Raw genomic sequence first — 115,343 nt, forward strand, 5'->3', positions numbered from 1 at the left:
ATAAGTTTAGACGTATATTATGGATTAATATGGTGCTAAAAGGGATTTAAATGGAAAATATAAAAATTTTAGTTGTAGAGGATGAAAATATAGTTGCTTTAGATATTGAAAATAGATTAAAAGGTTTAGGTTTTACTGTACTTCCTGTAATTTCTTCTGGAGAAGAAGCAGTTGAAAAAGCATATGAATACAAACCAGATCTGGTTTTAATGGATATTCTGCTTAAGGGAAAAATAAATGGAATAGATGCAGCTAAAAAAATCGTGGGAACTCTAAAGATACCTATTATATACCTCACTGCCAGTACCAATAGGGAATTATTAGAACGCGCCAGACAAATAGGGCACTGCAGTTACATAACTAAACCGTTTATGGGAAAAGAATTAGAAAATGCCATTAAGACACTCTTAAAAACTAATTAACATCTTAACATGTTGCTAATTATTATTAAAATAAAAATTGATAAATTAAAATAGAAATTTAGATGAAATATGACTTAAAAAAAATTAAATTACTGGTTGTCTTCTTCATCTAATACTTTCAGCAGTTCTTCCCATGCTTCTAAGGAATCTTTAGCTTCCTGATCACTTAGAACTTCTATAGCATATCCAGAGTGAACTAGTACATATCTACCTACTTCAACATCTTCGACTAAATCAAGTTTAGCGTTTTGTCTTACTCCTCCAAAGTCAACAACTGCTACATTATCGTTAATTTCTACTATTTGTGCTGGTGCTGCGATACACATTGAAATCTCCTCTTATTTAAATTTTAACTGTAAAGTATGGTTATAAACTTAATCTTTATTTTTATAAATGAATTTTTTTAATCAATTTTAATATGTACTCCTAACATATAAAAATATGCTAAAAATTTTTAAAAAATTTTTCTAGATGGGGAGTATGATAAATAAATCTTTAAAGGAAGGTAGCAGCTAACATGGAGAATCTTATTAGTAATAAATCCATTTTAAACTACTATTAAATCTATAATATTTAGTAGGATAAATATCACTGGTTATACTATAAAGTTATGGATTATGGTGAAAAATCAGAGGCTTTAAGTGGCAAATTCAAATTTTCGGAGGAAAATTTTATGGATGTTGTAGTTATTGGGGGCGGACCTGCAGGCAGAACTGCTGCAATTGAAGCATCAAGCATTGGAGAAAATGTAACTCTTATTGAAAGAGATAAAATTGGAGGTACATGTCTTAATGAAGGGTGTGTTATGGTTACTGGGTTAAATGATGTTGCAAAATTCATAAATGATGCAAAAAATTTTAAAAATCTGGGTTTAATTGACTGTGATTACCAGCTGCATTTTGATAAACTTATAAGTGGCATTAAAGAGACCATGGCCAAAATAAGACATATACTTGAAACAGAAACCCTTGATGCCGGTGTGGACATTAAAAGGGGTAACGCAAGTCTTGATGACAGTAAAGTTATTTTAGATGGTGAAGAACTTGAATATGATAAACTGATAATAGCAACTGGTATAAGGCCTCTTATTCCTCAAACAGACGGATTTGAAAACGCCCTAACTTATAAAGATATATTGGGTTTAACAGAACTTCCAGAAGAACTGAATATTATCGGAAGCGGTGTCATCGCCGCGGAGTTTGCAAATGTATTTTCTGGATTTGGCACTAAAGTAAACGTTTTATGCAGAAACAAGTTTTTAAAAATGTTGGATGATGATATTAAAAAATATGTCGCTCAAAATTTAATCCCTGATGTCACCATACATGAAAATTTAAATGTAAACCATATTCATAAAGACGGCGTTTCTACTGATAATGGAGAAATGAATGGGCTCACATTTTTTGCAACAGGTATGGTCCCAAATTCTGAGATCGCATCTAATCTTGTAGATCTGGGAAAAAGGAAAAATATACTCGTAAATAAAAGAATGCAGACGAGTCATGAGGATATATATGCCGCTGGAGACGTAACTGGGGGAATAGGCACAACACCAGTTGCAAGGGCAGAAGGGGTTACAGCAGCAAGAAACGCCTGTGGAATCTTTAAAGAGATGGATTACAGGTTTATACCAGGTGCAATTTCCCTGCAGCAGGACGTGGCTTTTATAAATGCTGAAAATAAAAAAGATGGTATTGGTGGGTATATGAAAGGTTCTGCAGGCCCAGGATCTTTCTGGAGGGTACATGACGGTAAAACTGGTTTTACAAAGATGAATGTCAGCGAGGATGGAGATATAAATGAAATATTTTCAATTTCCCCTTCATCACGTACAAGCATGGCTTACATGTCAAAGCTATTGAGGGAAGGGCAAAAAGTAGATGATTTTGATGATTTTATGGAAGTGCACCCTTCTACAGATGCAATATACAAACTGCTCAGATTTTTTGCGAGGTTTGAGTAAAAATCTACAGAATCTATGGATTTTGGAGCAGATAAAAAAATTAAAATTAATGTACCTTCTGGAATGACTTATCATTTCCATTTTTTTTAATTAGCCGGTACATATGAATTCAAATAAGTGAGAATATATAATTTAATTCATATCTGACTCGAAACAAACAGATGCACTCTGTTCTATGTTGTCCCCAATATTTTGCGAGACCTTAACGTGAACTGGATGAGTGATATATGAATCAAAATCTGTCATGGATTCAAACATTGTAATAAACAGAATATCAAAGTTTGATTCTCCTTTACATGTATTTAACTCCACTATAATGTCATTTAGGAATTCAATACGGTCTTTCATGCTCAACAGCTCTTCTTTTACTTTCAAAACACCATCTTCGTTGTTATCTTTTAACTTCAACATAACGTTGTTTATTATCAGCTTAATGCCTCCACAGTATTTTTTATTATAAATAACTTGTTTTGAGATTTTTAATATACATTAAGTAAGAGCGTGTGAAAAGTAAAAATTTTGGCAACATGCGAAAACTCCGTTTCGCTGTTACAAAATCAGAGATTTTGTAAACATTTGAAAATCATAGATTTTCAAGTATGGAAAAATTCTATTTTTCGCAACATGTGAAAAATAAAACAAATTTAGGCATATGATAAACATAACAAAACAAAAATTCATGACTTATTGAGTCATGATAATTAAATTTGAGCAAAAAAAGAAATTTAATGTACCCTTCGGGACTTGTTCTTGAATTTAAACAGGAAAAATACAACTAGAGCCAGTATAATAAGCACTACTACTATGACTGCTATTATACCAAATATTCCAATGAGTCCCAGTTTCCCAAGAAAACCAAGCTTTGCAGCGCCTCCCATCTTTGCGGCGCCGCCTAATTTCCACATTACAGTGTTGAGCATTAAATTTACCATGTGTAAGTCACCTTTTAATTTTTTGATTAAATGATTGAATTTAATTTACGTGTTTTAAAATCGGAGGATTTTAAACTCAAAAAGATTACATTTTTTACTGCTTTAGTGAATTAGTAGTAATTTATATATAAAGTGTTATTTTTAAGGATAACTTTTATTTTAATACATAAATTGTATTCCAAGTACTAAATTTTATCTTTAAATTAATTTTCCATTCTATTTTTATTTTAATAAGCTTTTTTCATTAATGAACGAACTTATTTTTCTTTGGTAATGTCATATTGTAAAGTGGATCCCCATTCCATTATTGGCTTGAGGAGGGGAATAAGTGCTATTCCATACTCTGTCAATGAATATTCTACTTTTGGAGGAACTTCGGGGTATACAACCCTTTTTATAATATTATATCTTTCAAGATATCTTAGATGTTTTGTGATAGTTTTTGGATTAACATTATCCATCCTTTTTTGAAGCTCAGTAAATCTTAATGTCTGATGACTAAGGTTAAAGATAATCATAAGATTCCATTTACTTCCAATAATCCTGATTGTAATTTTATCACTTTCGCGTCTCATATAACTCATTACTTACTTTTTGGAAATAATGTTACTTTTACTCTACTGGTATATATAAATAACTATGGCTATAAATGTACCGAACATCCCAAGAGAAAAAATTAGTAGAAAATGAGGTGGAAGAAAATGAGAATAATAGCAATTAATGGAAGTCCAAGAAAAACAGGGAATACAGTAACTTTTTTGAACAAGGCTCTTGAAGGTGCTGCTTCACAGGGGGCTGAAACAGAGCTGATTCATCTGGGAGATCTCAATTTTAGGGGTTGTAGAAGCTGCCTTACTTGTAAATTAAAGGGTGAACAATATCATGGCAAGTGTGCGTATAAAGATGAATTATCTCCTGTCCTGGAAAAAATCAAGAATATAGATGCTTTAATTTTAGGATCTCCTATCTACTTTAGAGATGTTACCGGTGACATGAGATCTTTTCTTGAACGGTTGATGTATCCTTATCTTTCATTTGATGGTGATACTCCATTTATATTTTCAGGAAAGATCATTACAGGGTTTATTTATACAATGGGTGCAAATGAAAAAGTAATGGGAGAAGAATATGACCAGCTTATAACTCATAATGAAATGCTCTTAACACTTCTTGGATCATCAGAATCTCTAACTATCAACAGCACAAATCTATTTAATGACGTCTCAAAGTACAACTGGTCAGCAGCTCAGCACAAAGAAGCGGCAAAATTGAACCAGGAAGCGTTTCCAGATAACTGTGAAAAAGCATTTGAGATGGGAGCAAGATTTGCAAAATTTGTCAAGGAATAATAAAGTGATCACGATATTTTATTTTTCAGGCACTGGAACAATTAATGGTTTCATGTATCTCAAAAATAAACCTATTTCCTAAATCCATGAATTAATTCATGGATTTAACAAATAAAATTAAGTAAACTACAATTTATCATTTTTTATTAATTGAATATGTGTTAAGATACTGCAAAAATTATTTGAATTAATATGGAGATCTTGTGAGTAATGTTACTTAATACTGGCTGTTAAATTTATCAATTCATTTTTAATTTGTAAACGGTTTAAGGAGTACATAAAGTGTTATTTTGAGGATAACTTTTAGCTACCACCCTTTTTCATACTTGGATCTATATTATTTAACTGGTCATTTCATTTAGTTGTCCGTTTAGTTAGGTTTCGCGATTTAATATTAGATTTATAGTCTTTGGGATTATTTTCCAAGCTGACTAATGCAAGAGCCTTTTTGTGGATGTTTCATTGTAATCGGGATTTGTGCATTGTGTCTATCACAAAATACAGAAATTTTTTAATATAAAAACTTACAAGAATTATTTACTAGTTTCACACAATTAATCTAGGAAAAGGAAATGATGAAAAAAGAAGAAGAAATAAGCTTACCTTGTAACCATAATTCCAACTATGGGAACGTTATATTAAAAGATGAAGGGCTTTGCATCAGCTTAAGAAGTAACAATCCTCTTTCAGATACTGTAAAGAGTGAGCTGATTAAATATCAGGATATATTAAACGTTCGTTATGGTAAAGGGCTTCTATCCAAATGGCCTAAACTAAACATTGAAACTGCCGCAAATTCTAAAAAAATTGAAATAAATGTTGCTGGCCTGGAAATTTTACAGGAATTTGTAGACAAATTGAATTTTCGTATTTTTCAAGTTAAAAACAAAGAAAATATGACTGAACAAAGTTTGGCAGGCAAATTAAAAGAAGCTAAAGAACTTTTGGATATAGGAGCTCTGAGTCAAGATGAGTTTGATGAAATTAAACAGAAATATTTAAGAGAATTTTAAATCAACGGCTGTGTTCAGTTCCCATTTTCCTGAAAGCTCGGAGGGTTAGTGGTGCACAGCGGTGAATGTTTTGATTGGAAGTACATTTAATTTAAAAAAAGAAAAAATAAGAAGAGTCTTATTTTCTTCTTGGCACTAAACCGCTTAGAACCATTAAAACAGCTATTAACATGTAATTTAATGGTAATCCTGTATCATGTAATCCAATGGCTGTTTTACTGGCTGCATTTACTGTGTTTCCATTGTTGTTGGGTTGTACATTGATTGTTATAATTCCAGAATCTCCTGAATTCAAGTTATAAGTGTCTGAACTTATGCTTGGAATTATTTTGTAAGTCCCGTCGCCTGCTGCTTGAACTGTTAAGTACAGGTATGGGTCTCCTACTGGTACTGAGTCTAATGTCCATGTCACTGTTCTTGTTGTTGGATCATATGTGCATTTTCCATTATCCACATGAATATTTGCAAAATTTAAGCCTTCTGGTATATGGAAGGTTATTGTGACATTTTCTGCTGCATCTGGTCCGTAATTTCCTAGTTTGTAGGTTAGTGTGAATTTTTCTCCTGTTTTAGGGTTCTTTTTATCGCTTGTTGTTTTGATGTATAAGTCCGATGCTTTGTTGATGTTAATATAAGCGGATTCTGTGTTATTTGTAGTGTAATTATCAGCAGTTGCAGTAACTTTTACTGGATTGGACAATGGATTTACTCCTCCTTCATTAGCATAGAATACTGCTGTAATTGAACTATTTATAGTGTCAATAGTGATTGAATGAACTATTCCCTGATTAAGGGCCATGATACAGGGATACATTGATGGAGTGGTGTATGCACCTAATTGTTTAGAATCAATTAAGCTTCCCCAAGGAACATTCAAAGTTACAGGTCCATCAGGGATATGACCTCCAACTAGATCACCACCGCCGTTGATGTGGTTTAAATCTGCGGTAATGGTTGATATTTTGGTATTATTGATTGTTGTTGGGTTTGCACTAACTGTTAATATAACCCAGATATCAGCATCCACTGAACCACCGTTCTCTACAATAAGGTTTGGAATAGTTTTTGGGTCTTTATTGGAACTCCACCAGTTGTAATTAGCATCCGTTGAACCGTTGTTACAGTAGAGAGCATTACCGCTTGTTGCTGCAGTGTTATTGTAGAATCTGTTGAAATTAGCATTCAAAGTACTGGCACTGTTGGAGAGAGCACCGCCAACAACTGCAGTGTTGTTAGTGAATATACAACCAGTTACAGTACAATTAGTGAAACCAGAACCGCCTCGAGCAGAACAACGATTGCAGATAGCACCGCCGTCATAATCAGTTGCAGTGTTACTGGTGAAGGTACAGTTAGTTACAGTACAGTTAACAGAACCAGAACTAGAATTAATAACTTGACATAAATTGCAGATAGCTCCGCCAATTTGTGCACTGTTACCCTTGAAGGTACAGTTGGTTACAGTACAGTTAACAGAACTGGAACCCGAATTACTAACTTGACATAAATTGCAGATAGCACCGCCCATAGCATTATAATTTCCAGATGCAGAGTTATTATTGAAAGTACAGTTAATAACAGCTAAAGTACCGATATTATTGATAGCTCCACCAATAGCATCTCCAATTGCAGATACAGTATTATTGTTGAAAATGCAGCCGGTAAAAGTTGAAGTACCATTGTTGTAGATTGCGCCGCCTTGTGTTGCATTATTCTGCATGAATGTGGAGTTAGTTGCGTTTAATACTCCTTTAATATTGTAAATAGCACCTCCACTTGCACTTGCACCGTTACCTGTGAAAGTGCTGCCTTTAATATTCAAAGTATCCCAGTTATAGATAGCACCGCCATAATCTGCAGTATTACCTGTAAATTTACAGCTAATCACATTAAATAATCCCTCATTGTAGACTGATCCGCCTTTGTTAAGTGCGCTGTTATCTGTGAAAGTACTGTCTTTTACAGTCACATTACCTGCATTATTGTAAATTGCTCCTCCAAAATTAGATGCCGCGTCATTGTCAGTGAATATACAGTTATCAACATTCAGCAAAAGATCGTAATTTAAATTGAATATCGCACCACCCCTTTGTGCGGTATTTTTTGTGAAAGTACTGTCCTTTACAGTTGAACTACCATGATTGTAGATAGCACCACCTAATTTTCCAGTATTGGCAGTGAATATGCCGCTATTTACATTTAAGGTAGAATCTGGAGAGTTGTAAATAGCTCCACCAACACGTGCACTGTTGTTATTGAATATACAATTATTAACAGTTAAAGTACCCTGATTATTAATAGCTCCGCCGTAATTTGTATTGGTACCATCCCAACCTGCAGTATTGCCTGTGAATATACAGTTAGTTACTGTTAAATTACCATAATTTTCAATGGCTCCACCGGTGGTGCTGTTTCCATTGGCTAATGTTAAATTCTGGATGGTTACAGTAACACCGCTGTTAATGTGAAATATCCAGTTGGTGTTTGTCCCGTTTATTATGGTTCCTGTCAGGCTTTCACCGATAATAGTCATATTTTTATCAATGGTGACATTGGTGTTGTTTTTGCCGGCATATTGCCCGTTGGATATGTGTATTGTCCCGCCTTTATTTACGGTTCCTGTTGCGTTTTTAATGCTGAGTTTAGGCCCGCTTCCACTAGTACTGTTATATGTTGCTGATTGACCGTCCCATGAATCATTTCCAGAAGAACTATTCACATAAATTGCATCTCCAGACGCTGCAGAAACGGTGGTTAAACAGAATAGTAATGTTAAGCTTAGAAGCAGTAATGGAATCAAAAATTTAGTTTTATGTGTAATTATTTGTCCTATAATCTTTTTCACCTCCATTGTATCTGATAAAAAATGATTATTATTAAATGTAATTATTATAAATACTTTTTCCACAATTAAGCAGTATTAACCTCTTATTTGTGTGTATGCTAAACAAGATTAAGATTAATTAACATAAAATTGTAATTTATACAGTAAAAATTAAAAATGATTACTTAATGTATTATTGGTACTTATAAAATAGAATAATACATTCTAAAATTTAAAAATAAATGAAATTGAGTTATATATAATTAAAAACTAGTTTAGAGGATTCATATTATAAAAAGCATTGAATACAAGTCTACAATATCTAATTTATAAATTCAATTTTTTTAATTAATAACGGGTTTTTAAGGAGAATTTATATATGAGTTTCTCAATTTTCAAACATCATTTAATCAAATTAAAAAAAATAAGGGAGTTAAACCCTGGCTAAAGATATTATTGTAACGCTTTCAACAACCGCAGCCACAAACAGCATGATTAAAACAAGTACATATGATTTTAAGTTGTATGCCCATGCTTTTTTCCATGCTTTAAACCTGCTTTCTTCCCCAAGAGCTTTTGGTTTTGCAATTGCCAGGACAAAGTCAAGGCTGGCTGCAAATGCAATAATATAAGCCACTCCTTCAAGTATTAAAGTTGGGATGACAGCTATTAAGAGTATCGCTGCATGAGGGCTTGTAGGGGCGTAAATCAGTCCCCACATGATGGGCCTGTAAATGAATACAAGTGTTCCTATTCCAATCAGGTTTAACACTGTAATCGCAAGGAAACTTCCAAGGATGCTGTTAAATACGAAAATAGTTAAAATTACCTTAATTACATCACCTGCACCAATAGCCTGCAGTAATCCTGGAAATACTGTTGAAAACTGGCTGCTTATGTTCCCTCCGGTTCCAGTACTTATTGGGGGGTATAACAATCCTATTACCATCCCAACGATGACTAAACCGTAATAAATTGCAAAACAGTATAAAAAACGTTTTTTGTAGCGCTCCACATAGAAATTATAGATGTTTTTTATCTTCTCTAACATAAAGATCCTCGTTATAACGTGGGTAGTAACTTTTAATATATCTTTATGGTTTTAAAGTGGAACGATTTTCAGACTAAATTATATACCATCAAATCAATAGTTTATTAAAGAAAAATTAGTATAGGGATGTGAATAAATGATTAACTGGAAATCTTTAGGTTTTGGTATTGCTCTTGCAATTGTAATGTTTTTCATGTTTATGTTTAATGCGTCTTCACTGGCGATTTTAAGCTTTATTATTGCACCATTAGTTGGAACATATATTCTTGGTGGTGAACTGAAGATGGCAGCTATTTACGGTGCTGCAATAAGCTTTTTTGGAAGTATAATTTCCATAGTGTTGTATACTGCACTTATCAGTTATTTTTCAAAGACAGCTATACCTTTAGGACTTAACGTAGTTACTTTAATAGCAGTATGTGTCATTTATGCAGTTATTGGAGCCGTTTTTGGTATTGCCGGTGCTGCAATTAAAAATAAACTGGTGGAAAAACAATAATTACATATTTTTTTTATTTTCTTTTTTCATAAATTATTTTTGCAATTTTACCTGCAGACTCTAAAACATCCTTCCCATATTTTGAAGCTCTGTCTTTAGTTTGGTCGATGTTTTTCAGGAAATCATTTACAACTTCATCTAAATTATCAAGATCGCTTTCAACCATTGCACCGCTGAATACATCGCCCATATTATGATAACGTCCGTATTTTACTCGAAGCAGTGTTATAATTGGTAAATTGCATGCAATGGCTTCATGAAGCATCACTCCGTCGTCTGTGATGATTACGAAGTCTGCCAGTTTGTATAAATCCCGTACCCAGTCGATATAACCTAAATAGAGTATTCCATCGTTTTCAAGGTATTCTCGGTATTTTTCATCCAGCGGATGTCCTATAACTACTATATTTGCTTTAATTCCGCTGTCTCTGAGTTTAGGCGCGGCAAGGGCCATTTTTTCAAAAAGAGTAGATCCTGATGATAAGAGTATTGTGGGAAGTGCAGGGTCGTAATCTTCTGGCATTAATTCCAGTGCTTTTTCTCTGCTTCCGCTTACAACTTCCGGATTTATAGGCATATAAACTTTGTGTACATTTTTATTATTTAATTCTGATTTAAATAGTGGGGATTCTGGTAATGCGACAACGGTGGTAAATTTAGATACTTTTGAATCAGTTGGAGTGGATACAACTCCCACTGATGGAATACCTGCAATTTTAGCTGCCAGGCATCCGACTACTGCTCCCCCACCTATTGATCCTACAACCACATCTGGTTTTAGTTTCCTGTACAGGCTTATAGCTTCAAAAACAGCCTGGATAATTTTAAAACCGCCTTTTACAAGGGTAAGTTTAGTGGCGGCATGCCCCCCCGCCTGGGGAATGCTTGTTTCATGCCATTTTATGCCGTTTTTTTCAAATAACAACCCTTTGGCGCCGTGATTCAGGGCAAATTCACACTGGACACCCTGTTCAGACAGTGCCTTAGCTATATTAAGGGCAATTGCGGCGTCTCCTCCGATCCCGCGCCCTGTAACCATAAATAATACTTTCATTTATTCACCTTTTAATTAAAAATCTATAAATTTGAAATCCATTTGAAATCATTATCATTTTTTAGTTTTACTAAAATGATTTTTCATAATTTAAAATTAGTTAATTCTAATTTTAAGTTTGTTAAATGGAGTTATGCTAATTTAAATCAAAATTTGTATGGATGTTATATAAACATTGCTGATGTATTGTAATAAATATAATAGATTCCCAACCATGGTTTAAAAATAAGAATTTAGGGGCTGAAGATTTATTCGTACAGCACAGCACTGCCGGTAGCTGTTACTATTACTGTACTCCCTTTGATCCCACCAACGCTTCTATAATCGATATTAACGCCTAAAATACCATTTGCACCCAGTTTTTTTGCTTCACTTTCCAGGTTTTGCAGTGCATTATTTCTTACAAGTCCTATTTTATATTCTATATTTGAACCATTTTTTGAGGCAATTTTTTCTAAACGTGATGAATTCTCATCTTTTTCTTCTTTTAAGATGGCTTCTCCTGTAATTAAGCCCAACTCTTTGACTATTTTTTTTCCATTGAGATTAGTTGTGGTTGCAAACAAAAGATCTAACTGCGGTAAATCTGCAGTTTTAGGAGTTTCTATTTCTTCTATTTCTTTCCCAAGTAGTTTTGAGATTAAATTACCTACTAATCCTATAACATAGGTTATAGTCCCGAGGAAAACAACAAACAAAAGGTAATTCACGAGTATTGGAACAGCAGCCTGTATGGTAAGTGCAATGCCTCCTAATGTGAATAAATTAAGGGTTATTGGATTTTTAGGGAAGAACCAGCCGTATATATTGATGATTATGAATATTAAAAGGGCGCTGATAGCTCCAGTGCTCCTGCCGTACTTTTTTTGAGCTACATATGCCTCGCTGAACCCTGCAATTAAAGGAGATATTATAAACATGATGTTAAATCCGAAAATAACTAAATTTGCGTATACGCAAATAACGGCAGATATGAACCCGAGTGTGGTCCCTATAATTACTGCAAGAATTCCCCATCTTTTGGCTATGATGCTGTTTCTTAGTGAAATTAACAAGAAGTATCACCCTTGATAATTATTCATAGTGCACTGCTGTACCGTACATGGTGACAAGGATAGTGTTTCCCATAGTTCCTCCGAGGTTATGGTAGGCTATTTGAACACCCAGTATGGCATTTGCGCCAAGTTTTTCTGCTTTTTCCTGCATACTTGACAATGCTAATTCCCGTGCTTTTTTTAATTCCTCTTCGTAAGCTGAGGTTCTCCCACCGACAACATCTCTAACGCCTGAAAAAAGGTCTTTATACACGTTTGCACCTAAGAGTGCTTCTCCAGTTACTAGACCAAAGTATTCGCTTATTTTCTTCCCTTCAATATGGGGTGTGTTTAAAATCAGCATTTTTAATCTTCCTTTTAATATATAAACACTAATATCTTCTATAGACTATGGATGGAATTATTTATAAATGTTTTGGCAAAAAAGAAAAATTACTATCTAATAAAAAGAAAAAAGTAAAGAAAGAAACGCTACATTCGTCTTTCCATACGTCTTAAAATTACTTTATCGCCTATGGCATCAACCATGTCCATAGAAATAACTCTTTCTTCACCCATACCTAGTTTTCCTGAGATAGTGCCTTCTTTTGCTATAATGCCTGTCACCATTTTGTTTGTTACATCTATTTCTAAATCATCAACTACGCCGACTGTATCTCCGTTTGAATCAACAATATCCTTTCCAGATAAATCTTTTGCATGCATTCTATCACCTTTGTTTTTTAAATCAAGCCCAAGATTAAAATTATCTTTGAACTTGGCAATGGCCGGAAGATAACTCTGCCTGGTGGGGCCATTACAATAGTATAATTAAATCAGGCGTTAATACATTTTATAAAATAAATATTATATAATTTGCTATTTTGTAATTTCAAGCTGGTTTGAAATCCAAGCTATTTAGAAGTAGAAAAATTTGATAAAGATATATGATTTTAAAAGGGAATTGAGGGAGAATGTTGCACAACTGAAATTATTTATTTTAACTAACAGCCCAGATCATCACGCCGTATGGATCTATTATTTTACCCTCTTTATGTAAAAGCTTGAATTTACTTAAAGCTGCACCCTTTGTAAGATATAATCTTGTAAACATGGAATCTTCAAGTTCTTTATTTAACATAACAGCAAGATAAATATTATTTTCTTTTACTAAGATTATACTAAATGAGCTAGAATTAGAAACGATCTTATTCATTGAGACATTACCGTTTTGAACCATAATTAACTTATGAGGCTCCAGTATGTGTATCTGGTTATTTTGCTCATATTGAAAGCCTGCAACTACTTTTGATCCGTTTATCTGTGCAACAATACCGTTTTGAGCTGAAATTACTGTTGTGCCATTAACCTGCCTGGAAGCCGCTTGTTGAGCAGAATAACTGTAGCCTTTTCCTGTGTTATTTTGGAAGTTCCAGCTCCCAAAGTAGGACCACCAGTATGATTTTGAAAGGAGGTACATGTTATTTAATAACAGGACATGTGGTGATGGTTTAGCTGGATGAGTGTATTTTAGCACATTTTGGGCTTGATCAGGAGTTAAGTTATAATCTTTTGTGAGTATATCTTGGGCAGCCGGTTTATCAGCAGGTAAAATTTTATCCAGTATTTCAACACTTTTACCTGTATTTCCTGTATAATTTTCAAGGGTTAAATAGCCATCATCACCACTTGAAGTCAGCATTCTGAGTATTCCTGCAGATAAATTCTCATTATTTGTTAGCAGTGCCTTTCCAACCCAGTAGGCACGAGGTGTGTTTTGAGACCCCCCATCAAAGGTAACAGGCCTATCTGCCACTGCAGTAAAAAAGTGGCCGAAGTCCCACCATGAAGTTATAACTGTATTTTGGGGTGTGTTACCTTTAATCCACGTTAGTGAATTGTACATTGAATCATCAACATTGGGATATATTGAATTTGAAAATATATATGCTGAAGATAGGGGAGCATATGCTACAAGTGCAATTAATATCAGGGCGGCTATTGTACAGTACCTCTTATTTTGAATATTTTTTGCAAAATAAGGCGTCATTAATCCTACAAACACTCCTGCACCTAATGTTATTGGTATTGAGAATTGTTCAATGAATCTTGACCCCTGTGTTAAAGCAAAACCCATGATCAAAATCCAGATTGTAAACAAAATTGCATATAATAAATAATTCTTTTTATTTTTAATTAAATGGGGATTTACTGTATTCTTTTTCTCTGTACTATTTTCGTTTATTTTTATTTTTTTCTGGGTATTTCTTTTATTTTTAGGGATGTTTTCCACTTTTTTAGCTTTCTCTGGTTTTAATTTCCATATAAGCCATGGAATGCTTAAAATGCCGAATATGAATGGTATGATACCGCCTAATTTTCCTAGAATTTCTGTAATGGTTGGTATTTTAAGTTCATCCACGGATACGTATACGTTTGGATAACTGGTAATTTGGAGAGATGTATGTAGCTGTGAATTACCAGCAGATCTTGTCAAAGTATCTATAAGTCCGGGAAGCCCAAAATAAACACTTAATAATGTAATGCTTAAAATTACAAACGTAATTAATGAAAAGAGTGCGGGCTGACGCATAATATATTTGACTTTATCGAAATAGTAATTAAATGATTTAATGTTTTCCATTTCAAACATGTAATTTGAAATCAGGAGATATACAAAGGCTGTCCCAACTAGCAAATAGAAAATGTACCACCAACCTTCCCAGGCCATAGAATAAACAAGCAGAAAAACCGCTGATAATGATACATAGGCTGATCTGGTTTTAATATTACTTTCAGTGATACTTGCAGTAAAAAATCCTACAATTAAGATTGGAAAGAGCATGTTGAACATGTCAGTATCAAAGAATCCTGCAAATGTGTGGGTAAAATATGCTGGGACTGTACCAACTAAAATTCCTGCAGCTATCCCCCCATACTCATTGGTAAGTTTCCTTACAAATAGGTATGCTGGGACAACGGCTAATGATGCTATAAATGGCGCTAACCAGATAGCAATCTCATTTAAAGGTGCATTTACGAATGAATTAACTAATTCATAAATAAATACTGTAATATAAACAATCAGCGGGGGATATGCTGCGGGCCTACCTGAAGGATAATAAGAGTGCAGGTCCCAGGGACTGCCTCCCAGTACTGTGTCACCTAGATAATTGTGATCGAGATAATCGTATGTCATCCTGTAGTTGTAATATGAGTCCATTTCACTGAAATATGGAAGCCCATTTTGATCCTGGAAATTGGGCTTTACTTCTCCAGATACTCCAGGTAAATAAGCTGATTGTATTCTAAGGGAAAATGCAAGTATAAATACCAAAATTATAATTATTAAAGGCTTAAATTTGGATAAATTCCATCTTATATTCATATATTATCCCTTATTGTTCTATTACATATTATTTTAATAATTAATATTAATAATTTGCCCTAAAAATATTTAAATGTTTGCTTATAGCGTTACTGCTGTTAAAATTATCAATTAGGCAACCTAGACTAGTTCTAGGGTACAAAATCAAAGAAAGGTATCTAGATTAAAATTTAGCCAGTACTAAAATTTAGGGTGTAATAAAATCTCATTACATCTGCTGGTTAAAAACATTTGAAAAGACTTAAATACTTAAAAAAGACGATTAAGTTCTATGAAAGTAGCAAACTTAATTGTATATTTATGTGCGGTTGTAATGATAATTCTCGGAGTTTACAGCTTTGTTTACCTTAAAGATATTTATTCTGGAGTAATATGGCCTGTATTTGGTATAATTATTGCTATTTTAGGTTACATAAGGCTCAAATAAAATCTTAAAAAAAATATTTTTTTTATTTTTGATTTGGAATAACTAGAAAAATATGATTTTATAGCACTGCTTTTTGTAATTTTCAATAAATTGAAATTTATTTATTATCTGTAAGCATGAGGGTTATATACAAGTCTTCTAAATCCTAAAATTTTAAATACATGCCTTTTTATAACGATTTCACGTTTTCCAAGGATGATTTTACGTATTAAGTCTCCAAGGCCCCCTCCAGTAAGAACATCCATAATATAATCTCCAAAATATGGATTTTTTATGCCTAGTTTCTCCTCTAAAAAGATGTTTAGATTCTTTCTTCTTATAAATGCTATAACAAATAATGTAACGATAAATAAGGCTAATGCTCCTAAAAAACTCCCAATTGAATATCCTATACTGGAAATACTGCCGTAGACTCCACCTAAAACGGCATAAGCAATTCCAAGTGCTACAGCAAATGAGTGATTTCCAATTTCGCCCATCATGATCTTTCCTTTATAATCAAGCGGGGCGTAGCCAATACACGCTGCCAGAACAACCAGAGGAATATAAATGGATAATCCCGCAGGCACTGCTAAAATAAGCGCAGGAATGCACATAATAATCACAGTAGAACATGCAGCTCCTGGCTGCATATCTGCAATATTTAAAGGCTGAATCATAAGTGCAATCAAGATTGAAGCGGGTCCAACATAAAAAAATCCAATTACAGCTACAGCAAGCATCCCTATGCCTCTTGAAAGCTGACCTATCTCGAACGGCAGTCTTTTAGTTTTTTTCCTTCCAATTAAATCATCTAAAAATGCAAAAATCCCAATTAAAGCTACAAGATAACTGTAATTTAAAGGTAAAAATAACAATATAACTATGAATGGTGCAATTCCAACAGCACGAGGTGTTCCTCCCCTAACACTGGTATATAAACTACTGCCGCTTTTTTTAATTATCCAGCTAAACAGCAGTGTTAAAATAGCAGATATTATGAATGCTAGAATGATCTCAGTATACATTGGTTCACCTGTATTAAAAATTAGGGATGGAGCTATATTAAATTTGTTAATGTTCTAATTTACGCATATTTGTTTAATAAAAAACTATGGGCTTTGAATGCAAAAAATTTAAAGAAATTGTAAATTTACAATTTGTCCAGTATATCAATAAACTGGCATGCATCAGAATATTTTTTTTCATATGAATCCTTTTTATAAGTCTCATACACTATAGCAGGAATTCCTTTGCGTGCTATGGGCTTTGTAACGTATGATGGACTTGATCCACCTGGAGAATAAATTTCTAAAAATGACATATTTTTGGTGATACTGGTTAAGTAATTATGAGTTTCATTATCCTTAGAGATGGGATATATAAACCGGTTGTACCTGTAACCTACAGATTCTCCTAAATCTTCGTGTATATCTACAGCGATCTGGGGTTTGATTTTAATTACATCGGGGACTACAAATTTATTTGCCAGTAACTGCCCGTTCATTCTACCTGTATCAAAATTCAGCGCGTTTTTTGTGACATGGATCCTGTAAAGGATATATTTTTTAGATAAATTTTTTGACTTGTCTTTTACTGCAGCTGCAGTAGCATTGTGAAATCCAGATTCACGGGGATGAACACCTGTAATTATTACTACAGTTTCATTGGAGCTCTGGTTTCCATAAATTTCTTTTTCCACATAACCATAACTTGTATTTCCTATAACCTCTCCAGTGGTCTTATTATCTGAGAAAATGTTAATAGATGCTTTATTCAAATCTAATCCTATAAGTAATGAGGCTAAAATGATAAATATGATAATTAGACTAATTCTGGTTATTTTTTTTATTAATACTCCTCCAAAATGTTAAAGTGTTTCCTTTATTCGATATATCTTAAAAACTTTGCTCATGTCGGGAGTATTGTGCAAATAGTACTATTAAGTTAAGTATGTAATTTTTGATTAAATAAATGGAATTTTTTAAAACAAGTTCAATTTAAATTACCAGTTAACATGTTAATGAAGTAGAAACCATGCAAATGATAATAGACATGTAAAAATCTCTCAAGCCGAAGCCTGTGAAAATTGAAAATTTTCACATGTAGCAAAATCTACGATTTTGCTAACATTTTTCTCCAGCTTCGATTTGACGCCGTAGGAAACCCTCGTAGGATTTCAGGGCAGCAAATCAAAGCTGACAAATCTTTCGATTTGTCGCGTCAAAATTGCAAATTTTGACAGCTGTAAAAATGTTATGCATGCGAAAATCTTTCAAAATTCTACGAATTTTAGAAAATACAAGGTATTTTCTAACCTTTGGAAATCTGTCAAATCTTTGATTTGACGCCACAAAAATCAAAGATTTTTGTAGGCTTCGATTTCCAATGCTCAAACGCTTTGCGTTTGACAGTCCCAAAAATCTACGATTTTTGAGGATTTTGAATGCACAAAACCAAAGTTAGAAAAATGCAAAGCATTTTTCTACATAAAAAATTGGAGATTTTTTAAGGTTTTGTAAGCTTTGATTTTCACGGTGTCAAATTTTCAATTTTGACAACATTTTTTACGCATAAAAAATCAGAGATTTTTTAATGATTTTGTTATATTTCCTAGGCCCCGAACATGAAACATGCAAAAATCTATGATTTTTGCTGCATCAAACATAATATGTTTGACAGTGTTCGAGGGCATCGAAAATCTATGATTTTCGAATGCTTTGTTTTCGAAGGTTTTTGTGAATATGAGTGAAAAACTTTACTTTTGAATGATAAGATGGCCTGAAATGTTAATTTAATTTCAAATAAAACAAAAAAAGTTTATTATATTAATATTTACCTCAAACTATACCTTAAAATAGCCGCAATTCCACCTAATGCCTTCAGCTGTTTTCCGCCTTCATGTTCACTGCTTACTACAGTTACTTTGCCGCCGGTGCTTTCTGTAAGGTTCATAATACTTTCAGTATCTTCTTCACGCACCATTTCATCTAAAACAAGTAGCCTTTTTACTGCACCTGCATTAGCTGCATTTGTAACCTCATTTTTTCCATATGCCGCTAAATTAGATGATTTTCCAATTTCTTCCAGGACTTTTCCCATTAATCTCATTTCATGAGCTATTCGACCCTCAGTAGCCATTTGCTCGATTGTACCTTTTTTAAGGACCTCTCTTATTCCAACTCGTCCTCCAGTACCTGTATTTTCTACTGTAGCAATTTTGGCAAGTTCTGGATATTTCTGGCTTAAATAATCGTAAAAGTCACCTTTTCCAAATCCAGGCCCAGCAACAACTATGCCCTGAATATCTTCAAACCCAAGTAAAGTTTTCGCGACTTCATCAAAGAAATCAGTTATATTTTTCCCCCTATTTTTGGAGATAACTCTTTTTCCAGATATTCCTCCTATTATGGGCCCGTAGTATTCTATTCCATACTGCCTGATGATCCCAAGATCTGCAACATCTTCTTCAATGGCCACTATAATCGCTGATGGCTTTTTAGATGAGTCAACAGCATCTTTCAGCCTTTTTAGAACCCATCTTGACCACTTTTCCTTTGTTATCCTAACTGAATATTTAAGTTTCAAATCAAGTGTATGGTGAGTTCCAAGTGGAACCAGATCTTCAGGGCCCTGTTCTATTATTCCTGTTGCCCTTAATTTCCCGGTGTATTTATGAAAATTTATACTTTCTACCCTTATACCTATAAAAAATGTTTTTTTAATACCTCTATCACTTCTTAAACGTTCCCCTGTTGTATCCTGTATCCTTCGGGTAGTTTTAGATGATATTAAATCTCCTGGCTCTATAATATGTGATAAATGCCAGAGATCGTCTAATGTTTCAGGAATAATTTCAATTACTCCTCTTTTTGTATCTTGATGAACAATACGCATTTTCACACCATTTAAACTGTTATTTTAAGAATTAACCTTAATAAAATTAACTTTTTGAAAATTCTCTTCTTTAAATTATTTATCTCTTAAATTAAATATTATTTTAAATTTTTAATTTAAAACGATTTTTTTCTTTATAATCTCTTTTATTTCTATTATTTAATTTTAAAAGAAAAATAAATTTGGATTTTGTTATTATGGATTATGTTCTCTATTTTTATAGATCTTTTTTTAAGTTAATTTGGGTAAAAATTGAAAAATTAACCCGCAGAAATGGGTAAATCAATTATTTAATTGTAAAAATTATAATTCTTGATAATCCAATGTTTTTACTTGGAAATCATTTAAATAGCATATTTTAAAATTATATAATAATTATAATAGTATATTTATGAATATATGTAAGCTGTGCTGTGTATAAATAGCTATATAAACTATATTTGGAGGTATTAAATGAGTACAGAGTTAGAAAATAAAATAAAAGAAGCATTAAAAGATGTTAAACCATGGCAAAGAGTACCAACTAATGTTGAAGGAGTATTTCTGGTTAAAACACCTGCAAATGATAATAGGGAAACAATAATGGTAGAAATCAATCCATTAAATGAGAGAGGTACCTCCATGAAAAGAAAAGGCCTATTTTTAAAAAGCACCTCTGAGTTTGAAGGTTTTGGAAGTGTTTTTAAAAATGATAGAGTCCTGGACCTTTTGGACGCTATTGAAGGTATAGCTGGAGGAGCTAAGAAAAAAGAGATTAGGGCTATTGAAATATAATTATAATTTAAATTCAACTTTTTATTTTTATATTCAACTTTTAATTTACAATTTTAAGTCGCTAATGTCCAACGTGCATGAATTATACTTATTATGGGTTATTAAAAACATGTAATTCTGGATATTCTGCAGGGAATATAAATTACATTATTTTGCACAACCTCACGGGCATGCGTTTTGGTTATAATTTATCATAAAATAACAAATTTAATTGAATTTAATGGATTATAACATAATTGAAAGATTGTAGATATAATTTGTCTTGGATTTCAACTATTTAAGTAGATTTTAGTTTCTTGTTGCTCTAACAAAGCCCTGAAATTTAGTTAATGATTTATTGGTATTTCCCACCCTTTTTGTTCTATGATTTGAAAGAGACATTTTAATATGATTATTCAATTCACTTTTCTTGAATGGTTTAACTAAATATTCATAGGGCTCTATTATGGGAACATACTTTGCCACTTCACTGTAAGAATATGCTGTCAAGTAAATTATGGGGATATCTAATTTATCTTTTATCTGCTTTGCAGCTTCTATACCATTCATTTTCCCTTTTAAAATTATATCCATTAATATTAAGTCTGGTTTTAACTGGTTAGCACATTTGACCGCATCTTCGCCGGTGCTAACACTGTCCACTATGACATACTCTAGATCTAGCAATTTTTGTTCTAGAGCCATTGCAACGATGATTTCGTCCTCAACTATCAGAATTTTTTCATCTGACACTAAATGCCTCCTATAATCTAAGTTTTAGTACAATTTAAATCTTTTAATATTTGCTGCTGCGTAATGTATTTCTACCTTATTTACAGGTCTAAATCTTGTAAAATTTCATTAATCATAAATCTGGGGATAAACTGATTTTGCATTATAGTAAAAACAAAATCAACTAAAAATAAGAGATGTTGTTACTGTATTATTAAAGAATATATGTGGTCTTTTAACATTATCTAAAATTTCATTTTGATTTATATTAATTATTATTTTACTATTAAAATATAATTTGGAAATAAGTCTTTATACACCTTTATTTTTTAACATGATGCTTTTTAAGTTATTTTCACAGGTTATTATATATTGGGCATGTTCTTTGTGGGATATATCACACAGAAATTAGGGAATAATCCTAAATAAAAGATCTGTAAGAATTAATCCCAAAATTTTCACTAATTTAACTATTTTTTTATATAAGATAAGCATAAAAAAGAGTATAAAATAAATCTGATTATATTAAAAAAATGAATTGGAGATTTTTTCTTGAAGATTGCAGTAATTGGAGGCACAAGGGGATTAGGTGAGTGGATTGCTAGATTTTTAAAAAGCAAAGGGTTTGATATAACTGTAACTGGAAGAGATGAAATAGCTGGGGAAAGGGTTTCAAAAAAATTGGGAGTTGATTATACCTCAAGCAATACCAGCGCAGCATCACATGCAGATATAATTATAGTTTCAGTTCCTATAGATGTTACATCCTCTGCTATAAAAGAAGTAGCTCCAGTTATGAAAAAAGGCTCTTTAATTATGGATGTTACTTCTGTAAAAGAAGAACCTTCCCGAATTATGCAGGAATATGCTCCTCATGGTGTTGAAGTTTTACCAATTCATCCAATGTTTGGTCCAAGGATAAGATCATTAGATGGTCAAGTAATCGTAGTTACGCCTATTAATAAAGGTAAATGGTATGATAAAGTTTATAATTTCTTTAAAGAAGAAAACGCACGAATAATAGTTACAACTCCTGAGATACATGACCAAATGATGAGCGTTGTGCAGGGTCTGACTCATTTAGCTTATATAAGTATTGCAGCGACCATAGAAAAGCTGGATGTAGATATTAAAGAATCTCGAAATTTTGCAAGCCCAATATATGATCTTATGGTTGATATGATTGCAAGGATTGTGGCTCAAAATCCTTACCTTTACTATTCTATACAAACCCATAATAAGTATACTAAAAAAACACATGAAACATTTATTTCCATTTATAAAGAGCTTAATGAAATGATTTCAAGTGGAAATGAGGAAGGGTTCGTGAAAGTTATGGGATCTGCTGCAAAACATATGGATGACCTGGAAGCCGCACTTGGAAGGTCAGATAAAGCAATATCTGCCTTAACCGAGGAAGTAAATATCCTTAAAGGGTCTGTAGGTAAAGAAGTAGGTTTAAGGCATATATACTCTGGAAAAGTACATATTGGAATTTTAAAAGATTTATCCCCTGATTTTTTAACTTTGGATATCGATGGCAAAAAAACAAAGCTGAAATTATCTAATGTTGAAATTTTAAGTGATAAAGAAATGTACGACCTGAAAGTTGAAAATTACCCTCATAAAACTTACTATGTTTCTGCGGTATTTCCAGAAAACTGCAGTCCAGATATCATTGTAAATACGATTGAGGACTTAAAAGGGGTTATTGATGCTTCAGTTGATGATATGTATCGGGGAAGTCAAATACCGTCTGGAAAGATAAGCATTACCATTAAATATGAAGTTATAAACCCTGATGCCCGCTTTGATGTTGAGAATCTCTTGAAAGGGTTTGGTGCTGTTATAAGGTGAGTCAGATTTAAATGGATTTATTTTAATATTAATGTCAGGGATTTGTGCAAATGGTGTATGTGCATCGTTGAAACTATATGTTTGAGATAATTACTATTTAACAGGAAGTAGTTCATGCACATGTCATATAATATATTTTAATATTTTATTTAAGTGGATAACTTGAAATGATGTTCTTTATTGAATATTTTGGCTGTTTGCTTGATAAATGAATTAATCCGCAATAAATTATTATAATAACAAATATAAAATATTTAATAATGATTTTTAGGTTAATTCAAATAGTTTTGCCCAATGATAAAAAAGAACAGAGTGAAAGAATAATAAAAGAAATGGACATAATGGATTATTCTTATTCTGTATTTTCTAAAACTCATTTAAAATTTGATATTATTGTTAAAATGGACAGATCTGAAGAATTACTGGAAATATTTCAAAAAGAGTTTTATGGGCTTGATGGTTTTAGAATAATAATAATTCCAATAGAAACTTATATTCCCTTTCCTGAAGAAGAACCTGATATTGAAATGTCAGAAGCGAAAATACAATCTGAAAGGATCAGTAGGGAAGAGATATATGCACGTGTTTCTGAAATGAGCCAGCTCACCAGGGTATACATGATCCTTGTTGCAGCATCCGCTTTTGTTGCATCTATTGGGCTTTTAAATGATGATGTGGCAGTAATAATTGGTGCGATGATCATAGCTCCACTTTTAGGTCTGAATATAGGTTTATCTTTAGCGACTGTTATGGGAAATAGGAAATTTATTGTTAGATCTGTTAAAACTAATTTAATAGGGTTTTTAATTGCAACTGCTGTTTCTGTAGCAGTTGGAATGATTTTTGCAGTTAACCCTCAGAATCCTTCCATAATCTTGAGAACTGATATTGGGAGGGGCAGTTTTTTTCTTGCTTTGGCATCAGGACTTGCAGGATCTTTAGCTTTAACTACAGGGTTAACAAGTGCTTTGGTGGGAGTGATGATTGCAGTGGCACTTATGCCTCCAATTGCTGCATTTGGCCTTCTTATGGGATCTGGGAATTTTTATCTGGCATTTGGTGCATTTTTGCTGTTTTTAGTTAATTTAATCAGCATTAACCTTGCGGCAACTGTTTCATTTATGGCACAAGATATTAAACCAATTGAAGCGGAAGAATCTAGGAAAGCTAAAATAATTGCTAAAAAATCGATTATGTTATTGGCGTCAATTTTAATTATTTTATTTGCATTAATAAGGTTTCATATAATTTATTGAGAGAAAATGAAAAAGTATTGTATTAAATGTATTTGTTCATAATGCTGTAGTTATTTATATTCATGCTATGAAATTATATGAAAAATTTAATTATTTTTAATAATATAATTATAATCAGCGTATCTGGTGGATTTTATGGCCTATCGATTGATTATAGTTGTTATACCTGAATATGGAATTTTGAAGGAAATCAAAAATATATTAAAGGGATATGATGTGCTTAACTACTGGGATGTTCAGTCTTCTGATGAACAGATAGTTGTTAATGTAATTATAAGGAGGGAAAAAACAGAATCTTTAATTAACCTTTTACAAAAGAAGTTTTCAAATTTAAAAGGTTTTAGGGTAAGTTTAGTCCCTGTAGAAGCTTCACTTCCAGTACCTGAACCTATTGGGAGGGTAGTGTCAAAATATGGAGAGCCTCCTGATAAAGGTGATAGCACCCTTGAAGAATTGACAGACCGTTTGGACCCACGAGAACTTGTAGATAGGTTGAGCCGCCATGAAATATATTCGAATATATCTGATCTTGCCAGGTTATCCAGGGTTTACATTCTTATGGTAATTTTATCATCTATTGTTGCAACTATCGGTGTTTTAAATAATAATGTTGCAGTTATAATTGGGGCTATGGTAATTGCACCTTTTTTAGGGCCAAATATGGCTTTATCACTTGCAACCATATTGGGAGACGCAAAATTAGCTGTAGAATCAATTAAAACTAACTATTTTGGGCTTTTTGTAGTTTTTATTCTATCTTCATTTTTAGGGTTAATTTTTACAGTTAATCCTAGTGTTCCAGAAATTGCACTACGGGCTAAAACTAATTTGGGGAGTATAACTCTGGCTTTTGCATCGGGTATTGCAGGGGCATTGGCATTTACCTCAGGTTTCAATACAACTTTAATTGGGGTAATGGTTGCAGTGGCATTGCTCCCCCCACTTGTAACCTGTGGATTATTGTTTGGCTCTGGACATTTTTCTCTGGCATTAGGTGCATTTCTATTATTTTTTATAAACCTGGTCAGCGTTAATTTGGCTGGTGTTGTAACATTTAAAGCTCAAAAAATCAGGCCTATCCGTCCTGAAATGATAAGCAGGGCTAAAAAGATGACACATATCGCGTTGATACTGTGGACTTCCTTACTTTCTATATTTATAATTTTAATTCTTATTTACAGGGGAATATTCGGCGTGTTATTGCTGGGATGATTTGTGTTGCAATATTGAGCTTGGATTTGCCCTTTTAACCATTTCCAAGCAGAATCTATATTTTATGAATAAAAAAATCGCGCTTCTTTGGAATAAAAAGGATTTGCAAGTATTGTTATCCACTTTTCCCAGGTTTTATCTCCTACAATGGACATTTTATCTATTTATCGCGGTACGGCTAAAGTTTATATCAGCCACCCATGCGCCTGTATCTTCCCATTTGAACTGCCTCAAATCTAAAAGTAATGAGATTGATCATTCTTCATCTACAAGTGCTTGAACTTCTGGAACTAATATATTATAATCTGCTTTAGTAACAGTGCCTATTGCTTTGAAACCCAGTACTTTACCTTCACTTTCGTTCATTTTTTCTCCCATTTTCCAGAGCTATCTTTCTTGTATTCATTTTTTACTGCGGCCCATGCAACTTTATGGGAAGTTTGCTCTCTTGATTCGTTCCCTCTGCGTTCTTTTGGTTCTTTATATTGATCCCATGCATTGTTAAATGCTTTCAAATAAATTTCTTTGGCGTGTTCTGGCAAATTTTCCTTCACCTGTGCGGGTAAATCTTCTTTGTTTTTATATGGCAGAATACCAACCTCCTTTTTTTAAAGTTTTGACTACTAGTACTTTCATTTTAATGAATATTAATTATTTCTAAGAAAGTAATATTTTTAAAGTATGAACTTCAAAAGTGTAACCCAAACATGAAAAGTGAATTTTAAAAGATATCTGCACGAATTTTTAGTTTATAATGTAACTTGTGTCATTTAACAGTTATCTTATAATTAGGATAACCAATTGAAAAAGGGTTGAGAAAAATCTGCCAAATCTTAAAAATCGGAGCTTTAAGGTTTGAAGCATACAAAAACTGCGTTTTTGAAATGCTCTGATTTTTTGAACCCAAAATAAAAAATTTTAGAGGTTGTTAAAAATTCATTCTGAATTTTGTAACCCCAAAATAAAAAATTTTAGAGGTTGAAGGAAATACTACGTTATTTCCGAAACCCCCAAAATAAAAAAAGAGGTGATAACATGGCACGTCGTGGTGGAACTCGTCGTGGTGGAATAACTTCAGAAATAGAAAAATCTGACAAAATTGAAAATTTTGTCGCGTCAAAAATCTCTGATTTTTGACAGCCTTAAAAGGCATAAATTTCCCTGCAGATAAACAAGATTTAGTTCAGCAAGCTAAAAAGAACAATGCAAGTCAAAATGTTGTGCATGCTATACAGAATTTACCTGAAGATAGGTTTAATTCTCCTACAGATGTAGCTAAGGCATGGGGTGAAGAAAGAAGGGGAATGTAGTTATTTTAATAATTTCTTTTTTTTTTAAATAATCTGATTTCTAGTGGATCCACGGTAAAATTAAAATAAGCCCAGAATATAATAACGCTCCTGTAAAAAAAGATATGGGTTTGCCGGTTCCCACGCTGGGTACTTCATCTTTAATTACATTGAATAAAACTGCACCTGCAATAAATGCTAGCAGTACATAGGCCTCTGATGTTCGTTCTGGAAATAATATTGATAAAGACCATCCCAGTATGGGCATTAGTGCCAGTAAATAACGCCCGTATTTTACGTAAAGTGCACCATAGTGTTCTTCCATAGATCGGTCTGAAATAAAAAAGTGGAGTGAAAGTGCTATTGTATAAACTGCAACCCCAAGGCCTGTGGTTAAAATCTCAAATCGCAGGGAATAACATATTATAAGGCTTACAACTGCAGTTAAACTTATATGAAGCAAAAACACGTTTTTAGAAGCATTTGTTTCTTTTAGGGATTTTGTTGTTTGCTGGGCTTTGTTGCCCCTTGATTTTAATGCCAGATATTCCAGTATAAAGAACACTAAAAATCCAATAAATGCCACTCCAAAAATTGCTTTTTCCAGAAATATCATTATTATGGGAGTATTACCAAGAATAGCATGGAGATGCGGGTCTGCATTTTCAATTAGGGGTAATAAATCTAAAAATACATATGCAGAGGCTACTCCTCCCGAAAAAGATAGTATTTTCTTTTTATAACGTTTTGAAAACCCGTAAATTTTGTGGGAACTTAAATGAACAAATACAAAAATCAATGATATTATCAATGCAAATATAATTACAGTGGATTCTGGCATGTTAGGCACCTGATTTTAACCATTCCCAAAAATAAAAGTTTAAGTGATGAATTATTGTTATATATCTGTGGAGCTATGAAAGTAAAATTTATGTGGATTTAACCTAATATGCTGTAGATTGGTTTGTAAAAGGACTATCTTGTGAAATTAAATTTAAATACTTAATTACCAAACGCCAAGTAATTTGAGTATTATTATAATGACTATTATAACTATTAGCCAGTATAATATCGAATATTGCCCTCTATCATCCATTTTTAATCACCTTCTATTATTTAGGCCGACATACAATACAAATACTTAATTTTTTTAAACTTTATCTGGAAAGAGATCCTCTTAAAACTATTTTATCTCCCACGGAGTCAACATTAGTGTATGAAACGACTTTTTTATCTCCAAGTCCCATTTTGGTTGCATCTCCTCCTTCCGTAATGACTATAGATTCAACTTTATCAGATTCGGGGTTCCGTTTTACGTCGCTTATCTTCCCAATTCTATTTCCAGAATTATCCACAACTTCTTTTCCTTTTAATTCCTCAGAAATTTTCATATTATCACCTTTTAGCACTGTTTGAATAGGGTCATTGTGGCTTTTTAGGCTATTATTATTATAAATTTCAAAACTATTATTACTTTCTGTCCAGAAATTTTAATATATAAATGTTTGATTATAATCCAGAAATAGTGATAATGACCTGCTACTGAAATAAAATGGCCGTTTAATTTTATAGTATATTAAAATTGGCCATTTATTATTCATTATTTAATAACTTAACTTAAATTAGCGTTAATAATATTTAGTTTATTGGATTAAAAATGAATTAGATTAATATAAAATTAAATAATTAAATTCATTTTTTTCATTAATAATCTGTTTGGTATTCATAAAGATAGACTTTAAATCATTATATTTTAATAATAATATTAACATAATTAATAAAGTAAATATATTGAGAAATGTTAAAATGGAGGATAAAAGTGTATAGAAAAACAAATAGGGGACTTCTGGCATTGATTATAATTATAATCATTATAATCGTGGCCGGTGTATATCTTTATTATGCACAGAGTTCAAATCCAAATGTACAAACAGGTATGAATAATTCAACCAATCAAAGTATGGGAAATAACACTTCTATGGCAAATAACAGTACAAATATGACTTCTGCTGCAACCACAATTTCTATCCAGAATATGGCATTTAATCCTAATAAGATTACAGTAAAGTCAGGTACTAATGTTCAATGGATAAATAATGATAACACACAGCATCAAATAGTGAGCGATAGTGGAGCATTTCAAAGTAATACATTAAATCCTGGCGATAGTTATAACTTCTTCTTCGATAAAACTGGTATTTATGGCTATCATGATGCATTAAACTCTACCATAACTGGAACTATAGTAGTTCAGTGAAAATAAATAATTAATCTGTTAAGATTACCATTTTATTTATTTTTTTATAACTTAAATATTAAGTATAAGTTTTGTCTTTAATTTAGGGGCCTAGCTATATACATCGACTCCTTCTCGGCTCAGAAGCTTGTAGAAGCGAACTTTTATGGCATCAATTATGAAAAATGCAGTTAAAGCCTCTGCCCAGATAATACCTGCTAAAAACCAGCCCATGGCAGGCAGCAGTATTCCATAAACTGTAATTAAGGTGGCTATTGTTTGTGTACCTACAATAGCTATAAATAGAGGCAGTGCAGGTTTGATTTCCCAGAAGTGGCCCTTTGTTCTGGCCATAAAAACAGTTAAATGACCTGCAACCGAAAGTTTAAGATAAATAAAAGATTGAAGAACTGGAAGAGATAATTTTAATACGTTAATTCCAAGATAAAGGACAAAAAATGATTCTATAACTCCTAAAACTCCAAGAAAAGTAGCTATGCTTAATATAATTCTTAAATCCCATTTTTCTGGCTTATTTGAATATTTTACATTATCGTAAGCGATTGTCATAATTGGTGCATCATTTAGCAGTGCTAGTAAAACGATCATCAAAGCGGTAATTGGGTAAAACTGGAATATGAGGATAGATAATGTAATGAAAAATAAAACCCTGATGGTTTCTGTTATCCTGTAAATAGAATAATTGTTCATCCTCTGGAAAATTTTGCGGCTTTGTTTTATGGAATCTATTATTACGGAAATTCCAGGTTGGGTAAAGACAATTGAAGCAGCTGATTTCGCAGCATCTGTTGCTCCTGCTACTGCAATTCCTACATTGGCTTTTTTAAGTGCAGGAGAGTCGTTAACACCATCTCCAGTCATACCTACAATATGTCATTTATCCTGAAGTAATTCAACTATATGATATTTATGTTCTGGGAAAACCTCTGCAAACCCGTCTGTTTCCTCAATAATTTTTTCTGCTTTTCTATCTGTTTTATCGACAAAGTCTTTAGGAATAATGATGTTAGTTCCAAGATTAACCTCTCTAGAGATCTCTTTTGCAATTGCAATATGGTCTCCAGTCACCATCTTTACATTTACCCCCATTGATTCAGCTGTTTTTATGGTTTCTGCTGAATCTTCACGTGGAGAGTCATAAAGCCCAAAAAGACCTGCATACTGCCATTTTCCTGATTTATCAGTTATTGCAACTCCAAGTGCACGATATCCTTTTTCAGCGAATTTATCTACATATTCATTCATTTTCTCTGCGATTTTTTTATCTTCACCAGTAAGAGATAATATAACTTGAGTTGCACCTTTTGAAACTTTAAAATGTTTACTTTCGCTGGCTATTGAAGCTTCAGTGCGCTTTGAAACTGGATCAAATGGTTTGAATTTAATTATTTTGTATTCTTCAATAGGCTGTTCTTTAGTTTTGAAGAGTATTGCAACATCTATTGGATCCTTACTGTCTTGTGGTGATGCTATTTTGCCATAGAGAAGCACATAATCTTCTTTAAATCCATCAAATGTTTTTATTTCTCCAAGTTTTAATTCATTCTTGGTAATTGTACCTGTTTTATCGGCGCATAATACATCCACGCCTGCCATTTCTTCAATAGCTACCAGTTTGCTTACTATTGCTTCTTTTTTTTGCCAGAGCTACTGCGCCGACAGCCATTGTAACAGAAAGTACTGCAGGTAAAGCTATAGGTATTGATGCAACCACGAGGACAAGTGCAAACTGCAGTGTATCAAAAAGACTTTGATGTCGGAACAATGAAGCTATAAAAATGATTGCTACCATAATCGCAGCCAGTATAATTAAATAATCTCCAATTTTTATAACAGTTTTTTGAAGGAAACTTTTGGTTTCAGCGCTCAAAAATCTTTGATTTTTGGCGTCCCAAACACAAAGCATTCGAAAATTTTCAATTTTCGATGTCCTCAAAATCTTTGATTTTGGGACATGCAAAAAACCAAAAGTTTTTTGCGGTTGCGAAATGTAATTTCGCAAACATCACAATCAAAGATTGTGAATACGTCAAACACTTTGTGTTTGACCGTGTTTGAGGACTTTTTCTACTAACTGGGCAGTTTTACCAAAATAAGTGTTTAGTCCAGTTGCAGTTACAACTGCATTTGTTTCTCCCTGGCTTACAACTGAACCAGAATAAGCAATATCTGAAGATTTTTTATCTGCAGGGAGGGATTCCCCAGTTAAAGCAGATTCATCTGCAGAAATACTGTCCATTATTTTTGAATCTGCAGGGATAATGTCTCCGGAACCAATATGTATAATATCGCCAGGAACAAGTTCTTTGGCAGATATTTCCTGCCATTTGCCATCACGCAGTACCCTTGCTTTTAATGCCAATTTTTCTTTAAGTAGTTCAATAGCATTACTTGCTTTATGCTCCTGCCAGAATCCTACAACGGCATTTAAAGCCAGCAGTGTAGATATTATCCCAAAATCTGCCAAATGTTGAATTAAAGCAGATAAAATAATTGCTACTTCTATAAGCCATGGCATTGGCCCCCAGAAATATTTAATGAATTTAACAATAGGGTTAATTTTTTTTTCAGAAATTTCATTGGGACCATACTCTTGGAACCTTTTTTGGGCTTCAGAGGATGAAATTCCCTTTTTACTGGAGTATAGTTTTTTAAATAATTCTTCAAATGAACTTTTTTTCGCTTCTTCTGCGCTTATAATTATTTTATCCATAATAATGCCTTTAAATTTGTTTATATGTATAAATAATGTCTGAATTATGGATATAATCAAGTTTAGGCGGATTTATAAATTAATATTATAAAATATGGATTTAAATCTTTATTTTATGTTTAAATTGAAGCAGTGGCCCATAATTTTTAAAGAAGTTAATTAAATTACATATGTTATTATTAACAATATAATATATGGTGCTTATTGTTAAAAAGAATGCACATATGATGCTTAAAACCAAAACATTTATATACTATAAATGACAACCTATTATAGTAACTCAAGTTAACTAAAATATAATTCATAGTTAAAATTAATTCTAATTAAATAAAATCAGTATTATCAAATAAAAAGAGGTAAAATATGGCTGATAAAGAAATGAAACTAAAAGTTGCAGAAGCAATTTCGCAGTCAGACGTTGGTAGATCAATTGCGAGAATTGACCCGGCATGTATGCAGGAACTAGGTCTTATAGATGGAGACATAGTAGAAATTGAAGGAAAGAAGATAACAGCAGCAATAGCAGCATCATCTCAATCAGACATTGGTTTAGGTATAATAAGGATTGATGGACACATAAGGAAAAATGTAGGCGCTTCAATCGGTGAAGAAATAACAGTAACACGTGCAGATACAAAGGATGCTGAAAAGGTAGTCTTAGCACCTGTAGATCAACAAATAATGGTCAAGGGAGATGTAAGAGCGGCATTTGCAGGAAGAGTTTTAACTAAAGGAGATATAATTGTATCTGGTTTTAGGCAACCAGCAACAGCTATGAGAGGAAGTCTTTTTGATGAGTTCTTCAGGGATGTAGGGATGAACATGTCTCCTATGGGGGAAATAAAACTTGCAGTAGTCTCAACAAAACCTAAGGGTGTAGTTAAAGTCACTCAAATGACTGACGTTGAAATTCAACCAAATCCTGTAGATGTCTCCAAGCTTGAAGGAGTTAAAAACATAGTAGATGTGACCTATGAAGATATAGGTGGCCTTAAAGACGAAGTTAAAAAAGTAAGGGAAATGATAGAGATCCCACTTAAAAGGCCGGAACTCTTTGAAAGACTGGGAATATCACCTCCTAAAGGTGTACTAATGCACGGTCCTCCTGGAACAGGTAAAACACTCCTTGCCAAGGCGGTTGCAAACGAAAGTGACGCTCACTTCATAACCATTAACGGGCCTGAGATCATGAGTAAATATGTAGGCGGATCTGAAGAAAGGCTCAGAGAAATATTTGAAGAAGCTGAAGAAAATTCCCCATCTATAATATTTATAGATGAACTCGATGCGATTGCACCAAAACGTGAGGAAGTTACAGGCGAAGTTGAGCGCAGGACAGTAGCACAGCTTTTAACCCTCATGGACGGCCTTAAATCAAGAGGACAGGTTGTTGTAATTGGTGCAACCAACAGAGTAGACTCCATTGACCAGGCACTCAGAAGACCTGGAAGATTCGACAGGGAAATTGAAATAGGAGTCCCTGATAAAGATGGAAGGCTGGAAGTACTTCAAATACACACAAGAGGAATGCCTTTAGATGAAGATGTTGACTTGGAGAAAATTGCAGAAGTTACACATGGATTTGTAGGTGCAGACTTAGAGTCCCTTGCTAAAGAATCTGCAATGAGAGTTTTAAGAAGGATCCTTCCAGAAATAAAAGCAGATGAGGAAATTCCAAAAGAAGTTCTTCAGAAAATGATCGTCAAAGAAGCTGACTTTAGAGCGGCTTTAAAAGAAATTCAACCATCTGCACTTAGAGAAGTCCTGGTACAGGTTCCTGATATCAAATGGGATGATATAGGTGGCCTTGAAAAAGCAAAACAGGAATTAAGAGAAGCTGTAGAATGGCCGCTTAAATATCCTGAGAAATTCGAAAAATTTGGAGTTAGACCACCTAAAGGTGTCCTTATCTACGGACCTCCTGGAACTGGTAAGACTTTACTTGCTAAGGCTGTTGCAAACGAAAGTGATTCCAACTTCATTGCAATAAAAGGTCCTGAGCTTCTATCTAAATGGGTTGGTGAATCTGAAAAAGGTGTAAGGGAAGTTTTCAGAAGGGCAAGGCAAACAGCTCCTACTGTTATATTCTTCGATGAAATAGATTCTATTGCATCCACAAGAAGCGGAGGAAGTACTGATTCTGGAGTTACCCAGAGGGTTGTAAACCAGCTTTTAACAGAAATTGACGGAATGGAAGAACTGCAGGATGTTGCAATTATCGCAGCTACAAACAGGATAGATATAATGGATCCGGCTTTACTTAGGCCTGGAAGATTTGATAGACACGTTAAAGTTGATGAACCAGATGAAGAAACAAGACTTGCAATATTCAAGGTCCATACTCAGGATATGCCAATTGCAGAAGATGTAGACTTGAAATATTTAGCTAAAAATACAGCAGGATATGTTGGTGCTGATATAGAGGCTGTATGCCGTGAAGCGGCCATGCTGACACTCAGACATGACATGGAATCTGAAGATATTAAAATGAAATACTTCAAAAAAGCTATGAAAAAAGTCAAAAAGGACGAAAAAGACGTTGAATTAGTGCAGTATCACTAATTCTGTTTATTGGGAAGTTATAAATTAATTTCCTCTTTATTTTTAAGTTTTAAAATGTAATTTATTTTAATTACACTCATTTCTGATGTGAAATTCAAAATGTTAATTTAAAGTTAATGGGAATTGTAATTAATATAATTAAAAAAAAATTCAAATAAGATTTACTTTAATCCAACCAGCATTACAATTTAATACAACACGTGATTTATGCACAAGATCATGGACATCATGAGCATTAAATTAATGTTTTTAAGATTTAACTGAATTATTTTAATTAAATAAAAAGTAGTTTTATAACCTTTATAAAAAGATTAATTTCTTATTTTGTGATTTAATATTAAAAAGTAGTTTTTTTATAGCCTTTTAAGATAAGTGAAAGACTAATTATTCTATGATTCAAAAAGAGTTTTGATATAACTTTTAAAGTTAAGTGAAAGATTTACTTATTCAGATCAGCTTTAGAGATTTTTCTTATAGTTTTTGGAATTCGTGAATATGTTTCTAATACCTCGTCTTCGATGTATTTTTTAAGGTCTTCAATTTGGAGTATATAATCATCGATCATGTCTATAACTTCTTTATATGGAGTAAGGTTATTTTCACGTTCTTTTTCCAGCTTTTTTCTTTTTTCTGTAGCACTTAATTTTTTCCCGCTACCGAATATACCAAGGACTTTAGGTTTCTCTATTATGGAATCATCTAAATACAAATTTCTTATGTTTCTCATATCCTGAGATACACTGTGTTTTAATTTTGAAACATCACTTTGAAGTCTATTTAGTTTAACCAATGTTGTTCTTGCTTCAAAATCGGTGGATAAATTCAGATCAGACTCTTCAATGTACATTCCCTGAAGCTTTTCATAATATACACCGGGATCCAGGATTTCTTCATGATTCTCCATATCTAAAGATTAGAAAGAATCATTATATAAACATTGTTAATAATTAGCCAATTATACTGCATAATATAAAATATTACTAATTTTAATATGTTATTTATTAATTATTCAGTAAAAATAATTCAGAATTTAGTCATTTAAACTGATTTAGATGTCTAAAAGTAATTAAAGTATCATTAAGATTTATTTGCATTTAGATTCTGCACTTAAATTTAAATATTTGTATATAATGAATGAACAAATATTTTTGACGTTATTTAAATAGGATAATTTGTTTATGTGTTTTGAGGGAATTTTCACATTTCATTCACTATAATACTAAAGTAAGTTTAAATATAATCGATTATATATGTGTACATTGGAAAATTCATATATTATGATAAAATAGCTAATTTTAAGCTTTATTTTAAGCACAACCAATGTTAAAGGTGAAAAGATGAGTTATGATGTAAAAGATATTTCACTTGCACCCGAAGGTAAGAAAAAAATAGATTGGGTACAAAGGCATATGCCTGTTTTAGAGCATATAAAAGCAGAATACGAAAAAGAAAAACCATTTAAAGGAATTACAATAGCTTCATGCTTACATTTAGAACCAAAAACTATAAATTTAGGATTAACACTTTTAGCAGGTGGTGCTGAAGTTGCAATGACTGGATGTAATCCTCTTTCAACTCAAGATGATGCTACAGCTGCAGGGGCAACTATGGGCCTTAATATGTACGGCTGGAGAGAAGAAACCACAGAAGAATACTATGAAACTATCCATAAAGTACTTGATCATGAGCCAGACATTTTAATTGATGATGGGGCAGATATGATATTTTTGGTACATAAGGAAAGACCAGAACTTATAGAAAATATAATGGGTGCATGTGAGGAAACCACCACTGGAATTCACAGACTTAAGGCTATGGCGGAAGATAAAGCATTAAAATTCCCAGTTATTGCTGTAAATGATGCATATACTAAATATTTATTTGATAATAGATATGGAACTGGACAATCAACTTTTGATTCGATAATGGGTTCAACAAATGTCCTTATTGCAGGTAAAACTGTTGTTGTTTGTGGATACGGCTGGTGCGGCCGAGGTATTGCAATGAGGGCAAACGGCTTAGGTGCAAATGTCATTGTAACTGAAATAGACCCTATAAGAGCTTTAGAAGCAAAAATGGATGGATACAGGGTAATGAAAGTAGCAGAAGCAGTTAAATATGCAGATCTTCTTCTAACTGTCACTGGAGATATAGACGTAGTTACAAAGGAACACTTTAAAAATATGAAAGACGGATGTATACTTGCAAATTCTGGGCATTTCAACGTAGAGATAAACAAGGGCGATCTTATGGATATGGCTGTTAAGCATGAACAGTTAAAACCAGATATTGAAGGCTTTGTGATGGAAGATGGAAGGGAATTTTATCTTCTTGCAGATGGAAGGCTTGTTAATTTAGCAGGAGAACGCGGTCAGGGACATCCCGCAGAAATTATGGACATGAGTTTTGCAGTACAGGCATTGTCGGCTAAACATCTTTTGGGGGCTAAATTGGAAAACAAAGTTTATAAAGCTCCTGATGAAATTGATGATAGAGTCTCAAGACTAAAATTAAAGGCAATGGATATTGAAATAGATGAATTAAGCCCAAGACAGTCTGAATATCTTGCAAATTGGGAAGAAGGGACTTAAACTCTTCTATTATTTTTTTAACGCTCATGTCGGGAGTATTGTGCAGATATTACATTTAAATTATTATGTAATTTTTGATTAAATAAATGAAATTTTTTAAAACAAGTTCAACTTAAATTAACCCGTAAACATGTTAATGAAGTATAAACATACACGTGATAATAAACATGAGCGTTTAATTATGTTTTTAAATGTGAATCTAATTTTAGCAGGTTTTATAAATGGTGGTCTTTAAAAAGATAATAAATAAAGGAAATAATCCTGTACGTCTTTTTATTGGGGGAGTCCACGGGAAAGAAGGACTTACAACTGTAGATGCCCTTTTGCAAATTTCTGAAGTTGATGTTAAAAACGGCAGCCTTACAATGTATAATTTTGATAAGAGCCCTTATATCAGCACACTTGACAGACATTATTACGGTTCTGATAGGGGTAAAGAGATTGTATCTATAATTAGAGACATTAAACCTGAAATGTACGTTGAACTGCACTGTTATAATTCAAACAGTTTTAGTAAGTTAACAGATTTAAACAGAAAGGAGCGTACTGGTGTTCCGCCGCTTATACACCTTGAAAAAGGCGTTTTAATAGGTTCAACATCTCCTTACATCAGGACTTCTTTATTTAAAGAATGGGATGTTTGTATAACACTTGAAATCCCGTGTAACTATTCGATAGAATCTCTTGAGGTTTATTTGAATGTAATGAAGGCTGTTGCAGGCTCGAAGGATAAATATGAATTACTAGATAAGTTGAGGGCAGATTATCCCGAACAGGTTAAAACTGCAGCAAAATATGCTGTTGAGCTTTATTGGAATGGATATCCTCCATTATAATGATTATTAGGCTTTAAATTACTTAAAATTTATTTTTTTGAGATATTGATTCAGGATCACAGATTCCCAATAATTAATAATTTATAAAAATATATTATTACTATATTGGGTGTGATTTAAAATGAATTCAAATCTTCAAAATCAATATATGTCTAAATTACGGGCATTTTCTGAAATTTTAAGTATTTTTATCATTTTAATCAGTATTTTATTTCTTATTGGATGGGCATTTAATATTGAAATTCTTAAAACTCCAGGTTCTGATTTTTCTACTATTAAATCTAACACTGCTTTTTCTTTTCTTCTTATTGGTATAATCATATGGCTTTTGCAAGAAAAACGAGTAAATTCGCGTAATATTTTGATTTCACGAATATTATCTTTAATTATTTTGTTAATTGGATCTTTTACTCTTTTTGAGTATATATCTAGTATTAATTTAGGTATAGATCAGATATTATTTAGCGAACCTCATGATGCTTTCCAAACTGGAGCTTTAAACAGGATGTCGTTGGTGGCAGTTTCAAGCCTTTTATTAATTAGTATTTCCCTTTTAACGATTGATAAGGAAGAAAAGGGAAATTTTCATCTTTTTCAGTTATTAATTATTCTTGTGGGGCTTATATCATTTCTTGTTCTTTTAGGGTATCTTTATCAAACAACAATTTATCCTATTTTGAACACAACAGCACCATCCCTTTATGGATCTGTTATGCTATTCATTATTTTTCTGGCAATTATTGCTTCTCGTCCAAATAAAGGCTTTATGAAAATATTAACAAGCAAAGGGGTTGCTGGCGTTTTTGCACGAAGAATAATACCCAGTATCATTATTATTCCTTTGATTTTAGGATGGTTAAGACTTTTGGGAGAACATATGGGCTTATATGATGCTGAATTTGGAACTGCAATTACCATATTTTTTACTATTTTAATTTTAGCAATTTTAGTCTGGTTAAGTATTGTATCAATTGATAATATCGATGTGAAAAGATTTCAAGCTGAAGAAAATATTAAAAGACAAGCTGAATTGATAAACCTTACCCATGATGCTATTTTTGTCCGCAACATGGACGATGAAATTACATTCTGGAATAAAGGATCTGAAGAAACTTACGGTTGGAGTAGGGATGAAGCGCTGGGAAGAGTTACCCATGACTTGTTGCAGTCGGAATACCCTGAACCTTTAGATGAAATCCAGGAGGATGTTTTAAACTATGGGCAGTGGGATGGGGAATTAACCCACAAAAAACGAGATGGCACTTCTATTATGGTATTAAGTAGATGGTCATTGCAAAAAGATGAAAGTGGTAAACCTTTAGGGTTTTTAGAAATTAACACCGACATAACGAAACGTAAAGAAGCTCAAGAGAAACTTAAAGAACTTGTGGAAGAGTTAAAACGTTCTAATTATGAACTTCAGCAGTTTACTTATATTACTTCCCACGATTTGCAGGAACCACTTAGAAGTATTGCAAGCTTTGCACAACTATTAGGGCGGCGTTATAATGGTAAGATAGATAGCAGTGCTGATGAATATATTGATTTCATTGTTGATGGAGCAATGAGGATGAAGGAGATGATTCAGGGTTTACTGGAATATTCTCTTGTTGGAAAAGGTGAAAACTTTCAACTGACAGATGTTAATGAAACCATTGATATTGTTTTATCTAATCTTAAAAGGTTAATTGATGAAAATGAAGCTGAGATAACTCATGAAAGGCTTCCTACTGTAACGGCTGATTCTAGACAATTGGTCCAGATATTCCAGAATCTTATAGTAAATGCCGTTAAATTTAAAAAGCCAGAAACACGACCAAAAATTCGTATTTCAGCATATTTAGATACAAAAAAGAAGGAATATATATTTTCAGTCTCTGATAATGGAATTGGAATTGAAAAACAGTACAGCGACAAAATTTTTGATATTTTCAAACGGTTACATACAATTGATGAGTATAGGGGGACAGGTATCGGTCTTGCAATATGTAAACGGATCGTTGAACACCATGGAGGGAAAATTTGGGTTGAATCAAAATATGGTGCAGGTTCAACCTTTTATTTTACCATTCCAATCAACCCTGTAAATTCTTAAAAATGGGGGATGTTAACAGCATATCTTTTAAAAAACTTTAAAAAAGAAAAAAAATTTAATTTTCAATGCCTTTTCTGACCTCGTCAAGGAATTTTGTCTGGCCAATTCTTTTCATGGTTGCAGCTAGCCGTTCTCTTTGTGGTTTATCTGCGTATTTATCATAAACCTTCAGAATGTTGTCTATGTAATCTGTTATTTCGTCAACAGTTTTAACTTTAGTGCTTACACCTTCAACAAGCTCTCTTCCAGCTTTACCTCCTATATAAATCATGAATCCTTCTTCTTTAACTTCCCTTGCTTTGTGCGGACATGCATTTAAACATTTTCCACAGCCAACACATATATTGTAGTTGGTGTAAGATGTGTCTCCCCTGATATTAATGGCTTCAACTTTACAAACTTCTGAACATCTTCCACAGCCATTACATTCATTTTCATTAGTTTCTGGGAATTTTATACCTGCTATTCCTGTATCGTGTATCTGTGGCCTCATGCACTTATTTGGGCATCCGCTCACTGCAATTTTGAATTTATAGGGGGTAGGTCTCTCTTTGAATTTATCTTCTATAATCTCACATATTCTGGTTGTATCTATAAGTCCGCTACCGCAGTTTTCTTTACCTGGACAGGCAAGTGTTGCCCTGACAAGCGGACCTTCTGAACCTGTTACAAGGCCCATTTCATTAAGTTTAGTAACAACATCATCGATATCAAATCCATTTATGCCGTGGAGTTCATATGCCCCCCTATTTGTCAATTTGATCCTTGCGTTATATTTTTCTGCTATGTCTGCAACTTCTTTTATTTCTTCAGTGGTGTACCACCCAGCTGGTTTTGCCCTGATCCTGATGAAATAAGTTTTATCAGCTCTTTTTGAAACGCCGGCATAATCTGAAGCCCAATAAAATGATATATATTCATCATTTTCCTTTCTTCTATTTACTTCTCTTTGGAACCTTTTTTGTTTGAAGCCCTGAAGTTTTTCAATTTCTTCAACTTTTACGCCTTTTTGAAGATCTAAAGCGTTTTTAATTTCCTCACCTTTCTTGGTCCTTATTATGATGGTAGAATATCCATTAGGGCTTCCAACAGAACCAATTGAAACATCTGCAAGCTCTGCATCGAAATCTTTGCACATTTTACAGCCTGCACAGAGCTCTATTTTCTTTAAATCTATTTTTTTCTCTTCTCCATTTGTATATACCAGAAGTTTTCCTTTTTTAACGTTGAATTTTTCAACATCTTCCATTTTTATATTATTTTCTTTTAATATCTCCTTCATATTTCCATAGTCAAATTTTTCTGTACAGAAAAGTCCTATTAGGTACTCAATTTTGGGAATTTTTACAGGTTTACCTGTTCTTCCAAGTTCCTCTTCATGCTTTGCAAGGTATGGGAAATATTGAAGTTTTCTAAGTCCGTTTATCTGGCAGGGTAACGCAACGATTGCTACTTTTTCGAGGCCCATTTCACCTGCTGTTTTCAGCGCTTCAAGGGTGGATATTGCATATTTAGATTTTGATGTTTTAAGTAAATCATCGGCACTTTGAACTATTAATGAAACAGGTTTCCAGTATTCATCACCAACTACAATGGCACCGTCTATCTTTTTTACCTGGAGGAGATGTTTTAAAAAGGTGGTTACTGCTCCACCATCCTGTCCTTCAGATGATCCCCTTCCATAATAAAGATCTTTTTCAAATTTTTCCCTTAATTTTATCTGATATTTTCCTGATGAAACCCTTGGACAAACCTCAAAACACATTCCATGGCCGTTTCGCAGACATTCTTCTGTTAGTTGAGGTCTGCCTTCAAAGGTAAGTATGTTATTTGGACAGATTACAGTACATGTACCACATTTAGCGCACATGTCACTTTCAACTATTTTTTCAAGTTTCCAGGTATTTTCTTTATTTATCTGACTTTTTGGATACATTTTGGCCAGCTTTTCTGGAGGTTCCATCATTAAAATTGCTTCACGAATTATAGTTTCATCAACCTCCACATTTTTTGCAGCTGCAATAGCATCTGCACTGTCTAAAATATGGGATTTAAGTTCTTCACCAACTTCTTTCCGCTGATTTGGACTCATATTCCTTGTTACTTTATCTATATAGTCGTTAATGTACATCCAGTCACCTTTTTTCAGAATCCATATTAATTTCAAATTGTTCAACATTCGTGTTTATTGATTTAAAAAATTCCAGCCAGTTTTTTCGAACTTCTCTGCCGTATTCTGTTATTTGATAATATTTCCGTGGTCTTGAATCTGCAGTGTCCCAACGGCTGGAAAGCAGTTTTTCATTTTCGAGACGTTTAAGCAGGAGGTATAAAGTGCCTTCTTCAATTTTAAGCTCTGAATTTTTCAGGCTTTTAGTTATATCATACCCATAACGCTCTTTTTCGAGTAAACACATTACAGCAATTTGTATGGCTCCTCTTCTCATTTCAGTCTCGAATCTTTTGGATATGCGGCTCATTCTATATATTCCTCGCAATACTTTGTAGTACAATAATCTATGTGGTACATGATACTTGGTGCTACATAGTATATAAAAATATTGTTGAGACTTAAAATTTAAGATAAGTAATATTTCTAAAATGCTTATACTACTGATGATGTGTTATATCATATAAAATCGGAAAAATTAACAGGTGAATTATTTATTTCTAATTAAAAGAGGACTAATGAATTTTATATGTAAAGTAGAGGATTATATAGTGTTTATTTCATGAAATAGGGCTGATCCATGTTCATGTAAGTGAAATTATTCCAAGTTATATAATCTTATAATTTGGATATGTGAAAATTACCTGAAGTGAATTTCTGAAAAGTAATATAAATTAAATTTTGAGGAATTTAGGATCTGTATAATCAAAAAAAATATTATAAAAATAAAGAAAAGTTAGATGACTGTAATCTCGTGCTTGAATACTCTCCAGTAATATTGGGCGGCGGTTAATTTTGTTTTATCATAAAATATATTCATGACTGGACCTATTCCCGCATCTGATCTGTATGTGATTTTAATGCTGTTTTTGGTAACTTTTGCAAGGGTGAAGCTTTCATGCGAGTTGAGAACGTATTTTTTAGTTTTAGGGTTTTTAGTGTAAAAGGTTCTGTATATCTTTAAGAAGTTGTTGTTGTACTGGTAAGTTTTCCAGGTTAATTTCGCCCATGTATCATCCTGCCCGTCCCATCCGTATTTTGTGCCGTGGTCTACTACTTTTACTGCTGCTGCTGGTTCTGCAAATTGAAATCCAACAAAAACCATAAATAAAACACTTAACATCATAAATATACTTTTATTCATTTTTTCACCTATTAATAATTTGAAAATTAAAAAAAAATAATTTATTGAGTTACTGGTTTTTATTCGTACCAATTAAAGAGTTTTGCCCTGTAGACTCTCCAGTAGTATTGTGATGCGGTTAATTTTGTTTTTTTGTAATTTAACGAGTAAACAGAAGGTTCCATGATATCCTGTACATCTCTAATTTTTATGGTGTCTTTGCTTACTTTTGCAAGGGTGATGGTATTTTTGTATCCGTATGTGTATTTTGAGTCAAATTTCCAGCGGGTAACAACTACAGTTTTCACGAAATCGTTATTGTACTGGTATGTTGTCCATGTGTTTTGTCTCCACATACCCTGTGTTTTGTCCCATTTATAAGAAACGCCGTGGTCTACTACTTTTGCTGCTGCTGCTGGTTCTGCAAACTGGAATCCAACAAAAACTGCAAATAAAACAGTTAAAACCATAATTGATTTTTTATCCATATTTTCACCATTTTTACTTAATCAAGACTTATTTTTTTCTCAAGGGGATTGGATAGGGTTTGATAGGAGAGGCAACCCTATCCAACTGAATCTGGATTTAAATATGCATGTACCAATTTACATGTCAAAGTATAATGTAACATTTTGAATATATAAAGTTTTCTATTATTTAATGATTTAGATTAAAATAAAAAAAGCCTTTAAAACCGTATTTTAATGAAATTAATCTATTAATACTAATTTTATTATTTTATATTTGTTATATGCTGATTATGGGTATTTATCCTTTAAATTTTACCAAAAATACCTTAAACAAAGAATATGGTACTGTTATGCTGAATAGTGATCTTTATGTATTAACCCTCAAAATTCATTCTAAAAACACAAATTTTAAATATATTAAATGTTACATTTTAATTTAAACATGAAAAGAATTAGCACTGTTTCAAAGGGGGGAGTTTTATTCAAGTTATAGAGTTAAAAAATAGAATTTATTTTGATAAAAGTGATATACCTGCTGAAATTATCGAAAACACTCTAAAATTAAATGAAAAATTTGAAATTGAGTTAAATATTTCCCTTAATTGTGGTAACCACTGGATTAAAATATTCAATGATAATTATTTAAAAATGATTAAATTGGAACGAATTACCGGTCCTAAAATTGGTTATTTCCTTGATAAAGAACGTATTATATTTAAAACCCTTAAAACTGGAAATACTAAGCTAATTTTAGTAGAAAACAGTAATTTAGGCCCCTATAAAGAAATAGTATACTGTATTGATATTATAAATTAAGATACAATTTTAGACTCATATTGTAAATTTTAAGACGACATAAAAATTAATTTGTAAGTATGGTGTATATATGGGTATAACGAAAAAAATAGCCAGAAATACATTTTTTTTGGTTATAGCCAGTATTATAAGTTACGTGGCCTATTTTTTGGCTTTAATGTACATGGCAAGATATCTTGGACCTGGAGAATTTGGAATTTTATCCGTTGCAATTGCATTTACTGGATTATTTGGAATTTTCACAGATTTAGGACTTGGAATGTTAACAGTGCGAGAAGTATCAAAGGATAATGAATTAGCAGAGAAATATATTGGGAATACTACCGCTATGAAATCTGTTTTCTCAATTATTGCCATTATCTATGTTTTAATATCAACAGTTTTAATGGGTTATGATCCCAAAACAATAACTGTTATTGTTCTTATCACGCTTGCCATTGTGATAAGTTCTTTTTTTACAACTTTCTTTTCAGTTTTTCAAGCTTATCAGCAAATGGAGCACCAGGCAATTGCCACAGGTTTTGACAACATATTCATGTTTGCAGCAGTTGTTATTGCAATAAGCCTTTCATGGGATGTTGTTGCGCTTGCATTTATTTATCTAGTTAGAAATGTTCTTGTTCTGGCGTACATGTTTATCATTTATATAAGAAGGTATGAGCTGCCTAAAATAAAATTCGATCTTTCCTTCTGGAAACCGACCATAAAAGAAGCACTTCCATTTGCTTTATCTGGAATTTTCCTCACATTGTTTATATGGATACCTTCCATAATTCTTTCTGCAGTGGTGGGTAAAGAAGCAGTGGGGTTTTACGGCGCGCCTAATAAACTTATATATTTCTTTTTATCCCTTTATTCGGTTTATATGGTTGCTGTTTTCCCTGTCATGTCTATTTATTATAAAAAATCAGAAAATTCACTCAAATTTATTTATGAGCGTTCCCTCAAGTACACTCTAATCATATGTCTACCAGTAACCATTTTTATTTCTTTAATGGCTCTTCAAATTATAACTGCAGTATATGGAGGTGCATATGGTCCTTCTGCTTTAGCTCTTCAGATTTTGGTGTGGACACTTACCTTAGTTTCTGTAAGTGGGATATCTGCAAATCTTTTAGGATCAATCAACAGGCAGCTTACAGTAATTAAAATAACTACTGTTGGAATAGTCCTGAATATATTATTAGGGCTATTATTGATACATAAGTTTAGTTTCATCGGCGCATCTGTTACTACAGTAGTTACAGATATTTCAGTACTGCTCATTATGTTGTATACTCTTTCTAAAACAAATTTTGTGGATAGATCATTATTTAGAGATCTGCCAAAAATAATTTTATCCAATTTAGCAATGGTTTTTGCTGTATATTGTTTAAAAGATTTTAATTTAATTATAACAGCTTTTTGCGGATTTATTATTTATTTAACAGCCCTTAATTTCACTAAAATATTTGATGAGAATGATTTAATTATTTTTAAGAAAATGTACGGAACTGGAGGTAAATAATTGTTTAAAAATCAGATAATAATGGGCCTTTAGTTGATATGGGGTAAAAGGTGGATCAAATGAAGGTGAATAAAATATCACATCCCCATATCAAACCAATAGGGTCAACTAATTTATGGTACAATTAAAACTTAAACGTTAGTATATTTAAAGTTTTCTATATAAAAAATTAATCTCAAGATCTAATGTAAATGAATTTAAAAGAGAAAACTAAATTAAAAATAAAAGTTAGGCTTTATTATTTCATAGAAAAAAGGCAGTGCTTAAATGAAATTACGTGGAAAGACTCTGGTACTCATGGCAGTTATAATCCTGTCTTTAACTGTTAGTTTCTTTATAATTTCAGAGCTGATATTTGTAGGCAGTTCCTCTGAAAGTGAAAATAGTTATACCAAGCTGGTACTGAATAACACTCTTAATTCATTAAATAATAGTTTAGAATCGTTAAATAACAGTGCAAATGATTGGTCAAGCTGGAATGATGCTTATTACTATGTTAATGGCGATAATCCTAACTTTTTAAATAAAACACTTGTTAATGATGCGTTTTTAAAATTGAATATTGATTTTATATTATTTGCAAATAATGACGGTAAAATAATTTATGCAGAAGCATATAATAAAACAAGCCAGAAAGAGATAAAAATATCTTCCAATATGACTCAAAGTCTAAAAAATAATGGCTTAATGTTGGATACAAGTAATAATAAAAGTTTATCTGGGATTATAATTATTAATGGAATCCCTATGATCGTTGTTTCAAATCCTGTTTTAAAGAGCAATGGGGAAGGCCCATCACACGGAACTCTAATTATGGGAAGATTCTTAAATCAGGATATGTTGAGTAGTCTTTCTAACAGTGGGCTTGTTTCTGTTCAACCAGTTACTGATACAGATGCACCCTCTGATTTTTTGAATGCCATGTCACATTTATCAAATGAGACACCTGTTTATGTAACTAATTTAAGCCATGACTCCGTTGCAGGATACAGTGTTTTAAAAGGAGTTAATGGCAGCTCTAATCTTGTTTTAAAAGTTGAATTACCTCGTTTTATCAACAATGATTATGAAAACGCTATTTTTTATCTTATACTGTCTTTAATTATAATGGGATTTCTGGCAGCGATGTTTATCACTTATTACCTTGATAAGAATGTTCTGTACAGGCTGGATCAAATAATAGAAAGTATTACTGGAATAGGTAAAAAGAATGATTTATCTAAACGAGTACCTGTTTTAGGCAACGATGAACTGGCTGATTTATCGACTTCTGTAAATAATATGTTAGGATCTCTTCAGGAATCTAATTCTAATTTAGAAAAGAGCGAAGAAAGATACAGGATGATATTTGAAAATACAGGCACTGCAATGGTTATAATCGGGGAAGGCATGGCCATAAATCTTGTAAATGATGAATTTGAGAAAATGACTGGGTTTTTAAAGGGTGAAATTGAAAATAAAAAAAATCTAATGAATTTTGTTGTCAAAGATCATCTGGATAAAATTGAAAATCACCATAGCTTCAACGAATTTAAAGACAAAAACACACTTAATAGTTATGAAGTGCAGTTAAAAACTAAAAATGGAGATATTAAAGATTTATTTGCAACATTTGGGTTTATTCCTGAGACTAAACAGGCTTTAATATCGTTTATAGATGTTACTGATCGTAAAAAAGCAGAAGAAGAATTAAAAAGACATGCTGCGTTATTAGATATTTCATATGGGGCTATTTTTTCATGGAGTTTTGAAGAGGGCATATTATCGTGGAATCAGGGTGCTGAAAGGCTTTATGGATATAGTAGGGGAGAAGCTGCTGGTAAAATTAGCCATGAACTGCTTAAAACTAAGCATCCGCAAGGATGGGATGATTTCATGGAAAAATTGGATAAATATGATATGTGGACAGGGGAATTGATTCATACAACTAAAAACGGCGAAGAACTTATTATGGAAAGCAGGCAGCAGTTAATTCAAGATTCTCACGGCAAGAATATTGTTATTGAAACTAACCGTGATATTACAGAACGTAAAAAATCAGAAGATAAAATAAAGGCATCTCTAAAAGAAAAAGAAGTACTGCTTCGGGAAATACACCACAGAGTAAAAAACAACCTGCAGATAATTTCAACCCTTCTTCAACTTCAAGCTGATGAAATCACTGACCACAATACCCTTGAAAATTACAGGGAAAGTGAAAACCGTATCCAGTCTATAGCTTTAATTCATGAAAAAATGTACCAGTCAAGGGATATTTCCAATATTGATTTTACAAGTTACATAAAGAGCTTAATAAATGATCTTATGTATTCCTATGATGCCGATTCAAGAAATATTAAATCTGTAATTGATACAGGTAACTTTTTATTCAGTATTGAAACGGTACAACCTCTGGGTTTAATAGTCAATGAAATTATTTCAAACAGCTTAAAATATGCATTTAAAGATAAAAATGAGGGCACTATTCTAGTTAAACTTCAAAAAATGCATTCTAATAATTTTAAGCTTACTGTTAGTGATAATGGTATGGGATTTCCTGAAAATATTGACTTTAGAAATACCAGCTCATTAGGGCTTCAATTAGTAAATGAACTGGTAAAACAGCTTGAAGGGAATATAGAACTTAATATAGATAATGGAACTGAATTTGTAATTGTATTTAAAGAACCAGAATATAAAAAAAGGGTCTAGTAACGTAGAATCAGTGCTGAATAATTGGATAAATTAACTTAAGGGATAAAATGGAAGCCAAGGTATTAATTGTGGAAGATGAGAGAATTCTGGCTATTGGAATGAAGCGTAAACTGGAAAGTGCAGGGTATGCAGTAACTGGAATTGTTTCTTCAGGAAAAGAAGCAATTGAAAATGCTAAAAAAACTAATCCTAATTTAGTTTTAATGGATATAGTTTTAAAAGGGCCTATGGATGGTATTGAAGCTGCTCAGCAAATTATAAACCTTTACAATATTCCAGTTATTTATCTTACAGCCTATGCAGATGATGAAATTCTGGAACGTGCCATGATAACAGAACCTTATGGATATTTATTGAAACCTTTCAATTTAAGTGAATTAAAAGCCAACATTAAAATGGCCCTTTACAAACATAAAGCAGAGAGCAAAAGAAAAGAATTGATGAAAAATAGAATTATGGAAGATTATTATCAGTTTATGATTCATGGTATGGATAAATCCAAGTATTACAGTGAAATAGATATCAGGAATACACTTCTTAAAACATTTGAAAAAAGCTTTGAGGAGAAAATGAAACCTGAGTTCGAGAAGAAGTTAAAAAATAAAGGTCTAAATATATCTGATGAAGATATAATCCCACTCTTTGAAACTTACCTTTCATGGCTTTCAGAGCTCTTTACAAGCTTTGGTATTAAAAATAAGATAAGATCAGAAGATGATTCATGGTATTTAGAATTTTTCAACTGTTCGTGGAGTGAATATTCCATTAAAAATCCGATATTTTGTATTAACTGCTATGCAATAGTTAACTGCAGTTTTAAATGGATTAATATCAGGGGAGATGTCTGCAGAATGTCGAGCATAGCAGGTAATTCCCCAAAGTGTTCTTTTAAATTTTATTCTACTCATTAAATATTTGATAAATCAGATAGAAATTTTTATATAATTGAATTTTTAATCTTTAAATGAAATTTATTAAATATGAGGAATATAATAATGAATTAATTGTTAATGGAATTAAAAATTAAAAAGAGGAATATCATGGGATGCATCACTATATGTATATCTGATGAGTTAGAAATCGCGTTTAGAAGAATGGCAAGAATTTCTTATGGAGAAAAGCAGGGTAAAATGTCGAGGGGAGCTGAAGAGGCGCTATACCAATGGTGTAAACAAAAAATAGAAGAATTAAATGTTGACGAAAAGGAAATTTTTGATTAAGAGGGGATCACATGGCAGAAAATGAAACAAAAAATACTTCAGAAGATTTAAGCCCTAAAGCCGTTGATGAAGACATTTTTAATGAAGTAAACAAATTTTTAAAGGAAAAAGAACAGTATATTAAAGATTCAATAATTGGATCCCGGGTAATGGAAGAATTAGGTGAATTTAGTCTGGATGTTGGGATTAAAAAAACTTATTTGTGTGCCCAAGAAAGCGAAAATGTTTACAGCGTTCTAACTAAAGTTATTGAAAAGTTTATCCAGGCATATGGTGGTACTGCAACTATTTACCCTAAAGGTGAACAGATCTGTCTTGAGCTTATAACACCTAAAAGAGGCGTGTAAAAAGGTGTAAAAATGCCAGAAACTAAAATATTGATAGTTGAAGATGAAAAAATCCTGGCCATGGGATTAAAAAAGAAATTAGAGAAATTAGGATATTCAGTAACAGATTTAGTCTCATCTGGTGCAGAGGCAATTGAAAGCGTCAAAAAGGTACAACCCGATCTTGTTTTAATGGACATAGTACTTAAAGGGGCAATGGACGGAATAGAAACTGCTGAGTTCATTGTTAAACTCTATGATATCCCTATCATTTATCTTACAGCCTATGCAGATGATGAAATGCTTGCGAGGGCTGAAAAAACATGTCCATATGGATATATAATTAAACCGTATAAGGACAGCGAATTAAAGGCTAATATTAAAATGGCTGTTTATAAACACAGCGCTCAAAAAGAGAAATTAATGGACTTTGAGGATATATACCGCGATGTTACACGTTTCCTTGATGAAAATGAAGGTTCATTTAAAGAAGGTGTACTGGAAGGTGAATCACTTACTGGACCTTTTAATATAGATATTGGGCTTAAAAATATTTATATATCCACTGATAGAAATAACAAAGCTGCATATACTGCTTTTTATAAGTTATTAACTGATATTACTCAGAAATATGCGATTTCAGAAGAAAATAAGGTTGTTGTATATCCTAGGGGAGATGAACTTTGTTTAGAGTTTTCTAAATAAAGGGCATTTATTTTTATCTTAATTTTTATATCTTTAAAATGAGTTATTTTATTAAATACCAGTATATAGAATATATAGCGCAGTAATAGACATATATTACTGCTATAAATAAAACAGCTGCCTTAAGCATGCTCTTTTTTGTTTCACCTAAAAAAGCTACTGATGAACTGGTTTTTGTTGGGGTTTGATTCACAGAAAACACCTGCTTTATATTTACCTAATTTTGTACGCTATTAATATCCAGAATGACTTTAAAAATGTTTTTAATGACATATGATCACATTTCCAACTAGATATCTATTTAAATGTTTACTCTTTAATGTATAATGTAACATTTTAAATATTTAAAACTTTCGGTTAATGAAATGTCTAAATGATATACAGTAAAGTTACTGAACCCCATGCATCATTTTTGAAAGCTTTTTGCTGGTAATTATTAAAATTATGCCTGCAGCAGCCGATATAACAACGAAGATCATGAAGAATGATGTAAACCCATCAATGGGTGTACCTAAAAAAGTTGTCACAGTCCTGGTTGAGGATGGATATAAACTGCCCATGTAGCCTGCCATTACACCACCAATTGAACTTGCTAAAAACCATGTGGCCATAAGAAGACAGGTAAATTTAAGGGGTGCTAACTTGGATACCATAGATAATCCAATTGGAGATAAACACAGCTCTCCCATTGTAAATAGTACATAAGCCAGTACAAGCCATAGAGGACTTATATTTTGAGTTCCAGCGTCAAGCATCTGGGCTGCAGGTAAAAGGGCTATGAATCCTACGGCTAATATAATTAATCCTATTGCCATTTTCAGAGGTACTGGAGGTTCATATCCTTTTTTTCTAAGAACTGGCCATAATGCAGCAAATAAAGGAGCTAATATTAGTATTGCCATGGGATTTATAATTTGGAACCAGCTTGCAGAATAATGCAGATTACCTAAAAATGGAATCACCTTATCTACATGTTGTTCAGCTAAAAGAGTAAGTGATACTCCCGACTGTTCAAACGCAATGAAAAAGAAAATGGAAAAGAACGATAAAATAGCGATAACTGCTGTCCTATCTTTTTCTGTTTTTGTTAACTTTTTACTGGAATTTTCTTTGCAGTTTATGTCATGGGAAGGTACTGAACCAACACTTTTACCTTCTGGTGTTACAAGGTATTTATTTTTGCTCCATATGAAAATAATTAGACCAATAATCATCCCTACGCCTGCAGCTAAAAAACCGTACATGTAATCTGCAGGGTTCCCTGTATCTCCTAACTCCCCTACAATTAATGGGGAAATGAGAGCACCAAGGTTGATACCCATGTAAAAAATAGTAAATGCTGAATCTTTCCTGTTATCATTTTTAGGATACAGAAAACCCACCATTGAGGATATGTTAGGTTTAAAAAATCCGTTACCTATTACAAGCAGCGATAAACCAATTAAAAAATATATTCCTTGATTATTAAAAATAAAAGAGGAATATGATGCCCCCTGAGCTATAGCTGGTACATAAAGATAACTGCTTACTGCAAGGGAAAATTGGCCCAGTGCCATTAGTATGCCTCCTGTAATTATGGATTTACGGTTCCCCCAGTATCTATCGGCTACATATCCTCCAATAAGAGGTGTCAAATATACCAATCCGGTGTAATATCCGTAAATAGTTGATGCAAATGTAGTATTATAAAGAAGGGCATTGACCATGTAAAGTATAAGAATAGATCTCATACCGTAGTAACTGAACCTTTCCCACATTTCAGTAAAAAATAAGGAATAAAGTCCTTTTGGATGTTTGTTTAGAATATTTTAGCCCCCTCATTTACTGTTGTTAAATTTGTAACCTTTAAGCTCACAGTGAAGTTCATCTTCGGGTTCAACGGTTTTTTTATCTTTTAATTTGCTTTTTCGATATCCATAAGCAAAATATACAGTTAAGCCAATGACCAGGCTCACTGCAAATCTTTCAAGTGTTGTGCTTGAAAGCTGGAAAATAAGAAACACACAGAAGATTATGGAGACAAGGGGAATTATGGGAACTAATGGACACTTGAATTTCCTTTCAATATCTGGTTGCTGTTTTCTAAGAATGATTATGGATAAAGCAAGGAAAATAAACGCTGAAAGTGTTCCAATATTAACAAGCTCAATTATAACACTTAATGGTAAAAATGCAGCGATAATTGAAGCTACTGCCCCTACAATTATGGTGCTTAATACTGGCGAGCGAAAATTAGGGTGAATTTTTGAAAAAACACCTGGCAAAAGTCCGTCTCTAGACATGGAATAAAATATCCTTGTTTGTCCAAATAGACTGGTAAGTAGTACTGATGTAAGTCCAAATAATGCCCCAAATGACACTATTGAAGCAGCCCAGTTAGCTCCTACTTTTTCAAGTGCAAATGTAACGGGTGCAGCATTATTTAATAAGTTGTAGGGAACCATGCCGTTTAAAACTGCTGCAACAGCAATGTAAAGAATGGAACTGATGATTAAAGAACCTATAATACCAATAGGCAGCGTCCTTTGTGGATTTTTTGTTTCTTCTGCAGCAGTGGAAACGGCATCAAAACCAATATATGCAAAAAAGACCATTGCAGCTCCTTGGATCACTCCAGTCCATCCATAAGGCATGAAAGGTTGATAATTTGCAGGATTTATAAAATTAGCGCCAACTATAATGAAAAGCAGTATAATGAAAACGTTGATTAAAACGATTACTGCATTAAATCGAGTGCTTTCTTTGATTCCTAGAACAAGTATCCCAGTTAAAAGTGCAATAATTAAAAATGCAGGCAAATTAATTAATCCAGTACATGGTGGGCTGGTAATTATTTTGGGTAGGATGAATCCTGTTGAATTAAGCAAGCCTACAATATATGAAGACCAGCCTACGGCAACAGCAGAAGCAGATATAAGATATTCAAATATTAAGACCCAGCCGATCATCCAGGCCCATACTTCACCCATTGCAACGTAAGTATAGGTGTAAACGCTCCCTGAAATAGGAATCATGGAAGCAAATTCAGCATAGCATAACGCAGTGAAAACACATGCAACTGCTGAAATAATAAATGATAAAACTAGTGCAGGTCCAGAATAGTTAGCTGAAGCGATACCAGTAACTATAAAAATACCTGCACCTATTATACAACCTAATCCCATAATGATTAAACTTAATGGGCCTATAGCTCTTTTCAGTGATTTATCTGAGTTATCTGTGTTAATTAGGTCATTTATTGGTTTTTTACGGAATATGTTTCTGTTCATGGTTTTACCAGATCCGTTTATTTTGCTGAAATTTCCTTTGTGACGGTATGAATTTCCTTTTTTAGTAAATTACTGTCCTTATTGGTTGCGTATTTTTTGTACCGTCTGAATATAAAATAAAATGTTAGACCTGCCAGTAACCATGCTCCAAATACTTCAATTGTAAGAAGTTTTAACTGTGTAATTAGGCCTAAACAGGCTATTATAGAAATTATTGGTATCGCAGGGACTAATGGACATTTAAATTTTCTTTTGATATCTGGCCTCTGTTTTCTAAGTATTATAACAGACAATGCAAGGAATATAAATGCGGTAAGCGCTGAAATATTCACCAGCTCAAAAATCCCTTCAAGAGGTAAAAAAGCAGATATCAGTGATGATATGACACCAACAAGTATGATGCTTGTTATTGGTGATTTAAAGTTAGGATGTACTTTAGTGAGCCTTTTGGGAAGTAACTGGTCCCTTGACATTGCAAAAAGAAGTCTAGGTACAACGAACATGCTTACTAAAATAACTGTGGTGAGTCCTGCAATTGCCCCAACCGTAACAACTGCTGTTGCCCAGTTTATTCCAACACTTTGAAGTGCAAGTTGAACTGGTGCTGCGTTTCCTTCAAACGTCGTGTAAGGGACCATTCCAGTTATTATAGCAGTTACAATGATATATAATAGTGAACAAACTGCAAGTGATCCTATGATTCCTATTGGGAGAGCTTTTTGAGGATTTTTTGTTTCTTCGGCTGCAGAAGCTACTGTATCGAAACCAACATATGCAAAAAAGACCATTGCTGCACCTTGAAGTACTCCTGCAAGTCCATTAGGAGCAAATGGATGATAATTTACAGGATTTATAAATTGAGCTCCTATTACTATAAATAATCCAATTACGGCGAGTTTTATAATGACAATTACTGCATTAACCTTAGCACTTTCCTTTGCGCCAAGAACAAGTATACCAGTTAAAAGAGCCACTATTAACAATGCAGGTAGGTTAATTAATCCAGAACCATTAAGTGGAGAACTTGTTATTATCTCAGGTAAAGAAAACCCCATTGAACTAAAGAATCCAGAAGTATAAGAAGACCAGCCTATTGCCACTGCAGATGCAGCAATAATATACTGGAGAATTCCAGTCCACCCTATCATCCATGCCCATATTTCACCCATTGTCACATGGGTGTATGTATATATTCCACCTGCTACTGTAATCATGGATGCCATTTCAGCATAACATAATGCTGTAAGTCCGCAGGCCATACCTGCAATTACAAATGATAAGATCAACGCAGGACCTGAAGTTACAGAGGCCACCCCAGTTACTATGAAGATCCCTGCACCAACAATTGCGCCAATACCCATTATAATAAGTCCTATTGGACCTAAAGAACGTTTTAATTTTTGATTACATGTATTCAGGTGCAAACATTCTTCTATATCTTTTTTATGGAACAAACTGCACATTATTACCACTATCCTTTATTACCGGAATAGGGGGCCTTAACCCGTAAACCAGTGAATCCGTATTTCCTAATTTTATCTAGGTATTCTTTTTCATCCATTCTGTAAACAGGAGGTGTTATTGTGGCATCATATACTTTACCTTCCCATGACACTACTATGTGTGAATATTCTCTAGGTTCATGCTCTATTGTTATTAAATAGATATTTTTTGCACCTTTTTTAACAAGTACGTCTGCAAACGCATGGGATTTGTGTTCGCAGTTGCATTTTTTAACGTTATATTTAAGGGACGCGATTTTGTGAAAGGATTTATTTATTTCTTGATCTTCGGAGGTCACTTGTGCGTTTACTTTTACTTCTTTAGATGTGTTAAAAGAATTATTAGAGCTAAAATCTACAGATAACAGTGTATTAATTGTAAAAATAATTGTTAATATTAATATTAATGTAAAAACGGCTTTTTTCATAATTACAACTCCTCAACTCTTCAATTTAAATACACTTTTAATTTTTAAAGTAAAATTTTACATTTTAGATATATAAAGTTTGTGGTTTTGCAGATATTTATTCTTAATATGCATACGTTAAAACGGATAAGTAAGAGTTATATATAAAATAAATGATAAAAAACAGAAAAATAGGCTATTAAAAGCTAATTATATCTAATTTATCCAAATAAAAGCTATTTAGGTGTTTTAATAATTTTTAATTAGTTATGTGAATGACAGTCAGAGATTCATTTATAACCAATAAAAGCTATTAATAAAACTTTAAAATTCTTTTTATTTCTATTTTAAGAATTATTATGTTTAATTTATAAAATGAGGGGATGGAATAGGAGTTAAAAATATATGGAGGCGCTCCTATCCCTAAGGGCGTGATTAACAAACATGAAAGTACCCAACTTTACATGTCAATTTATAATGTAAAAGTTTAAATATATAAACATTTCTATAATGAGCAGCGTTGTATTAATTAAACAAAATAAAAGGTAGTGTAAATAGACTTTATGAAAGACTGAAAATAGAAATGGCTGTCAAATACATCTTATATTTTTGAGTAAGAAGATGGAATAAATGATGAATTTCAACTAAAATTTCATCTTTACTACTTTTTTTAAAGTTAAGGCTTTCTTAAATCATATATAAAATTTTAAATTTCGCGCAGTTACCTTAACATACTTAAACCATGCGATTATTAATCTAATTTATTTTCAAGCTTTTTTCAAGGCTAAAGTAATTCGCTGCAATTCGAATTATTTAAAGTCTTTATTTCAAGCATACAACTTTGAAGTCTAAAAAACGTAATTAAATATCTTGGGATGTAAATATTCTTTTAAACCAGTAGAAGGGGATTGAATAGGAGTTAAAATGGAGGTACTCCTATTCATGATCTACAAAACAAACAACATACCTCATGTATAATGTAACATTTTACATATATAAAGTTTTCTGTTTTAGCAGTTAAGTAGTCAAACAAACTTTTTTTACTTATTTTAATGGATAACAAATTTAATAGATAAAAAAGGATTATTAATCCTTATTTAAAATTAAAAAAAGAGATTTTTTTATTTAAGGATTTTTACAACCTTATTATTTGCTGAGCTGTATTTCAATGGCTGAAACGTTACTGTTTGATCCTTCTCTGTTTGACACTTCTTCTGTGCTGATATCTATAGCTCCTACTTCTGCCTCGGTTATAAATCTATTTCTTACAATTTCTGCAACATCAACAGCCCTACTTATGGCTTTCCCTCGGGCTTTTAACATTACTTCAGATGTTCCCCCGTTCATTTGGGTCACGACAGCTAACACATAATTCATTACTGGTTTAGTTCCAATGTATACGACATTTTCTTCTGACATCTTTTAACCTCCGTAGAAATGATGAGTACTATAATATTTGAATGTAATATTATATACAACTATGCATTTTAATAGATAAAGATTTAAAAGATTCTAAATTCAAAAATGTGTAATTTTAATCTCAATTTTTAAGTTTAAGTTTATTTAAGATCATTTTATAAATCTGCTATATAATGACTATAAACAGCAATTAAGTGTTTTAATTTATATTTTAAACATATTATTCATTTTAATTGGTCCTGATAGAAATAAAAGGCAGTATTTTGGTTTATTTTCTTTATATTTCCCTTTTACCTGGAATTCTTTGGGGTTTAGAAGCTCCTTTTCCGGATAGTTTACCTTTAGTATAAGTTTCATCAGATTTTGTGGCCTTTTTATCTGTCATTGGTCGTATAAGGCCGTGTTCCAGTACATAATCTTCGTATAATAATTTATTTATAATTTCTCTAAAATCTGCACGGGATAACTCTGAAAATTCCTTTTTTAAGGTAGTGTATAATCGTTTTTCAAGGTAAACTCCATTATGATTTTTTAAAATGTCATTAGCTCTTGCTTCTATTGGAGCCAGCTTATCATTGTCTGTCATTTTTTATCTCCTGAAAATTTAAAATTAATCATCGCTTGACTATATGTTTTTTCTAAATAATTTAATTTCTTAATATTTAAGGGGTTGATTTATAGGATAAAAAAAATTTAAAACGCATAAAGGTTAGAATGGTTTAAACTTTTACACATTTAGGCTATTTTTTTCATTGTTTATTACTTTTTGCACTGTTTGAATTGATATTTAATGTTTTATAAAGATTTTTTATCATAGGGGTTTCCTTTAAATATAGAATCCCACATTTATTATTAAATAAAATCAATATAATAATACAAAATTAATCTGGTTAACTAACAATAATTAAAAGGTGAGAGTATGACAAGATTTGAAGAACTCTGTGAAAGTTATACTGGTGCAAGGAAACGGTATTTCAATTATGAAAATGAATGCATGGAATTTGGGGTTAAAATGGTGGATGGATTAAAAGAATATTTAAAATGTCCTCCAGAACAGGTGAATTACTACCCTCCTGATAAAGAAAGTGATCCTAATGTTAGTTATAACATACACGGAGCTACAAAACTTGGAGAAGATGGTTTCTGGCATGTTGGTATTGGAATTGGGTTATATGAAGTTCCACATGGCCGTCCACAGGAAAATGTGAGAAGTACGCTTTTAATTAAAAAGGAAGATGGTCGCTTTGTGGTAAAATATGGTAAGGAATCTAAGGATGAATTCAGGATATGTGAAGACAGCGAAGATGACCTTAAAAAGCTTTATGACTACATTTTTGATGAAATTAAAGAGTTATATGATAAACAGCTGGAACACATTACTGGCGGGGCTGAATTCGCCCATGATCACGATGATTTAAGGTATATTCAATAGAATATTCAATGCAATTTCAGGTTTAACTTATTAAAATATTTATTAGTCTTAATTTGTCTTTAATTTTTTTGATTTCCATCTGTATTGACACTGTTAAGACTATTGCGGTGTAATATGTTTAAATAAATTATAAATTTAGTATGCTGCAAAAGTCTAGACTTGTAAGGCTTATTAAATGAGTAATTTCATTTAAAAATAGTTATTTTTTAAAGTAATTGGATATAAGTCTAAATATTTGGTTTGAACTATTTAGACTTAAAATTTAAAAAGAAGTTATTTTATTATTTATTAAGATGTATTTCAATGGCTGAAACGTTACTGTTTGATCCTTCTCTGTTAGATACTTCTTCTGTACTGATATCTATAGTTCCAAGCTTTATATCTGTTATAAATCTGTTTCTTACAATTTCTGCAACATCAACAGCCTTGCTTATGGCCCTTCCACGTGCTTTTAGAATAACTTCTGAAGTTCCACTGTTCATTTGAGTTACTACAGCTAGTACATAATTCATCACTGGTTTATTTCCGATATATACGATGTTTTCCTCTGCCATTTTATACCTCCATATTCTAATATAATATTTTGACTTGGTATTAATACAGTTATGTATTCCTGTTTTAAATTTATTTTTGAGTATTCAAAACCTATAAAAAATTCTTTACTTTTAAAAATTAGTTCAAGTTAAACTGTATTTATATGTCGTGAATTAATTTTTTGTATATTCAAATCGTGAATGTGCATTATATGAAAATGGCTTCGCATGTGATTTAATTTATGTAATGCAGGCCTTAATTCTAATTGAACGAATTTATCCAGCCCCCATATCTTTTCTTTTCCTTCTTTTATCCTTTGCACGATTTCTGTTACCTCTGCAGGTTCTAGATGATGCCAGTAGGATTTGTCGTATCTGAGTTTAGCTATAATGTCCCACCAGTTTACTATGTTTGTCAAAGTTTCTCCTCCGAATCTAATAAAAATAGTTGAAATCAATTCAGGCAAAAGTATAAAAATATTGGTATAATTAGAATTATAATAGTTAATATGGTCTAAAATTCCTAATAAACTTTTCTATATCCTTATAAATGTATGTTACTTATTCATTATTAGTATTATACTTTAAAAAATAAAATTAAATAAATTGTCATTGAAATATGTAAGTTCCATGTTTTTTTAAATGACGTAACTTTTTAAACTTATAAACTTTAGGTATTTGAAAATCGTAGATTTTTAATGTTTGCAAAAAAGTTTTGACAGTAATTGATTAAATTTACGTCTTTAAATTAAAACGCATAAACAATAGTATCTTATTAAATAAGTAGTCAAAAATATTTGGTCATTCACTATAAATAGAAGGTAACTATACTCAACACATTTTCTATATTTATATTCCCATGAATATCTCCAATTAATTAAATTAGTTCACATTTTGAAATATATCATATTTTATCTTTTTAACCTCTGATTTTATGAATTCTGCAACGTCACCACTCTGACTATCATCAATCAGTAATCTTTAATTACATTAAAAAAGAAAATCTTTTAGTTCACTATCTAATTAATCTAAATTAGAGATTTTATTCTAAATTTAATTACATCTAAACTAAGTTACAAGGAGAAATAAATTGACCAGTAATCAAGCTAAAAAACTTTATCAAAAAGGAATAGAATTATTAAGCTATGGAAAGTCTGATGAGGCTGTTAACTACTTTCGTGAAGCAATAGGAGCAGATCCATTCTGTATGGAGGCCCAGCTAGAACTAGGATATCTCCTGGGATCCATGGACAATTATGAAGAAGCACTGCAGTGTTTTAATAAGGCAGTGAGAATAGAGAAAAATTTTCCAGGACTTTTTGGCAGAGGAATGTGTCTTTTCTTCATGGAAAACTATGATAAATCATTAGAAGTATTTTTAGAAGCCCAGGAATATGGGGAAAATGAGGATTTATGGTACTATATTGGAAGCCTTAATTTAATTCATTTAGGCAACTATGAAGGTGCTGTAAACTGCTTTGATATAGCACTGTCCATAGATGAAAACTTTATTGAAGCATGGAATGATTGTGGTATGGCTTACAGCATTTTAGAAGATGATGAAAATGCACTGATGTGTTTTGAAGAGGCTTTAAATATTGATCCTGATTACAAGCAGGCTATTTACAATATGGGGGCTACTTTAGCTGATATGGGCCGCTACAGCGAATCCTTGTCATATCTAGATAGAATCCTGGAAAAAGAGCAGGATAATTTCAAAGCGATGTTTTATAAAGGAAATGTACTGTATTTTATGGAAAAAGAGGAAGAATCAATCGAATACTTTATAAAAGCTCTTAAAATTGATAAAAATCAGCCAGAACTCTGGAATTACTTAGGCTATGTTCAGTTTAGCATTGGACAGGATTATGAAGCGGTAGAATCTTTTAAAGAAGCCATTAAGCTCGATGATGAGTATGATACAGCTTATATTAATTTAGGAAATGTTTATATGGATCTAGGTAAGAATAATCTTGCTTTTGGTTGTTTTGAACGGGTACTGGAAATTTCTTCAGATAGTGAAGAGGCACTAATGAAAATTGAAGAATTAAAGGCAGAAAAAGAAATATTGAACTGAAAAATTAAATATTTTTATAACATGCAGAATCACTTTTTAATGATTATCATGTAGGTATCTGTGATAGTTCTGTCGTCAACAGGTGGATATATTAGAATATGGTACCATGGAGTGCAGATTATATTTACAAATATAATTCCAGGCTTATTAGCTTTGAATGTAAATGTGTTCCCTTCAGTAGATATTAAGTCGAGATAGTCCTTGTTGTACTGTGCATTGAAGGATACTTCTGGAATATGAATTCCTGAAGGTGCAGCTGTAAATGTGTCATTTAGCTTTACGGTCTTTACATGAAACTGCCAGTTTGAATCCATTTGGGCTGCGGAAACTCCTGAAACCACAAAGCTCATTGAAAATACTGTTATAATAAAAATTGATGCTATTTTTAGACTGTTCATCTTTTATAAACCCTCCTTTTCAATTTAATAAATTAATACTGGTGATTGTTAGTAGTTACAAACATATAATATTATTTAAATTCAAAAATTAGGACATTTAAATGGAAACTAAATATTTAAGATCTATGGCGTATTGGTTATTTTAATTAACTCCAGCGAAGTTAGAGAATATTTCATCTAAAAAGATCACAGATTTGTTAAATAAACTTCCAGGCTGGAGATGAGATATGTATTTTTTTATAAGTGTCTAAAACTAAAATGGAAAAATGGATAAATAAAAAAAAGTAGATGATTTTTTTAAGGATGTGTTAACTGCGAACTTTATATGCGCATGTTAAAGTTGATATAACGATTAAATAAATGGTGAATAAATGAAATTAGAGTTTCATGGAGATTTTGTAACAATTTACATGCCATTAGTTGAAAGAGAAAAAGCAGTAACATTTTTAAATAAGTACGATATAAACTATAAAGAAGATGAGATAACCAGAATTGATGGAACATATATTCAATTTGGTTTTTATGCATCAGAAACAATAAAAAGATTATTTGATCAATTTTTTGAAACAGAACTAAATAAATTACAAAATTGGTAATTGCTTTTAAAAACTCATTTTAATTACTGATTTTACATTCTATGATTTTTGAATAATAAAATTTAAGTAAATGGTAAAACATAGGATAAAAAGAATGTTCTTTTTATTTTAGACGAAGTTTACGATATAAAATTAATTTGGATATATATTGTATCTAAAGCTTTTATAAATAAATAAGGAGATGGTTTAATGCATTTATTTTGTGTTGAATGCGGTGGAGAACTTAAACATTTTCATGAAGGTTACAAATGTATAAAATGCGGTAAGGAGTATCCTCCAGTAAAATGTAATAATAAAGAAAATAAATGATAAGGTTCTATTTTATTTACGGCTTAAAAACTCAATATTTGGGTATTTATCATAAAATTTGTAGTCTTATCCTGTTAAATTAAAATTTTTAGCATGTTATAATGAAATTCAATTTAATATTTAATTGTTAAATTTTGGTTAATTGAATACTGGTTAAAAATAGGGAATGCCCCTAACTGTTTGAATATGTTTGCAAATATCCCCACTTAAGCTGCATTATATTTTGTTTATTTGAGTTAAAGTATTTCATACAATAACTTAAGCAGATAAAAGTTAAAATGTTAATGCCGGCGCTTCAGGCACATAATTGGTGTCAAAATATAGGACACTTGAGAAAGGGATTACTCTCCTGTATTTATGGTTGTTGTCATTAAAATGGATAATAATTTCATTAGTCTGCACTGCCAGTTTTTCTACATTGTTTTCGCCTGTTTTAAATAACTCTTTATCTTTAGAGTTGAGATAGGTTATTTCAATAAATTGAGATTTTTCCATAATAGATCACCCGGTTGATTTTTAATTATTTAAATTATTGTTTTTAATATTAGTTATGTGATAAAAAACTGTAAACTTTATCGGTGAGATACCCGATTATTGTAATTTGAAGAAAGGACATAAAATATATACTATTAATATGTGTAAATGAACTAAAATGTTATAAATAGATGTTTCTATGGTAAAATGACATTAAAAACAATTTTAAAATAATATAGTTGGAAATAGGTCTAAATAATCCTGAGCACCGAAGGAGGCACCGAATGATGCCCAGGATTATTTAGCAGTCCACTTAATAATAAGTTCGTACTAATTTATATGTTTTTTGTACTTTTATGTTTTTGAACAGATGTATTTTTGTACATATGCACGTTTTTACTAATATTTTCCAATATTTTTGCTGTACTGCTTTTGTCTCAGATATTTGTTAAATGCTTAAAAAGGTATATTTTAATTTATTTTTTACTTGAAATTAAGAATTTAGGAATATCACTAAAATTTCATCAGTACTTTTAACTAATGAAAAGCAACAGCATACATGTCAAATACATAGAAGATATCACAATTAGATTGTAACTGCAAAAGTTCCTTAATTTCCTATGATTTGTGTATATTGGCATTTTAAGAGTGATCTGGGTTATGAAATAACATTCTACATTAAATTTGAATTGACATTTATCTTTTAAACGACTCCTATTGTAAAGCAGTTCGATTTATATATGATGTGGTTCAAATATCAACTAAAAATATTGGACTCCAAAACCTGTTAAAAATTCATATTGGCAGGAGGAGGGGCATAAATTTGGCTCAAAAACGTTTCGTTTGGGGGCATCTCTTTAAAAAAGAATAGGTGATTTGATGGATTCTAACTATGAGAACGCAATGATAATATTAAAAGCGATGGTGGAAAGAAGCAGAGTAAATGCCAGCAGTGGCGATGTCATAAGAAGAATTACCAATTTGGAATGTGAGGAAATTAACAGTGCAATACCCTGCCTGGAAGAAATGAACTTAGTAAAGACATTAGGCGACATAAGCAAGGTCAATTTTGACTTTTTTAACGTTAGACTCTTACCTGAAGGTATTGAATACTACGATAAGAATTTCGGAAAAATAAAGAGCATAGATTAAAAGCTCAAATTTTTGTGACGGTTTTTAATTAACAATTTTTATTTTTATATATTATTCTTCTGTTTTTGTGGTGGAAAGGCCTAAACGTTCGGCAACTACATGGATTGTTGACCCCTGTACCAGTGCTGAAGTTAAAGTTATAAAGAAAACTATGTTAAAGATCATGTTCGCGCCGCTAATTCCAGCTACTATGGGGTAGGTTGCAAAGATAATGGGCACAGCTCCTTTAATACCAACCCATGAAATGAAAACTTTGTCTTTGAGCCCTACTTTGAATGGCGAAAGACATAAAAATACTGCAAGGGGCCGGGCAACCAGGATCAGGAAGAAAGAAATTAAGATTCCTACTCCAATTACTGGAACAATTTGGGAAGGGAATACAAGGAGTCCAAGGGTTAAAAACATGATAATCTGCATTAACCATGCCATTCCATCGAAAAACTGCATCTGGATCTTTTTATTTATGAAGTGGCTGTTTCCAAGTATGAGTGCTGCGATGTAAACACTTAAAAAACCATTTCCGCCCACGAAATAGGTCACAGAAAATGTTAAAAATGCCAGGGCTATGGTAAGAACTGGATAAAGCCCTTGAATGTGGAGTTTAATGCTGTTAATTAATTTAACTGATCCTTTCCCGAAAATAACTCCTAGAATGACACCAAGTCCTATTGACTGCACCAGTAACAGTATGGTAGACCAAACTGACGTTGTAGGGTTCAATATCAAAAATATTAAGGTAGTGGTCAGGAAATAAGCCATGGGGTCGTTTGTTCCACTTTCAAGCTCGAGAGTAGGTATAATATTATTTTTTAAATTCTGGTTTTTTGACCTGAAGATAGAAAATATGGCCGCTGCATCTGTGGATGAAACAATGGATCCTATTAAAAGGGATTGAATAAGAGAAAACCCTGTAATCCAGTTAATAAAAAGGCCAACTGCCACAGTGGTTATTAAAACGCCAGCAGTAGAAAGAACCACCCCTCTACCAAGGACTGGCTTAACATCTTTCCATTTAGTGTCTAAACCTCCAGAATAAAGAATGATAACAAGAGCAATAATCCCTATAAACTGCGTAATATCGGGATTATCAAAATAAATTCCACCTATGCCTTCAGAACCTGCCAACATGCCTATTAAAAGGAAAAAAACGAGCGAAGGGATCCCCAGCCTGTTAGAAGTTTTGCTTATTATTATGCTGATAAAAAGCAAAAGAGAGCCAATTAAAATGAATTGTTCTGAAAGCATTACATAACTATATTTATTTATTTTGGTATATAATCTTTGATTATTAAAACTTTTACCTCATTATAATACTTCACGAGGTTTAAATGTTTAAAATATGTCCATTTAGAGATTCTATTAAAAAATGATTATTTTTAATGGGCATGAATTATGAAATGTTAACTTAAATCCTATTCTTTTTCTTCTTTTTCCCATCTTTTAAGGCACTGGTCAATGGTTAAACAGAATTTACTTTCCATGATTTCCTGTTCCAGTCTTGTTTTTTTAATAGATTGTCTGAGAGGTCCATAGACGTTGGCGGCTTTAACTTTAATGCCGCGGCTCTTCAGTTCGTCGACAAGTTCTTCTAACATTTCTATTCCTGAATAATCAATAAAAGAAGTGGCTTCAAAATCTAAAACAAATAATTTAGTGTCTTTATATTTTCCATCTACTAAATCTATAATGGTATTTTTCACGTTTTCTGTGTTCAGGAATATCTGTGACCCGTCAACCCTCACAATGAGGGTATGGGATGCTATTTCAGCTTCTGGGCGGCGTTTAATATCTAAATATTGTACAGTACCTGGAATACGACCTAGTATGGCTATATGTGGGTTGTACATGTTTTTAAGCAAGCTTAAGACGGATAATATAACTCCTATTACGATCCCTTCCAGTGCACCAATAAATAGCACGGTTAAAAGCGTTACAACTGCAACAGTAAATTCTATCTTGTTGAAATTATAGATTTTACGGAAATGGGGAATATCAACCAGGCCCCTTATTACATACAGTACAATGGCAGCTAGTATGGCTTGAGGCAAGTTGTAAAATACTCCTGTAAATAAAACCAGAACTAATAAAAGTACTAGTCCAGATACCCCTCCAGCAAGTTGGGTTTTTGCTCCGCTTTCGTCAGCTACTGCGGTTCTTGATAGGGTTCCACTTATTGGCAGCCCCTGGAAAAGGCCCACAGCTACATTAGATGCCCCCAAAGCCAGCAGTTCCTGGTTTTTATCAACTTTATAGTTGTTTTTAGCAGCATATTCAGAGGCGAATATATACCCTTCCACATAACTTACAAGAAAAACAGTCACTGCTAGAGTGATCAGGATATTAATATCTATCAAAGTGGGATCTGGAACTATCAAAGCAGGCAATCCTTGAGGAAGGCTCCCTACTATTTTTACACCTAAAGAAGCTAAATTAGCCAGAGTAACGACTGCAATTGACCCTAAAACAAGGAACAAAGTATTGGGTAGTTTAGGAAATTTTTTAGTGGCTAAAATTAAAAAAAGAATTCCACCGATACCAATGGCAAGAGTAGCAGGGTTGACCTGGTTAATATGCATGAAAAGATAATACATACGGTTAAAAAAAGTCCCTGAGCCTCCAGGTATTCCAAGTAATGTGGGGAGCTGTCCCGAGGCAATATATAAGGCTAAGCCTGCTAAAAATCCGGTTAAAACAGTTTTTGAAATAAATTTAATTATAAATCCTAATCTTAAAGCCCATGATATGAGTGCGAGAATCCCCACCATGACGGCTACAAGTGATGCCATCATGAAGTACTGGCCGGTATCTACAGCCATCAGAGAACCAATTGTAGAACCAACCAGTATAGAAATAGTTGATGTAGGGCCGATAGACAGTTGTTTAGATGTCCCAAAAATCATGTAAACCAGTAAAGCGATCATTGCAGAATATAAACCAATTTCTGGAGGCAGCCCTGCTAGAGAAACGTATGCCATGGCTTCGGGTATTGTAAATGCCCCAACTGTAATTCCAGCAATAATATCTGGCCTTAACCATTCTTTATTGTACGATCTTGCCCACCGGGTTATTGGGAGTAATGATGAAACTTTCATGGTTTTAGTCTCCAATTTTGAGCCAAATTAAATTATAAAAGTTTTATCTCTCTTTTAATATGTGGGTCATTTTTGTTAAAAGTAATGTTCAATGTCAGGTTTATGGTTAAATTTGTGTATTTTCCAGTTGTATGAATATGGAAAATAAAGAACAATGAATTAAATTTGTTTAAATATATTAAAATCAATTTTTTTCTATACTCTAATTTAACTCATGGATTTCCAGCAATTTTACACCTAAAAAAATATAGGGTCATCTTTACGGGAATCTTCGGCCTGTTTTTTCTCTAATTCTTTCATTTTCTTTCTTACAGCGAGAATGAATCTAGTTGCATCTGCAGACCTAACTTTTCTAACGGTTATTTTGCCGCTGGTAAACCATATTCTAATTCTAGCATACCCATAAAAATCAGTATCTTTCTTTTTATAGATACGTACTATATTCTTATATAGAACCAGTCCGTCTTCCATCATTATGCCCGTAGGTGTCATAATTACCTTGTGCCTGTCACCGGTGACACTTAAATATTCATCGTCCCCATACTTTGACGTGGTTTTCTTTCGTTTTCTTTTTCTTTTATTAGGTATTTCAGATCCTTCCTTTTTTGACGGCATGATCAGTGCCTCCTCTACTAGAGTATATCATTGTCCTTAAAATTGTTTTGGAAATAATCTAAAAAACACTACAATATCTAATTTAAATCATCTATCACGTTAAAAAAATTATGATTCTGTATATAAAAAATAATAAACTTTATTAAATATCTAATTTAAACAAATTCAGGATATCCTCAGCTTTAGATGCTTTATTAATTTATTTTTGGCATATTTTTTAATTAAAAGAGTATGTCTTAAGTTTTTATATGATTATAATGCATTAAATGGTTATTTTATTTTTAAAATATTTAATAACGTTTTTATTTTACAATTAACTTAACATATGTGTGTATTTTCATAATTTATTCGTATTAACCTTTAAAATAAGTAATAATCTTTTTATAATAGTTTAACATAACACCCTATGATCCTAAATTTGGATAATACTAATTATGGAGGGGGTGAAAAAGATATTAAAACAGGTAACTAAATATGAAAAGAGAATTTCAGTTCTATTAATGGTTTTAAGCTTAGCTTTAATTTTTAATTTCTGCATTAACAGTGCTTCGGCAGCTTCTGGCGATATTATTTATGTTAACGGTTCATCTGGAAATGATTCATGGGATGGTTTATCTGCAGCATGGACATCAGGTACAAACGGCCCGAAACTCAGCATTAAAAATGCGACAGGGACTGTAAACAGTGGTGGAACAGTTAGAATTGCAGATGGTAATTACAACGGAATAAACAACACTAAAATCAATATTAACAAGAACATGGCTATTATTGGCCAAAGTCAAACAGGTACTGTCATAAATGGGACTGATTCGGCGTGGATATTTAAGATCCAACCCGGTGCGACAGTTACAATCGAAAATTTAACCATCACAAATGGAAATGCATATAACGGTGGAGCTATTTACAATGCTGGAAATTTAACTGTTTCAGAAGGTAGGTTCACTGATAATCATGCATATGTTGCAGGCAGTGCTATTTACAATCATGGTACTTTGGCTGTGGTCTACAGCAGTTTCCTGAACAACGATGCAGATGGAGGTTATGGTGATCCTGCATATAACTTCGCTGCTGGAGCTATCTATAATGATGGTAATTTAACTGTAACTGATAGTTACTTCTCAGAAAACTGTGCAATGTATGGTCATGGTGCAGCTATCCACAATAATGGTGTTTTAATCGTAACTGGCACTGATTTTATAGGTAACTCTGTCTATGGTTTGGGTGGGGCTATCTACAATGATAATGCTTTGTTAATGGCTAACAGTAATTTCATTGCTAATGTTGCATATGCTGCAGGTGGTGCCATCTATAACATCGGTACTTTGGCTGTAACTGGCAGCAATTTCATGGGTAATGTTGCTTATGGTGCGTTTTATGCCCCGTATATCTCGACTGCTGGCGGTGCCATCTACAACGATTATGGTGGAACTTATACTGTGGACTCGTGTCAGTTTGCAGGAAACATTCCACAGGATATCTACAACAACACTGAAGCATCTTCAGGTTATGGCAGTGGTGTAATTACAGGCTCATCTGATGTCCAGGGCGCCACTGTAAAAGCTGCAAACAAAACTATGCCTCTACAAAAAACAGGGATGCCTTTAATTGGATTTATATCTGCTGTTTTATTAGTTTTAGGCGGATCAGCTGTTTCAAAAAGAAGATAATTTCTTTTTTCTATTTTTTTTAAGGTTGAATGTTTTAAATTGGATTTTATTTTTTTTTTTACATGACGCTTACTGGGGACAGTTTGATTTATATATGCCTAAATTAATATAATTAATTAATACATTCTGAGTAAAGGGGGTGTTGGAATGGGTTCTACCCAGGAAAACGCAATGATAATTTTAAAAGCAATGGTGGAAGGGAGCAGAAAACGCGGAAGCGGCGATGCCATAAAAAGGATGACCAATCTCGAATGCGGCGAGATTAATGAGGGTATAGACTGCCTGGAAAAGATGCACCTGGTAAGAACGCTACCTGGTTGTAATACATTCAGGTATAAATTTTTGAATGTTATTCTGGAACCAGAAGGCTGCAGGTACTACAGTGATCACTTTGGAAAGATAAGGGACATCGCATAAAAAAATATTATGGTGTTTCTTCGCTGAATGGCTAATTAAATCTCTATTTTTTCATTTTAAACATATAAACTTCCTTAGATCTCTAATGCTTTGATAAGATTTACATTTTTTCCATTTTAAATATTTAAAAACATTACTTTAAAATTCAAAAAGACTTTTTTAATAAATTTTGCCAGCAAAATATTAATTGAGATAAACAAATAATATATACTGGTGATTAGATGGAAGTTATAACCTTTGTAGAGGGGAACGTCCCAATTTCAAAAATTAAAGAATTTGAATCAGATTATGAAAATTTAAAACAAAATGAGAAACCAGAAGGAATGATAGCGTCATATTTAATTCAGGATGCTGATAGAAAGGGACGTTTTATAATTGAAACGGTATGGGTCAGTCAAGAAGCCTTAGATAAAATGGGAAATGAGCAGCTGGAAGTAGTTGAGTTATTTGAGAGATCGGGGATTAGGCCTACTATAAGGGCGTATAATATGGTAAATAACTTTTAGATTAATAATTCACCAGTTATCAGTTTAGAAAATATTTCTTTGTGTATTAATGATTAAATAATTCACACGAACTTATCATGCTGCGTTAAATAAATTTAATTTTTATGTGGAAATTTGTCTTCTTTAGACTATTATCTGCTGCAAATGTTTCCACATTTTTAACTGTTGTGATAAATATCACTTTTATAATAGCTGTAAAAATACAATAGCTCTATTTCCAACTGTTTACTGGGAAAATTCCCAGAGTAATTTAAATTATTTGAATATGTTGCAAGATACAGCTATGTACTTCAGTTTAAATAAGTGTAAATAGCATTAAAATTAGATGTGTGTAACATGAATGAACATAAACAGGTAGAAGTTGAAATAGATGAAGATTTTTGTATTCTTGTAGACGAAGGCCTAGAAGATGTCATTAAAAATTTCTTTCACTGGGAAATTGAAACATGCAACTGCTGTATTGACTACAAGGAGTCGACATGGATCGAGTTCTGCGATTTTGAAGATTGGAAAAAATTTTTAGAGCTTGCATTACGCAACAACATTGAAGTCAAAGGCGCAGAGCCTGAACGCGAAACTCTATGGGATTTTCTCCAGGTAAAAAGCAATGTAAAATTAGTTTTCGGTGAAGAACTCATAGATGATCCCAATAAAGAAGACGGTGTTTTAGGTACAGGTGTCCTTGTAATTTGTGTGGGCTTAATGTTTCCAAAAGAACTGTTGGGTGACTTTAAAGAGTTGTTGTTTGAAGTTCTGCCGATGGAATAGGGTATTGATTTTTGAATGGTGTTGGAATCTTTTAATTTTCAAAAGATTTCTAAATTATTTTAAACATTATTTTTTTATTTAAAGCTGTACAATTAATCAAATATTTTGACTATTTGTAGGGCAATCCTAAAAATTATACGTTAGATGTTCAATAATGGAACATGGACGTGTGAAAAATGTTAACTGAATTTTTTGGAAATTATCCTAGAATTAGAGTAATCGACCTCCTGCTTTCGCACCCTTACACTGAATACACTAAAATAGACATTGCAGAGTGTTCGGGCGTGGCACGTGGAACTTTATATGGATTTTTTGAGGAATTAACTAAATATAAATTAATTAAACCCACAAGAAAAATAGGAAATACTCAATTGTATTCTATAGATATGGATTCTCAGGTTGTAAAGGCTTTAAGTGCATTTCAAATTTTGCTGGCTTCTAAAGTGATTGAAAACGAATTGGAAGGGTCTCATGGAAAAGTAGCGGATATAAATGGGCTTTTCAAGGACATAGATAATATATTTGAAGACGAGATGAGTACTAGATCTAACAGTACAGACCATAAACTTTAATTAGGGACATATTACTTGAAGAATATTCGAAAATCCTTTGGAAAAAGATGTGTTTAAATATCTTTTTTATGATATTGCATTAGTTTTAATAAATGGAACTATTAATATATTAAATTGTAGAAGATAATTGAATGATTTTTCCGTGATTTATGGAAACCAAAGTTGAAGTTTTAGAAATTCTGGAAAATGATATTCCATGTTTAAAAAAGTTTTTCATGTTGAGGAACCTGCAGTTTCAAAACATAAAAAAATAAATTTTTTTGGAGGTTGAAGTAAATCTCTTCGAGATTTTCTGAACACTCGAAAATTTTATAAAAATTTTCGGTGTTTGTGAAGCAAGCTTCACAACCGTAAAAACCGAAGGTTTTTACATGCCCCGAAATCCTCGAAAACGAAGTTTTCGGGGTCGAGGAAATTATATTTCCTCCGGTTAGAAAATACTATGAATTTCGAGGGCCACAAAATCGTAGATTTTGGAGGTTAAATAATGAAATATAAAGTCTCTGTAGTAATAGAAAAGGATGAAGATGGATATTTTGCATTTAGTCCTGAGATTCAGGGTTGTTATGCTCAAGGTGAAAGTTACGAAGAAGTTATAGAAAACATTAAAGATGCTATTCGTCTCAATATAGAAGATATGATGGAAAGCGATGAAGTGATTCCCAAAATTGAATCCATTAGCTTGACTTCTCTGGAAGTAGAAGTATGAGTGAAAAACTTCCTCGAGTAACTGCAGATAAAGTTATAAAAGTATTAGAACGTGCCGGATTTGCTCTGGCGCGCCAAAGTGGAAGCCATAAAATTTATAAAAATGATGAAGGTGTGCGTGTTACGGTTCCTTATCATTCTGGAAAAATTCTTCACCCTAAACTGTTAAAAAGCATACTTAGAGATGCTGATTTAACTGCAGATCAGTTTAAAGAACTATTAAACTAATTGCATATTTTAAAAGTCTTCAAAATTAATATCATTTAAAACTAACATTTTTTTCTCTTCCTCATCAATTACAACAATCAACCGCTCATCTAAGCGTATCAATTCAGCGAGAGGCTTACCATTAATTTCAGCGTTTAATTTTCTTATTTTCCAGTTATTTTCGATTAACCAGCTCTTCATGTCTTCAGACATCTCTTTTTGAGGAATTTCTTTATTAGATCGCCCATTTTCTTTGTAATTGATTATCATTGGCATTTTCTCTCACCTAAGTCTTCTTGACAATTAGACATGTTGTAATACTATTATTTATACTTTGCCTAAATGTCTAAAGGGAAAGAATACTAAAAGACTAAACGGAAAAAGATAAACATGTCTATTAACCTATTTTATAACATGGAAACCCTTGAAAACGAAGAATTTCTCCAAAAATGGAAAAAATCAAATAAATCACAGAAAAGAGTCTCGATCATGGATGAAGCATTTGAGTTTGCCAGTCAAAAAGCGTTTGAGGACTTTGGGATTAGCCAGTCTTCTTTTAGTATGGAAATTTCGAAATTAATTTTGATTGCTAAGGAGTGTATTGAGAAAGAGAAAATAAATAATCTAAATTTTAATCATTAATTAACATTTAGTTGATTAGAATACAAATTGTCGAGATATTTCAGTTAATTGACATCTTTCTATCAATGTTATTTAAATTATTGGAATGATATTTCGAGTTTTTTCCTAAATGGTTGCCTTAAATCTTTCGATGGGCTTAATGGAGGTACTCTCAATCTTAAATAATTTAATAGAACATCTTGCAAAAATTTCTCAGATTCTTCAAGATCATCCCAATTTTCTAAAAGTTGATGAACATTCATACCTCTTAAATATGAAGCTTTTCTAATTTTATCTAAAGTTTCTTTTGCACTTAAACCCAGTAGTGGTGCTATATTTTCAGCCATACGCTCGTTACGGCCTTTTACTGGCAAACGGTTGGGATTTGAAAGTGCCCCTTTAAGCTGATTTAAACGTTTTTTATCGGATTTTAGAGTTTCAATACTGTTTGCAGTTTTAATTATCATAGCAATTTCGTCTTTACTAAGTAAAGGATCGGGGGTGCTGTCGAAAATATTTTCAACAGTAGCCCAAAGCATCGAAATACGACTTGGCATACATTTTTCAATGTAGGTTTGATTGATACCGCGAGCCGCAATTTTAACCTTTTCAGGGAAAAAAGGAAACATTTTCATTTTTTCTTTATCCCAAGAGTTTAGAGAAAAAAGCATTCTTTCTTGAGGTCCAGTAGAAACTGTTGGGTTCATTCGGGGTATTAAAGCAAAATCATAATGTTGTATAGCAAAACCGACATTTAATGAAATTGCAAGATAATCTAAAAGAACTTGTAATTTATCAATTACTTCATTTCTATCTAATTCGTTGATAGAATCTATTTGTACAGAGATCTCAAATGTTAAAGGGCAATTTGCATCAGGATGTGCAGGACAATTACCTAAAGTAAATTCCCATCCTTCAAAAATACCATCCAAACTGTTAATAAGATCATTTAGATGGAATATCCTTTCGTCAGGTGACCTACCACCTAATGCAGCGCATTTAGCGCGTATAAGTGTACCTATTGGTTCTTTCTGGTAATTTGATTGCTTAATAACTTTTTTAATGGCTTCTTTATCTGATGTGACTATTTCAACTCTTTCCCCTGTAGAAAAATTTCTAAAGAATATTAAAAATTTATCTTTGTTTGAGGGTTTAAGTAATTCTTCAAGATCTATTTCAAGATTGAGTTTGGAAAACCAATTATCTACGCTTTCAGCAGTAATGCTTGAAAAGGGCCAATACATTTCAATTCTGTATCCTTTTTCAAGTAACTCAATTACTCTTTCATTATCTTTCATTTATCATCATCTTTTCATTTTAATTGTATAAATTACTCATTTTAAACAAAATCATGAATATGTTCAGTAGGTATTAAAATTCCAAAGTCATAAGGAGCAGTTCCTAAAGTCCTAATCACTTTGATATAACCATAAGCTTCTAAGTAAGCAACTGCACGATTTATTCGGACAGGAGGTATTTTTAAATCTATTTTTTGATCATTTTTTATAATAGCTTCAGCTATTGATTTAATATCATCATAAGGATCATAATCTAATTTCTCCTTAAAGTGTATGAAAAGCATGTATGTTGGTGTAACTTGCCCGAAATCATAAGGAGCTGTACCTAAATAGTTAAGAGTTTTAACAAGTCCATATTCTTCGAGTTCGTTAATGGCATCATTTAATTCTTGTGATGTCAAAGGAACTAATGATTGGAGTTCTTTTGCAGAAAAACTTTTCTCAAAACCTGTTTTATCATCAGGTCTTAAAAGTAATATGCTTCCTACTGAAGAGGCATTTTTTGAGAGTCCTCCAATACTACTAATAAAATATTTAGAAATTATATTTAAGGAATAGTTCTCATAGTCTTCATGAATTATTTTTATAAGTGATTTAATAGCATTATCATAATTTGAATACATTTCTATCCATATTAAATTTCTTAAAGGTAAAGGGATATCTATGGGTTCAATCAAAATTGGAATTATATGGGTTATACTTTCTATATTTTGGATAATTGCAGCATCTAACTCTTCTTTTACCCATTTTGAATTAACACTTGCATTAGATAATAAAATTAAGAAAAAATCACTATTAGCAATCCCTTCAGAAATAATTTTATAAATTAGAGAGTCACCTTCTTGAATTTCCCATTTATCATTCCAAATATCAATTTCAGCTTTTTTTAGATCATTTGCTATTTTAGTTGCAAATTCTTTATCTAAATAAGAGTAACTCATAAATACTTTTGGATAATTCATTATTTAATCTCCTATAAACTGTCTTTAGCATCAGATAATGTGCGTGATTGAATCAATAAATCTACAGTGATATCAGATGTAGAAAATTTTTGTAATTTAAAATCATGAAGATGTGCTGGAGAAATCCACAAAGGCTTAGCTTGTAATTGTCCCTTTGAATTTTCTTCCATAAACTCAACAAGTGCGAAACTTACTTCTACACCATTATGAAATCTTCGAAATTCAGCTATTTTACCTGGAATAATTATTGAGGAACTTTCAATGAGGAACACAATATCACCACCGTATATCTTAGAATTCAGAGATCCTATTACTTTTGGTGCAGATAAACGATTTTGATATAGTGATAATCCTTGATATAGAGTGGAAGCACATAAAAATAATAAAACAGAGATTATAATAATTAATATAGAAAAATATGCCTGATTTATCATAATATTATCTGGAAGTATAAATAAACTAATTAACGAAGCAAGTCCTGTAATAAGAGCCCACCACCACCGGAAAAAACTATCCAATAACAGACTTATAAATCCTCTTCTCTGCATGTAAATTTACCTCACCTATTGTTATTCATATTCACTTTTTTCCAATTGTCATTATGAACCTTATCTTCTTCTTTTTTCAACATTGGTAATGAAAACTAATAAACTCTTTTAATTTGTGTAAATGTTCTTATGTAAACTAAGTAATGTGTTAAATTCTGGATAATAGTCTATTTTATATGCAATTTTCATTAACTTATCTAATTATTTGTTGTTTTTTGTGGATGTTTTACAGGTAATGATTAATTATTTAGTTTATTATCTAATTTGAAAGTCCAGAAAAATCTAAGAATTTATGAAGGTTTGAATTAGCTTCCATAAGAATCAAATTCCAATTGATAATTAAAAATAGTATTATAATAAACCTTTATATGCCTTTTTATTTTTGCAATGTATGAAAATTTATAAATCTTTGATTTTTGAGGTAATTTAACTTTTAAAAATAGTAAAAAAAAGTTTTTAAGTTATTAAAGGTTTAATTTTAACTAAATCACTGATTTCAACTCTTTTGCGTTAAATTCAACTTTTTCGACCCATCCAAAGTCATTCTATGTCCATCAGAAAAGCCTCATTTTCATAGAGAAAAACATCAAATATCTACCAACCATAACTATATTAACAATATCTCAATAAATAATATTAGGTGCTCCCCATGTTTTCAGACGATTTAAATGAAATATTTGAATTAGAGGCCAGTGCAATGGCCAAAAGAAACGATTTAATAAACAGAATCAGGAAAAAGCTTGACGGTTTCAGGAGCAAGTTCCGGATCATCAATGAAATTAAAATTGGCCTCTTTGAAGACGATAAAGGCAAATTTATAAAACTAAGTTTTTTTACAGGCCGGGGATTTTCAATTAACAACCGCTTCCTGGAAGAACTCACAGAGATCATGGAAACAGAGAGCTACAACCAGATATTTGTTGATACTGACAAGCTTGAAATAGATTTTTTCTACAAATAGGCTTAAGGACCTAATTAATTTACAGCTTTTAAAAATATAACCTTAATGGAACCTGTTATAATATTTTTTTGGCTATACTCATCTTTTTAAACTTAATGCATCCAAAACATTATCTCATGGAAATAGGAGTTCCTTTAGTAAAGTAAAAATAGAACCCTTGTAATTATATACTTAATAATATAGATAGTAAAGTAGTTATTAATGGAGTGTAAATAATGGCAAAAGCAATAAGGGCAACACCAACTATAACAGGTAAGTATGCGGATAAGTTTGTAGAAAGATTGAATGAGCCTCCAAGTGAAGGAAAAAAGAAATTTTTAAGAAGGGCTCGTGAAGTCCATAGTATAATTGAATCTAATAAGTAATAATTTATTCCCAGTGGTTTAAATCAGAGTACATGGGGATATGTTCATTTTCGCTCTTTTCTAATTTTACAAAATAATTTTTCATGTAAAAAATTTCTGCTTTCCTGTAGGAATCAACGGAAATAAATCGGATTCCTATTTCTTCACAAAGTTCAAGGGCTTTACCTGTAACCCACAGAATTATCAGAGACCCTATACTTCTTTTCCTATACTTTTTATGGACAGCTAATCTGCCGATTTTTAAAGCAGGGAACGCAGAATATTTAATTCCAATTCTTTCCTTGTCTTCTAGATTAATTTTAATGGAATCGCTTGATAAAGTTACAAATCCCACAGGTTTCTTATTGTATATACAGACGTATGTAATATTAATTTTTGATTTCATCTGGATTTTGGCATCACTTCGGATAAAATCATTTAAATCAGTATCCCCGCAGTCAAAATTGGAAAAATCATGATTATCTAATTTTTTAATTGTCAATTCTTCAGGGAATACTTTTTTAGCCATAAAATTAAATTATTAAACATAATAATAAAGCTTACGGAAATAATATGCTGTCAAATAAATTCTTAGGGGAGAATAAATATTTGATAATAGACTTATTTTTGGGAGTTTCAATCAGTTAAATTACAATTTTAAACTTTTTTGAGTAGTTAAGCTTATCAAAAGCCCCTAAAACATGATTCACCAAAAAATCATATTTTTTTAAGTCAAAAATGTGAAAGTTTTATTAATAACATAAATCAACTGATTATTTAAAGAATTACATGTTTTTAACATATTCTACTCAAAATCAAATCTAAAAGGTGCAAAAATGGTCTCAAACGATGAAATCTCCCAAAGGCTGAGGAATAAAAGGAAAGGATCGTCATTAAATAGTTATTTAGTCTGTAACAAGTGCGGAGGATATTATGAATTACAGCCCGGAGAATCTCTAAAAGATTTTGACACTAAATGTGAATGTGGAGGACATTTAATACAAAGCACCAGCAATTCTTTAACTTCATATGAAGATGAATACAAGGATTATGGAACTGCAATAGCAGTGTCTTATGTTTTATTAATTTTTGGCGGGATACCTGGGTTAATAGGTGGGCTTTATCTTATTACAAGAGATAATGAAAGGGCAAAATTACACGGGAAAATAATAATAGTAATTGGCCTTGTTATTGGACTCATATGCATTGTTTATGCCATTGAAGCACTTATCCTTTATAATTCATATTTCAATGGCCCTACTACTATTAATTCTTCCTCAGATATTGCCAGTGTCCGGCCAAATGTTCATACTTCTCGTTAATTCTAACCTGCTTTAGGATTTAAAAATTATTTAAAGAATTAAATCTTTTCAAAATAGTTATATGGGTTCTAAAATGGTATCCAATAAAGAAATTTCACAAAGATTAAGGGCTAAAACGGAAGGGATGGCCTTAAGTTATTTAGTATGTGATACTTGTGGGGGTTATTACGAATTACAACCTGGAGAATCACCAGAAAGCTTTGATTTGGAATGTGAATGTGGGGGGCAGTTATTACAAAGCACCAGTGATTCTTTAATTTCATATAATGATGAATTCAAAGATTATAGCTCAGAAATATTCTTGGGTTATGCTCTAATTATTTTTGGGGGAATATTCGCATTTGCATGTGGGATATATCTTACTACCCGCGATGATGAAAGGGCCAATTTTCATGGAAAAGTAATAATGGCTATCTGTTTAGCACCTATCATTGCTGTTTTGGCCTTCCTTATCTTTTATAAGGCATTTTTCCATTGAACACTATTTTAACCAGTTAAATAACTTATATTTGGATATAAAAAATAAACATTGATATTTTTTCTTAGATATTTATATTAACCATTTATTCAAGGTTTACAGCCTTAAAATGTATTTAAAGAGTAAATTTAAAAATTTTAAAACTTTTTAAAGATAGTATCCATCCCTAAAACTATAGTTTGAGTTTCTATTGAATTTTAACCCTCCAAACTAAAAGCCCAACGGCAATTAAAATTAATCCTAAAACTTGAAACCCTTTTCCATGTGTTATTTTATACCCTAAAAATACATCTATGCCATTAATTACAAAGAGGGCAGCCCCAATTACAGTTAAAATTAAGGCAATTTTGTTGTGGTTAATTTTCATGTTTAATAGTAGATAGATACTTGCATAAATATTCGATTTTATTATTTTTATGAATTTAAATCTATTTAATTTATTTTTATCATATATTAAAATTTAAAAATATAATTAGGCATTGTTTATACTTGTTTTAATCCATCAATTTTAATTATAGTCCCTTTACAGAAAAAACAAAACATTTATAAATAATGACCGCCAGTTATAATAAATAATGACCAGTGGTTTTATAAAAAAGTTACCATTGGTTTTAATAAAAAATGACCGTGAGTTTTAAAGGAGGTAAATGATATGAAATTTGGTATAGAATTTCTTCCAAACGAGCCAGTAAATAAAATTGTTAAGCTGGTAAAACTGGCAGAAGATGTTGGATTTGAATATGCGTGGGTTACAGACCATTACGACAATAAAAATGTCTACGTAACATTAGGGCTGGTGGCTGAAGGGACTGAAACCATAAAAATTGGTCCGGGGGTAACCAATCCCTACGTCAGAAATCCGGCCATAACTGCTTCAGCAATTGCAACTATAGATGAACTGTCAAACGGGAGGGTGACTTTAGGTATTGGGCCTGGGGATAAAGCATCTTTTGACGCGTTAGGCATCGAATGGACAAAACCAGTAAGCACACTAAAAGAATCCATCGCCACCATGGAAACACTGCTCAGCAAAGAAAAAACTGAAAGCGGTGCATTCCTTAAAGGTGTTAAAGCAGTCCAGGAAAAAGTCCCAATTTATATGGGGGCTCAAGGGCCTATGATGCTTAAAACCGCTGGGGAAATTTCCGAAGGTGTCTTAATTAACGCGTCAAATCCTAAAGATTTCGAAGCTGCAATTCCACTTATAAAAGAAGGGGCAGAAGCAGGCGGTAAAAGTATAAAGGATGTAGATGTTGCAGCATACACCTGCTGTTCCATTGACGATGATGCAGGTAAAGCTGTTGGTGCAGCTAAAATAGTAGTGGCATTTATTGCAAGGGGCTCGCCAGCACCTGTTTTAAAAAGACACGGCATAGATGATGCTGTAGCTGGAAAAATAGCAGAACTTCTTGGTAAAGGAGACTTTGGAGGGGCAATCGGTGCTGTAGATAATAAATTAATGGACGCATTCTCTGTTTGTGGGGCACCTGATGATTTCATACCAAAAATTGAAGCCCTTGGGGAAATGGGTGTAACTCAGTTTGTTGCAGGTTCACCAATTGGCCCTGATAAGGAAAAATCCATAAAACTACTGGGAGATGTTATATCTACATTTTAATCTTTAGTCCAGGCATGTAGTTTATCACCAATGGATTAAAAATACAACTTAATTTTTTTTTATTTTGAAAAGTAAAGCCACAGTTTCAACAATTGTATTTTTATTTTGATTATTCACCGAATGAAATTAAATTTATTTCAGATTGATCACCTCAATTATTTAAAATTGGATAGGATCTCTTTTAAGTTTGAAAATTGTTGGAAAATATTGTTTGAATTAATGAGGGATACTACTACTTTTTGTTAGTAAGAAATTAATACTAATATTTAATAACTTATACATTCATATTATAGAACTGGTGCTCGTGACATTTTTTGGTCATGATTAAATTATTATGGAGTGATTGAAGTTATTAGGGGACTGATAAAAACTTTAATAGTTTTACTTGTAGTTAGTTTAGTATTTTCTCCTTCAGCGTCTGCGTGGCATGTAATTACACATAAAAACATTGCAGAAAAAATTTACTATGCAATGCCCCTTAATGTGCAGTATAACCTGAATTTAAGTGAGATGCGAGTGGGGGCTGCTGCTCCTGATTTAATATTTAAAGACGGTGGAAATGGAGGCCATAAATATCCTAAAAGCTATGAAAAAGCCATAAAATGGTTAAAAAAAGGAAAAAAAGCATATCATGAGGGCAACTACAATTATGCGAGTTACTGTTTTGGAGTGGCATCCCATTATATTTCAGATTCTTATGTAGTTGCCCATTGTGCAAATATCAGCCAATCAGACCATAAAAATTATGAAAGGATAGCTAAAGAAATGAAACCCTCTGCAATATGGTACAGGGAAGATCAGTTTAAAGACATAAATTTCTCTGTAGTAGGACACAATGAAAGTCTAAACTCAAAATTAACCGAAGCATACAAAACGGGGGAAACAAGATGGGACATGTGGATTGAAAAAAGGAGTATGGTCCTAATTCAACTTGATTTAGATAATGCCGCAGTGATAGCGTATAATGCAATAATTGAATGTATTCAATAAGTTGTTTAATATTTCATTGTTATTTTCATGCCTTTCACTTTTTAAGCCTCCTCACGGAAGATCAACTTAAGACATCGTAAATTTTTAATGCCTTTAAAATCTTATTTATGCCTTTTCTCGTGCTCATCACCCTACCCAGCATAGTCCCTGATGTAATGCTGAGAATAAGGGCCAATAATGGAGCTCCCTGTATCCAGTACCCTAAAAAATGGGTCCGGGTAAATACGAAGATCAAATAAAACACGAGAATAAACGCGCCTATTTTGTCTATGCGGCCGATAACATAGCTGGTCTCTTCGTCCCAGCTCAGGTGATACATGCGGCTGACTATTGTTCCTATTACAAAGCCTATAATTATCCCACATGCCGCCAGTGAAATAGTAACTGTATGCTGCAGCACTTCAAAAGCTATAATAACCATCATGATGATCATTACAGCAGAGTAAATTCTAAGCCTCATTATAAGACGTGGTTTAAGGTACTTGCGTATAAATTGTTTATTCATGTTATCTGTATAGATCTAACCAAACCACTGCTCTAAACTCTTTTGAGCGGGATTCAACTTCTTCAACTTGTCTAGAGCACTAACAACGCGGTCCGCTGAAAAATCATGCTCGTCAGATAGAAACTTGATTGCCCCTTCTTTATCCGGTTTATTCCACTTAATATCGTAATCCTCGATACAATCATGGTTTAAGAAGATATCCCTGATCTCCTGGGGGTCAACATCCATTTCTGCTTTCAGGTGTTTCAATGCCTTGAAAACATCGCCGTGTTTTTTAATCAAATTACGGCCTTTTTTAGCCCCAACTCCTTTTATTCCTTCGTTGAAGTCGGTACCTACAAGCACTGCAACGTCAACAAGCTGTTCACGGGTCAAACCGTTCATTTCCAGGATTTCATTAAGGTTAATCATTTCTAGCCTTGATTTAGAACCTCTGGCAGCTATATTTTTAAGCATTCGGGGGGCTCCAAAAAGCAGACAGTCGTAATCCTGTGACGCAACACACCATGCATCTCCTCTTTCAACCATGTAAGAAGCCTGGGCTTCACCCTCTGATATTGCCTGAATATAGGGAATTCCCATTAAATCAAGGAGCTTTTTAGACCCTTCAATGATATCAGGAGTCATCCTGGATGAACGCATTGCAAACTTACGTGCATCTTCAATCCGGCCTTCATCAACAGCTTTTTTCCACTGAACTTCCGCTTCTTCCCTTATCTGCCGCCTCCCGTCCTGCGTATCTTTTTTAAGGACATGGGCTTTGCCGTCAAAAACATAAATAGGTTTAATTCCCTTTTCAACAAGGGACGAGGTCCTGTAAAGGATACCGCTCAGGTGAGAAGTGACATTTCCCTGGCTGTCCATGAGCGGAGTGCCGTCCATCTGCCTGATACTTGATAAAAATTGATAAATAGTATTTGCAGCATCTAATGCTACTGTTTTGCCCTTTAATTCATCTAATTTTATTTCATGAGAGGATACAATGTCTCTAAATTTAAGTCCCATTCTCTATCACCTGTAATCTTAAAAAATAATGTCTGGCTTAAAATGATTATTCTCTAAATAATTATCTGTGAATCGTTTATTAAATTTATCTAAACTGATTTTAGAGATTATTATTTTTGTTTGATATTTATCATAAATTGTTTTTAGTACAAATTGCAAAGTTAATATTAAGAATATGATTTTCATGTCTGCAACGGCAGTGATCTCTAAAAATCTCTTCTAAACTTCTTATAATAAATGTTAAGGGTCTTTTAATATAGATTTGGGTATAAATCTGGTAAATCTTTAAATAAATTATAAAATTTATGTTGTATGAGGATATAATATGTGGAATAATTCGAAAATAGTTGTTATATTAATCTTGGTGATTTTAACTGTATTTGGGGGCACATCATGGTTTTTAAATGCTTCTCAAACTGAGGTTAATACCTCCAGTAACATTACAGGCCAAAGCTTGACCAATGTCGCTTATGCCAACTTATCTTCAGCTGAAAAAATGGATATTTATCTTCCAAATACAACAGGACCTTATCCAGTTATTATAGCGGTCCATGGTGGAAGTTTTTATAAAGGTCCATGGTGGAAGTTTTTATAAAGGAGATAAAAACAGTTCTGGACTAAATAAAATTAAACAAGCAGCCTTAGACAGAGGTTATGCGTTTGTCTCAATTAACTACCGCTTAAGTAGTGAGGCGAAATTTCCAGCCCAAATTAATGATGTTAAAGCAGCTATTCGTTATTTAAGGGCTAATGCAAAATGGTATAATATGGAACCCCGTGAAATTGGTGTTATTGGAAATTCAGCAGGGGGTTATTTGGCTGCACTGGTAGGTACCTCCGGAGGCGTAACAGAGCTTCAAAATTCTAGCCTGGGAAATTCCAATGTTTCTGATAGAGTTCAAGCAGTCGTTGACTTATATGGGCCTATTAATTTTGGTACCATAGACCAGCAGTTCGTTGAAAGCGGAATTAATGGAGAAACATGTAACATAAGCAGTTCTCTGGAATCAAAACTCATGGGGCAGGATATTTCCACAATTCCTGGCCAGGTGGCTAAAGCTAATCCTGAGACATACATCTCAATCGATGATCCAGCTTTTTTTATACAGCATGGAACTTCTGATAGGGTGATTCCTTACCAGCAATCTGTAGACTTTGCAGGTAAACTAAAAATCGTAATTGGAGATAAAAAAGTATATCTTGAAATTATTCAAGGTGCTGGACATGGGGATGAACAGTTCTTCACTACAGAGAACATAAAAAAGATTTTGGACTTCTTTGATGCTAATTTAAAGCAATCTTAGGTTATTTAGAAATGCAATCTGTGATATATTAAGTTAAGTCTAAACAGAATATAATAATTCATTTAAAATATAAAAAGATAATATTAACTTATTTTGGGTAATAAACTTGAATTTCTAATTTATTCCCTAAATAAGCTGTATGGGGAGGTTTCCTTTATCTGGATTAAGATTTAATCTTTTAGTGTTTATTCCCGGAATAAACTGTAAGGGAATGTTTCCTTTATCTGGATTAAGATTTCATCTTTATAGATTATGTTGTAAACCCTTGTAAGCATGGTTGAATCTGTATGGAATATTGATCTAAGCTCTTCATCTGGTTCTTCAGAGCCTATATGGGTTACTTCCCTTCTTGATTCAATGTTATATTTCCTGAGTATGCGCCCAATAGGAATATCTGCCTTTAGAAGGTCTTCTTTGAAGTTGTTGGTAAGTTTATCAACTGGAGTCAGTGATATAGCATGTATGAGTGGCTCTTCCGGCTTGTGGCTCATAACTACTGTTCTGTAATTGATGGTGTCCCCTTTGTTGATGCCTAGATCTTGGGCTTGAGCATCATCAGCTTCCCTGAATTCCTGAACAAGTGTTTCAACATTTATATGTCCTTTTAATACGTCCAGTATTGTTGTAACTGATCCATCAGTTGCAAGGAGTATTTTTTGAGCGCTTGAAAGGTTTCCTATGTCATTTTCCACTTCTTTTATTCGGTCCATTACATTCATGTTCATATTTTTCCCTTGAGTGTTTTTTTAGTATTTAATGAACTTGAGGGGTTTCAAAGGTTCGTTATGGTTATTATTTAATCTTGTTCCTGACAGATTTTATGAATTTTTTCAACCTAAAATCTATATTCTTCCTAAAAAATGTTGATTGAAGGTGTAACCTGAATTTGCAACGGTTGTTAATAGTACATGCCATGTCCGACAGTGTTTATAAATCTTGAGGATTTGATATTTCTCCTAAAACTGCGGAATAGGCTACAACTGCTGGATTTGCAAGGTACAGGTACGATTCGGGGTCTCCCATTCTACCCATAAAATTCCTGTTTGTGGTGGAAACACATACTTCATCAGAACCTATAACTCCCATGTGGGCGCCTAAGCATGGTCCGCATCCAGGGTTGCATACTATGGCCCCTGCATCTATAAATGTTTCAATAAGCCCTTCTTTTAAGGCCTGTTTATATATATTGGCGGAGGCAGGTATTACAAGCAGCCTTACATCTCCATGTACTTTTCTGCCATTTAGAACTTCTGCTGCTTCCCTCAGATCTTCAAGCCGTCCGTTGGTACATGACCCAATGAGCGCCTGGTCTATAGATACACCTTTTACATTGGAAATACCTTTAACATTATCCACGTCGTGAGGACATGAAATTTGAGGTTCAAGGTCATCTACATCAAAAGAGTATTCTTTTTCGTAGACGGCATCTTTATCTGACCGGACAACTTCAAAATCAGTGACCCCTATATTTTTCAGGTATTCAAGGGTCTTTTTATTTGGTTCCATGATTCCGTTTTTGGCCCCCATTTCGATTGCCATGTTGCAGATTGTCATTCTTCCTGCAGGGTGCATTGAATCAATTGTTTCCCCGTGGAATTCCAGTGATTTGTAGGTCGCGCCAGATGACCCGATTTCATTAGCCACGTTGAGCACAACATCTTTTGCAGATACAAATTTCCCTAATGCACCGTTAACAGTCACTTTAAACGCTTCAGGTACCATAAACCAGGTTTTACCAGTTGCATATACCATTGCAAGGTCTGTTGCACCCATACCTGTTGCGAAAGCTCCAAAAGCTCCATAAGTACATGTATGTGAATCTGCACCGACTATGACTTTACCTGGCTTGACATAACCTCGTTCAGGCAGTACCTGGTGGCATATGCCTTCTCCGTGGGTGTATAAGTTTGTTATTCCCTGTTCCTTTGCAAATTTCTTTGCTACCTTTTGAAATTCGGCAGAGCCGATGTTGTTTGCAGGAATATTGTGATCAAAAACAATGACAATCTTTTCAGGGTCCCAAACCTTTTGGGCAACATTGTGAAATGTTTTTATGGTGGGCGGCGATGTTCCGTCGTGTGACATTGCTAAATCGATGTCAGCTTCGATAATTTCTCCGGGATGTACTTCTTTTTTCCCTGATGCTCGTGAAAGTATTTTTTCTGTGATATTCATAAGATCAAACCTGGGATATAAATGTTTAAAGGTGTTTAAAATAGTAAATTACAGGTCTGCCATACTGCGTACAGACCGGACTATCTCATTGAAAAGTTCGTCATTTATGTATTTGCCTTTTTCTCTACTTTTTTTAACCTGGTCAACGATTTTACATAGTTCGTCATTGGTTACTTCGATTCCACATGCGTCAAGCTTCGCTTTAACTGCCCTACAGCCTGAATGTTTTCCAAGGACTATTTTTCTGTGGTGACCAATTAGTTCTGGTAAAAAGGGCTCATATGTAAGTGGTTCTTCGATAACTGCATCTACATGAATTCCTGACTCATGTCTGAACACGTTTCTTCCTACTATTGCTTTGTTATCAGGTACTGAAACACCTGTAAGTTTTTCAACCAGTCTTGAAAGTTCATAGAAATGTTTAATATTGAATCCTAAATCAAGGCCGTAAATAATTCTTAAACTCATTACCAGCTCTTCAAGTGATGTGTTTCCTGCCCTCTCACCTATTCCATTTACAGTAGTTGATGCAGCATTTGCACCACCAAGGAACCCTGAAATGGTGTTTGCAACGGCAAGTCCGAAGTCATTGTGGCAGTGCATTGCTATTCCGGTCTTGATATCTTTTCTTATTTCTTTTACGAGATATTCTGCACCTTGAGGGCTTAATGCACCTACTGTATCAGCTATGTGTATTCTATCAACACCATATTCTTCGGCTCTTTTGTAGGTATCTTTTAAAACGTTTAAATCAGTTCTGGTGGCATCTTCGGCTGAAAATGCTACAAAAACGCCGTGGTCCTTTGCATATTCAACAGCCCCCATACACATATTTAAGACCTCTTCTCTGGTCATGTTAAATTTGTGTTTTAAATGTAGGTCTGAAGTTGCCATGAATGTGATTATACCGTCAACGTCGCAGTCCAGTGCCACATCAATATCTTCTTTTTTGGTCCTTGATAAACAGATTATCTGTGCATCTAAATCTTCATCTACGATTCCTTTAACAGCACGTTGTTCTTCTTCGGAAACTATTGGAAATCCAGCTTCTATTTGATGTATTCCAAGTTCATCAAGTTTTCTTGCAATTTGTAACTTTTCAGAAGGTCTTAAACATACTCCGGGGGTTTGTTCCCCATCTCTCATTGTCGTATCATATATTGTGATATCTTTTGGAAATTTCAAATCTACCGAGTCGTTATAAGGACTGACAAAATATTTCAAAACGTTCCCCACCTTAGTTTATTTTCCGTTTATGCGCTTTGTATTAGTTATAATACCTTAAATGCAATGCATACCTTAAATCGTGCTTTATTTTAATATCTGTATGGTTTAACGATTTTTTACATTACTATTCAAGTTATGAAACTATATTGATATCTAAATTGATCTAAGTAGAATAATAATTGTATATTAAGTTTAGTTTTTTTATCAATTTTACCTTTTTAAGCTATGTACTTTTTGTTTTTAATTTATATAAAATATAGTATTTGCATTTTTTGTGATTATTTATCTATTTTTAATGTATTATTATCCAAATGGCAACCTTAAATGAAATTAAATTGACAAAAAAAGAATAAATTTTGGAAATTACGTGTAATTATTCAGTTTAATATTTATCTTGGTGTTGATATTTTGGGATTTAAATTAATTTTAAGATGTATGCAGTTAATGCAAAATAAATCTATAAAAACAATTTTAGGAGTTTTCAATCTTTATAAACTCCCATAAGTTCCAAATATGATCTTCTCTCAAACCCGTCTTCAATTCCGAGTTTTTTATATATTTGAAATATTTTATCAATTGCTTCTTTAAAATCTTCCCCTTCAACCATTCCTTTTTCTATTTCAACAAATTTTCCAACTTTGTGAACTTTATCAAGTGATATGGTGAACTCCTGAAAGGAATAGGTGGTTCTTTCTTTTTCTACATCTGCAGCAGGTTTAAATCCAAGATTTTCTAAGATTAAACCAGCATTTTTGGAGTCTTCTACGTTAACTTCTATTTCTTTACGTGTTTTACTTACATCATCCAGTTTAGGGCCTTTGTATGTAAGGATTATCTCAGATTTTTCGTTATTTATAGTAGTATTCCTTATTCGCAGTGCTTCATCACTTTTTTCAAAATCCCTGTACTCAGGGTTGTTAAAATAGGTATCTTTCTGGTGTTCTACCATTACTTTTTCAGCACCAATTTCTTTTAACTTTTCCAGAATGCTGTTAAAATCGTTAACATGAGCTTTAGCTTCAACTTCTATCATTAAACCACCATCAATATAATTTTTAATTTACTCTCTAAATTTATAACACCTGATTAATATGGGCTTTATTCTATTATTTTATATGATGTGTCTTATTCTTATTATATGTCCACTTAAAGTGGACAGCTTGAGGAAGGGCATCCTCCGGAATATTCTGAATCAACATTTAGATACTTCTTGTTGTTACCTTGGTATGAATTTAAATATAAAACCTGTTTTTTACTTCCATATCGATACACTGTAATTCCCTTGCACTTAAGTTTGTAGGCCATTAACATAATTTCTTTTACGTCTTCTGGAGAAGCATTATTCGGTAAATTCACGGTTTTTGAAACTGCATTATCCACGTGTTTTTGAAATGCTGCCTGCATTTTCACATGCCACTTGGGGCCTATTTCATGTGCGGTTTGGAATACTCTTTTAATACTTTCGCTAATTTCATCTATATTTTGTATGGACCCTTTTTTAGCAATTTCACTCATTAATTCCTTGCTGTAAAATCCCTCTTTCTTTGCGGTACTTTCAAAGAGTTTATTGACCTCCAGCAGCTTTTCTCCTTCCATTACGTCACGAATAAATGAAACAGCAAACAGCGGCTCGATTCCGCTGGTTGTATCTGCAATTATGCTTATGGTGCCTGTAGGTGCAATAGTAGTCACTGTTGCATTTCTCATAGCTTGAAAACCTTTTTTATCATATATACTCCCTTTAAAATTAGGAAAAGAACCTCTTAATTTCCCTAATTTGGCTGAAGCCTTTTTGGCATGGTATGTAATAAATTTCATTATTTCTTCAGCTGTATCGAGTGCATCCTGTGAATCATAGGGAATTTCAAGCATTATAAGCATTTCTGCAAATCCCATAATTCCCAAACCAATTTTTCTATTTTTAAGGGTTTCAGTTTCTACTTTTGAAATTGGGAAATTATTTACATCAATTACATTATCTAAGAAGTGTACAGCAGTTTCAACTATATTTTTTAACTTATTAAAATCAATTTCGCCCGATTTAACCATTTTTGTCAGGTTTATGGAGCCTAAATTACATGATTCGTAATTTAGAAGCGGTTGCTCGGCGCAGGGGTTGCTAGCTTCTATTATACCTGCATTAGGGATTGTATTTTTCCTGTTTATTTCATCAATAAATATAATTCCGGGATCTCCGCATTTCCATGCTGTATTTACTATGGTGTCAAACACTTTTCCCGCATTCAGCTTTTTAACATGTTTTCCATTTCTTGGATTTATAAGATCATATTCCTCACTATTTGCAGCGGCATTCATGAATTCATCATCAACAGCTGCAGAAATGTTAAAATTAGTTAGAACACCTTTATGTTCCTTTGATTTAATAAATTCAATTATATCTGGATGTCTGATATCCAGTATTCCCATATTTGCCCCTCTTCTCCTTCCGCCCTGTTTTATAACTTCTGTGGCGACATCAAATATTTTCATGAAGGATGTTGGTCCGGATGCAACTCCTTTTGTTGATTTTACAACATCACCTTTAGGCCTTATCTTAGAAAATGAAAATCCAACTCCACCCCCTGACTTGTGAATGAGTGCCATATTTTTTAATGCATTGAAGATGCCGTTTATAGAATCTTCTATGTATATGACAAAACATGCAGAAAGCTGGTTAATGGGTGTACCTGCATTCATCAAAGTTGGTGAATTTGGAAGAAACTCAAGCCGGGACATGGCACGGTAAAATTCTTTTTCTGTTTTAGAAGTATCAGTATCATTATATAAATTATCTGCACTTGCTACTGCTTTTGAAACTCTTTTAAACATTTTTTCTGGAGTTTCAATAATATTTCCATCTTCATCTTTAATTAAATACCTTTTTTGAAGCACCTTAAGTGCATTAAATGAAATTTTTAAATCATTTTTTGATTTGATTTAAGTGCCTCCTTTAGGTGATTGCATACAATAGTAATATATTGATTTTCAATAATATCGTCTTTTCTATAACCAATTGAAATTTTGGTTAAGTGTAAAAATAAGTTGTAGGGGACAATGCTTGGACTAATAAAACTAGAATTGGGTGAATTAAGAATTAACTCAAATTGAAGGTTTAATAAAAATAAATTAATTTTCTAATTATTTACCCATGGGAATGTTCTCTGGAATAATTTTTAAGATAATTTTTTATACTTTTAATCTGTCTCAGGTATTCATCCACAGTATATTCAATAGATTCGTAGGGCGCGATTTTCAAGTCGCGTTCGTCTATTAATTTTCTTTTGTCATTGATTTTGTCTTTCATGGGGCGTTGTTTACTGTAAATGCCCATTACTTTTGAAGAATCTTTTATACCTTTTATTTTTTCTATATAATCTACTCTAATGGCTCTTACATCTATACGGATGTTGTGTCTTATCCGTTCTAAAATTTTTTCTATTTCTTCAAGTGCATCTAAAAGAATCAATGCTTCTTCTATATTTCTGGGAGATACAACCATGCCTTCAATTCCGAGATCTTGAATTTGTTGTTGGTACACTTTTGGGCTTATCATGGTCTTGCCTATAGATATATTTTAATGGGATGTTAAGAAACATATATAAATAGATTTATCTATTATAAATATAGTTAATAAATCTAGTGTAATATTTGGAAGTATCAGTATCAATATCTTATTGAACTATGACGCATTAAATTTAAAAACAAGTGTGATCAATTTTAAAGTAAACTGCATTTTTAGATGATATTTATTTCAAATTAAATCAGTATTGTACTTTTATCTCGATGATTTCTAGATAATTATTACCTAAGATACAAAGACAAATTTTAATGTAGATTTATAAAAAATATAAATCAATGATAATGAATTAAAACCTGGAGGAATGTGCTTGACAGATGTACCAATTAAAGTTGAAAATATTGTAGCTTCTGCAACTCTTGGAAAATCAATTGAACTGCCTAAGGTAGCTCCGGCGCTAGAAGGTGTCGAATATAACCTGGAACAGTTCCCAGGACTTGTTTACAAGCTTAAAGAGCCTAAAACAGCAGCTCTTATATTTGGATCAGGAAAATTAGTATGTACTGGCGCGAAATCTATAGATGATTCAGTAAAAGCTATACATATTACTGTAGACAAAATGAGGAAACTTGATTCAGAAATACCAGAAGAATTTAATATTAAAGTACAGAACATAGTTGCTTCTGCAAATTTAGGAAAAACATTAAACCTTGAAGCAGTAGCATTAGATTTAGAAAATACAGAATACGAACCAGAACAATTTCCAGGTTTAGTTTACAGACTTGAAGACCCTAAAGTTGTATTATTATTGTTCGGTTCTGGAAAAGTAGTATGTACTGGTGCAAAAACCATAGACGATGCTCAGCTCGGCGTTGAAAAAACGAAGGAAAGACTGGGTGAACTGGATTTAATTTAAATCCTTAAAATTTGATTATATATCGGTGATCTTTTGATTAAACTAATAGCCTTTGATCTTGATAATGTCCTTATAGACAGTGAAGCCATAGACGAAATTGGCAAATTAATGGGAATTGAAGACAAAATATCAGAAATAACAAAAAAAGCCATGGAAGGAGAACTGGATTTCGAAACATCAATCAAAGAGAGAGTTGCTTTACTTAAAGGCGCTTCAGTTGATGATATTAAAAAGGCAATCTATGACATTCCTCTAATGGAAGGAGCCAAAGAAACTATTGAAGTGCTTAAAGAAAGAGGATACAAAATTGCAACTATAACCGGTAGTTTTGAAGTCATCGCAAACCGTATGAAAGAAGAATTGAATCTTGATTACGCAGTTTCGAACACTTTACATGAAGAAGACGGTGTCTTAACTGGTGAAGTAAGCGGACCTCTTGTAAATGGTTCTAAAGCAGACGTGTTAACTGATTTGATGAAAAAAGAAGATATATCTGCAGATGAATGCGCAGCGGTTGGCGATGGTGCAAATGATGTTTCCATGCTTGAAATGGTCAAGCTAGGAATAGCTTTTAATGCAAAACCTGTTTTAAGGGAAATTGCAGATGTTGTAATTGAGAAAAAAGATTTGAAAGAATTATTACCTCTATTTGAAGATAATATGGATAATAAAGATAAAGTGGAAGTTCCAGAAACTCCAGTTAAAGAAGAAAGCTTTGATAAATTACTTGCTGAAAAGAGAGAGTATGAAAAGAAATTAAATGGACTCACTAAAGAACGTGATGAGTTAAACAGTGAAGCCCGATCTCAAAGGCAGGTAAGGGATGATTTAAACGCAAGTATTAAAGAAAATCTCAACAAAGCAATTGAGTTTAGAGATAAACGTGATAAAACTAACGTAGAAGTTAAAAAATATAAAACTCTGAGAGACCAGACTAATGATAAACTCAAGAGCATGGAATGGGCGTCTGGAAAACGAGATATAGTAAACATTGAAAAGGAAATTAAACGTCTTGATAAGACCATAGAAACAAAAGTTCTTGATATTAAGAAAGAGAACGAACTGGTTAAAAAGGTCACAGAACTGCAAAAGAAACTTCAAACTATGCAGGAAGACGAGAAGATCCATAGTGAAGCAGTGGAACTTAAAGAACAGTCCGAAACATACCATGCTAAAGTTGTTGAACTTTCAGATGAGGCTCAGTCTACCCACGAACAGATGCTCGAATATTTCCAGAGAATAGACGGGATAAGGAAAAAAGCAGATGAAGCCCATAACACGTTTATTGAAACCAAAAATACCGCTTCCAAAAAACATGAGGAAGTAAGGGAAGTTCTAGGACACATTCGCAAGATAAATAAAAAACTTGATAAAGTCAGGTCTAAAAAGCGAAATAGAGAAAGTGAAGCTACCGCAAAAGAAAATATTAAAGAAAAAGCACATGCTGAAGAAATATATGAAAAGTTCAAAAGCGGTAAAAAGTTAAATAGAGATGAATTAATGCTCTTGCAAAAGCATAATGTTATTTAACTAGCTTATTTTTTTTATTTTTAATTTATTTTACTTTTTAAAATTGAGTTAATTGCTGTATAATTAAATCAGTTATTTTTAAAGGTTAATATTCATTAATAAACTAAAATTAGTCATTTTTACTATTAGTGGGTTAATATTCATTAATGTAAACTAAAATTAGTTATTTTTACTTATAAAAATGTGGGTTACTATTCATTTAATGCAAAATAAAATTAGTTATTAAAATAGAATAGTTTTAAAGGTCAATATTATCATCTAAGTCATCTTCTGGATAATCAGCCAGGTACTCTTTTGGTGATGGTTCAATATCAACCGTTCGCGGATTTCTCCCCATCTCAAGTATAAATTTATTAACACGTTCTATCATGTTTATATACTCTTTCTTGGAGATTTTATATCCTTTAACCATTACATGCTCTGGCATTTTTCCATGTGTCTTTTTATAATCCAGTATAAAACTGACCATTTCCCTGTACTGTTTGAGGTTAAGTCTTTCCATTTGATTTCCTCTATTAAATTGATTGCGACGTGATCATACCATAATTTGTAATAGTTCATGTGTGTAAAATTTTCCAGTTTTTTTACATCTAACATGAACATTTCTAATTTAAAGTTATGTATGGTCAGATAGTTAAGATTGGTTTTATACACTATTAAGGTTTTCGTAAGCTAACTATTGTCTGCTATGGCTTTATATTAAACCATTCCCTTTGGAGGGTCTTGAATTTCTACACTGGCATCTGGATTAAATGGATTAGTCCTTATAGCAAGCGAGAAAAGATAAGGATAGTTTTCCATGAGATGTTCCATGTACTGCAGCCATTCATAAACCAGTAAGCTGTATGCTCTTTCTGTATCTCCTGCAAGATGTTGATAATCTGCTTTAGGGAGATTTGTTAAATCAGTTCTATTTTCAAGTTCTTCAGTTAAATGAAACACTGCCCATAACAGGTCTGTAAATGAGTCATGTTCCAGTAAGTTAGGGTTTGCCAAAAGGCGCAGCATAAACTCCCTGTTTTTAACAAGGAATACTTTTAATTCATGAAGGTAATGTATTGAATCAGGGTTGTTCTCTCCAATATACACATGGAAATTGTAATTTTTGATTCGGTTGCTTGCCTCTAAAAAATCTTTTTTAGTCCATTCATCAGTCATAATCAACTTTTTCCTTATCTTTTCAGTTTTAGAGTCAAATTCTGAAATTCCTGCCAGTAACTCAGTTCCAACTTCACTGAAAAAGGACCCTATGACCATGTTCATTTTTTGAAGTAGATTTCTTTTTTCCCTTTCACCTATTATCCATTCTAAAACAAGAACGATAATAAGGGCTTCTATAGGAATAAACGCTAAATCTATATCTAGATAGAACAAAGTGTCGTGTAAATCTCTAAAAAGTAAGAAATTAGTAATATAAAGAATTGCAGCTAGTATAATTAATGCTATACCTAAACGGACTCTCCAGTTATTCATATACTTCCGTATTTCCATAGTTATCCCCTTCAATTTTTTTTGCCAGTAACAATAGTTATAGGGTTCCTTGCAAGCATCATAGTTCCTCTTTTCATGATACGTCCCTTTGAAATGGATACATCAACTATATCAATATCCATCTGGAATTTCTTCATAGTTTCAACCGCTTCAACAGGGGTTTCAAGTAAAATTGAAGTAACCACTATTTTCCCGTTTTGTGTGAGTTTCTGGTAGCCTTCTTCTATTAAAAGAGGCAAATCTCCACCACTTCCCCCAATCATCAAAATATCAAAGGTTTCAATGTCTTTCAAGGCTTCAAGGGCATCACTATGGATAAAATGTACTTTTTTATCCAGGTTATGTTTTTTAAGGTTTTTTTCTGTTGTATTTAGTGCATCTAAATTTTTATCCACTGCATAAACAAGACGTGACCTTTTAGCAAATTCTAAAGTTAACCCTCCTGTTCCACAGCCTATATCAACTACAATATCATCTGGCGATACCCTTGATTTGCACATAACAAGGCATCTTATTTCTTCTTTGGTTGGTCCAGGTACATCTTTGTGAGTTATAAATTCATCATCCGAAATCATATGAATCATTATTAGATTTTATTAGTTAGGGGTTGTCATTATGCCATCGTTTAAACAGGTGATTATCAATTTCCAGGACATCTAAGATTTTTCCAACAACAAAATTACATAGATCATCAATATTTTCTGGATTATGATAAAAACCAGGCATAGCTGGGAGAATTATGCCTCCTTCCCTGCTTATTTTAAGCATATTTTCGAGGTGAACTGATCTAAGGGGTGTTTCACGAGGTACAATTACTAATTTTCTTCTTTCTTTAAGTACCACATCTGCAGATCTTGTTATGGCATTATTTGCATATCCATTTGCTATTGCAGAAATTGTCTTCATTGTACATGGGGCTATGACCATGGAATTGAATCTAAACGACCCGCTGTTAATAGAAGCTGTAAGATCCTTCGGATCATAAATTATGCCTGTTAATTCTTTTAATTTTTCTTCTTCCATATTAAGTTCATATTTAAGGATTATTTTGGCAGGATCGGTTATTACAAGAGCAGTATCTATATTTAGTTCCTTTAATACCTCAAGAAGCCTTACTCCGTAAATCACACCACTTGCACCTGTAATAGCAACTACAATCATAATTATCACATATTTATATTTTATATATAATTTATAATCAAATTTTTTAATTAGCTAATTTTAAACAGCTAAATATTTGATTTGGACAGTATAAGTATAATAAGTTATTTTATTTCTTGCAATTAATTTATAGCCAATCTTTAATATTTTTTTGCATTGTAAGCTCTAAATAATCCTCGAATGGGAATTTTGAAGCTTTTTCTGCATATTCATCTGGAACATATATGCAGATATCTGCGTAATTAAATCTCATATTTTTGAGGGCGCTCACTAAATTTGATATTTCATTTAATTTTACGCATTCATTCCCAACAGATACCTGGGTTCTCATTTCATTAAAGAAGGGGTATTCTGGGATATCGATTATTGTATACTCCGGATGTGAACCTAAATCTGCAGCGATTTCAAGTTCAATTTTTTTGAGCTTCTTATCTTTGATCTTGAAAACATCCTTTGGTTCTTCTAAATCACTGAGTTTTATGGTAAATACTCTTTTAAACAAATTTCGATTATCTAACCTGTTAATTATGTCTTTAATTTGACCATCATGAGATCTTGCAATTGTAGTAATGTCTGCATCATCATATTTGTAAATGGTATTTGAATTAACTAGATCTGCTTCAAACATCCATTTCATGCATCTTCGAAACATTGAATTTATTATTCTTGTGGTGTGGTGCTGATAGACACTGGGGTACATTAAGTATCTTGCAATGAGAGCGGATTCAGCGGCTTGAATGCCTTTTATTCCAATAACTAGGCTATCTTCGAGTTTCATTGAAGATACGAGTCTTTCAACGTCGATCATCCCATAAGCAACGCCAGTATAGTAAGAATCTCTTACAAGATAGTCCATTCTATCTGCATCCAGCTCACTGCTTATTATATGTCCCAGAGGTCCTTTTCCATGTATTATATCGATTATTTCTTTGGGATCGAACATTTCAGACAGAATATCTGAAATTTCTGATTCTTTAATAACTTTAGATGTTTGGTATTCATGGGGAGTATCGAGAACACCTTCTGATACATGTGAAAATGGGCCGTGTCCTATATCATGTAGAAGTGCACAAGATCGGATCATTTTTTTGGTATGTTCATCTAGCCCAACGCTGTCTGCAATTTTAGATGCAACGTGCATTGTCCCGATGGAATGTTCAAAACGAGAGTGGTTTGCACCTGGATAAACAAGGTAAGTAAATCCTAACTGTTTAATCCGTCTTAAACGCTGAATTTGAGGAGTATCTACCAGTTTAATCTCGAATTCGTCAAGATAAAGGTTTCCATGGACACTATCCCTTATATTTTTCAAATTTAATTTCTCCTTTATAATTAATCCGTGCGTTTAAATCAGTTATTTCTGTAATGGGCTAATGATAAACTGTTGAGCTTATCCTCCAGACATAATGATGTTTTTTCCTTCATCAGTAAATTCTTCTTTTTTAAATTCAAGATCATGTTTTATACGTTCTATTGATTCTTTAAGAGCATCTACTGTTTCGCCTCTGTGTGCTCCAGCTACAACTACAAGTAAAAGGGAGTCTCCAGTGTAAAATTCTCCAACATAATGTACTGCGGCTATTTCGGTTACTCCATGTTTATTTTTAACGTATTCTATGATTTCTTTAAGTTCCTTTTCGGTTTTTTGAATATCGGGGGTACTTAAATTCAACTTTTTAACTTTAGTTTCATTTTCTTTGCCCCTTACTATGCCTTCAAAGGAAAATACTGCCCCACATTCATCAATTTTAGGATTCTTTTTAACCTGATTTATAAGATCAGGAATTGTAACTAATTCTTCATCTTTTTTGATAACCCTTACATTTAGAGCCATGTGATCACCATAAATTCTTAAATTTTTTGTATTAATTCTGAAGCTTCTTTTTTAGATAGATGTTTCATTCTTGAAATTCCATCAATTTCTCCAATAACATTTACAACTGATTTGGGAACAAGTGATTCCCAATCTTCATCTAGAAGTATCCTTCTTCTAACTTCTGTTCCAGAATAAGTTTCACGATTAAACAGTGGCGGTTCTGTGACCTTGTTCCCGGCTTCAATAAAAAGTCTTTGAACCAGTGGATTACCTGAATATATGTATTTGAAGGGAGGTGTTAACATTTTAACATGGGCCACCCAGGTAGAATTGCAAGCTACATCCTGTATGGGTATAATATAATATTTTGATGCATGAATTCCGTTTTCACTAAGTGCCTTTGTAAGCATCATTACCCTTTCACCTGCAGTAAATGGATCCTTTAGGGTATGGCTCAGCTGAGCACTTCCAATACCTATTATGACTTCATCAACTTCTTTGAGAATGCTTTTTATAACTTGAAGATGTCCATTATGAACTGGCTGCATTCTTCCAACAAGTAATCCTCTCAAACAATCACCTGTTTAATTAATCTGTTTTCATGTGCTTTAATATTTTGTTTATATACTGGAAAAATTCAATAGTTTTATTAAAAACTTTTATTATCTAAAACTTTGTTAAGATTCGTTATACACTTGCAAAGTATGTTAAAAAAAGTATTTTTGTATTACTAAAATAATTTAAAATAATGTTTGTGTAACCTATAAAATCTAATTAGCTTGAAATGAAATTAGTTATCAAAGTACATTAGGGCACACAATACAATTAAAGTTAAGTGGTGGCTTTGATTTAAATGGTTATATTCATTGTAAGATGGGACACCAGTTTAATCTGATGTCCTTACTTAACAATTTTAATTTATATCATTTACATTTTTCCCATTGCTTTGCTTATATCTACAGGGGAATTGAATTGTTTATCAGGCATATTTTCTAAAACTTTCAAAACATCCTGATTAGCATGATTTTCCCTTGCTCTTTGAATTAAATCTTGTTTTTGTGCAGGAAAATGAGTCCCCTTTATTGATTTTTCAACCTGTGCTGGGCTTACATTAAACCTTTTCTGCCGCTTTTGTGCCAAAATTTCACCTCCACGCATTGCTATCTCGTGATGAGATAACTTTAAACATGTATTAATTAACTTAATTAAGGAATATTAAATTGGTTTGTTTAAATGCGTTATAGCTTAAATTAGCATGTATAACGTGAGATTAGCTTAAAACATATTTTATCTATTTTCATTTTTGAAATTTGGAATTTAAGTACTTTACTACTTTTATATAAAAAAGTATTACAAATCTGTTCAGCTTAAATTATGATGTATAAATTAGCATAACAATTTAAATCACTTTGTTTAATATTAACTAAAGAAGTGATTCTACAGGTAATATTCTTTTGAGTTAGACTCCGTGAAAGTCATTCAAAAGGCGTTAAAAAAGAGAGATATAATCTTAAAGTTAATAAATAGCTTTGATCAATATTTTCAAACATTTAAATTTGCCCAATGAATGTGTTAAGTCAGAATATTTAACTGAACTGTTTAATTTATTTAAAAAGGTGTAAATGAATGATAAAGGTTGAAAACTTATCCAAGACATATAAAATAGAAAATGGTGGAGAAATCAAAGCATTAAATGATATAAATCTCAATGTTGAGGAAGGTGAGATTGTCGGGATAATTGGAATGAGTGGATCTGGAAAAACTAGTTTACTGCGAATTCTCAGGGGCGTAGAACCATTTGACAGTGGTAAAATAACACTTGATGGTATAGAAGTTTCTCCAGATTCAAGCCCTTACTATTTTGCAAAACTTAAAAAAGCAACTGCAATTCATCTTCAAAGGTCATTTGGTTTATGGGGAGAAACAGCCCTTCAAAATGTCGTAAGGAAATTGGCTGGAGCTAAATATGGTGATGAGTCTTTACAGGATGTGGATGATGCTGTGGCTGAATTTGGAGATCAGGCAAAGGAAATTCTTGAGATTGTAGGTTTAGGTCATAAGATAAATCATTTTGCCCCTGTTTTAAGCGGCGGTGAAAAACAAAGACTTATAATGGCAAGACAGCTTGCAAAAAAGCCAAAAGTTTTATTGCTCGATGAACCTGCTACCATGTCCTGTCCAAGGACCAAACAAGAAATTTTAGACGCTATAAAAAATATAAATAAAGAGTTAGGTGTTACAATAGTTCTTGTATCTCACCTTCCAGAGGTTCACAGATACCTCTCAGATAGACTAGTTTTAATGGAAAACGGGGAAATCATTGATGAAGGTTCTACTGAGGAAATAATTACCAAATTTATGGAGCCAATGGAACCTGCCGAACCATTAGCAGGCCCTGAGAATATAGGTGACTCCATAATAAAAGTAAATGATTTAGACAAGAGATTTTTCCTTTTAAAAGGTGGAAATACTCTTCAAATTAAAGATGTAAACTTTGATATTAAAAAAGGTGAAATTGTATCTTTAATAGGACCAAGTGGAGCTGGGAAAACAGTTTTGCTTCGAATGATAGCGGGGCTTGATGCTCCAGATTCTGGATCTATTCTCTTTAAATTGGACGATAACTGGGTAGATATGCAGGATCTAGGATTGGAAAGAATGAATGTAAGGCGGAAATTAGGATTTATGCACCAGGAATTTGCCCTTACTCATTATGCAACCATCAAGGATCAAATTGCGGCACGTCTTGGAGTTAAAGATGAACATGTTATATCAAAGGCACGTAAAACAGCTGAAGAGCTTGGTATCAGTGATAAAATCCTTGATGTTCTTTATCAGCTCACAGATCTTCCAGAACATGAAGCCAAAGCAAGACTGGAAAAAATTGAGCTTAAACCTGATATTTTAGACCTTCTGTTTCCAAAATTCCCGGATACTGAAGTTAGAAAATATGCCGAGCCTATTTTTAAAGCGCTTGATTTACCTCTTGATATTTTGGACAGGTGTTCCTATGAACTATCTGGGGGCCAAAAGGTTAGAGCTACTTTAGCTTTAGTGTTAACATCTAAACCTGATGTTTTAATCCTGGATGAACCCTTCGGAGATCTCGATCCTATTACACTGCGAATAGTATCTAATTCTCTTAAACGGATAAACAAGGAATTTAACACAACTATTTTGATGGTAAGCCACCATGTGGACTTTATCAGGGAAGTTACAACAAGAGCGATAATGATTGAAGATGGAAAACTTGTTGGTGATGGTGATCCTCAAAAATTATGTGATGAATTCATTAAAACATGCAAAGCTGATTATTTGGCGGAATAATTACTAAATTTGGAATTTAGGTAAATATAGGGTAGTATTTGTTAAATTTCTTAAAAAAACTGAACAGGAATAACTGTGCTTTTGCACACAATCATAAGAAATCAATATATAAATAATCCAAAATTAATACTAATATTACCTATAATGCCTTAATGGACATTTATAGAATGTCCATGATCTTATTTTTTTTAAAAACAGTGAAAATTTCTAGTATGCACCCTGCGAGCAAGTATTTTTTTAAAGTACTTTTCTACCTAAAGTTAGTATCCTCTGGTTATTTTCATGGAATTTTTCTATAATTTTATCCACATTATCTAATAAAAATTTAATTTCAACAATATTTCGGGAGATGGTCAATTCTTTAAAGGTCACTTTTATTGAATTATCAGATATAGAAAAATTATTTCCTTGATTTGATATTGTGTATATTTGGCTTCTTTCCTGTATTTCAATGGAGTCATTTTGAAATGTAATATCAAATAATATACTCTCAAGTGATCCTAATCTGTTTTTAATCTTTTGTTCTAATACTCGGCGTTCATCTATGGTATCTTCATATTCTGGAAACTTAAATTCAATTCCTGTCTCGACTATTCCTTCATTATCCATAAAATCAACTATCCCCTTATTCAACTAATATGTAATGAATTTATATATTTAATATATTAATATATTTTGTTATTATTAATATGGTATTTGAAAAGAGATAAAATGCCGCTGCAAACTGGCTAATATTAAAATAACCCTAATTTCGTTCTTTACTAATTTCATATCTAAATATCTAAAAGTTACCTGGTTTAATGTATATTTTCTTGGTAAAATAAGATCAGATTACCTTTTATAAATTAATTGTATTTGAAAATAAGTTAGCATACTCTTTTTAAAGTGGAATTACATGTTTGGATATAACTAATTTAGTAGCTGTAGATCTATTAAATTAAAACATTTTCGCTCATGTCTTGAATGTTGTGTAAATAATATCGCTTCATTTTCATGTGACTACTGGTTAAATAAATTGCATTTTTTAAGATAAATCCCATATAATCCATTAAAACTGCAATTTAACGTAAAATATAACTCATGCACAGGATCATGAGCGAACATTTTTATAATTACTACAAAGATGTAGCATCTGTTATATGTGAAATTATTTTAACATAATCCTCCTCTGACTTGGATGTAGGTAATTGCAAATTATCTAAATATTTAATGCAAAATAATAAATCATTTGACTTATAAAATATAGATCATAATGAATAGCAGTGATTAACCATTAAATAAGAAATTTTTATTTAAGTAATATATTAAAAGGTGATTGAATGAGCTTTGAAGAAATAGGCACGGAAAATGCATATAAAGTATTAGCACCTCGTCCTACAATTATTGTAACAACCATAAATAAGAAAGGTGAAGTAAATGCTGCTCCGTTTTCTTTTACGATGCCAGTTTCAATGGATCCTCCACTAATTGCTTTTGCATCAGTTGCAAGCCATCATACCTATAAAAATATAGTGGAAGTTGATGAGTTTGTGGTAAATATTCCAAATGAAGATATTTTAAATAAATTGTGGATAACTGGTGAAAAGTTCCCATACGGTGTAAATGAAATAGAAAAGGCAGGTCTTACTTCAAAACCTTCTAGAAAAGTTTCACCACCTGGAATCGAGGAGTGTGTCGCATGCATTGAGTGTAAAGTGCACTGGATTAAAAATGCGGGAGATCATAATATTATCGTGGGAGAAGTCTTAAATGTCAGTGCTAAGGAAAATTCCTTAAAAGAGGGTAATTTTGACGTTGAAAAGATAAAACCAGTTTTACATGTTGGTGGAGTGAATTTTGTAGTTGGAGATCACCTCAAGAGAGTTGAATAGTATTTACAGTTATCATCTATTGTGTAAGGAGTGTATTAAATGTTTAAAACGATATTGGTTCCAACAGACGGTTCTGAATATGCAGGAAGGGCTGAAGATATAGCAATTTCCATGGCAAATAAGTACAATGCAAGAATAGTTGGGGTCTATGTAATTGATGAAAAGCTTATTTATCCCTATGATGTTCTTGAAGATGAAGGTAAGACAATATTAAAAAAATTAAGCGAAAAAGCTAAAAAAGAAGACGTAGTTGTTGATGAAATCCTCGTATTTGGAGATCCGCGTAAGGATATACCTACTATAACCCGAAGGATGGAAGCAGACATTGTTGTTATTGGAACCCATGGAAAAAAGGGTTTAGAAAAGCTAATACTGGGCAGCGTAGCTGAAAGTATTTTAAAATCTGTAGAAGCGCCTGTAATGCTTGTTAAATAATTTTAATTTGTTTATAATTATTTTTTTTATTTTTTGATGTCATATATTGCTTTGATTCTTAATTATTTTTTAAATCTTTGTTAGTGTTTATTTGTTTAAATGTTATGGGTAGGAGATTAAAAGTGATTTTAATTCATATTGTTTGTATGGATGGTTAATGTGAGATTGAGTTTGTAAAAATGTATTTTTTGTGGCTTATGATTTCATGTTATTGGTAATGAGATTAGGAGATGCGGAAATTTATTTTTCGTGGATTCTGATTGGATATTGGTGGAATTTATAGGATTGTAGGATTGTGGAGCTTGCAAATCCCTAAAAAATCTACGATTTTTTGGGCAAAGAAAAATGCTATGCATTTTTCTCCAGCTTCCGATTTGCGGTGTCAAAACTGAAAGTTTTGACAACCTGCGAAAACGTAGTTTTCGCGGCTACCAATCGAATACTAGATCTATGATCAATGAGATTGTGAAGCCGTGAGGCTTCCAATCGAATATTGGTGAGGACTATGAGATTGTGGAGCCTGCAAACATTTCATGTTTGCGGCCTGCAAAATTCTACGAATTTTGCGGTTCAGGAAAACCCATGGTTTTCCTTCAACGTCAGAACTGTAAGTTCTGACAGCCTGCAAAAAATTATATTTTTTGCGACCCATAGTCTCATGCATCGGTGATTACATGAGACTATGGAGTTTGCATCCTGAATACCTCGATGTCAAGGGCCTTGTCGCACTTTGGAGAGAAGGAATAATGGCCCGTAATGTCCTTAATGGAAAGACTGAAGGTTATAGAAACCATCCTCAACTTGAGAGGTTTAAAAAACAGTATGATCCGGTACTTGCCATTGATACTTACTTATTACATGTTTATAATGAATCTAAAAGAAGAAATTATAATTTTAAGAGGGATAGAATTGGAATTAAATTTGTAGATTCTAAAATTGAAGTAACTGATGGGCAAATGCTTTATGAGTTTAAACATTTAAAAAGAAAACTCAAGATAAGGGATCCTGAAAGATATGATGTATTGATGAATTTAGATTTTCCCAGATCAAATCCGGTTTTTAAAGTAGTAACAGGAGATATAGAATCGTGGGAAAGACCATATTGACAGTTATTTTATCAGCTTGTGCAGTACATCTTGAAACCCATTAAAACTTAATTAAGTCCTTTTTAAATAGAATTTAGGTGTTCAATGCCTTTGATAATGAATTTAATCTCTTAAAAATGAATAAATAATTAAATTTGGAAGATTTATAAATATTAAAAAACAAAAATAAAGTATAAGAAATTAAAATTAAGTTTTTTGGGAGGTATAAAAGGAGGATTTAGTAAATGAGATATAGATGTAAAGTCTGTGGGTATATTTATGATCCGGAAGTAGGTGAACCTAGAACAGGAACACCTCCAGGTACAGCATTCGATGATTTACCTGAGCTGTGGCGCTGTCCAAAATGTGGGGCAGGTAAAATTCGTTTTATGATGATAAGGTAACAGTTAGAAAGATTTAAAAGGTTGATTCAATGGCAAGCAGATATAAATGTAATGTATGCGGTTATATATACGACCCTGAAAAGGGTGAAACTAAAACAAAAACAGATCCTGGTACAGCATTTGATGATCTACCGGATTTATGGCGCTGTCCTAGCTGTGGGGCAGGTAAAATTAGATTTGTTGAAATTAAGTAACTTACGAAAAATTTAAAATAAATAAGGCTCATATTTAAATCGTTTAAGTAATTTCAAATACAAAAAATCTTTTGGAGGCTGAAAAATGAAAAAATACATGTGTACCGCTTGTGGTTACATATACGACCCCGAAGAAGGCGATTCCATATCTGGAATAGACGCAGGTACTCCTTTTGAAGATTTACCTGATGACTGGCTTTGCCCAATGTGTGGAGTCGGAAAAGATCAGTTTGAACCTGTTGATTAAGATGACATCCCGAGTACTTAAACCTGGAATATATGCAGTAGGTGCTATAGATTGGGACAGGAGAATATTTGATGAAATTATCTCTCTTCCAAAAGGTACAACATATAATTCCTATTTAATACAGGGAAGCGAAAAAACAGCATTATTAGACACAGTGGACCCAACTAAAATAGGGGAATTGGTAAGCAATCTCCAGGAACTTAATGTAAACATTGATTACATCATATCTCATCACGCAGAACAGGACCATTCCGGGTCAATACCCGGAATTCTTGAAATTTATCCAGATGCAGACATTATAACTAACCCAAAATGCAAAGAAATGCTTAAAGACCTACTTTTAATTCCCGATGAGAAGTTCATAACTATTGAAGATGGAGAGACACTTTCACTTGGAGATAAAACCCTTAAATTTATTTATACTCCGTGGGTGCACTGGCCTGAAACTATGTCTACATATCTTGAGGAAGATAAAATCTTATTTTCATGTGATTTCTTTGGTTCACATCTTGCAGAAAGCAATCCTTTTGTAACTGATGAAGCTTTAACTTACCTGGCTGCAAAGAGATATTATGCAGAGATAATGATGCCATTTCGGATGTTTATCCAGAAGAACATGGAAAAACTTAAGGATATTCCTGTTGAAATAGTGGCACCAAGCCATGGTCCAGTTTATAAAAAGCCGGAACTTATTTTTGAAGCTTATAAAAAATGGATATCTGATGAAACTAAAAATGAGGTAGTTATCCCTTATGTATCCATGCACGGCAGCACCAAGGAAATAGTGTATTATCTAATAGATATCCTGGTTAAAAATGGCATAACTGTTAAACCTTTTAATTTAACAACTTCTGATATTGGTGAATTAGCTACATCTCTTGTAGATGCATCAACTCTCATAATTGCCACTCCAACTGTTTTAACAGGCCCACATCCAAGTGCAGTTTATGCTGCATATCTTGCAAATGCACTGCGGCCTAAGTTAAAATTTGTATCTATAATAGGCTCCTATGGATGGGGTGGAAGAACAGTTGAACTACTTAAAGGAGCTTTAACTAATATAAGGGCCGAAGTTATTGATCCAGTCATTGTCAAGGGATTTCCAAAGGAAGAGGACTTCAAAAAAATAGATGCACTTGCAGAAGAAATTATTAAAAAACATAAAGAGAAGGGTTTATTATAAATTTGAGTAGTGGAGTGATTGAATGATTAAAGAAAATGTTTTAAATGCTTTAAACTATCAATTGAATGCTGAACTTTACTCGGCATATCTTTATTTATCAATGGAAGCATATTTTGAATCGGTTGAACTGGCTGGTTTTGGAAACTGGATGAGGGTTCAGGCACAGGAAGAAATGACCCATGCAATGAAATTTTATGATTACATTGTACAGAGGGGAGAAAGGGTGATATTATCTTCTATAGAAGAACCTCCATCACAGTGGGAATCTCCTAAAGCAGCATTTGAACATGTTTACAAACATGAACAGAAGGTTACAGGTTTGATAAATGCGTTGGTAGATTTAGCAATGTCTGAAAGTGATCATGCGACAAATAACTTCCTGCAGTGGTTTGTGGCAGAACAGGTTGAAGAAGAAGAATCAGCCAATGCGGTACTTCAAAAAGTTAAACTCACAGGTGAGTCTGCAAGCAGTTTATTCATGCTTGACAGTGAACTTGGACAGAGGGTATTCACGCCTCCTGCAACAACTAAAGGGTAGTATTTTTTCCATATTTTCTTTTTCAGTTTGATTTTTAAAAAAATTTTTAAATACATTTTATTATTTTAAGTGCAGGGAATGTTCATTTTTAAGTTTATTCTCTCTAAATTTAGCTGTAATGGAATTATAATCTTTAAATTTAAATTAATGTATCTTATTTAAGGATTTTTGGGCATATTCCCTTGAAATTTTCCTATTAACATTAAATCTTTACATTATTCTCCTAATAAAAGCGAAATCATTATTTAACATAAATAATAAAATAATAATGTTAAATATCTGTTAAATAAGAGGGTCAAAAATGGGACATAAAGTAAAAATATATGAGGTACGGAAAACCAAAAAAACCGACGAAGCTGGAGGAATGCCACTTATCGGTGATCCATTTCCAAAAATTAAGAATGTTAAAACAACCCAAGGAATAATAAAGCTTCCAAAAGAGTATAAAGGTAAATGGTTTGTCCTTTTCAGCCATCCTGCTGACTTTACACCTGTTTGTACCACCGAATTTTTAGAATTTCAAAGGCATTATATCGATTTTAAATTACTGAACTGTGAACTAATTGGGCTCAGTGTTGATCAGGTTACTTCGCACCTTAAATGGATAGAATGGATCAAAGAAAATTTCAATATCAGAATTGAATTTCCAGTAATTGCTGACAACGGCGAAATTGCAAGTAAACTTGGTTTAATTCATCCTGCAAAGGGAACAAATACAGTAAGGGCTGTTATAATAGTTGATCCAGAGGGAATAATACGGGCAATGATTTATTATCCTCAAGAGCTTGGAAGAAATCTCAGCGAGATAGTGCGGGCAGTAGAAGGACTTAGAATTGCCGACGATGAGAAAGTAGCAATTCCTGCTGACTGGCCACTAAACAGAAGATTTGGAAGCAATGTGATAATTCCACCACCACAAAGTCAAGAAGAAATTATCGAAAGAAAACAGAATGTAGAAGCTGGAGAATATGCATGTATTGACTGGTGGCTGTGCCACAAACCATGGTTTAAAAAATATAAGACTTCAGAATGGAAAGAGTTATAAGGAGGTATTTTATAATGGCAAAAGGATTTTATGAATTGCCTGAATTGGATTATGGATATAAAGATTTAGAACCACATATTTCTGAACAACAGCTTAAAATACACCATCAAAAACATCATCAAGCTTATGTAGATGCTGCAAATGCTATTTTTAAATTGTATGATGAATCACGAGAAAAAGGAGAAGATTTTGATGTTAAAGCTAAAGCAAAGGAACTTGCATTCAATGCAGGTGGACACCAGCTTCATACGTTATTCTGGAAGAATATGGGGCCTGCTGATAAAAATGGCGGTGAACCAACTGGCACAATAGCGGAATACATAAAAAAAGATTTTGGTAGTTTTGAAAGGTTCAAAAAAGAGTTTTCACAGGCAGCTATAACTACAGAAGGTTCTGGATGGGCAGTTGTTACCCTGTGTAAAAGTACAGATAGGCTGATTATATTACAGCTTGAAAAACACAGTGTAAACACTGCTCCAAGGTGGCCTCCACTCATGGTACTGGATGTATGGGAACATGCTTACTACCTGGACTACAAAAATGTGCGGCCGGACTTTGTGGCAGCGTTCTGGAACATAGTAAACTGGGATGAAGTCAATACTAGAGTTGATGCCTGGTTAAAAGGTTAAACTCTTTAAATTCTTCTTTTTTATTAAATATTTTAAAATTGTCTTGTTTTAAATAAAATTTATTTTACAAAAATTAATTTGTTTAATATTTCTCTTATATAAAAATTAGAAGATTATAAAGAATTAAAAAGGGGTATAATTTTATAATACTTATATTTCAATGCTTCCGGAGGCGGTAAGCATTTTTTTATATATTTTGGGCAAAGGGAAAATCAGTAATCGGTTAGGCGGTAAAAATTACGTGATTAGAATACCCTTTGCCGATCTATTGTTTAGTGATGCATTAGTTAATAAGCCTTTCGGATTTATTTATGTATAACTAGATTTATTATAGTGTAAAAATTAAAGAAATTATTAATAGTATTTATTATACTTTATAAATTATTATATGTTCTTGAAATTTAAAATAGATCTTTTTACTACAAATATTTTTAATTTAAATATTATAAATTAGATTAATACAGTTATATGATAGTTATATGCATTTTAGACAGAATTAACGTGATAAAAATTGATATTATGCACATTAAAGTCCTTAAACAGGCTACTTATTTGATTCCTTAAATTAGTGTATCTCCCGAGATTGCAGTTGCTACAAATAAATACATAAGTTATAAAAATAGATTTTAACTAAAGTTTATATTACAATTTTATCTAATGATTGGCAGGGAGATAAATGATCTGGAATAAAGAAGCAGAGTGCATGTCAGAAAATGATAAAGAAGCACTACAACTTAAAAGACTACAAGCCGTTGTAAAAAGAGCATATGAAAATGTTCCATATTACAGAAAGCGTTTTGATGAAGCAGGTGTTAAGCCAGAAGATATTAAAACTCTTAAAGATATTGAAAAACTTCCATTTACCACTAAAACTGATTTAAGGGATGCTTACCCATTTGGAATGTTTGCAGTTCCTGAAGATGATATAGTGGAAGTGCATACCACTTCTGGAACAACAGGAAAACCAACAGTTTCAGGATACACGGTAAACGATCTGGATTTATGGGGAGAAGTTATTGCACGCGCTTTAGGAATGGCTGGAGCTGGAAAAAAAGATATAATTCAAAATGCTTATGGATACGGACTTTTTACAGGCGGAATGGGAGTACATTATGGTGCACAAAAAATAGGGGCTACTGTAGTTCCTATTTCGGCTGGAAATACTATGAGACAGCTTGAAATTATGGAAGATTTTGGATCAACTGTACTAACATGCACGCCGTCATATGCACTTTATCTGGGTGAAATGGCTGAAAGAGAAGGAATCAGCAGAGAATCAATAAAATTAAAAGCAGGGGTATTTGGGGCAGAGATGTGGACTGAAGAAATGAGGAACGAGATAGAAAAACGGCTTAATCTCACTGCACTTAATATTTACGGGTTGACTGAGGTAATTGGCCCGGGTGTGGCTATGGAATGTGAGGATAAAAACGGACTGCACATATCTGACGACCATTTCTACCCTGAAATTGTTGATTCTAAAACACTTGAAACATTACCTGAAGGAGAAAAGGGAGAGCTTGTCTTAACAACATTAACAAGAGAAGGCATGCCTGTAATTCGTTTCCGTACAAAGGATGTTACAGCTTTAAGAAAGGGAAAATGTTCCTGCGGAAGGACACTTATCAAAATGGATAGAATCACAGGACGTACTGACGACATGCTTAAAATCAGAGGAGTAATTGTATTCCCATCACAGATTGAAAAAGCGCTGCTTAAAATCGAAGATCTTGAACCGCACTACCAGATTGTGGTTACAAGGCCGCAGCACCTTGACGAACTTGAAGTTCAGGTTGAAACATCTGAAAAGTTCTTCTCAGATGAAGTGAAGCATGTAGAAGAAGTTAAAAAGATGATAGAGGATCGTATTCACAGTGAAATCGGGCTTAGAGTTAATGTGACTCTTGTTGAACCACAATCACTTCCAAGAAGCGAAGGTAAAGCTGTTAGGGTTATTGATAAAAGGGAAATTTAAATCGAAATCATATAAGGTGGCTAACATGAAATTAAAACAGGTATCTATATTTTTGGAAAATAAAAAAGGGAGACTATGGAACGCGCTGAGTATCTTAAGAGAATCAGGGATGAATATACGTGCTCTCTCAATTGCAGATACATCTGAGTTTGGGATTTTAAGAATTATAGTTCCTGATCCTGAAAAGGCAAAAAAAGCACTTGAAGCTGGCAATTTTGTAGTTAAAATAACTGATGTAATTGCCGTAGAGGTTTCAGATACTCCAGGTGGACTTGAAGGAATTCTTGAAACATTAAATAAATCAAACACTAACGTGGAATATATATATGCCTTTGTTGAAAAGAAAGCAGAAAAAGCTGTAGTTGTACTGCGTACTGAAGACATCGATGAAGGTATCGCCGCTTTAAAAGAAGGTGGAGCTGCAGTTATTTCACCTGAAGAAGTCTATGAACTGTAAAATAAATATATTTTATTTTACCTTTTAATTTTAAAAACTTGATTATTCATTTTAAATAATTTAAATTTCTTAATTTGACAATTACTATTTATAGGGCCTATTTATTAATTGAATAAGCGTAAAAACTCCTTTTAAACTAAAATAATGGTTTTAAAATCTTTATATTTTAAAAAATCAATTCTAAATTTTTATATAATTGGGGAAACAAATATTATCTATAAATTTAGTTAAAGGGTGTTTTCATGGGTAACAATGTTAATAAAATGTCGACTTTATTGATCGCTGTTGTATGCTCCTTTTTAACTCTATTCCCTGGTTTTTCTCTTTTCAATATAAATACCCTTATAGATATGTAGAACGGAGGTTTTTAGGTGCAGTATTGACTGCAGTAATTATTACGTGTCTGGTTTGTCCGATCTTACATTGGATAACCATATTAATATAGTACAGATAATACATGACACTACCCTGATTTGATTTAAAGTATACATGTAACTATCATCATATTTGCTGTACTTTTGGAGGTATATTCGCATCTATGGCTAAAAATGATTAGTTAGTAAAGGAGATTAAAAATGTATAAAAAAATTTTGCTGCCTACAGACGGCTCAGAAAGTTCAAAAAGAGCGGGTGAACATGCAATATCTCTTGCAGATGTAACTGGTGCTGATATCATTGTATTGAACGTAATTGATGTTAACTATCTGCAGCCTTCTTACCTGCCGAGTTTTAGGGAAGATCTGGAAAAAGAATTAAGAAACGAAGGAAAAAAAGCTATTGCTAGATTTGAAAAGGATTTGGAAGATATCCAGTGCAGGGGAATGTGTAAAAACATTAATTTCATATCTAAAATAGATGAGGGAAAGCCGCATGAAATTATACTTGAAACTATGGATAAAGAAGATGTCGATATCGTGATCATGGGGGCTTCAGGCAGGCATGGTTTAGATAGGGTCTTAGTTGGAAGTACAACCGAAAGAGTAATAAGAGAAACAAGGCGCCCGGTTCTGGTAGTTCCGTAATTTTTAATTTAAAGGGTTAAATACATTTCCAGAATTGATTTAGCGTTCCCTTACTTCCATATTTAATGCTTTTTTTTACAAATTTTCCAGCCTGTTTAACAGCGGTTTCCATATCATTTCCCTTTACAAGGGATGCCACAACTGCAGAAGAATAAGTACAGCCAGTGCCGTGGGTATTGTTACTTTCAACAAGTTCTCCTTTTATAACATTAATTGAACCATCAAAAAGTATGTCAGTTCCTTCAAGATGCCCTCCAGTAACTACAACATTACAGGTTTCCCCAATTTTAAGTGCAGCCTCTATGGAATCTTCTGTACTCTCTATTTTAACTCCTGAAATTTCCTGGGCTTCATGTATATTAGGGGTGGTTAATGTAGCAACAGGTAGAAGATACTTTTTTAGAGATCTGGCAAAGTCTTTTTGGGACAGGTGCCCTCCAGAGCCTGCGATCATTACAGGATCAACCACTACCTTTAAATCATGTTCCGTAATCTTTTGGGCAACTGCTTTTATGATTTCATCAGAGTAAAGCATTCCAGTTTTCGCAAATTCAATTTTTTCCTGTTCTAAAACGGTATCAATTTGTTTTTTAATAAACTGCACATCAACTGGTTGAACTCCCTCAACTTTATTTATATTTTGGGCAGTAAGCGCTGTTATTACTGCAGTTCCGTAAACACCAAATGCAGAAAAAGTTTTGATATCATTTAAAATCCCCGCACCGCCTGAAGGGTCAAAACCAGCAATGGACATCGCGATCATATGGTGGCCTCTCGGCTAACATCTAACCTTTCAGATCCGTGGTTGGATTTAACTTTAAGCTGTACTTTCTTTAAATATTCTCTTGCATTAGTTCCTTTTCCATGTAACATTATTTCGCCCAGATCTTCTGCCGTATTTACATCCATTGATAAATAGAATGAGTCATAAATGCTGTGTGTGAGTCCTCTTAATTCCGCTTCATCTATATGTTCAAAGAAACTGTAGTCTCCAAATTTCACACAAAAAGAAGTTGGGCATAGAAGTGCATTAGTACCTCCTCCTTTGGAAGGGGCAATTACAACGTCAAATTCATGGCTTCTATTTAATATTTCTTTAACATGGCTTTTTTTAATTAAAGGCACGTCTGAGGGTACTATAAATATGTTATTACAAGAATTAGAATAGTTTTGAATAGCCTGAGTTAATGCGCCATTTAAATCGGTAACTCCTCTCTCTTTAAAAGTTTCAACGCCAAGTTCGTTTACAAAATTTAAAACATCATCATCGGAGCTTATAACTATTATATTATCTACTGATCCCTTTAAAACTCCAATTACATCTTTTAACATGGCTTTTAATAAATTTTCACGTTCCAATGGCGTTAGCTTAGGGGATAATCTTGTTTTTGCATCTGTAAATTTTGATACTGGGATTACAGCAAATGTTTTTTCCATATTGGTAACTCCTGAATCAGATTTTTTTACATAGTGGTTAATTCATTTATAGGCCCTACTTGAAATAAAATTTTAATTAATATAAGTTATATTGATTCTTTTATCCAACTTATAGTATTGTCTATCCATGATGAGGTTGATCCACTGTTTGATTGTGTTTGATTTAAATTTTTGATATTGCTTTCTGTAACGTTGAATGTACTCATAACATCACTTTTGGCATTGGCTATATCCTGGCGGAACTCTGACCATGTAATATTGTTATTATCCACAACGGCCACTGGTTCTCCAGTATATGGATTCAAGTTGCCTTCCGATGCAATTATCCATATTTGAAGTTGGGCGTCCATAGCACTTTGAGAGTTTGATGGATTTGAACTGCTTATTACACGAGTTATCGCGCTGTATGTGGTGTTTGTAGGTAATAATTTCGCACCTACGACTGCCCTTTGAGATGGATTTAGACAATATGCCTTTACAGTTGCATTTGAATTTGATGCTATTATTTTATCTTCAGCAATTACAAGATCTTGAGATACTGTACTTGAAAGTACGTCTCCTTTCTTCAC

General features: G+C 32.7%; 124 protein-coding genes and 1 pseudogene (1 of these 125 only partly in view). 60 read left to right on the plus strand and 65 right to left on the minus strand.

All coding sequences use genetic code 11. From position 1 onward, the window contains the following. Window positions 1-50: 50 nt before the first annotated feature. Window positions 51-422, plus strand: a complete 372-nt coding sequence (locus EJ01_RS06235; protein WP_048081266.1) for a response regulator — start codon at window positions 51-53, stop codon at window positions 420-422. 89 nt (window positions 423-511) lie between these two features. On the opposite strand, the gene EJ01_RS06240 is transcribed toward EJ01_RS06235, so the two are convergent. Beyond that, complete coding sequence (locus tag EJ01_RS06240; protein WP_048081265.1) at window positions 512-748, minus strand: HypC/HybG/HupF family hydrogenase formation chaperone; 237 nt, start codon at window positions 746-748, stop codon at window positions 512-514. Window positions 749-1,095: 347 nt separating this feature from the next. Here EJ01_RS06240 and EJ01_RS06245 point away from each other — a divergent pair, with 347 nt between their 5' ends. Continuing rightward, the gene (locus EJ01_RS06245; RefSeq protein ID WP_048081264.1) at window positions 1,096-2,385 is read left to right on the plus strand and encodes an FAD-dependent oxidoreductase; all 1,290 of its coding nucleotides are present in this window, start codon (window positions 1,096-1,098) and stop codon (window positions 2,383-2,385) included. Window positions 2,386-2,517: 132 nt separating this feature from the next. Here the strand turns inward: EJ01_RS06245 and EJ01_RS06250 are convergent, their stop codons facing one another. From EJ01_RS06250 to EJ01_RS06260, 3 genes are all read right to left on the minus strand, one after another. Continuing rightward, on the minus strand, window positions 2,518-2,796 hold the full coding sequence (locus EJ01_RS06250; RefSeq protein WP_211251430.1) for a Dabb family protein: 279 nt from the start codon (window positions 2,794-2,796) through the stop codon (window positions 2,518-2,520). 314 nt (window positions 2,797-3,110) lie between these two features. Further along, a complete protein-coding gene (locus EJ01_RS06255; protein WP_048081262.1) occupies window positions 3,111-3,317 on the minus strand; it encodes a hypothetical protein in 207 nt (68 codons plus the stop codon). A 257-nt stretch (window positions 3,318-3,574) separates the two neighbouring features. Next, window positions 3,575-3,892, minus strand: coding sequence for a winged helix-turn-helix transcriptional regulator (locus EJ01_RS06260; RefSeq protein ID WP_211251429.1), 318 nt, complete (start codon window positions 3,890-3,892; stop codon window positions 3,575-3,577). Window positions 3,893-4,018: 126 nt separating this feature from the next. On the opposite strand from EJ01_RS06260, the gene EJ01_RS06265 reads away from it, so the two are divergent. Further along, window positions 4,019-4,666 (plus strand): flavodoxin family protein, encoded by a 648-nt coding sequence (locus tag EJ01_RS06265; RefSeq protein WP_048081260.1) that lies wholly within the window; start codon window positions 4,019-4,021, stop codon window positions 4,664-4,666. 572 nt (window positions 4,667-5,238) lie between these two features. Next, window positions 5,239-5,679, plus strand: a complete 441-nt coding sequence (locus tag EJ01_RS06270) for an SHOCT domain-containing protein (RefSeq protein WP_048081259.1) — start codon at window positions 5,239-5,241, stop codon at window positions 5,677-5,679. Between the two features lie 118 nt (window positions 5,680-5,797). Here EJ01_RS06270 and EJ01_RS16415 read toward each other — a convergent pair whose 3' ends face one another. Both EJ01_RS16415 and EJ01_RS06280 read right to left on the minus strand, forming a co-directional pair. Continuing rightward, entirely contained in the window at window positions 5,798-8,530 is a 2,733-nt protein-coding gene (locus EJ01_RS16415; protein WP_157203584.1) for a beta strand repeat-containing protein, read from the minus strand. Between the two features lie 406 nt (window positions 8,531-8,936). Then, entirely contained in the window at window positions 8,937-9,554 is a 618-nt protein-coding gene (locus EJ01_RS06280; protein ID WP_048081258.1) for a stage II sporulation protein M, read from the minus strand. A gap of 136 nt (window positions 9,555-9,690) precedes the next feature. On the opposite strand from EJ01_RS06280, the gene EJ01_RS06285 reads away from it, so the two are divergent. Beyond that, on the plus strand, window positions 9,691-10,053 hold the full coding sequence (locus tag EJ01_RS06285) for a DUF5518 domain-containing protein (protein WP_048081257.1): 363 nt from the start codon (window positions 9,691-9,693) through the stop codon (window positions 10,051-10,053). A 13-nt stretch (window positions 10,054-10,066) separates the two neighbouring features. Here EJ01_RS06285 and EJ01_RS06290 read toward each other — a convergent pair whose 3' ends face one another. The 5 genes from EJ01_RS06290 to EJ01_RS06310 form a co-directional block, all read right to left on the minus strand. Next, window positions 10,067-11,107: a glycosyltransferase gene (locus EJ01_RS06290; protein ID WP_048081256.1), complete on the minus strand. Its 1,041-nt coding sequence runs from the start codon at window positions 11,105-11,107 to the stop codon at window positions 10,067-10,069. Window positions 11,108-11,355: 248 nt separating this feature from the next. Beyond that, the gene (locus EJ01_RS06295; RefSeq protein WP_048081255.1) at window positions 11,356-12,162 is read right to left on the minus strand and encodes a heavy metal-binding domain-containing protein; all 807 of its coding nucleotides are present in this window, start codon (window positions 12,160-12,162) and stop codon (window positions 11,356-11,358) included. A gap of 19 nt (window positions 12,163-12,181) precedes the next feature. Beyond that, complete coding sequence (locus EJ01_RS06300; protein ID WP_048081254.1) at window positions 12,182-12,505, minus strand: heavy metal-binding domain-containing protein; 324 nt, start codon at window positions 12,503-12,505, stop codon at window positions 12,182-12,184. Window positions 12,506-12,633: 128 nt separating this feature from the next. Continuing rightward, window positions 12,634-12,867, minus strand: a complete 234-nt coding sequence (locus tag EJ01_RS06305) for a PRC-barrel domain-containing protein (protein WP_048081253.1) — start codon at window positions 12,865-12,867, stop codon at window positions 12,634-12,636. Window positions 12,868-13,141: 274 nt separating this feature from the next. After that, the gene (locus tag EJ01_RS06310) at window positions 13,142-15,529 is read right to left on the minus strand and encodes an STT3 domain-containing protein (protein WP_048081252.1); all 2,388 of its coding nucleotides are present in this window, start codon (window positions 15,527-15,529) and stop codon (window positions 13,142-13,144) included. Between the two features lie 271 nt (window positions 15,530-15,800). Between EJ01_RS06310 and EJ01_RS17215 the strand changes: the two genes are divergently transcribed. After that, window positions 15,801-15,956, plus strand: a complete 156-nt coding sequence (locus tag EJ01_RS17215) for a hypothetical protein (RefSeq protein WP_157197579.1) — start codon at window positions 15,801-15,803, stop codon at window positions 15,954-15,956. Window positions 15,957-16,060: 104 nt separating this feature from the next. Here EJ01_RS17215 and EJ01_RS06315 read toward each other — a convergent pair whose 3' ends face one another. The 3 genes from EJ01_RS06315 to EJ01_RS06325 all read right to left on the minus strand — a co-directional run bounded on the left by EJ01_RS06315 (window position 16,061) and on the right by EJ01_RS06325 (window position 19,832). Beyond that, window positions 16,061-16,963: a cell wall biosynthesis protein gene (locus EJ01_RS06315; protein ID WP_048081251.1), complete on the minus strand. Its 903-nt coding sequence runs from the start codon at window positions 16,961-16,963 to the stop codon at window positions 16,061-16,063. Window positions 16,964-17,088: 125 nt separating this feature from the next. Further along, window positions 17,089-17,715, minus strand: a complete 627-nt coding sequence (locus EJ01_RS06320; RefSeq protein ID WP_048081250.1) for a hypothetical protein — start codon at window positions 17,713-17,715, stop codon at window positions 17,089-17,091. A gap of 1,055 nt (window positions 17,716-18,770) precedes the next feature. Beyond that, window positions 18,771-19,832: an mRNA surveillance protein pelota gene (locus EJ01_RS06325; RefSeq protein ID WP_048081249.1), complete on the minus strand. Its 1,062-nt coding sequence runs from the start codon at window positions 19,830-19,832 to the stop codon at window positions 18,771-18,773. 453 nt (window positions 19,833-20,285) lie between these two features. Here EJ01_RS06325 and EJ01_RS06330 point away from each other — a divergent pair, with 453 nt between their 5' ends. After that, window positions 20,286-20,606 (plus strand): hypothetical protein, encoded by a 321-nt coding sequence (locus EJ01_RS06330; protein WP_048081248.1) that lies wholly within the window; start codon window positions 20,286-20,288, stop codon window positions 20,604-20,606. Window positions 20,607-20,894: 288 nt separating this feature from the next. On the opposite strand, the gene EJ01_RS06335 is transcribed toward EJ01_RS06330, so the two are convergent. Next, on the minus strand, window positions 20,895-21,338 hold the full coding sequence (locus EJ01_RS06335; protein WP_048081247.1) for a response regulator: 444 nt from the start codon (window positions 21,336-21,338) through the stop codon (window positions 20,895-20,897). 531 nt (window positions 21,339-21,869) lie between these two features. Between EJ01_RS06335 and EJ01_RS06340 the strand changes: the two genes are divergently transcribed. From EJ01_RS06340 to EJ01_RS06350, 3 genes are all read left to right on the plus strand, one after another. Further along, a complete protein-coding gene (locus EJ01_RS06340; protein WP_048081246.1) occupies window positions 21,870-23,174 on the plus strand; it encodes a prephenate dehydrogenase in 1,305 nt (434 codons plus the stop codon). Between the two features lie 260 nt (window positions 23,175-23,434). Beyond that, window positions 23,435-24,430 carry a TIGR00341 family protein gene (locus EJ01_RS06345; RefSeq protein ID WP_048081245.1) on the plus strand — a complete coding sequence of 332 codons (996 nt, stop codon included), beginning with the start codon at window positions 23,435-23,437 and terminating at the stop codon, window positions 24,428-24,430. Window positions 24,431-24,565: 135 nt separating this feature from the next. Further along, complete coding sequence (locus EJ01_RS06350; RefSeq protein WP_048081244.1) at window positions 24,566-25,642, plus strand: TIGR00341 family protein; 1,077 nt, start codon at window positions 24,566-24,568, stop codon at window positions 25,640-25,642. A 362-nt stretch (window positions 25,643-26,004) separates the two neighbouring features. Here EJ01_RS06350 and EJ01_RS06355 read toward each other — a convergent pair whose 3' ends face one another. Further along, entirely contained in the window at window positions 26,005-26,184 is a 180-nt protein-coding gene (locus tag EJ01_RS06355) for a ChaB family protein (protein ID WP_211253430.1), read from the minus strand. Window positions 26,185-26,775: 591 nt separating this feature from the next. Between EJ01_RS06355 and EJ01_RS16915 the strand changes: the two genes are divergently transcribed. Continuing rightward, entirely contained in the window at window positions 26,776-26,952 is a 177-nt protein-coding gene (locus tag EJ01_RS16915) for a DUF2795 domain-containing protein (protein WP_084689163.1), read from the plus strand. 40 nt (window positions 26,953-26,992) lie between these two features. On the opposite strand, the gene EJ01_RS06360 is transcribed toward EJ01_RS16915, so the two are convergent. Beyond that, window positions 26,993-27,772: a hypothetical protein gene (locus EJ01_RS06360; RefSeq protein WP_048081242.1), complete on the minus strand. Its 780-nt coding sequence runs from the start codon at window positions 27,770-27,772 to the stop codon at window positions 26,993-26,995. A gap of 316 nt (window positions 27,773-28,088) precedes the next feature. Further along, the gene (locus EJ01_RS06365) at window positions 28,089-28,322 is read right to left on the minus strand and encodes a PRC-barrel domain-containing protein (protein WP_048081241.1); all 234 of its coding nucleotides are present in this window, start codon (window positions 28,320-28,322) and stop codon (window positions 28,089-28,091) included. A 428-nt stretch (window positions 28,323-28,750) separates the two neighbouring features. On the opposite strand from EJ01_RS06365, the gene EJ01_RS06370 reads away from it, so the two are divergent. Then, complete coding sequence (locus EJ01_RS06370) at window positions 28,751-29,188, plus strand: cupredoxin domain-containing protein (RefSeq protein ID WP_052375909.1); 438 nt, start codon at window positions 28,751-28,753, stop codon at window positions 29,186-29,188. Between the two features lie 90 nt (window positions 29,189-29,278). On the opposite strand, the pseudogene EJ01_RS17795 reads toward EJ01_RS06370, so the two are convergent. From EJ01_RS17795 to EJ01_RS16920, 3 genes and pseudogenes are all read right to left on the minus strand, one after another. Beyond that, window positions 29,279-30,784, minus strand: a pseudogene (locus EJ01_RS17795) (plasma-membrane proton-efflux P-type ATPase). 4 nt (window positions 30,785-30,788) lie between these two features. After that, window positions 30,789-31,094, minus strand: coding sequence for a P-type ATPase (locus EJ01_RS17675; RefSeq protein WP_211251425.1), 306 nt, complete (start codon window positions 31,092-31,094; stop codon window positions 30,789-30,791). Window positions 31,095-31,217: 123 nt separating this feature from the next. Then, window positions 31,218-31,901, minus strand: coding sequence for an HAD-IC family P-type ATPase (locus EJ01_RS16920; RefSeq protein ID WP_084689165.1), 684 nt, complete (start codon window positions 31,899-31,901; stop codon window positions 31,218-31,220). A 363-nt stretch (window positions 31,902-32,264) separates the two neighbouring features. Here EJ01_RS16920 and EJ01_RS06380 point away from each other — a divergent pair, with 363 nt between their 5' ends. Beyond that, complete coding sequence (locus EJ01_RS06380; RefSeq protein WP_048081240.1) at window positions 32,265-34,463, plus strand: CDC48 family AAA ATPase; 2,199 nt, start codon at window positions 32,265-32,267, stop codon at window positions 34,461-34,463. 439 nt (window positions 34,464-34,902) lie between these two features. Here EJ01_RS06380 and EJ01_RS06385 read toward each other — a convergent pair whose 3' ends face one another. Next, complete coding sequence (locus EJ01_RS06385; protein ID WP_048081239.1) at window positions 34,903-35,367, minus strand: hypothetical protein; 465 nt, start codon at window positions 35,365-35,367, stop codon at window positions 34,903-34,905. A gap of 433 nt (window positions 35,368-35,800) precedes the next feature. Between EJ01_RS06385 and ahcY the strand changes: the two genes are divergently transcribed. The 3 genes from ahcY to EJ01_RS16420 all read left to right on the plus strand — a co-directional run bounded on the left by ahcY (window position 35,801) and on the right by EJ01_RS16420 (window position 39,985). Continuing rightward, window positions 35,801-37,054 carry an adenosylhomocysteinase gene (ahcY, locus tag EJ01_RS06390; protein WP_048081238.1) on the plus strand — a complete coding sequence of 418 codons (1,254 nt, stop codon included), beginning with the start codon at window positions 35,801-35,803 and terminating at the stop codon, window positions 37,052-37,054. Window positions 37,055-37,275: 221 nt separating this feature from the next. Next, complete coding sequence (locus tag EJ01_RS06395; protein WP_245611165.1) at window positions 37,276-37,890, plus strand: DUF2119 domain-containing protein; 615 nt, start codon at window positions 37,276-37,278, stop codon at window positions 37,888-37,890. Between the two features lie 121 nt (window positions 37,891-38,011). Next, entirely contained in the window at window positions 38,012-39,985 is a 1,974-nt protein-coding gene (locus tag EJ01_RS16420; protein ID WP_052375910.1) for a sensor histidine kinase, read from the plus strand. A gap of 55 nt (window positions 39,986-40,040) precedes the next feature. On the opposite strand, the gene EJ01_RS06405 is transcribed toward EJ01_RS16420, so the two are convergent. The 4 genes from EJ01_RS06405 to EJ01_RS06420 all read right to left on the minus strand — a co-directional run bounded on the left by EJ01_RS06405 (window position 40,041) and on the right by EJ01_RS06420 (window position 43,766). Continuing rightward, entirely contained in the window at window positions 40,041-42,116 is a 2,076-nt protein-coding gene (locus tag EJ01_RS06405; protein WP_084689166.1) for a Coenzyme F420 hydrogenase/dehydrogenase, beta subunit C-terminal domain, read from the minus strand. A gap of 4 nt (window positions 42,117-42,120) precedes the next feature. Continuing rightward, a complete protein-coding gene (locus EJ01_RS06410) occupies window positions 42,121-42,465 on the minus strand; it encodes a PadR family transcriptional regulator (protein ID WP_048081237.1) in 345 nt (114 codons plus the stop codon). Between the two features lie 426 nt (window positions 42,466-42,891). Beyond that, window positions 42,892-43,299, minus strand: a complete 408-nt coding sequence (locus EJ01_RS06415) for a hypothetical protein (protein ID WP_048081236.1) — start codon at window positions 43,297-43,299, stop codon at window positions 42,892-42,894. Window positions 43,300-43,358: 59 nt separating this feature from the next. Next, window positions 43,359-43,766 carry a hypothetical protein gene (locus EJ01_RS06420; protein ID WP_048081235.1) on the minus strand — a complete coding sequence of 136 codons (408 nt, stop codon included), beginning with the start codon at window positions 43,764-43,766 and terminating at the stop codon, window positions 43,359-43,361. Between the two features lie 639 nt (window positions 43,767-44,405). Here EJ01_RS06420 and EJ01_RS17220 point away from each other — a divergent pair. From EJ01_RS17220 to EJ01_RS16925, 7 genes are all read left to right on the plus strand, one after another. After that, the gene (locus EJ01_RS17220; protein WP_157197578.1) at window positions 44,406-44,564 is read left to right on the plus strand and encodes a hypothetical protein; all 159 of its coding nucleotides are present in this window, start codon (window positions 44,406-44,408) and stop codon (window positions 44,562-44,564) included. 70 nt (window positions 44,565-44,634) lie between these two features. After that, complete coding sequence (locus EJ01_RS06425; protein ID WP_048081234.1) at window positions 44,635-46,071, plus strand: flippase; 1,437 nt, start codon at window positions 44,635-44,637, stop codon at window positions 46,069-46,071. Between the two features lie 267 nt (window positions 46,072-46,338). Continuing rightward, on the plus strand, window positions 46,339-48,762 hold the full coding sequence (locus EJ01_RS16425; RefSeq protein ID WP_052375911.1) for a CHASE4 domain-containing protein: 2,424 nt from the start codon (window positions 46,339-46,341) through the stop codon (window positions 48,760-48,762). Between the two features lie 50 nt (window positions 48,763-48,812). Next, window positions 48,813-49,676 carry a methanogen output domain 1-containing protein gene (locus EJ01_RS06435; protein WP_048081233.1) on the plus strand — a complete coding sequence of 288 codons (864 nt, stop codon included), beginning with the start codon at window positions 48,813-48,815 and terminating at the stop codon, window positions 49,674-49,676. A 129-nt stretch (window positions 49,677-49,805) separates the two neighbouring features. Beyond that, window positions 49,806-49,985 carry a hypothetical protein gene (locus EJ01_RS06440; protein WP_048081232.1) on the plus strand — a complete coding sequence of 60 codons (180 nt, stop codon included), beginning with the start codon at window positions 49,806-49,808 and terminating at the stop codon, window positions 49,983-49,985. Between the two features lie 11 nt (window positions 49,986-49,996). After that, the gene (locus EJ01_RS06445; protein ID WP_048081231.1) at window positions 49,997-50,332 is read left to right on the plus strand and encodes a hypothetical protein; all 336 of its coding nucleotides are present in this window, start codon (window positions 49,997-49,999) and stop codon (window positions 50,330-50,332) included. Window positions 50,333-50,344: 12 nt separating this feature from the next. Beyond that, a complete protein-coding gene (locus EJ01_RS16925; RefSeq protein ID WP_084689167.1) occupies window positions 50,345-51,016 on the plus strand; it encodes a response regulator in 672 nt (223 codons plus the stop codon). A 43-nt stretch (window positions 51,017-51,059) separates the two neighbouring features. On the opposite strand, the gene EJ01_RS17225 is transcribed toward EJ01_RS16925, so the two are convergent. From EJ01_RS17225 to EJ01_RS06480, 7 genes are all read right to left on the minus strand, one after another. Further along, window positions 51,060-51,209 carry a hypothetical protein gene (locus EJ01_RS17225; protein WP_157197577.1) on the minus strand — a complete coding sequence of 50 codons (150 nt, stop codon included), beginning with the start codon at window positions 51,207-51,209 and terminating at the stop codon, window positions 51,060-51,062. A gap of 196 nt (window positions 51,210-51,405) precedes the next feature. Further along, window positions 51,406-52,821: a peptide MFS transporter gene (locus tag EJ01_RS06455; protein WP_157197576.1), complete on the minus strand. Its 1,416-nt coding sequence runs from the start codon at window positions 52,819-52,821 to the stop codon at window positions 51,406-51,408. 12 nt (window positions 52,822-52,833) lie between these two features. Further along, on the minus strand, window positions 52,834-54,285 hold the full coding sequence (locus EJ01_RS06460) for an amino acid permease (RefSeq protein ID WP_048081229.1): 1,452 nt from the start codon (window positions 54,283-54,285) through the stop codon (window positions 52,834-52,836). 17 nt (window positions 54,286-54,302) lie between these two features. Then, window positions 54,303-55,748 carry an amino acid permease gene (locus EJ01_RS06465; protein ID WP_048081228.1) on the minus strand — a complete coding sequence of 482 codons (1,446 nt, stop codon included), beginning with the start codon at window positions 55,746-55,748 and terminating at the stop codon, window positions 54,303-54,305. Window positions 55,749-55,756: 8 nt separating this feature from the next. Further along, entirely contained in the window at window positions 55,757-56,215 is a 459-nt protein-coding gene (locus tag EJ01_RS06470) for a hypothetical protein (protein WP_048081227.1), read from the minus strand. Window positions 56,216-57,340: 1,125 nt separating this feature from the next. Next, window positions 57,341-57,613, minus strand: coding sequence for a DNA-binding protein Alba (gene albA, locus EJ01_RS06475; RefSeq protein WP_048081226.1), 273 nt, complete (start codon window positions 57,611-57,613; stop codon window positions 57,341-57,343). A gap of 277 nt (window positions 57,614-57,890) precedes the next feature. Then, window positions 57,891-58,199 (minus strand): hypothetical protein, encoded by a 309-nt coding sequence (locus tag EJ01_RS06480; RefSeq protein WP_048081225.1) that lies wholly within the window; start codon window positions 58,197-58,199, stop codon window positions 57,891-57,893. Between the two features lie 333 nt (window positions 58,200-58,532). Here EJ01_RS06480 and EJ01_RS06485 point away from each other — a divergent pair, with 333 nt between their 5' ends. Then, entirely contained in the window at window positions 58,533-59,045 is a 513-nt protein-coding gene (locus tag EJ01_RS06485; protein ID WP_048081224.1) for a hypothetical protein, read from the plus strand. Window positions 59,046-59,326: 281 nt separating this feature from the next. Here EJ01_RS06485 and albA (EJ01_RS06490) read toward each other — a convergent pair whose 3' ends face one another. Both albA (EJ01_RS06490) and EJ01_RS06495 read right to left on the minus strand, forming a co-directional pair. Beyond that, on the minus strand, window positions 59,327-59,599 hold the full coding sequence (gene albA / locus EJ01_RS06490; RefSeq protein WP_048081223.1) for a DNA-binding protein Alba: 273 nt from the start codon (window positions 59,597-59,599) through the stop codon (window positions 59,327-59,329). A gap of 128 nt (window positions 59,600-59,727) precedes the next feature. Continuing rightward, a complete protein-coding gene (locus EJ01_RS06495; protein ID WP_048081222.1) occupies window positions 59,728-59,997 on the minus strand; it encodes a hypothetical protein in 270 nt (89 codons plus the stop codon). A 671-nt stretch (window positions 59,998-60,668) separates the two neighbouring features. On the opposite strand from EJ01_RS06495, the gene EJ01_RS06500 reads away from it, so the two are divergent. Further along, on the plus strand, window positions 60,669-61,655 hold the full coding sequence (locus EJ01_RS06500; protein WP_048081221.1) for a tetratricopeptide repeat protein: 987 nt from the start codon (window positions 60,669-60,671) through the stop codon (window positions 61,653-61,655). Between the two features lie 29 nt (window positions 61,656-61,684). On the opposite strand, the gene EJ01_RS06505 is transcribed toward EJ01_RS06500, so the two are convergent. Next, the gene (locus EJ01_RS06505) at window positions 61,685-62,053 is read right to left on the minus strand and encodes a hypothetical protein (protein ID WP_048081220.1); all 369 of its coding nucleotides are present in this window, start codon (window positions 62,051-62,053) and stop codon (window positions 61,685-61,687) included. A 371-nt stretch (window positions 62,054-62,424) separates the two neighbouring features. On the opposite strand from EJ01_RS06505, the gene EJ01_RS06510 reads away from it, so the two are divergent. Next, window positions 62,425-62,649, plus strand: a complete 225-nt coding sequence (locus tag EJ01_RS06510; protein ID WP_048081219.1) for a hypothetical protein — start codon at window positions 62,425-62,427, stop codon at window positions 62,647-62,649. Between the two features lie 582 nt (window positions 62,650-63,231). On the opposite strand, the gene EJ01_RS06515 is transcribed toward EJ01_RS06510, so the two are convergent. Beyond that, window positions 63,232-63,453 carry a hypothetical protein gene (locus tag EJ01_RS06515; RefSeq protein ID WP_048081218.1) on the minus strand — a complete coding sequence of 74 codons (222 nt, stop codon included), beginning with the start codon at window positions 63,451-63,453 and terminating at the stop codon, window positions 63,232-63,234. A gap of 858 nt (window positions 63,454-64,311) precedes the next feature. Between EJ01_RS06515 and EJ01_RS06520 the strand changes: the two genes are divergently transcribed. Further along, complete coding sequence (locus EJ01_RS06520; protein WP_048081217.1) at window positions 64,312-64,584, plus strand: hypothetical protein; 273 nt, start codon at window positions 64,312-64,314, stop codon at window positions 64,582-64,584. Between the two features lie 51 nt (window positions 64,585-64,635). Here EJ01_RS06520 and EJ01_RS06525 read toward each other — a convergent pair whose 3' ends face one another. The 3 genes from EJ01_RS06525 to EJ01_RS06535 form a co-directional block, all read right to left on the minus strand. Beyond that, on the minus strand, window positions 64,636-65,829 hold the full coding sequence (locus EJ01_RS06525) for a potassium/proton antiporter (RefSeq protein ID WP_048081216.1): 1,194 nt from the start codon (window positions 65,827-65,829) through the stop codon (window positions 64,636-64,638). 167 nt (window positions 65,830-65,996) lie between these two features. Further along, window positions 65,997-67,676, minus strand: coding sequence for a SulP family inorganic anion transporter (locus EJ01_RS06530; protein WP_048081215.1), 1,680 nt, complete (start codon window positions 67,674-67,676; stop codon window positions 65,997-65,999). 237 nt (window positions 67,677-67,913) lie between these two features. Continuing rightward, window positions 67,914-68,291, minus strand: coding sequence for a hypothetical protein (locus tag EJ01_RS06535; protein ID WP_048081214.1), 378 nt, complete (start codon window positions 68,289-68,291; stop codon window positions 67,914-67,916). Window positions 68,292-68,734: 443 nt separating this feature from the next. Here EJ01_RS06535 and EJ01_RS06540 point away from each other — a divergent pair, with 443 nt between their 5' ends. From EJ01_RS06540 to EJ01_RS06570, 7 genes are all read left to right on the plus strand, one after another. Next, window positions 68,735-69,958 carry a hypothetical protein gene (locus tag EJ01_RS06540; protein WP_157197574.1) on the plus strand — a complete coding sequence of 408 codons (1,224 nt, stop codon included), beginning with the start codon at window positions 68,735-68,737 and terminating at the stop codon, window positions 69,956-69,958. A 147-nt stretch (window positions 69,959-70,105) separates the two neighbouring features. Next, entirely contained in the window at window positions 70,106-70,375 is a 270-nt protein-coding gene (locus EJ01_RS06545) for a hypothetical protein (RefSeq protein WP_048081212.1), read from the plus strand. A 221-nt stretch (window positions 70,376-70,596) separates the two neighbouring features. After that, a complete protein-coding gene (locus EJ01_RS06550; protein WP_048081211.1) occupies window positions 70,597-70,881 on the plus strand; it encodes a hypothetical protein in 285 nt (94 codons plus the stop codon). 336 nt (window positions 70,882-71,217) lie between these two features. Continuing rightward, on the plus strand, window positions 71,218-71,649 hold the full coding sequence (locus EJ01_RS06555; protein ID WP_048081210.1) for a hypothetical protein: 432 nt from the start codon (window positions 71,218-71,220) through the stop codon (window positions 71,647-71,649). Window positions 71,650-71,825: 176 nt separating this feature from the next. Then, a complete protein-coding gene (locus EJ01_RS06560) occupies window positions 71,826-72,221 on the plus strand; it encodes a hypothetical protein (protein WP_157197573.1) in 396 nt (131 codons plus the stop codon). A 487-nt stretch (window positions 72,222-72,708) separates the two neighbouring features. Continuing rightward, window positions 72,709-72,930, plus strand: a complete 222-nt coding sequence (locus tag EJ01_RS06565) for a type II toxin-antitoxin system HicB family antitoxin (RefSeq protein ID WP_048081209.1) — start codon at window positions 72,709-72,711, stop codon at window positions 72,928-72,930. Further along, on the plus strand, window positions 72,927-73,157 hold the full coding sequence (locus EJ01_RS06570; RefSeq protein WP_048081208.1) for a type II toxin-antitoxin system HicA family toxin: 231 nt from the start codon (window positions 72,927-72,929) through the stop codon (window positions 73,155-73,157). Before EJ01_RS06565 ends, EJ01_RS06570 begins: the two co-directional genes overlap by 4 nt. Window positions 73,158-73,166: 9 nt before the next feature. Here EJ01_RS06570 and EJ01_RS06575 read toward each other — a convergent pair whose 3' ends face one another. Beyond that, the gene (locus tag EJ01_RS06575; RefSeq protein WP_048081207.1) at window positions 73,167-73,412 is read right to left on the minus strand and encodes a hypothetical protein; all 246 of its coding nucleotides are present in this window, start codon (window positions 73,410-73,412) and stop codon (window positions 73,167-73,169) included. A 114-nt stretch (window positions 73,413-73,526) separates the two neighbouring features. Here EJ01_RS06575 and EJ01_RS06580 point away from each other — a divergent pair, with 114 nt between their 5' ends. Next, on the plus strand, window positions 73,527-73,778 hold the full coding sequence (locus EJ01_RS06580) for a hypothetical protein (RefSeq protein ID WP_048081206.1): 252 nt from the start codon (window positions 73,527-73,529) through the stop codon (window positions 73,776-73,778). Between the two features lie 77 nt (window positions 73,779-73,855). On the opposite strand, the gene EJ01_RS06585 is transcribed toward EJ01_RS06580, so the two are convergent. From EJ01_RS06585 to EJ01_RS06595, 3 genes are read right to left on the minus strand one after another with little or no spacing between them, the layout of a single operon-like run. Further along, window positions 73,856-75,055, minus strand: a complete 1,200-nt coding sequence (locus EJ01_RS06585) for a hypothetical protein (protein ID WP_048081205.1) — start codon at window positions 75,053-75,055, stop codon at window positions 73,856-73,858. 41 nt (window positions 75,056-75,096) lie between these two features. Then, a complete protein-coding gene (locus EJ01_RS16430; protein ID WP_052375915.1) occupies window positions 75,097-76,017 on the minus strand; it encodes a toll/interleukin-1 receptor domain-containing protein in 921 nt (306 codons plus the stop codon). Between the two features lie 11 nt (window positions 76,018-76,028). Continuing rightward, window positions 76,029-76,565 carry a hypothetical protein gene (locus EJ01_RS06595; RefSeq protein ID WP_048081204.1) on the minus strand — a complete coding sequence of 179 codons (537 nt, stop codon included), beginning with the start codon at window positions 76,563-76,565 and terminating at the stop codon, window positions 76,029-76,031. 649 nt (window positions 76,566-77,214) lie between these two features. Between EJ01_RS06595 and EJ01_RS06600 the strand changes: the two genes are divergently transcribed. Next, window positions 77,215-77,526 carry a hypothetical protein gene (locus EJ01_RS06600; RefSeq protein WP_048081203.1) on the plus strand — a complete coding sequence of 104 codons (312 nt, stop codon included), beginning with the start codon at window positions 77,215-77,217 and terminating at the stop codon, window positions 77,524-77,526. A 215-nt stretch (window positions 77,527-77,741) separates the two neighbouring features. Beyond that, a complete protein-coding gene (locus EJ01_RS17230) occupies window positions 77,742-77,891 on the plus strand; it encodes a hypothetical protein (protein ID WP_157197572.1) in 150 nt (49 codons plus the stop codon). A gap of 4 nt (window positions 77,892-77,895) precedes the next feature. Here EJ01_RS17230 and EJ01_RS06605 read toward each other — a convergent pair whose 3' ends face one another. Next, window positions 77,896-78,399, minus strand: coding sequence for a GNAT family N-acetyltransferase (locus EJ01_RS06605; protein WP_048081202.1), 504 nt, complete (start codon window positions 78,397-78,399; stop codon window positions 77,896-77,898). 307 nt (window positions 78,400-78,706) lie between these two features. Here EJ01_RS06605 and EJ01_RS17800 point away from each other — a divergent pair, with 307 nt between their 5' ends. The 4 genes from EJ01_RS17800 (at window position 78,707) to EJ01_RS16445 (ending at window position 82,278) form a co-directional block, all read left to right on the plus strand. Continuing rightward, window positions 78,707-79,192 carry a hypothetical protein gene (locus EJ01_RS17800; protein ID WP_052375916.1) on the plus strand — a complete coding sequence of 162 codons (486 nt, stop codon included), beginning with the start codon at window positions 78,707-78,709 and terminating at the stop codon, window positions 79,190-79,192. Window positions 79,193-79,265: 73 nt separating this feature from the next. Next, window positions 79,266-79,670, plus strand: a complete 405-nt coding sequence (locus tag EJ01_RS17805; protein WP_052375918.1) for a hypothetical protein — start codon at window positions 79,266-79,268, stop codon at window positions 79,668-79,670. 652 nt (window positions 79,671-80,322) lie between these two features. Beyond that, a complete protein-coding gene (mer, locus tag EJ01_RS06625) occupies window positions 80,323-81,288 on the plus strand; it encodes a 5,10-methylenetetrahydromethanopterin reductase (protein ID WP_048081200.1) in 966 nt (321 codons plus the stop codon). Between the two features lie 339 nt (window positions 81,289-81,627). After that, the gene (locus EJ01_RS16445) at window positions 81,628-82,278 is read left to right on the plus strand and encodes a zinc dependent phospholipase C family protein (RefSeq protein WP_052375921.1); all 651 of its coding nucleotides are present in this window, start codon (window positions 81,628-81,630) and stop codon (window positions 82,276-82,278) included. A 61-nt stretch (window positions 82,279-82,339) separates the two neighbouring features. On the opposite strand, the gene EJ01_RS06635 is transcribed toward EJ01_RS16445, so the two are convergent. Next, window positions 82,340-82,783, minus strand: coding sequence for a hypothetical protein (locus EJ01_RS06635; RefSeq protein WP_048081199.1), 444 nt, complete (start codon window positions 82,781-82,783; stop codon window positions 82,340-82,342). A gap of 15 nt (window positions 82,784-82,798) precedes the next feature. Continuing rightward, window positions 82,799-83,788: a flap endonuclease-1 gene (gene fen / locus EJ01_RS06640; protein WP_048081198.1), complete on the minus strand. Its 990-nt coding sequence runs from the start codon at window positions 83,786-83,788 to the stop codon at window positions 82,799-82,801. Window positions 83,789-84,113: 325 nt separating this feature from the next. Here fen and EJ01_RS17680 point away from each other — a divergent pair, with 325 nt between their 5' ends. Both EJ01_RS17680 and EJ01_RS06645 read left to right on the plus strand, forming a co-directional pair. Then, window positions 84,114-84,383 carry a hypothetical protein gene (locus EJ01_RS17680; protein ID WP_211251424.1) on the plus strand — a complete coding sequence of 90 codons (270 nt, stop codon included), beginning with the start codon at window positions 84,114-84,116 and terminating at the stop codon, window positions 84,381-84,383. Continuing rightward, window positions 84,343-85,092, plus strand: coding sequence for an alpha/beta hydrolase (locus tag EJ01_RS06645; protein ID WP_211253431.1), 750 nt, complete (start codon window positions 84,343-84,345; stop codon window positions 85,090-85,092). The genes EJ01_RS17680 and EJ01_RS06645 overlap by 41 nt, the downstream gene beginning before the upstream one ends. Before the next feature lie 185 nt (window positions 85,093-85,277). Here EJ01_RS06645 and EJ01_RS06650 read toward each other — a convergent pair whose 3' ends face one another. The 6 genes from EJ01_RS06650 to EJ01_RS06675 all read right to left on the minus strand — a co-directional run bounded on the left by EJ01_RS06650 (window position 85,278) and on the right by EJ01_RS06675 (window position 92,047). After that, the gene (locus EJ01_RS06650) at window positions 85,278-85,817 is read right to left on the minus strand and encodes a chorismate lyase (RefSeq protein ID WP_048081197.1); all 540 of its coding nucleotides are present in this window, start codon (window positions 85,815-85,817) and stop codon (window positions 85,278-85,280) included. A 202-nt stretch (window positions 85,818-86,019) separates the two neighbouring features. After that, complete coding sequence (gene hacA, locus EJ01_RS06655) at window positions 86,020-87,267, minus strand: homoaconitase large subunit (RefSeq protein WP_048081196.1); 1,248 nt, start codon at window positions 87,265-87,267, stop codon at window positions 86,020-86,022. Between the two features lie 48 nt (window positions 87,268-87,315). Continuing rightward, window positions 87,316-88,491: a homocitrate synthase family protein gene (locus tag EJ01_RS06660; protein ID WP_048081195.1), complete on the minus strand. Its 1,176-nt coding sequence runs from the start codon at window positions 88,489-88,491 to the stop codon at window positions 87,316-87,318. 484 nt (window positions 88,492-88,975) lie between these two features. Next, the gene (gene cyaB, locus EJ01_RS06665; protein WP_048081194.1) at window positions 88,976-89,527 is read right to left on the minus strand and encodes a class IV adenylate cyclase; all 552 of its coding nucleotides are present in this window, start codon (window positions 89,525-89,527) and stop codon (window positions 88,976-88,978) included. A 113-nt stretch (window positions 89,528-89,640) separates the two neighbouring features. Then, window positions 89,641-91,431: an adenosylcobalamin-dependent ribonucleoside-diphosphate reductase gene (locus EJ01_RS06670; RefSeq protein WP_048081193.1), complete on the minus strand. Its 1,791-nt coding sequence runs from the start codon at window positions 91,429-91,431 to the stop codon at window positions 89,641-89,643. Window positions 91,432-91,636: 205 nt separating this feature from the next. Beyond that, window positions 91,637-92,047 carry a hypothetical protein gene (locus EJ01_RS06675; protein ID WP_048081192.1) on the minus strand — a complete coding sequence of 137 codons (411 nt, stop codon included), beginning with the start codon at window positions 92,045-92,047 and terminating at the stop codon, window positions 91,637-91,639. A 334-nt stretch (window positions 92,048-92,381) separates the two neighbouring features. Between EJ01_RS06675 and EJ01_RS06680 the strand changes: the two genes are divergently transcribed. Both EJ01_RS06680 and serB read left to right on the plus strand, forming a co-directional pair. After that, a complete protein-coding gene (locus EJ01_RS06680) occupies window positions 92,382-92,927 on the plus strand; it encodes a TATA-box-binding protein (RefSeq protein ID WP_048081191.1) in 546 nt (181 codons plus the stop codon). Between the two features lie 33 nt (window positions 92,928-92,960). After that, window positions 92,961-94,457 carry a phosphoserine phosphatase SerB gene (serB, locus tag EJ01_RS06685; protein ID WP_048081190.1) on the plus strand — a complete coding sequence of 499 codons (1,497 nt, stop codon included), beginning with the start codon at window positions 92,961-92,963 and terminating at the stop codon, window positions 94,455-94,457. A 238-nt stretch (window positions 94,458-94,695) separates the two neighbouring features. Here serB and EJ01_RS06690 read toward each other — a convergent pair whose 3' ends face one another. From EJ01_RS06690 to EJ01_RS06725, 8 genes are all read right to left on the minus strand, one after another. Next, the gene (locus EJ01_RS06690; protein WP_048081189.1) at window positions 94,696-94,959 is read right to left on the minus strand and encodes a pseudomurein-binding repeat-containing protein; all 264 of its coding nucleotides are present in this window, start codon (window positions 94,957-94,959) and stop codon (window positions 94,696-94,698) included. A 197-nt stretch (window positions 94,960-95,156) separates the two neighbouring features. Continuing rightward, a complete protein-coding gene (locus EJ01_RS06695) occupies window positions 95,157-95,948 on the minus strand; it encodes a hypothetical protein (protein ID WP_048081188.1) in 792 nt (263 codons plus the stop codon). A gap of 11 nt (window positions 95,949-95,959) precedes the next feature. After that, complete coding sequence (gene cbiT / locus EJ01_RS06700; protein ID WP_048081187.1) at window positions 95,960-96,523, minus strand: precorrin-6Y C5,15-methyltransferase (decarboxylating) subunit CbiT; 564 nt, start codon at window positions 96,521-96,523, stop codon at window positions 95,960-95,962. A 25-nt stretch (window positions 96,524-96,548) separates the two neighbouring features. Beyond that, on the minus strand, window positions 96,549-97,109 hold the full coding sequence (locus tag EJ01_RS06705) for a UbiX family flavin prenyltransferase (RefSeq protein WP_048081186.1): 561 nt from the start codon (window positions 97,107-97,109) through the stop codon (window positions 96,549-96,551). Between the two features lie 127 nt (window positions 97,110-97,236). Beyond that, window positions 97,237-98,421, minus strand: coding sequence for an HD domain-containing protein (locus EJ01_RS06710; RefSeq protein WP_157197571.1), 1,185 nt, complete (start codon window positions 98,419-98,421; stop codon window positions 97,237-97,239). A 78-nt stretch (window positions 98,422-98,499) separates the two neighbouring features. Beyond that, window positions 98,500-98,943, minus strand: a complete 444-nt coding sequence (locus tag EJ01_RS06715) for a molybdopterin synthase catalytic subunit (protein ID WP_048081184.1) — start codon at window positions 98,941-98,943, stop codon at window positions 98,500-98,502. A gap of 17 nt (window positions 98,944-98,960) precedes the next feature. After that, window positions 98,961-99,497: a nicotinamide-nucleotide adenylyltransferase gene (locus EJ01_RS06720; protein ID WP_048081183.1), complete on the minus strand. Its 537-nt coding sequence runs from the start codon at window positions 99,495-99,497 to the stop codon at window positions 98,961-98,963. 355 nt (window positions 99,498-99,852) lie between these two features. Next, a complete protein-coding gene (locus tag EJ01_RS06725; protein ID WP_169740444.1) occupies window positions 99,853-100,065 on the minus strand; it encodes a DUF2795 domain-containing protein in 213 nt (70 codons plus the stop codon). A 486-nt stretch (window positions 100,066-100,551) separates the two neighbouring features. Here EJ01_RS06725 and EJ01_RS06730 point away from each other — a divergent pair, with 486 nt between their 5' ends. Next, window positions 100,552-102,252, plus strand: a complete 1,701-nt coding sequence (locus tag EJ01_RS06730; RefSeq protein WP_048081181.1) for an ABC transporter ATP-binding protein — start codon at window positions 100,552-100,554, stop codon at window positions 102,250-102,252. Between the two features lie 237 nt (window positions 102,253-102,489). Here the strand turns inward: EJ01_RS06730 and EJ01_RS06735 are convergent, their stop codons facing one another. Continuing rightward, window positions 102,490-102,861: a hypothetical protein gene (locus EJ01_RS06735; protein WP_048081180.1), complete on the minus strand. Its 372-nt coding sequence runs from the start codon at window positions 102,859-102,861 to the stop codon at window positions 102,490-102,492. Window positions 102,862-103,571: 710 nt separating this feature from the next. Here EJ01_RS06735 and EJ01_RS06740 point away from each other — a divergent pair. The 14 genes from EJ01_RS06740 (at window position 103,572) to EJ01_RS06795 (ending at window position 113,337) form a co-directional block, all read left to right on the plus strand. After that, entirely contained in the window at window positions 103,572-104,123 is a 552-nt protein-coding gene (locus EJ01_RS06740; protein WP_048081179.1) for a flavin reductase family protein, read from the plus strand. Window positions 104,124-104,162: 39 nt separating this feature from the next. Continuing rightward, window positions 104,163-104,558 carry a universal stress protein gene (locus EJ01_RS06745; RefSeq protein ID WP_048081178.1) on the plus strand — a complete coding sequence of 132 codons (396 nt, stop codon included), beginning with the start codon at window positions 104,163-104,165 and terminating at the stop codon, window positions 104,556-104,558. Window positions 104,559-105,063: 505 nt separating this feature from the next. Then, window positions 105,064-105,228 (plus strand): hypothetical protein, encoded by a 165-nt coding sequence (locus EJ01_RS17240; protein WP_157197570.1) that lies wholly within the window; start codon window positions 105,064-105,066, stop codon window positions 105,226-105,228. 4 nt (window positions 105,229-105,232) lie between these two features. Beyond that, window positions 105,233-105,664 carry a pyrimidine dimer DNA glycosylase/endonuclease V gene (locus EJ01_RS06750; RefSeq protein WP_048081177.1) on the plus strand — a complete coding sequence of 144 codons (432 nt, stop codon included), beginning with the start codon at window positions 105,233-105,235 and terminating at the stop codon, window positions 105,662-105,664. A gap of 224 nt (window positions 105,665-105,888) precedes the next feature. Beyond that, window positions 105,889-106,047, plus strand: a complete 159-nt coding sequence (locus tag EJ01_RS06755; protein WP_048081176.1) for a rubredoxin — start codon at window positions 105,889-105,891, stop codon at window positions 106,045-106,047. Between the two features lie 29 nt (window positions 106,048-106,076). Then, window positions 106,077-106,241, plus strand: a complete 165-nt coding sequence (locus EJ01_RS06760) for a rubredoxin (protein WP_048081175.1) — start codon at window positions 106,077-106,079, stop codon at window positions 106,239-106,241. A gap of 85 nt (window positions 106,242-106,326) precedes the next feature. Continuing rightward, window positions 106,327-106,488, plus strand: coding sequence for a rubredoxin (gene rd, locus EJ01_RS16935; protein ID WP_084689168.1), 162 nt, complete (start codon window positions 106,327-106,329; stop codon window positions 106,486-106,488). 1 nt (window position 106,489) lies between these two features. Then, a complete protein-coding gene (locus EJ01_RS06765) occupies window positions 106,490-107,671 on the plus strand; it encodes an FprA family A-type flavoprotein (RefSeq protein WP_048081174.1) in 1,182 nt (393 codons plus the stop codon). Window positions 107,672-107,693: 22 nt separating this feature from the next. Next, on the plus strand, window positions 107,694-108,209 hold the full coding sequence (locus EJ01_RS06770) for a ferritin (RefSeq protein WP_048081173.1): 516 nt from the start codon (window positions 107,694-107,696) through the stop codon (window positions 108,207-108,209). A 301-nt stretch (window positions 108,210-108,510) separates the two neighbouring features. Beyond that, window positions 108,511-109,254: a peroxiredoxin gene (locus tag EJ01_RS06775; RefSeq protein WP_048081172.1), complete on the plus strand. Its 744-nt coding sequence runs from the start codon at window positions 108,511-108,513 to the stop codon at window positions 109,252-109,254. A 14-nt stretch (window positions 109,255-109,268) separates the two neighbouring features. After that, window positions 109,269-109,883 (plus strand): superoxide dismutase, encoded by a 615-nt coding sequence (locus tag EJ01_RS06780; protein ID WP_048081171.1) that lies wholly within the window; start codon window positions 109,269-109,271, stop codon window positions 109,881-109,883. A 676-nt stretch (window positions 109,884-110,559) separates the two neighbouring features. Further along, a complete protein-coding gene (locus tag EJ01_RS06785) occupies window positions 110,560-111,858 on the plus strand; it encodes a phenylacetate--CoA ligase family protein (RefSeq protein ID WP_048081170.1) in 1,299 nt (432 codons plus the stop codon). A gap of 25 nt (window positions 111,859-111,883) precedes the next feature. Then, window positions 111,884-112,315 carry an ACT domain-containing protein gene (locus tag EJ01_RS06790; protein ID WP_048081169.1) on the plus strand — a complete coding sequence of 144 codons (432 nt, stop codon included), beginning with the start codon at window positions 111,884-111,886 and terminating at the stop codon, window positions 112,313-112,315. A gap of 575 nt (window positions 112,316-112,890) precedes the next feature. Further along, window positions 112,891-113,337 carry a universal stress protein gene (locus EJ01_RS06795; protein WP_048081168.1) on the plus strand — a complete coding sequence of 149 codons (447 nt, stop codon included), beginning with the start codon at window positions 112,891-112,893 and terminating at the stop codon, window positions 113,335-113,337. 16 nt (window positions 113,338-113,353) lie between these two features. Here EJ01_RS06795 and thiD read toward each other — a convergent pair whose 3' ends face one another. From thiD to EJ01_RS06810, 3 genes are all read right to left on the minus strand, one after another. Beyond that, window positions 113,354-114,100, minus strand: coding sequence for a bifunctional hydroxymethylpyrimidine kinase/phosphomethylpyrimidine kinase (gene thiD, locus EJ01_RS06800; RefSeq protein ID WP_048081167.1), 747 nt, complete (start codon window positions 114,098-114,100; stop codon window positions 113,354-113,356). Further along, on the minus strand, window positions 114,097-114,774 hold the full coding sequence (gene cofC, locus EJ01_RS06805; protein WP_048081166.1) for a 2-phospho-L-lactate guanylyltransferase: 678 nt from the start codon (window positions 114,772-114,774) through the stop codon (window positions 114,097-114,099). Before cofC ends, thiD begins: the two co-directional genes overlap by 4 nt. An 86-nt stretch (window positions 114,775-114,860) precedes the next feature. After that, window positions 114,861-115,343: the 3' portion of an ARPP-1 family domain-containing protein gene (locus EJ01_RS06810; protein ID WP_048081165.1), read on the minus strand. The gene runs 201 nt beyond the window's last position; 483 of the gene's 684 nt are visible here — the last part of the coding sequence; its start codon lies beyond the right edge, outside the window — the gene reads right to left on this strand; the stop codon is at window positions 114,861-114,863.

It is taken from the genome of Methanobacterium veterum, from assembly GCF_000745485.1.
GTDB classification, from domain to species: Archaea; Methanobacteriota; Methanobacteria; order Methanobacteriales; family Methanobacteriaceae; genus Methanobacterium_D; species Methanobacterium_D veterum.

Excerpts from the sequence above, each read along its gene's own strand:
- EJ01_RS06235 (WP_048081266.1), top strand. The coding sequence starts at position 51 with ATGGAAAATATAAAAATTTTAGTTGTAGAGGATGAAAATATAGTTGCT.
- EJ01_RS06240 (WP_048081265.1), bottom strand. The coding sequence starts at position 748 with ATGTGTATCGCAGCACCAGCACAAATAGTAGAAATTAACGATAATGTA.
- EJ01_RS06245 (WP_048081264.1), top strand. The coding sequence starts at position 1,096 with ATGGATGTTGTAGTTATTGGGGGCGGACCTGCAGGCAGAACTGCTGCA.
- EJ01_RS06250 (WP_211251430.1), bottom strand. The coding sequence starts at position 2,796 with ATGTTGAAGTTAAAAGATAACAACGAAGATGGTGTTTTGAAAGTAAAA.
- EJ01_RS06255 (WP_048081262.1), bottom strand. The coding sequence starts at position 3,317 with ATGGTAAATTTAATGCTCAACACTGTAATGTGGAAATTAGGCGGCGCC.
- EJ01_RS06260 (WP_211251429.1), bottom strand. The coding sequence starts at position 3,892 with ATGAGACGCGAAAGTGATAAAATTACAATCAGGATTATTGGAAGTAAA.
- EJ01_RS06265 (WP_048081260.1), top strand. The coding sequence starts at position 4,019 with ATGAGAATAATAGCAATTAATGGAAGTCCAAGAAAAACAGGGAATACA.
- EJ01_RS06270 (WP_048081259.1), top strand. The coding sequence starts at position 5,239 with ATGATGAAAAAAGAAGAAGAAATAAGCTTACCTTGTAACCATAATTCC.
- EJ01_RS16415 (WP_157203584.1), bottom strand. The coding sequence starts at position 8,530 with ATGGAGGTGAAAAAGATTATAGGACAAATAATTACACATAAAACTAAA.
- EJ01_RS06280 (WP_048081258.1), bottom strand. The coding sequence starts at position 9,554 with ATGTTAGAGAAGATAAAAAACATCTATAATTTCTATGTGGAGCGCTAC.
- EJ01_RS06285 (WP_048081257.1), top strand. The coding sequence starts at position 9,691 with ATGATTAACTGGAAATCTTTAGGTTTTGGTATTGCTCTTGCAATTGTA.
- EJ01_RS06290 (WP_048081256.1), bottom strand. The coding sequence starts at position 11,107 with ATGAAAGTATTATTTATGGTTACAGGGCGCGGGATCGGAGGAGACGCC.
- EJ01_RS06300 (WP_048081254.1), bottom strand. The coding sequence starts at position 12,505 with ATGCTGATTTTAAACACACCCCATATTGAAGGGAAGAAAATAAGCGAA.
- EJ01_RS06305 (WP_048081253.1), bottom strand. The coding sequence starts at position 12,867 with ATGCATGCAAAAGATTTATCTGGAAAGGATATTGTTGATTCAAACGGA.
- EJ01_RS06310 (WP_048081252.1), bottom strand. The coding sequence starts at position 15,529 with ATGAATATAAGATGGAATTTATCCAAATTTAAGCCTTTAATAATTATA.
- EJ01_RS17215 (WP_157197579.1), top strand. The coding sequence starts at position 15,801 with ATGAAAGTAGCAAACTTAATTGTATATTTATGTGCGGTTGTAATGATA.
- EJ01_RS06315 (WP_048081251.1), bottom strand. The coding sequence starts at position 16,963 with ATGTATACTGAGATCATTCTAGCATTCATAATATCTGCTATTTTAACA.
- EJ01_RS06325 (WP_048081249.1), bottom strand. The coding sequence starts at position 19,832 with ATGCGTATTGTTCATCAAGATACAAAAAGAGGAGTAATTGAAATTATT.
- EJ01_RS06330 (WP_048081248.1), top strand. The coding sequence starts at position 20,286 with ATGAGTACAGAGTTAGAAAATAAAATAAAAGAAGCATTAAAAGATGTT.
- EJ01_RS06345 (WP_048081245.1), top strand. The coding sequence starts at position 23,435 with ATGATTTTTAGGTTAATTCAAATAGTTTTGCCCAATGATAAAAAAGAA.
- EJ01_RS06350 (WP_048081244.1), top strand. The coding sequence starts at position 24,566 with ATGGCCTATCGATTGATTATAGTTGTTATACCTGAATATGGAATTTTG.
- EJ01_RS06360 (WP_048081242.1), bottom strand. The coding sequence starts at position 27,772 with ATGCCAGAATCCACTGTAATTATATTTGCATTGATAATATCATTGATT.
- EJ01_RS06365 (WP_048081241.1), bottom strand. The coding sequence starts at position 28,322 with ATGAAAATTTCTGAGGAATTAAAAGGAAAAGAAGTTGTGGATAATTCT.
- EJ01_RS17675 (WP_211251425.1), bottom strand. The coding sequence starts at position 31,094 with ATGCTTTGTGTTTGGGACGCCAAAAATCAAAGATTTTTGAGCGCTGAA.
- EJ01_RS16920 (WP_084689165.1), bottom strand. The coding sequence starts at position 31,901 with ATGGATAAAATAATTATAAGCGCAGAAGAAGCGAAAAAAAGTTCATTT.
- EJ01_RS06380 (WP_048081240.1), top strand. The coding sequence starts at position 32,265 with ATGGCTGATAAAGAAATGAAACTAAAAGTTGCAGAAGCAATTTCGCAG.
- EJ01_RS06385 (WP_048081239.1), bottom strand. The coding sequence starts at position 35,367 with ATGGAGAATCATGAAGAAATCCTGGATCCCGGTGTATATTATGAAAAG.
- ahcY (WP_048081238.1), top strand. The coding sequence starts at position 35,801 with ATGAGTTATGATGTAAAAGATATTTCACTTGCACCCGAAGGTAAGAAA.
- EJ01_RS06395 (WP_245611165.1), top strand. The coding sequence starts at position 37,276 with ATGGTGGTCTTTAAAAAGATAATAAATAAAGGAAATAATCCTGTACGT.
- EJ01_RS16420 (WP_052375910.1), top strand. The coding sequence starts at position 38,012 with ATGAATTCAAATCTTCAAAATCAATATATGTCTAAATTACGGGCATTT.
- EJ01_RS06405 (WP_084689166.1), bottom strand. The coding sequence starts at position 42,116 with ATGTACATTAACGACTATATAGATAAAGTAACAAGGAATATGAGTCCA.
- EJ01_RS06410 (WP_048081237.1), bottom strand. The coding sequence starts at position 42,465 with ATGAGCCGCATATCCAAAAGATTCGAGACTGAAATGAGAAGAGGAGCC.
- EJ01_RS06415 (WP_048081236.1), bottom strand. The coding sequence starts at position 43,299 with ATGAATAAAAGTATATTTATGATGTTAAGTGTTTTATTTATGGTTTTT.
- EJ01_RS06420 (WP_048081235.1), bottom strand. The coding sequence starts at position 43,766 with ATGGATAAAAAATCAATTATGGTTTTAACTGTTTTATTTGCAGTTTTT.
- EJ01_RS06425 (WP_048081234.1), top strand. The coding sequence starts at position 44,635 with ATGGGTATAACGAAAAAAATAGCCAGAAATACATTTTTTTTGGTTATA.
- EJ01_RS16425 (WP_052375911.1), top strand. The coding sequence starts at position 46,339 with ATGAAATTACGTGGAAAGACTCTGGTACTCATGGCAGTTATAATCCTG.
- EJ01_RS06435 (WP_048081233.1), top strand. The coding sequence starts at position 48,813 with ATGGAAGCCAAGGTATTAATTGTGGAAGATGAGAGAATTCTGGCTATT.
- EJ01_RS06440 (WP_048081232.1), top strand. The coding sequence starts at position 49,806 with ATGGGATGCATCACTATATGTATATCTGATGAGTTAGAAATCGCGTTT.
- EJ01_RS06445 (WP_048081231.1), top strand. The coding sequence starts at position 49,997 with ATGGCAGAAAATGAAACAAAAAATACTTCAGAAGATTTAAGCCCTAAA.
- EJ01_RS16925 (WP_084689167.1), top strand. The coding sequence starts at position 50,345 with ATGCCAGAAACTAAAATATTGATAGTTGAAGATGAAAAAATCCTGGCC.
- EJ01_RS06460 (WP_048081229.1), bottom strand. The coding sequence starts at position 54,285 with ATGAACAGAAACATATTCCGTAAAAAACCAATAAATGACCTAATTAAC.
- EJ01_RS06465 (WP_048081228.1), bottom strand. The coding sequence starts at position 55,748 with ATGTGCAGTTTGTTCCATAAAAAAGATATAGAAGAATGTTTGCACCTG.
- EJ01_RS06470 (WP_048081227.1), bottom strand. The coding sequence starts at position 56,215 with ATGAAAAAAGCCGTTTTTACATTAATATTAATATTAACAATTATTTTT.
- albA (WP_048081226.1), bottom strand. The coding sequence starts at position 57,613 with ATGTCAGAAGAAAATGTCGTATACATTGGAACTAAACCAGTAATGAAT.
- EJ01_RS06480 (WP_048081225.1), bottom strand. The coding sequence starts at position 58,199 with ATGACAGACAATGATAAGCTGGCTCCAATAGAAGCAAGAGCTAATGAC.
- EJ01_RS06485 (WP_048081224.1), top strand. The coding sequence starts at position 58,533 with ATGACAAGATTTGAAGAACTCTGTGAAAGTTATACTGGTGCAAGGAAA.
- albA (WP_048081223.1), bottom strand. The coding sequence starts at position 59,599 with ATGGCAGAGGAAAACATCGTATATATCGGAAATAAACCAGTGATGAAT.
- EJ01_RS06505 (WP_048081220.1), bottom strand. The coding sequence starts at position 62,053 with ATGAACAGTCTAAAAATAGCATCAATTTTTATTATAACAGTATTTTCA.
- EJ01_RS06510 (WP_048081219.1), top strand. The coding sequence starts at position 62,425 with ATGAAATTAGAGTTTCATGGAGATTTTGTAACAATTTACATGCCATTA.
- EJ01_RS06515 (WP_048081218.1), bottom strand. The coding sequence starts at position 63,453 with ATGGAAAAATCTCAATTTATTGAAATAACCTATCTCAACTCTAAAGAT.
- EJ01_RS06520 (WP_048081217.1), top strand. The coding sequence starts at position 64,312 with ATGGATTCTAACTATGAGAACGCAATGATAATATTAAAAGCGATGGTG.
- EJ01_RS06525 (WP_048081216.1), bottom strand. The coding sequence starts at position 65,829 with ATGCTTTCAGAACAATTCATTTTAATTGGCTCTCTTTTGCTTTTTATC.
- EJ01_RS06530 (WP_048081215.1), bottom strand. The coding sequence starts at position 67,676 with ATGAAAGTTTCATCATTACTCCCAATAACCCGGTGGGCAAGATCGTAC.
- EJ01_RS06535 (WP_048081214.1), bottom strand. The coding sequence starts at position 68,291 with ATGCCGTCAAAAAAGGAAGGATCTGAAATACCTAATAAAAGAAAAAGA.
- EJ01_RS06545 (WP_048081212.1), top strand. The coding sequence starts at position 70,106 with ATGGGTTCTACCCAGGAAAACGCAATGATAATTTTAAAAGCAATGGTG.
- EJ01_RS06550 (WP_048081211.1), top strand. The coding sequence starts at position 70,597 with ATGGAAGTTATAACCTTTGTAGAGGGGAACGTCCCAATTTCAAAAATT.
- EJ01_RS06555 (WP_048081210.1), top strand. The coding sequence starts at position 71,218 with ATGAATGAACATAAACAGGTAGAAGTTGAAATAGATGAAGATTTTTGT.
- EJ01_RS06560 (WP_157197573.1), top strand. The coding sequence starts at position 71,826 with ATGTTAACTGAATTTTTTGGAAATTATCCTAGAATTAGAGTAATCGAC.
- EJ01_RS06565 (WP_048081209.1), top strand. The coding sequence starts at position 72,709 with ATGAAATATAAAGTCTCTGTAGTAATAGAAAAGGATGAAGATGGATAT.
- EJ01_RS06570 (WP_048081208.1), top strand. The coding sequence starts at position 72,927 with ATGAGTGAAAAACTTCCTCGAGTAACTGCAGATAAAGTTATAAAAGTA.
- EJ01_RS06575 (WP_048081207.1), bottom strand. The coding sequence starts at position 73,412 with ATGCCAATGATAATCAATTACAAAGAAAATGGGCGATCTAATAAAGAA.
- EJ01_RS06580 (WP_048081206.1), top strand. The coding sequence starts at position 73,527 with ATGTCTATTAACCTATTTTATAACATGGAAACCCTTGAAAACGAAGAA.
- EJ01_RS06585 (WP_048081205.1), bottom strand. The coding sequence starts at position 75,055 with ATGAAAGATAATGAAAGAGTAATTGAGTTACTTGAAAAAGGATACAGA.
- EJ01_RS16430 (WP_052375915.1), bottom strand. The coding sequence starts at position 76,017 with ATGAATTATCCAAAAGTATTTATGAGTTACTCTTATTTAGATAAAGAA.
- EJ01_RS06595 (WP_048081204.1), bottom strand. The coding sequence starts at position 76,565 with ATGCAGAGAAGAGGATTTATAAGTCTGTTATTGGATAGTTTTTTCCGG.
- EJ01_RS06600 (WP_048081203.1), top strand. The coding sequence starts at position 77,215 with ATGTTTTCAGACGATTTAAATGAAATATTTGAATTAGAGGCCAGTGCA.
- EJ01_RS17230 (WP_157197572.1), top strand. The coding sequence starts at position 77,742 with ATGGCAAAAGCAATAAGGGCAACACCAACTATAACAGGTAAGTATGCG.
- EJ01_RS06605 (WP_048081202.1), bottom strand. The coding sequence starts at position 78,399 with ATGGCTAAAAAAGTATTCCCTGAAGAATTGACAATTAAAAAATTAGAT.
- EJ01_RS17800 (WP_052375916.1), top strand. The coding sequence starts at position 78,707 with ATGGTCTCAAACGATGAAATCTCCCAAAGGCTGAGGAATAAAAGGAAA.
- EJ01_RS17805 (WP_052375918.1), top strand. The coding sequence starts at position 79,266 with ATGGTATCCAATAAAGAAATTTCACAAAGATTAAGGGCTAAAACGGAA.
- mer (WP_048081200.1), top strand. The coding sequence starts at position 80,323 with ATGAAATTTGGTATAGAATTTCTTCCAAACGAGCCAGTAAATAAAATT.
- EJ01_RS06635 (WP_048081199.1), bottom strand. The coding sequence starts at position 82,783 with ATGAATAAACAATTTATACGCAAGTACCTTAAACCACGTCTTATAATG.
- fen (WP_048081198.1), bottom strand. The coding sequence starts at position 83,788 with ATGGGACTTAAATTTAGAGACATTGTATCCTCTCATGAAATAAAATTA.
- EJ01_RS17680 (WP_211251424.1), top strand. The coding sequence starts at position 84,114 with ATGTGGAATAATTCGAAAATAGTTGTTATATTAATCTTGGTGATTTTA.
- EJ01_RS06650 (WP_048081197.1), bottom strand. The coding sequence starts at position 85,817 with ATGAACATGAATGTAATGGACCGAATAAAAGAAGTGGAAAATGACATA.
- hacA (WP_048081196.1), bottom strand. The coding sequence starts at position 87,267 with ATGAATATCACAGAAAAAATACTTTCACGAGCATCAGGGAAAAAAGAA.
- cyaB (WP_048081194.1), bottom strand. The coding sequence starts at position 89,527 with ATGATAGAAGTTGAAGCTAAAGCTCATGTTAACGATTTTAACAGCATT.
- EJ01_RS06675 (WP_048081192.1), bottom strand. The coding sequence starts at position 92,047 with ATGATAAGCCCAAAAGTGTACCAACAACAAATTCAAGATCTCGGAATT.
- EJ01_RS06690 (WP_048081189.1), bottom strand. The coding sequence starts at position 94,959 with ATGGAAAGACTTAACCTCAAACAGTACAGGGAAATGGTCAGTTTTATA.
- EJ01_RS06695 (WP_048081188.1), bottom strand. The coding sequence starts at position 95,948 with ATGGAAATACGGAAGTATATGAATAACTGGAGAGTCCGTTTAGGTATA.
- cbiT (WP_048081187.1), bottom strand. The coding sequence starts at position 96,523 with ATGATTTCGGATGATGAATTTATAACTCACAAAGATGTACCTGGACCA.
- EJ01_RS06705 (WP_048081186.1), bottom strand. The coding sequence starts at position 97,109 with ATGATTGTAGTTGCTATTACAGGTGCAAGTGGTGTGATTTACGGAGTA.
- EJ01_RS06715 (WP_048081184.1), bottom strand. The coding sequence starts at position 98,943 with ATGGCTCTAAATGTAAGGGTTATCAAAAAAGATGAAGAATTAGTTACA.
- EJ01_RS06730 (WP_048081181.1), top strand. The coding sequence starts at position 100,552 with ATGATAAAGGTTGAAAACTTATCCAAGACATATAAAATAGAAAATGGT.
- EJ01_RS06735 (WP_048081180.1), bottom strand. The coding sequence starts at position 102,861 with ATGGATAATGAAGGAATAGTCGAGACAGGAATTGAATTTAAGTTTCCA.
- EJ01_RS06740 (WP_048081179.1), top strand. The coding sequence starts at position 103,572 with ATGAGCTTTGAAGAAATAGGCACGGAAAATGCATATAAAGTATTAGCA.
- EJ01_RS06745 (WP_048081178.1), top strand. The coding sequence starts at position 104,163 with ATGTTTAAAACGATATTGGTTCCAACAGACGGTTCTGAATATGCAGGA.
- EJ01_RS17240 (WP_157197570.1), top strand. The coding sequence starts at position 105,064 with ATGAGATTGTGGAGCCTGCAAACATTTCATGTTTGCGGCCTGCAAAAT.
- EJ01_RS06750 (WP_048081177.1), top strand. The coding sequence starts at position 105,233 with ATGAGACTATGGAGTTTGCATCCTGAATACCTCGATGTCAAGGGCCTT.
- EJ01_RS06755 (WP_048081176.1), top strand. The coding sequence starts at position 105,889 with ATGAGATATAGATGTAAAGTCTGTGGGTATATTTATGATCCGGAAGTA.
- EJ01_RS06760 (WP_048081175.1), top strand. The coding sequence starts at position 106,077 with ATGGCAAGCAGATATAAATGTAATGTATGCGGTTATATATACGACCCT.
- rd (WP_084689168.1), top strand. The coding sequence starts at position 106,327 with ATGAAAAAATACATGTGTACCGCTTGTGGTTACATATACGACCCCGAA.
- EJ01_RS06765 (WP_048081174.1), top strand. The coding sequence starts at position 106,490 with ATGACATCCCGAGTACTTAAACCTGGAATATATGCAGTAGGTGCTATA.
- EJ01_RS06770 (WP_048081173.1), top strand. The coding sequence starts at position 107,694 with ATGATTAAAGAAAATGTTTTAAATGCTTTAAACTATCAATTGAATGCT.
- EJ01_RS06775 (WP_048081172.1), top strand. The coding sequence starts at position 108,511 with ATGGGACATAAAGTAAAAATATATGAGGTACGGAAAACCAAAAAAACC.
- EJ01_RS06780 (WP_048081171.1), top strand. The coding sequence starts at position 109,269 with ATGGCAAAAGGATTTTATGAATTGCCTGAATTGGATTATGGATATAAA.
- EJ01_RS06785 (WP_048081170.1), top strand. The coding sequence starts at position 110,560 with ATGATCTGGAATAAAGAAGCAGAGTGCATGTCAGAAAATGATAAAGAA.
- EJ01_RS06790 (WP_048081169.1), top strand. The coding sequence starts at position 111,884 with ATGAAATTAAAACAGGTATCTATATTTTTGGAAAATAAAAAAGGGAGA.
- EJ01_RS06795 (WP_048081168.1), top strand. The coding sequence starts at position 112,891 with ATGTATAAAAAAATTTTGCTGCCTACAGACGGCTCAGAAAGTTCAAAA.
- thiD (WP_048081167.1), bottom strand. The coding sequence starts at position 114,100 with ATGATCGCGATGTCCATTGCTGGTTTTGACCCTTCAGGCGGTGCGGGG.
- cofC (WP_048081166.1), bottom strand. The coding sequence starts at position 114,774 with ATGGAAAAAACATTTGCTGTAATCCCAGTATCAAAATTTACAGATGCA.